The sequence below is a fragment of the Streptomyces mangrovisoli genome, assembly GCF_000974985.2.
GTDB classification, from domain to species: Bacteria; Actinomycetota; Actinomycetes; order Streptomycetales; family Streptomycetaceae; genus Streptomyces; species Streptomyces mangrovisoli.
In genome coordinates this window covers 1-115343 of the sequence record NZ_LAVA02000038.1, presented here as the reverse complement: position 1 = coordinate 115343, position 115343 = coordinate 1, and the positions used below count along the sequence as shown (strand labels likewise).

Below are 115343 nucleotides of genomic sequence, written 5' to 3'. Positions count from 1 at the left end.
CGTGAAGAGGCGATGGAGGCCGAACTCTACGCCCGCGCCCGCGAGTTGCAGCACCTGAACGAGGAGCTGAGACAGGCGCACGCCCGGGAACGGCAGGTCGCCGTCACCCTTCAGGAGGCCATGCTGCGCTCCCCGGACCTGTCCCGGCACCCCGATGTCGCCGTGCGCTATCTGCCCGCCGTGGGGTCCCTGAACGTCTGCGGTGACTGGTACGACGTGGCGGACCTGTCCGAGGACCGCTTCTCCGTGGCGGTCGGCGACGTCGTCGGGCACGGTCTGAAGGCGGCCACGGTGATGGGCATGTTGCGCAGCGCCCTCAGCGCCGCGATCCGGGCCGTCGCCTCACCGGCCCAGGCGCTCGAACTCCTCGGCCTGTACGCCCGTTCCGTGGAGGGCGCGACGGCGGCCACCGCGATCGACGCCATGATCGACACCCGCAGCCGGCTGATCATCTACAGCTGCGCCGGGCATCTTCCGCCGATCCTGCTGCACCCCGACGGCAGCCACACCCTGCTGGACCAGGCCACCGATCCACCGCTCGGGGTACGGCCCGAGCACGTGCCGCGCCCGCAGGCCGTGCAGTCCTACCACCGCGGCGACACCCTGGTCCTGTACACCGACGGCCTGGTCGAGCGCCGGGGCGAGGACATCGACGAGGGCCTGGCACGCCTCACCGAGGGCCTCGCCCGCTACGCCCGGCTGGCCCCGCAACGCCTGGCCGACGCGCTGCTGGCGCACCTGGGCGTCAGCGTGGGCGCCCGCGACGACATCGCGCTGGTGGCCGTACGGCTGTGAGGGCACGGCGAGGCCGCCGGAGCCGTGCCGGAACCAGGCCGGAACCGGGCGAACCCGATCGGAACAGGACCGGGAGCAGGCCGGGGCGGCCCGTCACGGCCACGGCTCGGTCGGGCGGACGGTGTCGAAGGCCAGCCCGCTCGAACTCCCCCCGGTTCCCGGGGCCTTCTCCCGGCGCACCCAGCTGTGCCACGAACCGTCGTACCAGCGGGCCAGTACCGGACGCCGGGTCAACCGCACGCCCTCACGCGGGACTTCCTCCTCATGGATGCGGACTCCGGGCACGATCAGCCGTCCGGGCGGCGGGGGTTCGGTGCCCGGTTCGTCCTGCGGCACCGCCTTGAACCGCGTGGACAGCGTCCCCTCGCGAAGGACGGGTTCCGGGACCAGCGGGAGCCAGTAGTCGGGGACCGTCGTGCGCACCGCGTAACCGGGCAGGTTCCCGGCCGGCGCCGGATCGGGCGGTGCGACGCGAGCCCAGCGGTCCCGCAGATCCGTCGGCACCCCCCGCCCGTCGGTGCAGCGGTGCCGGACGGCCCAGGCCAGATTGGCCAGTTCGTCGCGGGCCAGCACCACCTCCTCCAGCGGCTCACCCGCCTGACCGGGCTCGGTCGGCAGCACCACCAGCGCCGACGCCGCGGGGTGGTCGGCCTCTGGGGCGTGCAGCGTGAACATCGACCAGGACGGGTCGTCCAGGCCCGCCCGCCGCACCAGGTGCTGCCGGCCGAACACGTCCCGCACCAGCAGTTGGTCCAGGGTGGTGAGCGAGCCCGCGGGCACCTCCAGCGGGGCCAGGAACCAGTCGTTGCCGTAGACCGTGGCGAACGAGATCAGCAGCAGCCGCCCGGTGTCCAGGGTGGACACCTCCGTCGCCCCCAGATCGACCCGGGCGTCCTCCATCTCCCAGAACCGGTCGGCCGGCAGCCCGCCGTAGCGGACCGTCGTGGGCACGCTCTCGCCCGAGAAGGAGCGCGGGGCCGCCGCGGGCGCGGCCACCACCTCGTCACCGGTGTGCACGTCCAGGGCGTACCAGTCCAGGCCGTCGCCGAGATACTGGTCGGCGCGCAGCACGGTGCCGCCCGTGGACAGTTCGGCCGCGTACTCCAGGCGCTGCGGGGCGTAGCAGTCCGGTCCGGCCCCGGCCAGCTGCCCGGCCCACCAGCGACGCCACCGTCCGGTCACCTCCGCGAACGCCGGGTCCGCCGCGCCGCCGAGCGTGCCCGCGTCCAGCGCGGCCGCCACCGCGGCCGCGTCCGGCACCCGGCCTTCGAGCAGTCCGACCAGGCTCATGTCGGGCGTTCCGTCCGCGAGTTGATGCGCCGTCAGAGCGGTGACGGCGGCGGCGAGAACGCCCGCGTCGTCCGCCATGCGCAGCAGCGCGGCGCCGCCTTCGGCGCGCAACCGCTCGTCGGCGCGCACCGGTTCGTCCTCGATCTGCACGTCCAACGGCCCGAGCCGCGGATCGTACGGCACCCAGTCCGCCGCCCCCACCGGGCGCCAGGCGTCGATCGGGGCGCTGCTGCCGCTCATCCGCACCACGGCGGGGGAGCCCGCGTCCTGCGCGGTGAACTCCCCGAACTGCCACTGCCGGGTGAGCAGCCAGAGCGGGTCGTGCACCCGTGCGGCCAGACCGGCCTCGATGTCGTCCGTGCGGTGCCCGGGCTCCAGCCGGAACGGGCCGTCCGGGTCGGTGTTGGGGCGGCGGGTCTCGATCGCGGCGAGCGCCTGTCCCGTGCCGCCGTGCGCCGGGATCTGGATCGCCGGGAGCAGCTGGTTCATGCCGGGCAGATCGGCGATGTCGACGGCCCGCAGTTTCGCCGACTCCAGTGTCTCGCGCAGCACTTGGACGAGTCCGTCCGAGGTCCAGCCGCGGTCCGTGTCCGGCGGTACGGCGATGAGCACGCTGTGCGGGGCCTTGGCGTCGGGCCGGTCGTAGTGGAAGGCGACCCCCGTCAACTCGCTCTGTTGCGGGGGCCCTTCGGGCGGGGTGCCGGGCTGCGGGACACCTCCGGCGGTCGCGGGCTGCGGGGGCGTTGCGGCGTTCTCGGGCTGCGAGGGGCCCGCGGCGGGCGGGGGCGGCGGGTCGGAGCCGGGCAGCAGCTCGATCCACTCGTCCAGCAGCAGACCGGCCGCTCCCGCGCCGGGGGCGAGGTCGACGGGGGCGTGCCAGACGACATGGACGGTGGCCGCGGGGCGCTGCCCGCCCGGGAACGGCCCGCCGATCCAGCAGTCGGCCGCCGCGGCCGGAGCCTGCGCCGCCCGCAGCGGCTCCGTCCGCCCGCCGCGCGCCCCCGCGAGCAGCAGCGACTCGTGCAGGGCGCGCACCAGCGGCCGTACGGCGGCGTTGCGCCGCAGCCAGTCCTCCAGGTCGGCGCCGGACACCTCGCCCCGGCCGTCCGGAACGGTGGTCAGCGACGGCAGCAGCGGGACGTCCGCGCCCAGCACCTCTCCCAGCGCCGCCCGCGCCCGCGACAGCCAGCTCTCGACCGGCCCCGCGGCGGGCGGTTCGGCGGCCAGCTCGGCGAGGTCGGGCGCGGCGGGGTGCGGCGACACCTGCGGGTCGGCGGCGAACCGGGCCAGCCGGGCGCGGAGTTCGCCGAGGTCTGCCGACGGGTCCGGCGGCCCGGCGGTCCCGGTCGGCTGACCGGCCATGTGGACCGGCAGCAGCGGCTGGGCGGTGGCGAGCAGCGACCGGATACGGGCCGCCCGTCCGCACAGGCCGCTCCACCCGGGCCCGCCGAAGGTCACCTGCGCCCCGGCCGGGGCGCCGAGCACGGCCAGAACCGCGCCACGCAGCCGGGCCTGCTCCCCGCCGGCGTCCAGCACGGAGGTGAGCGCGCCCAGCCCCAGCCGGTCGATCCTCACCTCGAACGCCCGCCCCCCACCGGCTCCCCCAGGCACGCCACCTCCGACATCACCGGGCTCCGCGCCTCCGCCACGATCAGCCCCGCCGCCGCTCGCCCCGCCGCCGGTCGGGCCGCCGTCGGCTTCCGCCGTGCCGCCGACCGCCGGGCTGCCGGGCGTCGCCGCCGAGCCGTCGGACGATCCCGCCCCGCCGCCCGTCACGCCGCGGGCCTCTCCCGTCGGCCCGCCGCCGCCCGCCGGGCCATCGCCGCCGTCCGCCGGGCCGGCCCCCGCCGGGTCACCGGCCCCTTCCGGTGCGTCGCCGTCGCCCTCCTTCGACGGCACGCTCAGTACGCCCGTGATGGTCCAGGCCGCCGCCGGGCCCAGCAGGTGGGCGGTCCAGGTCTCCAGGGCCGGCTGGAGCGTGGCGAGGGGGTCCGTGGGCCAGCCCGTCGGAGCGCCCGGCGCGGACGGCAGCAGCGCGGCGATGCGGTGGGTCAGCGCCCGCGCCCGGCGCGGGGTGCGCAGGACGTGGAAGTCGTCCGGCACGTTCTCGCCGCGGCCCAGGGTGTCGGCGGTCAGCCCGGCGCGCACCGGGTTCCCGCCGACCAGCTGGTGCACGCTCTCGGCCAGCACCAGGTCGCCCACCGCGTCCAGCGCGTCGGCGAGGTCGTCCAGCAGCGGAGCCACCGCGTCCCGGTCGGCGTCCGGCACCACGGGCGCGCCGTCCACGTCGCTGGGCAGCGCCGAGGCCCCGGAGCCCGCCCGCACCAGCGCCATCCCGTCGACGACGTTGCGGGCCGCGACGGCCTCCGCGCTGCGCGCCCACAGACCGGCGTCGGCCCCCGGACCCTGCGGCTCGGGCACGACCGGCAGCGGGAACCGACGCCGGAAGCGGTCCACGAGATGGTCCAGCTCGGCGTCGTGCAGCGCCCGTTCGAACCGGTAGCCGAGCAGCGAGCCGAGTTCCTGGCCCTGGCGCACCCCGCCCACCAGCCAGCGGGCGACGCGCGCGCGGCGGGAGGTCAGGTCCACGGCGTACGTCTGCTCCCCGGGGTGCCCGAGGAAGCCGGAGCGGAGCACGGCGGCGGTCGCCGCGTGCTGGAGCGACGGCGCGTGGATGTAGCCGTCCTGGTCGGACACCTCGACGGTGGTGTTCTCGCCGTCCAGCTCGACGTCCGCCTGCTCGCGCCCCTGCGCCGGCCGGGGCAGCTCCTGCACCCAGCCGTAGCAGCCGTAGCGCACACCCCCGGCGCCGGACGACCGCAGCTCGGCGAGGCGCCGGGACGCCAGCGAGGTGACCCAGGCGTCGACGCGGTGCGCGTGGACGTCGACGACCTCCAGCAACAGTTCGGGCAGCCGGCTCACCGGTACGGCGGCAAGCGTCCTCAGGGCCTGCTCGAACCGGGGGAGCGCGCCCGTCGCGCGGACGGCGGCCGCGACCCGTTCGGCCCGGTCGTGGCCGGTCAGTCCCTCCAGTACGTCCGCGACCAGCTGGTCCACGTCCGCGGTGACGGCGAGGGCCTGGCGCAGCGGGTCGTCCGTGCCGTCGTCGCCCTCGAAGAAGGCCCAGTTGGGCAGGAACAGCAGGGCGTCGAGCAGACCGGTCGCGTCCGGGGGGCCCGGGTCGGCGGCGGGCGAGGCGTCGTCGGGAGGGGGCGCGTCGGACGCGTCGGACGTGTCGTCCGGGGGAGTGCCGTCCGCGGCGGGAGTTCCGTCCGGGGAAGGGCCGCCGTCCGGGGCCGGGGTGTCCGTGTCCGCGGGCGTCCCCGCGGCGCCCGTGCCGAGGTCGAAGAAGGTGGCGCGGCGCGGCGGCGTGTCCCGTCCGGAGGACAACTGCACCGGCCAGGCCCGGTCGTAGCCCTCGGCGTCCAGCTCCCCGGCCAGGAACGCGCGCACCGCGGCGAAGTAGTCGGCGGTGGCCGTCGCGCGGGCCGGGAAGGCGACCGCGTCCGGCGCGAGCCGGGTCACGAACCGCGGTACCCCGGTCTCGTCGTCCAGGCCCCAGCCGAGATCGGTCCAGCCGTCCGCGTTCGTCGTCCAGCGCAGCACGCCGGCCGGGGACAGACCCGGCACCCCCGGTTCGGCGGGCGGCTGGTCGCGCGGGGTGCGCGGCACGGCGAACCCGGGGCCGTCCAGCCGCCGCATGGCCAGCCCGGTCGCCACCGGCAGCCGCTGCAACGCGTCCACCGCCACCTGGTCCACCGGCTGGTCGGGCCGTACCCGGGGAATCAGGTCCGCGGCGGCCACCGCCGCGCGCCAGCGGTCCCGCAGCCGCAGCAGCCAGGGCGCGAGCAGCGCGTCCACGTCCTCGGGCCGCCGCGGGCGCCAGTCGCCGAGCGAGGTCACGGGCAGCACCCCGTACGGCTGCCGCCCCACCCGCAGCATCGGCAGCGGCCCGCGGCTGCGGACGTGCTCGGCGAGGTGGTCGCGGACCGCGCGCCAGGGCCGGGCCGACCCGGTGGCCGTCACCTGCCGGGTGCCCAGGTCGAGTTCGGACACCGCGGCCTCGGCGAACCCCTTGCCCAGCGTGGGCCAGGTGAGCAGGGTCAGCGCGGCGACCGCCGCGGGCTCCGCGTCGGCCGCCCCCGGGCAGCCGCGCAGAAAGCCCGCGTCCGGCAGTCCGAGGGCACCCGCCAGCGCGTCCGCGACCGGGCGCGCGCCGGCCTCGGGGTCCGGGTCCGGGCCGGGGTACCCGGGGGCGGACGACCAGCCGGACCGGGCGCGGGGGGTGTTGTTGGTGGCGGTGCCCGCCGGGAGCAGGCCGAGCCCGCCGCCGTACCGGTGCCCGTGCAGCAGGTCGCGCAGCCGGGCGGCACCGTCCGCGGCCGAGTCGGCGCGCACCCCGACCACGAGCAGTTCGTCCAGGTGGTCGACGCCCTCGGGCAGGATCAGTTCGACGGCCATGCCCGCCTTGACCGCCTCGAACCAGTCGGTCTCCCAGCCCTCCTCGTCGGCGCGCAGCAGCCCGACGGGCAGCGGGTCCGGCACCGGACGGCCGGGCTTGTCGACGACCACCTGTCCGGCCACCAGGCCGACGAACCGCCACCGCTTGGGCAGCGCGGCCGTCCGCTGCCGGCGTCCGCCCGGGTCGGCGGCGATCACGGGCGGCGCCGCACCCGGCCGGCAGGCGGCGACCGCCCACGACGCGCGCTCCGGGCGCAGCCGGTCCTGCACCCGCTGCCAGGCCTCGGGCCCCGGGGCCCGCCAGTACCCGGTGCCGGCCTCGGCCTCGGCGGGGCTGAGCGCGGGATCGAACCGGGAGAGCAGGATGTCGTCGGGGTAGACCCGCACCCGCAGCGTGCTCGGCTCCCACCAGATGGTCTCCACCCGCACCGGCAGCAGGGCGATCGGGTCGGTGTTGCCGTCGGGGAACAGCGGGGTGCCCTCGCCGAGGGCCTGCGCGAGCGTGTCCGCGGCGCCGCCCACGAGGGCGTCGAGCCCGTCGGCGGTGCGCTGCGCCTCCGCCTGGGCCGCCTCGGCGGCCGCCAGCAGGTCGGGGGTCGCGCGCTCGTCACCGGCCCGAGTGGCGTCCTGGAGCCGCCGTACGACGGCCAGTTGCTCGTCCGCGTGGGCCTGCGCGGCGTCCGCCTCGGTGCGGGCCCGGTCCAGTTCGGTACGGGCGCCGAACGCGTCGGTCATCTGCGGTGTGCTCCTGTTCTCGGCGCCGGACTCACCCGCCCAGCAGGGCGGCGGCGTGGAAGGCCAGCTGGAAGGGGTGGCGGAAGGCGATGCGCGCCATGTCGGCCGCGTCCCGGCCCCAGACCGGCGGATCGACGGGCGGCGGCGGGCTCGGCGGGACGGCGGGCGGTTCGAGGTGCACGCATCGGCCGCCGTCCACGCCGACGCTGTCCCAGGCGAGGTCGGCCCAGCCGCCCGGCGACGCGGCGTCGTCCGGCTCGGGCGCATCCCGCGGGTCGGCCGGGGCGTCGAAGCCGAACTGGGTGCCCCGCATGGGCTCCCGGAAGACGAAGAACCAGTCCTCCTCGCGGGCGCGTTGCTCGTCGATGCCGTCGAACAGGTAGAGCACGGTGGACTCGTCGAGCGCCATCGGGGTGCCGGGCACTCCGGCGAAGTCGGGGGGCAGCCTGCCGTCCTGGCCGCGCACCGCGAGCAGCGCCGTGCCCGGGAAGCGGCGCAGCAGGTCACCGCGGACCAGCACGGTCAGCGCGCCGGAGCCCCCGCCGCGCACCCGGCTCTCCAGACTGGCGTCCAGCGGCCAGCGGGCGATCTCGTCGATGTCGGCGTCGGTCCCCGGCCAGAACCGGGCGAACGGAGTGCCGCGCTGGTCGGTGGGGAACTCCCGCCACAACAGCTCGCGGTTGAACTCGTGGTTGAGGCCCACCAGCACGGCGGCGACGAACTCCGGGTTGGTCTCCAGCAGCGTCACCGAGTCGGGCGGCAGCCCGCCGATGCCGGGGATCGCCCACTCCGGCCAGCGGGTCAGCAGCTCCGTCGCGATGGGCACCGTGAACGTCGGGTGCGCCATGATCGGGCCCAGCGGCCGGGGCCCGTCGTCCGTGCGCCCGGCGTCGAAGCCCGCGCAGATGCGGTCGGCCATCCGGCGCAGCTGGAGCCGCGACGGGCCGATCCCGGCGCGCAGGTCGCCCGGCAGGCTCCGGTCCATGCCGTCGGCCTCGCCGAGCTGTTGCTCCAGCACCGGCACGGGCCGCTCCGCGGCGGCCACGTTCTCCCCCGCGGCCACGCCGTCCGCCGTGGCGCGGGCGGCCCGGCGCGCCAGCGCGCCGCCCCGGCGGGTCAGCCGGACGAACGACGTGTCGGCCGTCCCGGCCATGAGCCGCGACCGCCCCAGCGCCGCGGCGAGCGTGCTCGTCGGGGCGCCCGAGCCGTCGGTGCCGGGCGCGGACACAGGCGTACGGCCGCCCGCCGGCGCCATCACGGTGACCAGGTCGGCCACCCCGAGCGGGTCGAGGTGCTTGCGCTGGGCCCGTTCGGCTGCGGCGGCGGCCAGCTCACCGGCGGCCAGCAGCCGGTTGGCCCGGCGGATCTCGCCGACCTGCTCCCACGCGCGCGCCATCAGGAACTCCTGCTCCTGCTGCACGTACCGGGCGCCGAGCGCGGCGGCGACCCGCCTGCGGACGTCGAGGTTGAGCGTGCCGAGCCAGCCGCCGGGATCGGCGGGGACGGTCTGCTGCCCGGTGTGATGACTGCCGTAGAGGGGCGGCGCGACGGCGGCGGTGTCGCGGTCGTCCTCCCCGACGTCGTCCGCGTTCCCCGTACTGTCGGCGCCCGCGCTTCCCGCGCTTCCCGTGCCTTCCGTTCCGCCCGTGCCTTCCGTGCCGCCCGCGTCTCCCGCGCCCTGCCCGCCGTCCGGGCCGGCCCCGCCGTCCGGACCCGCCCCGCCTTCGCCCCCGCCCGTGGCGTCCGCCTCGGCCGGGTGCGCGCGGCGCAGCGCCGGGGCGTCCAGGCGCTCCCGCAGCAGTGTGCGGAAGCGGTCCTGGGCGGCGGTGTCGGACCAGACCTCGGGCGCGGCCGCGCCCGGCGCCCGCAACGCGCCGTCCAGGGCGACGGTGGCGGTCCCGACGGGCGGCTCGGTGGGCCAGGGGCGCCCGACGTCGACGACCCTGCTGCCCAGCCCGGCCTCGGCCGCGGGGCGGAAGCGCAGTCGGCGGGCCAGCTTCTCGAACGTGCCGGCGGCTCCGGTGCGGAAGGTCCACCAGTGGTAGACGGGCAGGTCGACGGTCGTACCGTCGCCGTGCGGCCAGGCGGGGCCCAGGTCCGTCGACGAACCCGCCGCGTGCAGCCCGGCGTCCCGGCCCGCGGCGGTGGCCGGCACCACGGCGGCGATCCAGCCCCGGTCCGGGGCCAGCCTGCGCGGGCACACCAACCGGGCGACCACCTCGGCCGAGTGCTCGCGCAGCCCCTGCGTGGCGCGCTGCCGCGCGGTGTCGAGGTCGGTGACGTCGTCCGGGAGGCGGGCCTCCACATGCGCCCAGGCCCAGCGCTCGGCCGGCGGGGGCAGGGCGGCGACCGGCGCGGTGAGCACCGGGAGCGGTGCCGCGTCACGCGGCGGCGCGGCCTCGTCGTCCGCCAGCACGACGAGCGTCATCCACGGCAGCGGGGTCGCCCCCGACGGCGTGGCCGCGGAACCCGTGGACAGCAGCCAGGGCAGGTCCGCGTGGGCGAACTCCACACTGGCGAGGATGTTCTCCGCGGCCTCGGCCGTCCCGGGCGGCGGCTCCTCGCGCAGCACCAGCGACCGGTCGAAGCCCTGCACATGCCCGGGACCGAGCAGGGTGAGCGACGGGCCGGGGAGGGCCTGCCGGTCGTTGCCGCCGCCGCCGGAACGGTCGAACGCCACCTCCGTGCGCAGCGAGGAACCGTCCGCGGAGGCCGCCGCCCCGAGCCGCGCGGAGGAGAAGAACCATCGCGTGCTCACGCCGGCTCCCGGCGGCGGGTTCGGCTCATGAAGGCAGCTCCCAGCTCTCGACGAGTTCGACCGGTGCCTGCGGGCCGGGGGCCCGGTCGCGCAGCGCCTCCCAGGCGTCGGCCGAGGCGTTGACCAGGGAGACGTCCGCCAGCCGCGGCAGCAGGGTGCCGGCCGTCACCAGGTTCAGCGTGGGCGGCCGTACCCGCACCAGGGGCTCGGGCGCCCGCCAACGCGCCAGCCGCTCGCCTGGGTTGAGCGAGAACACCGCCTCGTGCCCGAAGTGGCCCGGCCAGCGGGTGAACTCCTTCGGCCGCAACGGCGGTTCGTACGCGGTCTCGTAGCCGTCGTCGACCCGGTGCCCGGGGCCGAGCGCGGTGCCCTCGACCGGCACCAGCACACCGCCGGCGTACTCGGCGAGGGCGGGCGCCGTGAGCTGCCGCTCCTCGTCCAGGTCGAAGAAGTCGCCGGGCACGAACCGCTCCGGCACGGGCGGCAGATGCCCGGCGTCCTTCGCGGTGCCGCCGAGGGTGACCGAGGCCAGCGTCCAGGTCTGCGTCGGCACCGGGCGGCGCTCGAACCGGGAGACGGCGATGCCGAGGGGCACCACCCGCTGGCTGAACCGCAGGGTGGCGTCGGGGTGCACGAGCAGCCCCTCGGCCAGCTCCCCGGTGGCGGCGGGGGAGAGGACCAGCGCGGTGCGGTCCGCGGACGGCCGCTCCGCCACCCAGGACCCCGGCCGCGCGACGGCCTCCCGCAGCGGAACCAGCGGATCGCGGCCCGGTTCCGGGAGGGCCGCGGGCGGCGCGCCCCAGTGCACGTCGAAGTCCAGGTCGACGTCCCAGAACAGCACCGAGATGCTGCCGGTGCCGTACGCGCGCCAGGGCGCGGGGCCCACCAGGGTGAAGTCGAGGGCGACACCGGCGAGTCGGTGGCCGAAGGCGCGCACGGCCACCCCGCCGCGCACGTGCACCGAGAAGAGGAACACCGGGTCGAACACGAACAGCGCGTCCAGGCCGAGCCAGCCCGTGACCCCGCACCCGGCGATCGTCGCGTCCAGCTGCACCTGCCCGCCGAACATCGCGGCGTTGGAGGTGATCGCGAGATACGCCTCCATGCGCAGTCCGAAGCCGTTGCCGGGGGCCAGGTCGACCTGGAGCCGGCGCAGTGCGGGGACCCGCGCGGGGCGGGCGTAGCGCGGGTGGAATCCGCCGGCGGACAGCACGAACTCGGGCTGCGCCCCGCCCCGGATCAGCAGATACAGCTCGCCCCGCACGGCGAGCCCGACGATCCACGAGCCGGCGAGCGAGACCAGCAGCTCGAACTCGGGCACCGACGGGTCGAGCCGGCCGAGCACCCCGGCCTGGAGGCGGATCAGCGGGACGGCCGGGTCGGGCACCGCCACCAGCAGCCGCCCGATGAGCACCGCGCGCACGGGGGCGGGCAGTTCCAGTACCAGCGCCCCGGACAGCGACACCATCCGGCCGCCCCAGTTGAGCCGTACCATCGGCCCGATCAGGAACCGGCCGGGGGCCACCGGATACACCGCGACCAGCGACTGGACGATCTCCGCGGCGCGTTCGGCGGGTTGGTCGGGGAAGAGCACACGGTCGGCGTTCCCGTCGGAGACCAGCTGCCGCAGGGCGGTGGCGTCGACGCGTCGGTTGACGCCGACCTGCCCGCCGATGGCGTCCAGCGCGAAGCCGAGCCCCACCTGGATCCCGGGCGGGGGGAACCGGGCCGACAGCAGCACCAGGAAGCTGGTCGGCGCGGTGCCCGTCGGGGCCCGCAGCAGCGCCACGGCCTGGAGTTGGAGCACACCGAGGTCGAGCGCGATCAGTCCGGCCCAGCCGCCGTCCGGGGTGCGCCGGACCAGCCCGCCGCCGGAGACGGGCGGCAGGTCGAGGGCGGCTCCCAGACCGTCCGGGAACAGCTCCCGGGGCCGGACCGGGCCGCCGCCCCGCCGGGGGACGAGGAGCGCCAGGAGCGGCAGGTCGATGCCGGTGTCGGCCAGGGTGATCCGCAGCGGCAGCCGCGGCAGTGCCGCCTCCAGCGACAGGGACAGCGCGAGCCGGGGCTCCGTGCCGTCGAGGGCGACCCGCAGCGCGGTGTCCCGCAGCCGCACCCCGGCGACGGAGAGCCGTAGCGGAAGGGGGATACGGGGCCCGCTGCCGCCGTCGAAGACCAGCCCGGTGTCCCGGTCGGCGCGGGCCGTGACGTCGACCGGCCCCGAGCCGCCGGACATCGGCCCGGAGCCGTCCGCGCCGACCAGGCCCGCGAGCGCCTTCGGCAGGACGGCGGCGGTGAGTCCGCGCAGCTCCACCGTGACGGCGGGCGGCGCCGCCGGGGTGGCCGTCACGGTCACGGTGACGCCCTCGACGGCGATGCACGGACCCTCGGCCGGGCCCGCGCCCAGCCTGCCGGTGCGCTCCAGCCGGATCGTCGCGGTGCCGGTGACGGGCGGGGCAGGCCGGCCCGGCCCGAAGGCCGCGTCCCAGCCGTCCGGCGCGGCGATCTCGGCCTGCACGGTCCACGGCCCGTTGGCCGTCGGCGGCAGCCGCAGGGCGGAGCCGGGCGTGACCACCACGTCGAAGACCGGGCCGTCCGGTGTCACCCCGAGCACCGCGCGCCCGCCCGCCGGGCCGTCGCCGGTCAGGACCAGCGCGACACCGAGGGGACCGCCGGGCGCCCGCCGCCAGCCCGCCAGCCGCAGCGCCGAACCGTCCGTCAGGTCGCCGAGCGCGTCCCGTACCAGCTCCACCAGCTCGTCGCCCGGCGGCAGCCGGTCGTGGACGGCCAGCAGCCGCCCGGCCAGGACCGTGCCCGCGGCCGACGGCTCGTCGCCGAGCTCGGGCAGCCGGCCCAGCAGGTCCCGTACGGCGTCCCCGGCGAGCGCGCGCAGTTCGTCGGCGATCCGGTGCAGGATCTCCCGCGCGTCCACGGCCGTCATCCCGCGCCGAACGGGCCGTTGTCGAGCAGCACCGCCCGGTTGAAGCAGCCGATGGCGAGCAGCCGGCCGTCCGGGCTGAAGCCCATCGCCAGCACCTCGTCGGTGCCCACCGCGTAGTGCTCCTTGCCGTCCAGGTCGAACAGGCGCACCACGTTGTCGACGCAGGCGCTGGCCGCCACCTTGCCGTTCGGGCCGAACGCCACATGGGTGACGGCGCCGACCCCCGGGTCCGGGGCGGCCGGATCCAGCTTGGGCGCCCGGCCCCGCTCGACGCCCGACTCGGCCTCCAGCACGCGCGCGAACCCGTCCGAGCCGCCCACCACGCTCCAGCGGCCCTTCGGGTCGTACGCCAGGCAGTGCGGCGCGGTCACCTGGTCGTCGACGTCGTCCTCGGCCGGCCACAGCTGCGCCCCGCCGTCCGCCTCGAACACGCGGGTGGTGTCGTCGGCCGCGCAGCACAGCACGAGGGACGCGTCGGGGGAGAAGGCGACGGCGAACACCGCGTCGTCCGGTGTGAGCCGGCCGGTCTCGGCGCCGGTGTCCAGCCGCAGCACCCGCGCGGAGCCGGCCTGGTGGTGGTCGCCGCCGTGGCGTTCGTCGATGGCCAGCGCGATGAGCGTCCCGTCGCGGCTGATGTCGGCGCCGGCGATGAGCGGGGTGTCGACCGGGATGCTCCGGACGGGCGAGCCGGTCGCCCCGTCGAGGACGAACACCGCCGTGTCGGTGACGGCGACGACCCTGCCGTCCGGCAGGAACCGTACGAGGTTCACCGCGTCGCCCGGCTGCGGCGGCCCCTGCCAGAGCACGGCGCCGGTCGTCGCGGAGCGCAGGAAGACCTGCTCGCCGTCGGCCACCGCGAACACGGTGCCGTCGGGGCCGAAGGCGAGGGAGGTGACGAACCCGGAACTCGGCACGTCCAGCGGGGGACCGATGCCGGTGGCGCGCACCCGCACCACCGAGTCGCCGCCGCCGCTCGCGAACCGTGTGCCGTCCGGGCTGAAGGCGATGGCCTGCACCCCGCCGTCGTGCTCGACGGTCAGGGCCACGGAACCGGGGTCGCCCATGCCCGCACCTCCTCCGCGTGTCGTGTCGTCCGGGATGCGCCTAGGCGACCGGGGACGACACGTCGAAGGCCGCGGTGCCACCGCGAACCGTCACCGTGACCGTCGCCGGCGTGAGGCGGTCGGGGTTGTCGAACCGGTACAGCGCGTACGCGTTCGCGCCGGCCAGCCCGATCGTGGGCAGGGGTCCGGCGGCGGGCTGCTCGGCGACCGTCAGGGCCGTTCCGTCGGCGAGGAGTTCCACGGTGACGTCGGTGTCCTGGAGGCCGTCCGACTCGTCCACGGCGATCGCCACGGTGACCCGCACGGAGTCGTCGGCGCCCTCGCCGAACGCCGGGACCACCCAGAAGTCGCCGGCCGCTTGGGGTTCTTCGGGATCGACCGGGCTCATGGCACCTGACACCTCACGGTCCATTCGTTCGTGAACAGGATGGCTCCGCCGTTGCAGACGTCGACGACCTGGCCGCGGAAGTCGACGTCGATGGAGAAGAAGCTCCCCGCCGCGCCGGTGGCGCCGGGTTCGTCCCGGCCCACGTACTCCGCGCCCGAGCGCCGCTGGGGCAGGTACATGTCGAAGCGGTTGCCGTTGCCGACCGAGGCGTTGCGATGGCCGTAGGTCAGATCGACCGCGAACTTGTTGCCGGGGCTGCCCGCGGCCTGTCCGTCCTCGAGGAAGTTGTCGTCGGCGGAGCCCGGACCGGGGCGGGAGCGCATCTTGCGCGGGGTGGCCACGCCGTTCTCCCGGAGGATGAAGGGCACGGGCTGGTCGCCCACCTTGAGTTCGCCGCGCACGTACTGCCGGTACTCCCCGCACGCCGGGACCGAGGGGATCGCGTCGTCGAACACCGCGTGCAGGTCGAACGAGCCGCCGCAGCGCACGTCCGGCTGGGTGCGCCTGCTGCACGGGTCCAGCCGGGCGGGGATGTCGGGGGGCCTCGCCGGGTCGGCCTGCGGCCACTCCAGGACGTCGTCGAAGGAGGCGGTGAAACCGGCCCGGACCAGCTCCGGCCACTTGTCCGGCTCGGTGACCGGCAGCGGGTAGCCGGGGCGGACCTTGCTGCCCTGGATGTCGTAGTTCAGATAGCTGCCGCCCTTGAAGAAGTAGGCGGACCCGTTGCCCCAGTTGACCGCCGCGTCCACGCCGGTCCGGAAGGCGGCCGGGAAGTCCGGCCAGCCGTCGCCGATGTCGCGGGGGTAGAGGGTCCGGTCCACGAAGTCCTGGGCGATGTCGTAGCGGACGTACTTCGAGCCCTTGAAGAAGAACGCGCGGCCGTCGCCCCAGTTGACGGCCGCGTCGATGCCCGCGGCGAACGACGCGGGCAGCGCCGGCCACTGGTCGGCGATGTCGTGCGGATAGAAGGAGGCGTCCACCGAGTTGTCGGTGGCGTCCCAGCGGACGTACTGCGGGCCCTTGAAGAAGTAGACGAAGCCGTCCGGCCAGGGCACCACGGCGTCGATGCTCTGGGCGAACGGGGCGGGCATCGCGGCCCACCCGTCGGCGACGGCGCGCGGATAGCTGCCGTGGTCGACGGTCTCCGCACCGGTCGCCGGGTCGATCTCGTAGCGCACGTACGAGCCGCCGCGGAAGAAGAACACGGTCCGTGCCCGTGCCAAGGCTGCTCCTCTCGTAGCCGGGCCGGTGTCAGGAGTGGGCGCGGAACCGGGGACCGTAGGTGCTCTTGCCGCCGGCGATGCCGGTCTCCATCAGCTGTACGGCCAGGTCCTCCAGGCCTCGCATCGAGTGGACCGCCGCGCTCAGGGCCCGCCCCCCGCCGCCGGACCACGCGGAGTCGAGCCCGTCGAGGACCGCGGTGTAGGTGGTGTCGAACTGGTCGAGGAGCGTGCGCACGCGCGCCGGGGCGTGCGGCCAGCCGTCGGCCGGCACCCGGGCCATCGGGCGCGCCGCGGGGAAGGGCACGACGGCGCCGTCGTACTGCCAGGTGCCGCGGGTCACGCGCAGCCGGCGGCCGTGGTAGATCTCGCCGAACGCGTAGTAGTGCGCCGGGTGGTCGTTCTCGAAGGTGTCGTCGGGGGAGCTGTCGGTGCCCTCGCCCTGCTCCTTGATGATCTCGATGGAGCGGTCGACGTCGTCCGGGGTGGCGGCCGGCCGCAGCAGGTCGGAGCCGATGCGCACGGAGAGCTGGCCCGTGCCGGACAGCTCCGGCGAGACGCTCCGGAACGTCTGGAGCAGGTCCTCGTAGAAGACACCGATGCTGGGGGCGGCGCCGACGCTGCGGGCGAGCGGGGACTCGGGGGCCTCGATCGCCATCATCACGTCGTGCACCAGGGCCTTGGTCAGGCCCGAGAGGTGGATCGTGACGCCCTTGTGCACCCCGCCGGGCAGCGGGCCGGGATAGACGGGCGCCGCCTGCCTGACCCGCGGCCGGCCGCCGACGGCGAGCGTCAGGTTGCACACCACGCCGAGGTGGTACATCTCGTCGTCGATGACCCGCTTGATGAGCCGCGCGGCCTCGGAGTTGCGGTCCTTGACGGACCACCAGGCGCAGAGATACGGCGGCAGGGTGGCGAGTTCGAGTCCCACCGCGAGCTGGAGGGCCGACCGCAGCCAGTGGATGTCGCGCTGCCGTTGCGGCACGGACAGCAGCCGGGTCACGGAGTCGCCGTCCGTGCCGGCGGCCGGTGCGCCGGCCTGCGAGGCGGTCACCGGTACGGCGTGCGTCGCGGCGGTCACCGCCGCGGCATGACCCGTGGCGCCCGCGCAGGGGTCGGCGGTCGCGGCGAGCGCGGGGTCGGCCGCAACGGCCGGGACCGTCGCCGCCAGCGCCGCCGACGCCAGGAACCCCCGGCGTCCGAGCGGTGCAGCTCCCGACTTCTCCGGCTCTTCCGTCGTACCACTCACCGCTGCCTCCACTCACAGCCACCGGCCACGGCCCCACCTGGGCGCCTGCGCACTTCGGGGGCCCTCGACAGCGAGCGAAGCTAGCAGCGCTCACCGCCGATCCCGGGCTGCCCCGACGCGTACGGCGCGCGCGCCACCCTGACGGCCCAGCCCGGCGCACGCCCCCGCGGCACGGGCACCGGCCGGTCCCGGGACACGCCGCCGTACGGAGCATCGGCCCGGGGAACGGCCCCTCCAGGCCTAGCGTTCGGAATATGAAAAAAAGCCATATCGTCCCCCTCGCATGCGCCGCCGGGCTTCTCGGCGTGGGGCTCGGCGCCGCGCCGGCCCCCGCGGCCCACGAGGTCCACCTGGTGCATGAGGGCCAGTCGATCCAGAAGGCGGTGGATGCCGCCCAGCCCGGCGACACGGTGGTCGTGCTCGCCGGCGTCTACCACGAGAGCGTCACGGTACGGACGCGCGGCCTGACCCTGCGGGGGCTGGGCGCCAGCACCGTGATCGAGCCCACCGCCGCGCAGCTCGCCGCGGCCGCCGCCCCGGCCACCGGTACGGCGGCGGCCCCGAAGAAGGAGGCGGCGAAGAAGTCCGCCGCGAAGAAGGCCACCAAGAAGGCCGCCGACAAGGCCGCGAAGAAGGCCGCGAAGAAGTCCGCCCGGAAGCGCACCCCCGTCGCGCCCACCTGTGAGGGCAGCGGCAACGGCATCTGCGTGATCGGCACCAAGGACAAGGCGCTGTCGGGCGTCATGGTCACCGACCTGACGGTGCGTGACTTCCCCAAGAACGGCGTGTGGGCCATGGGGACCGACCGGCTGACCGTGCGCGGCGTGGTCGCCGTGAACAACGGGCAGTGGGGCATCGCCCAGGAGCGCTCGACCCGCGCCGTGATCCGCGGCAACAGCGTCCGGGGCAGCGGGGACGCCGGCCTGTTCCTCGGCAACACCGTGTCGGCGGAACAGGGCGCCACGGACACCCTCGGCACGCGGGTCGTCCACAACGACCTCCGGGACAACCGCATCGGTCTCACCGTGCGCCGGCTGCGCGACCTCACCGTCACCCGCAACGTGATGACCGCCAACTGCGCCGCGGTCTTCGTCGTCGGTGACGAGAACAAGCCGAAGGCCGGCGACATCACCATCGGTGGCAACCGCATCGAGCGCAACAACAAGTACTGCGCGAAGACCGCCCGGCTGCCCTTCCTCCAGGGCTCCGGAATCATCCTGACGGGCGCCGAGAACACCCAGGTGATGCGGAACACGATCACCGGCAACACCGGCACCTCCCCGCTGTCCGGCGGGATCGTGCTGTTCAAGAGCTTCGTCGGCGTCACCAGCGAGCACAACCGCATCACGGACAACACCCTGTCCGGCAACGGCCCCGCGGACCTGGTCAACCAGGAGGCGACCGCCAGCGGCAACGTCTTCCAGAGCAACTCCTGCCGGGCTTCCCGCCCCACGGGACTGTGCTGACCGGCCGTCCGCACCGCCAGGACCGGCACCCCACCACCCGCACCTGGACCCCCAGCGCGACCCCCACCAGGAAGGAACGCGGCACATGACCGCACCAACCGCTCCACCGCCGTCCATGCGGCTGAGAGAGCTCGTCTTCGGGGCGGCCTGCGCGGCAGCCGTCCGCGCGGCCGCCCGGCTGGGCGTCGCCGACGCGCTCGGCGACGCGCCCATGGCCGTCGAGGACCTCGCCGCCGCCGTCAAGACCGAGCCGAAGCCGCTGCGCCGGCTGCTGCGCGCCCTGTCCTGCTACGGCGTCTTCGCCGAGGGCGCCGACGGCACGTTCACCCACACCGACACCTCCAGGCTGCTGCGCGAGGACGACCCGCACAGCCTCCGCGACATCTGCCTGTGGTGCACCGAACCGTGGACCTGGGACGCCTGGCCCCAGCTCGACGAGGCCGTGCGCACCGGCAAGAACGTCGTCGAGGACCTCTACGGCAAGGAGTTCTTCGTCTACCTCAACGAGGACGCCCCCGAGTCGGCGGACGTCTTCAACCGCGCCATGACGACGTCCAGCGAGCAGTCGGCCCGCGACGTCGCCGCCCTGCTCGACCTCTCCGGCAGCTCCTCCGTCGCGGACATCGCCGGCGGCCAGGGCCATGTCGTGGCGAGCCTGCTGGACAAGTACCCCACGATGCACGGCACCCTGCTCGACCTGCCACGCGTCGTGGAGAACGCCGTGCCGCGGCTGCGCGCGGGCGGCGACCTCGCCGACCGCGTGCGCATCGTGCCCGGCGACGTCCGCACGGCGGTCCCCGTCAAGGCCGACGTCTACATCATCAAGAACATCCTGGAGTGGGACGACGAGTCCACCACCCGGCTGCTGCGCAACGTCATCGAGGCGGGCGGCCCCGGCGCCCGCGTCGTCGTCATCGAGAACCTCGTCGACGACACCCCCTCGATGCGCTTCAGCACCTCCATGGACCTGCTGCTGCTGCTCAACGTCGGCGGTGCCAAGCACACCAGGGACAGCCTCGTCGGCCGGCTGACCGGCGCCGGCCTGGTCCTCGACGGCATCAGCCAGGTCAACCCCTACCTGCACGCGTTCGACTGCCGTATCCCGGGCTGAGCCCGCCGGACCGGCCGATCCCGCCGGACCGGCCCGAGCGCCCGACCCGGCACGGCGCCCCACGCGCGCCGGCGGCCGCCGGCCCGCGAGGAAGCGGGTACGGCGGCCGCCGGCCGGTACGCGGACTCAGCCGCCCGGCGTGCGCTCCCAGAGGTAGAAGCGCCGCGCCATCGCGTCCTTCGGCGAACGCCACGTCTCCGGGTCGTAGGCGCTGACGTACGACGTCAGACGCTCGCTGACGGACTGGAACTCGGGGTGCGCGGTCACCTTGGCGATGGCCGGGCCCGGGTCCTTCTCCGACTCGATGAGATGCAGGTAGACCTCGCCGAACTGGAAGAGGCTGCGCCGGGTGACGCCGACGAGGTGCGGCAGTTCACCCCGGTCGGACTCCTCGAAGATCTTGGCGATGTCGGGGGCCGCGCCCGGGGCCATCCGGGCGACGATCAGTGCCTGGTGCATGGCTGCTCCGTCCCGTCAGTCCGTCAGGCCGGGGTGCGTGCCCTGCTCCGCGGCGACCTTCTCGATGCGGTCGCGGATGAGGGCCATCTGCACCTTGGAGTTGCGGTTGATGTTGTCGGTCATCCACTCGTCGTCGACCGGCGCCTCGGGCTTCATCGCGAAGTCCTGCGTCCAGGTCATGCGGACGCCGCCGGGGATCTGCTCGTAGCGCCAGTGGATGTTCATGTGCGCGAACGGGCCGGTCTCGACCCGGCGCGCCTGGACGGTGAGCGTGGCGCGGTCGGTCTCCCGCTCGGAGACCCAGCTCCACACCTTGCCGTTGTCGTCGGGGTGCATGGTGAGCCGGAATCTCGTCCGGTTCCCCTCCTGCGAGAGGATCTCCGCACTGGCGTACTCGGTGAACAGGTTCGGCCAGTTCGCCACGTCGTTGGTCATGTCCCACACCAGGTCCAGCGGCGCGGCGACGGTGATCTCGTTCTGGGTGTGTCCGGGCATGTCAGGCTCCTGCGGGAAGTGCGCTGTTGACGAGGTCGAGGAACTGGCGCGGCGTCTTGCAGCGCTCGGCGTCGGGCGGCATCGGCGCCCCGTGGCGGTTCTCCAGCTCGCCGACGATGCCGAGCAGGCCGAGCGAGTCGACGCCGAGGGTGTCGAAGCCGCGGTCGTAGCTCTCTTCGAGCTCCGCCGGGGAGACGGTGATCCCCGCGGCCTTCTTCATGAGTTCGGACAGCTCTTCCACGGTGATGCGGTCACTCATGGGTGCTTCTCCTTCGTTCCGGGAGGTGTTCCGGTTCCGGGCGGGGGCCGCCGCGCCGCGTACGGCCGCGGGGCGCTCCGCCGGGAGCCTCAGGCGGCGCCGTGCCGCAGCACGAGCGCCGAGTTCGACCCCATGAGCCCCCGGCTGAGGACCAGCGCGGTACGCAGTTCGGCGGGGCGGGCCCGGCCGGTCACGAGGTCGAGGTCGTGGCAGATGTCGGCCACGCCCGGGGTGGGCGGGATCAGGCCGTGCTCCATCGCGAGCACCGCCGCCGCCGTGTCCAGCACGGGCGCGGCGCAGTAGGCCCGGCCGATGCCGGTCTTGGGCGCGGTGACGGGGACCCGCCGGGCGCGGTCGCCGAGGGCGTCGGCGATGGCGAGGGCCTCCGCGCGGTCGGCCTCGGGCACGCCGAGCGCGTCCGCGAAGACCACGTCGACGTCCTCGGGGGCGAGATCCGCGTCGTCCAGGGCGCCGCGGATCGCCTGCGCGAGCCCCTCCCGGGACTCCGCCCAGCGGGACGCGCCGGTGAACGTCGCGCCGTGTCCGGCGATCGTGGCCCGCACCGGCAGACCGCGCCGGCGCGCCGACCCGATCTCCTCCACGACGAGCATCGCGCCGCCCTCGGCCGGCACGAACCCGCAGGCCGCGTCGGTGAACGGGCGGTAGGCGCGGGCCGGGTCCGTCTCCCGGCTCAGCTCGTCGTAGCCGAGCTGGCACACCATCGAGTACGGCGCGAGGGGCGCCTCGGTGGAGCCCGCCACGATCACGTCGGTGCCGCGCTCGACGGCACGGGCCGCGTGGGCGAGGGCGTCCAGGCCGCCCGCCTCGTCTGCCGCCACCACGGAGCAGGGTCCCTTGAACCCGCGCCGGATGGAGACCTGGCCGGTGCTGGCGGCGTAGAACCAGGCGATGGACTGGTAGGGGCCGACGAACCGGCTGCCCTTGCCCCAGAGCTGCTGCAGCTCGCGCTGGCCGAACTCGCCGCCGCCGGAACCGGCCGCGGTGACGACGCCGACCGAGAACGGCTCCGCGTCGGTGTCGGCCCGGCCGAGCCGGGCCTCCTCCAGCGCGAGGTCGGCCGCGGTCATCGCGAAGTGGGTGAAACGGTCCGTCTGGACGAGGAAGCGCTCCTCGACCATGTCGGCCGGCTCGAAGGCGCGGACCTCGCCCGCCACCTTCAGCGGCAGGTGGTCGCAGCCCTCGCGGGTGATCCGGTCGAGGACGCTGATGCCCTCCTGGACGGATTTCCAGAAGGTCTCCGTGCTCGTTCCGTTGGGCGCGACCACGCCGATACCGGTGACGGCCGCGCGTCGCTCCTGCGGTGCGCTCATCGCATCCTCTCCCTAATGGCCCGGACGGGTCAGGATCACCGCGGACTGGAAGCCGCCGAACCCGCTGCCCACCGAGAGCACGCTGCTCATCCGGCGTTCGCGTGCGACGCGCGGCACATAGTCCAGGTCGCACTCGGGGTCGGGCGTCTCGTAGTTCGCGGTGGGCGGTACGACCTGGTGGGCGAGCGCCAGCACGCAGGCGACCACCTCGATGGCGCCGATCGCGCCGAGGGAGTGCCCCACCATGGACTTGATCGAGCTCATCGGCGTGTCGTACGCGTGCTCGCCGAGGGCGCGCTTGACGGCCGCGGTCTCGTGCCGGTCGTTCTGCCGGGTGCCGGAACCGTGGGCGTTGACGTAGTCGATCGCGGAGCCGTCCAGCCGCGCCTGCTCCAGGGCCAGTTCGATGGCGCGGGCCATCTCCAGGCCCTCACTGGTCAGGCCGGTCATGTGGTAGGCGTTGCCGAAGGTGGCGTAGCCGCCGAGCTCGCAGTAGATGCGCGCACCGCGCGCCTTCGCGTGCTCCAGCTCCTCCAGGACCAGTACGGCGCCGCCCTCGCCCATGACGAACCCGTCACGGTTGTTGTCGAAGGGCCGGGAGGCGTGCGCCGGGTCGTCGTTGTTCGGCGAGGTCGCCTTGATGGCGTCGAAGCACGCCATGGTGATCGGTGAGATCGGCGAGTCGGACGCGCCGGTGATGCAGATGTCGGCGCGTCCCTCCTGCACGGTGTGGAACGCGTAGCCGACCGCGTCGAGCCCGGACGTGCAGCCGGTGGAGACCGTCTGCACCGGACCCTGCGCGCCGAACCGCTCGGCCACCGCCGAGGACAGCGTGGCCGGGGTGAACGCCCGCTGAAGCTGCGGACGGGCCTCGTGGTGGTCCACGTCCCAGCGTTCGCCGCCATGGCTGACCAGGACGTAGTCGTTCTCCAGGCGGGTGGTGCCGCCGACCGCCGTGCCGAGCGACACCCCGATCCGCCAGGGGTTCTCCCGGCCGAGGTCCAGGCCCGCGTCGCGGACCGCCTCGTCCCCGGCGACCATGGCGAACTGTATGTAGCGGTCCGCCCGTTCCACGTCCTCGGTGTCGAGGCCGTGGGCCGCCGGCTCGAAGTCGCACTCGGCGGCGATGCGCGAGCGCAGACCCGACGGGTCGAAGAACGTGATGCCCCGGGTCGCGGTGCGGCCGGCCGTCAACAGGTCCCAGAACGCCGGCACACCTATCCCGCCCGGGGCGACGATGCCTATGCCGGTGACCGCCACCCGCCGCGTCATTGAGCACCCGCTTCCGCCGATTCCGCGACCGCCGCCGCGGCCCCGGCGGTCGTCACGGCCTCCGTCTCCTCGGTGTCGACATGGCCGAGCTGCGGGCGCGGGGCCAGCGGGCCGAGGTGGAAGACGAGGCGCGCCTCCACGTTGCCGACGTTGCGGAAGCGGTGCCGCACGTGGGCGGGGATCATCAGACCCTGCTCCGGCCGCAGCGGGTGCGGTTCGCCGTCCAGGTCGACCTCCAGCCGGCCGCAGACGACGTAGATGAACTCCTCGGAGTACGGGTGGTAGTGCTCGCCGATGCGGTCGCCGGGCTGCACGATGGCCACGCCCATGAAACCGCTGGTGGATCCGACCGTGGCCGGGGTGAGCATGGCGCGCAGATCACCGCCGCGCCGGACGTTGGGCTCGACCTCGCTCAGGTCGACGATGCGGGGACGGGGTTGGGTCACGACAGTTCTCCCTTGGGGTACGGCTGGTACGGCTGGGGTGCGGCAGGGATCGGGTACACCGCCCGAGGGGGCGCGGCCGGGTGGCTCAGGCGTCCGGCGAGCGGCGGTCGGTGATGAGCTGCATACGGACCGGCTCACCGTCGAGCAGCTTGCGCAGCGCGGCCGGCGGCGCCGCCAGCTCGTTGCCGGAACCGACCGGCACGTCCACCAGGCGGACCACGACGTCCTCGCGGTGGAAGATCGTGGAGCGCAGCACCGGGTGCGCCGGGTCCTGCGCCGCCTTCTCGTCCTGCTGCGCGAGCAGTTCCGCCAGGCGCATGCCCTGGTCGGGCTTTGCCGGGTAGTACAGCGCGTGCCGCTCGCCCTCGGGGAGGCCGTCCGCCGTCATGTGGTGCACGGCGGGCAGCGCGGCCCGGGTGAAGAACATCCGCGCCGACTCCTGGTCGTCCAGGTCCCGGTCCTGCTCCAGATAGGGGTTGATGGCCTGTTCCACGGCCCGCACCTCGGGCTGGCGGGCCACGTGCCGCAGCGCCGCGAGCAGGTCGCCGCGTACCTCGACGGCCCGCACCACGCGGTTGCCGTGCATGAACAGCGAGGTGCGGCACAGCCGGGTGGTGTCGTCGACGTGCGGGTCGGGCGAGTCGTACCCGGAGAGGATCTCGGCGACCTTCGCCTCGCTGCCCGGCTTCACCGTGAAGGTGAGCGCGTGCCGGATCACGCCGTCGCCGATGCGCGGCGCGGCCTGGAGCCGGCGCTTGCCCGCGGCGGCCGCCGCCGCGTCGCCGCCGGTCTCGCGCACCACGTGGAAGCGGAGCGAGCGGGTGTTGCGGACGCAGGCGTGCAGCGGCTCCACCATCTGCACGTGCTCCTCGCTGTTGACCCAGGCGAGGAACGGCGGGGCGCTCTCCCACTCACTGGTGATGAGCCATTGGGAGGGATTCTCGATCGACTGGCACAGCTGGTCGCTGACATGGCCGGGAACCGACGCGACCTGGTTGCACAGTTGCTCGTACGCCTCCAGGAACTGCTGCTGGGCTCCGTCGTAGACGTCGACCAGCAGCACGACCCGCAGGCGGGAGCCGTCGAACACGGACTGCGAGATCCGCTTGGACTCCTGTCGCGTCAGCTGATCCGCGACGCGTTCAGAGGTGGTGGTCATACCGCAGGCATCTCCTTCGAAGGGGGTGGGTGCCGCACGTAAAAGCGACGTCAGCGTTCCTTGAGCCTCATCCGGTCCCGGGGCGCGCGCGATTCGTGTGAACCACGCGGGTGATGTCACCGCGTGTCGGCTCCCCGAAGCGGCCCCGAGGGGCATGGACAGCAGTAGGCGCCCACGCGCGCACCCCTGCCCCTGGAGACTTCGATGCACCAAAAAGCCGATCACCAGGTACCCGTCCTCGTCGTGGGCGGTTCCCTGGTCGGTCTTTCCATGTCCCTGTTCCTGGGCCGTCTGGGCGTACCCCATCTGCTCGTCGAGCGGCACTCCGGGACCTCCCAACACCCGCGCGGACGCGGCAACAACGTCCGGACGATGGAGCTGTTCCGGGTGGCCGGCGTCGAGCCGGACATCAAGACGGCGGCCTCCCTGCTCGCCGACAACCACGGCATCCTCCAGACCCCCACGCTCGTCGGCGACGCGGGCGAGTGGCTGTTCAAGGAGATCGACCCGGGCGGCGGCCTCGCCCGGTTCAGCCCCACCGCCTGGTGCCTGTGCAGCCAGAACGACCTCGAACCCGTGCTCGTCGACGGCGCCCGCGCCCTCGGCGGCGACCTGCGCTACTTCCACGAGCTGGAGTCCTTCGCGCAGGACCCCGACGGGGTGACGGCGTACGTCCGCGACCGCGACAGCGACGACCTGTACACCGTGCGGGCCGACTACCTCGTCGCCGCCGACGGCCCGCGCAGCCCGATCCGCGGCCGGCTGGGCATCGGCCAGAGCGGCCCCGGCGAGCTGTTCGCCAACGTCAGCGTCACCTTCCGCTCGAAGCTGCTCGCCGACACCGTCGGGGACCGCCGTTTCATCTGCTGCTACCTCACCGACTCCGAGGCGGACGGCGCCCTGCTGCCCGTCGACAACAAGGAGCGCTGGGTCTTCCACGCCCCCTGGCACCCGGAGAACGGCGAGACCCTCGACGAGTTCACCGAGGACCGGCTGCGGCGCCACATCGCCCGCGCCGTCGGCGTCCCGGACCTCGACGTGGAGATCACCGGCCGGGCGTCCTGGCGGGCCGCGGAACGCGTCGCGGACCAGTACCGCTCCGGCCGGGTCTTCCTGGCCGGCGACTCCGCCCACGAGATGTCCCCGACCGGCGCGTTCGGCTCCAACACCGGTATCCAGGACGCCCACAACCTCGCCTGGAAGCTCGCCGCCGTGCTCGGCGGCTGGGCCGGACCCGGCCTGCTCGACAGCTACGAGGGGGAGCGCCGGCCGGTCGCCGTGGCCACCAGCGCCCGCGCGTCCGCCCGTTCGGTGGAGCACAGCCACCCCGGCTTCGCCCCCGCGCCGGGCGTCGGCGGCGGCCGCAAGGGCGGCATCCTCAACGTCGTCCTCGGCTACCGCTATCCCGAGGGCGCCGTCGTCGGAGCCGAGCCCGCGCAGCCCGTCGTACCCGAAGGGATGAACCTGACCGCGCAGCCCGGCAGCCGCGCCCCGCACCTGTGGCTGCGCCGGTCCGGCGAGCGCGTCTCCACCCTCGACCTGTACGAGCGCTCGATGGTCCTGCTCTGCGACGCCGGTACGGCCGCGGGCGCGGCCTGGCACACCGCGGCCCGCCGTGTCGCGGAGACCGACGGCGTGCCACTGGCGGCCTACCGGATCGGATCGGGCGCGGACGCCGACCTGACGTACGACGCGGGCGGCGACTGGGCCGAGACCCACGGCACGAGCCCCGACGGGGCGGTGGTGGTGCGCCCGGACGGGTATGTCGCGTGGCGCTCGGCGGGCGCGGTGCCGGACGCGGAGGCCGAGCTGCGATCCGTCCTCGCGACGGTCCTGCGCACGCCCTGAGTCCGTCGTGGCCGCTCGCGCAGTTCCCCGCGCCCCTCAAGGGGCCGCGGGGAACTGCGCGAGCAACCCCCACCGGCCCGCAGATCACAACCGAAGGATCACAGCCGAACGGCGATGAGCGCCGTGTCGTCGGTCGCGCCGGTGTCCGGCAGCAGATCCTTCAGCAGCGCGTCCGCGAGGGCCTCGGGGTCGGTCCCGCAGTGCCGGGCGAGCGCTTCGGCGAGACGGCCGATCCCGGTGTCGATGTCCTCGCCGCGGCGCTCGACGAGCCCATCCGTGTAGAGCACGAGGGTCGCGCCCTCGACGAACCCGGCCCGCGCCTGCGGGCGCGGCGACGCGGCCGGCCGGGCGCCGAGCGGCGGGTCGGTGGCCCCGTCCAGGAAGCGGACGGAGCCGTCGGGGTCGAGCAGCGCCGGCGGCGGGTGTCCGGCGCAGCTGTAGGCGATGGTGCGGTCCGTCCAGTCGATGAACGTCGTCGCGACCGTGGTCGACTCCGCGCCCTCGACCGAGCGGGCGTACATGTCGAGCGCGTCCAGCGCCTGCGCCGGGCCGTCGGCGACCCGGGCGGCCGCGCTCAGCGCGCTGCGCAGCTGGCCCATCGCGCAGGCGGCCGCGAGTCCGTGGCCGACGACGTCGCCGACCGCGACCGACAGGCTGCCGTCGGGCAGGTCGACCAGGTCGTACCAGTCGCCGCACACGTTGAGAGTGCCGACCGCGGGCTGGTAGCGCACGGCGGCCTGGTGGTGGCCGAGGGGCCGCGGCGCCGGCAGCATCGCCTCCTGGAGCGCGAGGGCGACCCCGCGCTCGCGGGCGTGCGCCTGGCGCAGCCGCTCGTTGACCTCCTGGAGCTCCCGGGCCCGGGTGTACAGCTCGGCCTCCAGCACCTGGTCCTCGCGGTCGCCGCCCGCGCCGCCGCGGGCCCGGATCAGCTCGGTGACCTCCTCCACCCGGTGCACGATGAGGGTGGCCTGCCCGTCGGGGCCGAGGACGGGGGCGTTGACCGGGCTCCAGTAGTGCTCCTCCCAGTGGCCGGGCCGGGCGGGGTCCTCGATGTCGTAGCGCTGCAACGCCATGGTGTCGCGCTCGCCCGTGTCGACGGCCCGCTCCATGGACATCTGCACGTCGCGCATCCCGGCGGCCGCCGGGTCGTGCGGGTTCTCGGGGAACACGTCGAAGATGTAGTTGCCGACCAGCTGTTCCCGCGTTCGGCCGGACAGCCGGACGAAGTCCTCGTTGGCGTCGGCGTAGACGAGGTCCGGGGTCAGCAGCGCCACCATGCCGGGCAGGGCCCGGAAGACCGCCGCATAGTCGATCTGCGGTTGTGTCATGTCGAGCCTGCCTCGGCGCCGTGTGTCACTGTGCCGTTCCACGATAGGAGCCACGGCGTCCCACGGCTTGTGCACCGGGAATTTGGGGGGCGCGCGGGCCGACACGGAAGGAGCGCCGCCGGTTCGCCGGGGTGCGCCGCCGGGCCGCTCCGGCGTGCCGCCGGTTTTCCGGGGTGCGCCCCGGGGCGGTTGTGCCGCCGGGTGGCCGTGCCGCCGTGCCCGGCGGTCACGCGGTGTCCTTCGGTGGCGTCGTCGCGTCCACGAGGGCGTCCAGCGTGCGCAGCGCCCGGGCGCATCCGGGTGGCACGGACCCGAGGTCCCAGGGGAGGACGGCGGTCCCGAGGCCCGGCAGGTGCAGGGTCCGGGTGCGTTCGTCCGGCATCAGGTGGCGCCGGGGCAGGGCGGGGAAACCGGCGTCGCGCAGGTCGGCGAGGACCGCGGCGGCCACCTCCGGGCCGACCCGCGCCGACCAGGACCGCACCTGCCCGGTCAGCCACGCGTGATGGGCCAGCCGCACGGAGCCGTCCGCGTCCAGCTCCAGGGTGAACCGCCCCGCCCGGTCCGTCGGGCTGTGCTCGTTGCCCGTCGCGTAGTGGATCAGCATGGTCCGGCCACGGTACTGCCCCGGTGCGCGCCTCAGGCCGTGTTCGCGCGGATGCGTGCCAGCAGGGCCCGCAGCCGCTCCCGGTCGTCCCCGTCGAGCGTCGCCGTCGCCTCCGCGAGGGCGCGGCGGTCGATCTCCTCGGCCTCGCGATGGCAGCGCAGCCCCGCCTCGGTGAGACGCAGCAGGAAGGCGCGGCGGTCGTCGGGGTGGCGCAGCCGTTCCACCAGGCCGTCACGCTCCAGGCTGTCCACGATGCTGGTCGCGGTCCGCGCCGCGACGCCCGTCATCTCGCTCAGGTCGCGCATCCGCAGCGGCTGTTCGGAGCGGGCCAGCATCCGCAGGGCGCGCAGCCGGGCGACCGAGGCGCCGCCGGTGCGCAGCCGGGCCTCCACGAACTGGCGCAGCTGATGGGTGGTCTCGTACAGCTCGTCGACCAGCACGTCGCTGCTGCCCTGCACTGCCATGTGACTCCTCGCCGCACCCGGTCCGGGCCCGCCCGGACCGCCCGGCGCCTCGTCGCGCCGCGGGAAACCCATTCTATGAGTACGCACATAGTGAGTATGCTCAGTATGTGTTGACGTCCTGGCCCTCCGCTGTCCCGAAGTCCCTCTCCCGCCTGCTCTCCACCCGTCTCGCGCACCGCGTCCCGCAACGCCTGGCCGTGCCGGTCATGTGCGTCAGCGTGACCTTCATCGCGATCGTCGACGGGGCGATCACCACCGTCGCGCTGCCCTCCATCGCCCGGCAGTTCGGGCTCACCACGGCGGCCCTCGACGGGGTGGTCGTCATCTACCCGGTCTGCCTGGCCATGGCCATCCCGTCCTCGGCCTGGCTGGTCGAGCGGTGCGGCGCCAAACGCGTCCTGCTCGTCGCGCTCGCCGCGTTCCTCGCGTCCTCGCTGCTCTGCGGCACGGCCGCCGGGCTCGGCCCGCTGGTGGCGTACCGCGCCGTCCAGGGCCTGTCCGCCGGTGTACTTTTCCCGGCCTCCTCGGCCCTGCTCCTGCACACCTTTTCCGCCGCCGAACAGGTGCGGCTGTCCCGGTACATGATCGTTCCGCAGCAGATCGCGCCCGCCGCCGCGCCGATCCTCGGCGGCCTGCTGGTCGACCACCTGTCGTGGCGCTGGGTCTTCTACGTGAACGCGCCGGTGGGCGTGCCCGCCCTGCTGTTCGGCGCCCTCTTCCTCACCGGGCACCGCGGCCGCGGTGCGGGCCGCTTCGACCTGACCGGGCTGCTGCTGACCGCGTCGGCCCTGGGCACCGTCATGTTCGGCGTCTGCGAGGGCCCGGAGCGCGGCTGGACCTCCGCCCCCGTGACCGTCGCCCTGGCCGTCGGCACGGTGCTGACGGCCGCCGCCGTGGCCTTCGAACTGCGCACCGCCGAGCCGCTGCTGAAGCTGCGGCTGTTCGCGGACCGGCTGTTCCGGGACACCAACCTCATCAACTTCCTGGGGCTCGTGCCCATCTTCGGCGCGCTGTACCTCACCCCGCTGTTCCTTCAGGAGCGGCTCGGCCGCACCGCGCTGGAGTCCGGCACCAGCACCTTCCCGGAGGCGTTCGGCGTGCTGCTGACCGTCCAGCTCGCCGGGGTGCTGTACGCCAGGGTCGGGCCGCGGCTGATCGTCGGCTGCGGGATGGCGGGCGTCAGCGCGGTGCTGCTGCTGTTCGCCGGCTGCGACGCGCACACCGGGCTCTGGACCGTGCGCGCGTACATGTTCCTGCTGGGGCTCGCCATGGGCGGGGTGTTCATGCCGACGATGGTCGCGTCGGTGGCCACCATCGACCGCGCGGACCTGTCGCAGGCCTCCACCCTCAACACGGTCGTACGGCAGACCGGCGGCGCGTTCGCCCCGGCGGCGGTCACCACGGCCCTGGTGCTGGGCACGCCCGCGGCCGCGGCCGCCCACCCGCCCGTCGGCGCCTACCAGCACGCCTACGTCGTCCTGGCCGCGATCGCGGCGGTGACGGCCGTCTTCGCCTTCACCCTCCCGGACGGCGCGGCCCGCGCGGCGGCGGGCGGGGTGACCCGCCACCGTTCCCTGCCGGTCCGCCGCCGCGAGGAGGCGGTGCGCAGTTCCGAGGCGGCCCACTGAGGGGAGCTGCCCGGCAGGTCCCAGGGGAGGCCGGGGGCGCCCCCGTACGGCGCGCCGGGCGGGGAGCGGCCCTCGGCTGATCCACAGAAAGCACCGCCCGACCGAGGGTTTCCCCGCAAGATACGTGGGGCGCCCCCATGGTCCCCGGAAATGGCCGCGCCCTCCCGCTGACCCCGTCGTACGCTGTCGGCCGCTGTCTGACGAGGGAGGACGTATGGGGATCCGCAGCCTGACCCGCACCGAGGCCGAGCGCCGGGGCGCTCTGCTGACGGTCGAGCGCTACGACATCGAGGTCGACCTGACCGCCCTGCCCGGCGGACCGGACGTCCGCTGCGTGTCGACGGTGGCCTTCGACTGCCACGAGCCGGGCGCCGACACGTTCGTGGACTGCGCGGCCGAGGTGCTGAACGCCACGCTCAACGGGGTGGCGCTCACCCCCGGCGACGACGGCCGGATCCCCCTGCCCGACCTGGCCGCGCACAACGTGTTGCGGGTGGAGAGCGTGCAGAGCGACACGACCACCGGCGAGGGCGTGCACCGCGCGGTGGACCCCGCCGACGGCGAGGTCTACGTCTGGACCAGCTTCGAGCCCGACGAGGCCCGCTTCGTGTGGGCCTGCTTCGACCAGCCCGACCTGAAGGCCCCGCACGCCTTCACCGTGACCGCCCCCGCCGCGTGGACCGTCACCTCCAACTCCGGCTCCCCGCGTGTCGAGGAGACCGACGGGGCCCGCCGCTGGACCTTCCCCGACACGCCGCCGCTGTCGGTGTACAACACCGTCGTCAACGCGGGCCCCTTCCACGAGATCCGCCGCGAGGTCGGCGGCTACGACCTCGGCCTGTACGCCCGCCGCTCCCTCGCCGCCGTCCTGGAACGGGACGCCGACGACCTGTTCACCCTGACCGGGCAGGGCCTCGCCTTCTACGGCGAGGTCTTCTCCATGCCGTTCCCGCAGCGCACCTACGACCAGGTGTTCATGCCGGAGTTCGGCGGGGCGATGGAGAACTACGGCTGCGTGACCTGGTCGGACGCCTTCCTGCGGCGGGCCGTGCCGACCCACGCCGAGAACGAGCTGCTCGCCAAGGTGCTGCTGCACGAGATGGCGCACATGTGGTTCGGCAACATCGTCACCATGCGCTGGTGGGACGACCTCTGGCTGAACGAGGCGTTCGCGGAGTTCGCCTGCCACTGGGCCGCCGAGCGCGCCACCCGGTACACCGACGTCTGGGCGGGCCATCTGGCGGCCGACAAGCTGCGCGCCTACCTCGCCGACCAGGGACCCGTCTCGCACCCGATCCACCAGCCGATCCACGACGTCGCCCAGGCCGCGTCGATCTTCGACAACATCACCTATCCCAAGGGCGCCTCCGTCCTCCAGCAGCTGATGACCTATGTCGGCGAGGACCGCTTCACCGCCGGCATGGCCGCCTACTTCGCCCGCCACGCCTGGGGCAACACCACCCTCCAGGACCTGATGGACGCCCTGTCCGAGGTCAGCGGCCGCGACCTGGACGCCTGGCGGGCGGCCTGGCTCGCGACGGCGGGCACCGACCGCTTCACCCTGGAGCGCGACGGCGACACCGTCGTGCTGGTCGCGGACGGCACCCCCCGGCCCCAGGTGCTGGCGCTCGGCGCGTACCGCGTCGACGGCGAGACGGCCCTGCGGGACGCGCTGGTCCGGGTCGAGGTGACCGGCCCCCGCACCCCCGTGCCCGGCCTGCCGGCCGAGGCGGACCTGCTGCTCGTCAACGACGGCGACCTCACCTTCGCCACGGCCCGCCCCGACCCGGCCGGCCGCGAGACCCTGCTGCGTACGGCGGCACACCTGCCGACCGCCATCTCCCGCGGGGTGGCCGCGGCCACCGTCTGGGACATGCTGACCACCGGGGAGGCCACCGCGGCGGAGGCCGGACGCTGCATCGTCTCGGTCCTCGCCACCGAGACGTCCGACGCGGTCATCGAGCCGTATCTGACCCGCGCGGCGGACATCGCCGAACTGTGGGCGCCGGACGCCGACCGCGCCGACCTCACCGCGGCGGTGGCGGCGGCCTGCCGACGGCTCGCCGCGGATCCCGGCCGGCGCCGGGTCGCGCTGCGCGGCCTCGCCCGCACCGCGACCGGACCCGACGACCTCGCCGACCTCCGCGCGCAGGCGGGCGACGAGGTGGACCTGGGCTGGCGCCTGCTGGTCCGCGCGGCCGAGCTCGGCGAGGACGTCTCCGGCGAGGTGGCGGCGCTGCTGGAGCGCGACACGGATCCGGACGCGTGGGTGCGCGCCCTCACCGTCGAGGCCGCCCGCCCCGACGCCGCCGCCAAGGCCGAGGTGTGGCAGCGCCTCGCCGTCGACCGCGCGGTCCCGGTCAGCGCGGTCCGCCAGGTGGCCGGCGCCTTCTGGCGCCCCGGCCAGGACACCCTGCTCGCCCCGTACGCCCAGCACTACCTCGACGCGGTCCCGCAGCTGCACCGGGGCGGCATGATCCCCGCGATGTCCTTCGCGTCCCACCTCTTCCCGCCCTTCGCCATCGACCTCCCCTACATCGAGAAGGCCCAGCAACTGGCCGAGGACGCGGCGCCGGTCGTCCGCAACACCCTCCTGGAACGCTCCGACACGGTGCGCCGGATGCTGCTCGCCCGGGACGGGGGCGCGGGGGGCGCCTGACCCGGGGGCGCGCGAGGGGGACTCGCGCGCCGAACCGCCGTGCGCGCGGGGCGGGCCACGCGCGCACGGCGGGCGTGGCCCGGAGGATCACACCCGGTCGGCGGCGATCAGCAGGTACTGGAAGCTGCCGTTGCGGTACGCCGTGATGAACGTGTCCTCGATGCCGGTCACCAGGTGGTCCGCCTGCGCGCGCAACTCCCAGTAGGGAAGGGCCGCCTGGGTGAGGTCCTCGACGTGCACGGGGACCAGCCGGTTGCGGGCCAGGGCGCGGAAGTACGCCGACCGCGGATGGATGTCGCAGATGTAGTGGGCGTTGATCAGGGAGACCTCGCGGGAGGCCTGGCCGTAGGTGTCGTTGTAGCAGCCGGTGATCACCACGTAGCGGCCGCCGCGGCGCAGCAGCCGGGCGTGCTCGGCGAACAGCAGGTCCAGCTCGACGTACATGGACGACTCGTTGTTCCAGGACGCCGTGTACGCGCCGGAGTCGAGGCCGGTGTCGAGCATGTTGCGGTGGTGGTAGCGGACCTTGTCGTCGATGCCCCGGGCCCGTGCCTGGCCGTTGGCGAAGTCCGCCTGTTTCGCGGAGATGGTCACGCCGTCGGCGTGGCAGCCGTAGCGCAGATGGGCCGTGACGCTGCCGCCGCCGCGCCCGCACCCGGCGTCGAAGACGCGGTCGGCGGCGGTCAGCGGGCCGAGGTGCGCGGCGAGGAGTTCGGCCTGCGCGTGTTCCAGCCGGTGCAGTTCGGCGGTGACGCGGTCGCGGCGGCGGGCCGGGTCGGGCTCGTCGAGCACGGCCCGGTCGGCCTCACCGACGCCGTAGTGGTGGTGGTAGAGGTCGTCGATCCTGCCGAGTTCGAGGTTGACCGGGTTCTCCTCGGCGTTCCAGTACTCCGCCACGCGGGACTGGTACGTCGATTGGGACGGCACCGGTGCGGTGCGGGTGCCGGCGTCGGTCATGGTCAACGGTGACTCCTCTGGTGCGGTGTTCCGTGTGCGTTGCTGGTGTGTGCGGGGGCGGTGCCGGGCGGGGCGGTGCCCGCTCCCGGTGGCGCGAGCGGCCCCGCGGTGGGGCCGTCACCAGTAGTCGGGGAGGTGGTAGCGGTGGGCGTTGGTCGCGTGCCATTCGTGGTTGCCGGACACCCAGGTGGCCAGTGAACGGGCATAGCGCTCGACGAGCGGTGAGGTCGCCGACAGGGCCGCGGACTCCGTCTCGAAGGCCTCCATGACACGGTTGTGGATCTCGACGCTCTTGAGATAGGCGGCCTTCAGACCGTGGCCCTCGTTCCGCGCGACGACCTGCGGCAGGTTCAAGTGCTCCGGATCACTGGCCAGTTCCTTGGTGAAGGAGTAGAGGTCGTTGACGATGGTGGTCGCGTTGCAGGCCAGGGCCGTGATGCGCTGGATCTCGGGGCGGGCGTAGAGCTGCTCGGGCAGTTCGTAGCCGTCGACCGCGTCCACGATCGACAGACACGGCCGGAAGTTGTTGAACTGCCGCATCACCAGGTACTCCCACACCCGCGGCAGATACCGGGTCTCGGACCAGGCGGCCTCGGCGAGGTAGCCGAGGTGCAGGCGGGCGATGTCGTGCACGAAGCGGTCGGTCTGGCTGGGTGTGGCGAAGGCGGCGAAGTCCCGCACCGACCAGTGGTACGACCTGAGCGGTCCGTCGGCCTGTACGCCCTCGCGCCACTCGGCCTCCAGCTCGGCGGGACCGGCGAACGGGTCGATCGCCGACTGGGCGAGGACCAGCGGCCCGCCGAGCCCCAGCCGGGAGCCGCCGCGGCCCTCGTCCTCCTCGCAGTAGCAGCTGTCGACGAGGTTCTCGGCGAGCAGCAACTGTCCTGCCACGGTGAGCCGTTCGAGGTCGAGGGCGCCCGGGTGCTGGAGCACCACGGCGCGGCCGAACTGGAACCCGGAGAAGTCGCCCCGCCAGGCCGGCGGGAACAGGTCCAGGGCGCGGGCCCACGCCTCCAGCCGCCGGTCGACCTCGGCGGCCTTCACCGGGTCGGCGGGGGCGGCGGGCCGGTACAGCAGCCCCGGAATGGCCCCGGTGCGCCGGGTGGCGAGCGAGCGGGCGATGTTCGGCGGACCGGGCAGGGCGGTCGTGCGGGGCAGCGGGGCCGGTGGGGTGAGGCTCGGTGGTGCGGTCGTGAGGCCCGGTGGCGCGGTCGTGGCGGTCGGCGTCGTGCTGCCGGGCGGTGAACCGGCTCCGGTCGGCGCGGTCGGCGCGGTCGTGGCGGGCGTCGAGGCGGTCGGGGTCTTGGGGGGCGGGCTCATTCCGTGCTCCACGGTGTCAGTCGGCCGTCCTGCCGATCTGGACGTTCTCCAGGATCCCGGCCGCGTCGGGCACGAGGATCGCCAACGAGTAGTAGGCGGTGACCAGATAGCTGATGATCGCGGCGGCGTCGATGCCCATGAAGCGGACGTTCAGGCCCGGTTGGAACTCCTCCGGGATGCCTGTCTGGTAGAGGCCGACGACACCCTGGTCGGACTCGCCGGTGCGCAGCGCGATGATGCTGCTGGTGTGGTGCGCGCTCACCGGGATCTTGCTGCACGGCAGCATCGGCACGCCCCGCCACGCGGGCACCTCGCGCCCGCCGAGGCTGGCGGTCCCGGGCACGAGCCCGCGCCGGTTGCACTGCCGGAAGAAGGCCGAGATCGCCTTGGGATGGGCGAGGAACACCTTCGTGCTGCGGCGCATGGCGAGCAGTTCGTCCATGTCGTCGGGGGTCGGCGGCCCGGTGAAGGTGCTGATGCGCTGGCCGTAGTCGACGTTGTGCAGCAGTCCGAACTCCCGGTTGTTGACCAGCTCCCACTCCTGCCGCTCGCGGATCTCCTCGACGGTCAGGCGCAGTTGCTGCTCGGTCTGGTTCATCGGGTCGTTGAAGAGGTCGGCGACCCGGGTGTGCACCCGCAGCACGGTCTGGGTGAGCGACAGCTCGTACTCCCGTGGCGCAAGGTCGTAGTCGACGTAGCCGCCGGGCAGGGTCGGCTCGCCGACGTGGCCCGCCTGCACGGGCACCTCGGCCTCGCCCTTGCGGTTCGTCGGCAGCCGCCGGCGCTCGGCGTACCGCGCCAGATGCTCGGCGAGCGAGGGCGCCCGCGCGGTGAGGTCGCCGACCACCTCCCACGGGAGCACGAGCACGACGCCCGCGGTCTCCGCGCGCACCGAGGTGAGCCACAACGGCCGTTCCTGGCCGATCGCCTCGTCGCCCATCTGGTCACCGCCGGTGACCGTGCCGAGGATCTCCTCCTCGCCGTACTTGCCGTCCGTGAAGCGGGTGAAGCGGCCGTGCACGACGAGGAACGTCTCGGTGATGCGCTGCCCGGCCTGGAACAGCACCTGCCCGGCGCGGACCTCACGGGCCCGGAAGCGCCCGGCCAGCTCCCGCAGGACATCGATGTCGGGATAGCCGCGCAGCACCGGCAGCTCGGTGAGCGTCTGCGGGACGACCCTGATGTCGTCGGCGCCGTTCTGCTCGAACTGCACCCGGCCGCGCCCGATCCGCAGTTGGAGTCGGCGGTTGACGCGGTAGGTGCCGCCCTTGACGTCCACCCAGGGAAGCGCCCTGAGCAGCCATCGCGAGCTGATGGCCTGCATCTGGGGCGCGGACTTGGTCGTCGTGGTGAGCTGGCGCGCGGCGCGCGTGCCGAGACTGGTGAGCTCGTCGGTGAGGGGGCCGGCGGCGGGCCCGGGGCCGGGGCCCGGCCCGGGATCCGCGGTAGTGGTGGCGTGGTCGGGTGCGGACACGTGCCCTCCGGGGATGGCGGGTGGGGGAGCGGCGGTCGTCCGGATCCGCCGATCATGTGCAGGCACCAGCCAAACAGCGATGATCGCGGGCCGGTACGGCGTACAAGGGGCGCTTTCACGCTCGCGAAGGGGTAAACCTCCCTCCGGGGGCGGTCGTACGGTCACTCCGCGCGCTCGCGCCGATCCCGCGACGGTACGAGCTCCCGCCGGAGGGCGTACGTCCGGACCGCTGTGCGACCCGGACGTTCGAGCCGACACCGGAGCGGACACCGGAGCGGAAACCGAGCCGCTGCCGAGCCGCTGCCGAGCCGCCGTCGGGCCGAGGCCGAGGAGAGTTCGAGGAGAGTCCGAGGAGCGGTCGTCAGGAGAGGTCGTTCACCAGGACCGCCGCGCCGTCGAACCGGCCGGCCTTCAGGTCCCGCAGCGCGTCGAGCGCCCGCGACAGCGGATAGGCGTGGGTGGTCGCGCGCACCCCGTGCCGTGCGGCCAGGGCGAGGAACTCCCGTGCGTCGGCACGGGTGTTGGAGGTGACGCTGCGCACCTCCTTCTCGTAGAACAGGTCGCTCTCGTAGTGCAGCGGCGGGATGTCGCTCAGGTGGATGCCCGCGATCGCGAGGACCCCGCCGCGGTCCAGCGCCCGCAGCGCGACCGGCACCAGATCGCCGACCGGCGCGAACAGCACGGCGCTGTCGAGCGGTTCGGGCGGCGGCGCGTAGGCGTCGCCCGCCGAGGCCGCCCCGAGCTCCAGCGCGAGCCGCCGCGCGGCCGCACCCCGGGTCAGCACATGCACGGTGGCGCCCTCCGCGAGCGCCACCTGGGCGCACAGGTGCGCGCTGCCGCCGAAGCCGTACAGACCGAGCCGTCCGCCGGCCGGCAGGGCGGCCCGCCGCAGCGCGCGATAGCCGATGATCCCCGCGCAGAGCAGCGGTGCCGACGCCTCGTCCGGCACGTCGGCGGGCAGCCGGTGCGCGAAGTCCGCGGGCACGGTCGTGTACTCGGCGTACCCGCCGTCGGCGTCCCAGCCGGTGTACCGGGACGCGGGGCACAGATTCTCCGCGCCGCGCAGGCAGTACGCGCAGCTCCCGTCGGTGGAGCGCAGCCAGGCCACGCCCACCCGGTCACCGACGGCGAACCCGCGCACCGCGGCCCCGGCCGCCGCGACCTCGCCGACCACCTCGTGGCCCGGGGTCACGCCGGGACGGCGCACCGGCAGGTCCCCCTCGGTGACATGCAGGTCCGTGCGGCACACCCCGCAGGCCCGCACGCGGACGAGCAGCTCGTCGTCCCGCGGCACCGGCACGGGTTTCACGACGAGCCGGAGCGGGGCCGGGGTGTCCGCCTCGACCGGCCCCGGTTCCGTGACCGCCCAGGCCCGCATCGTCCGTGGGGTGTCCGTGTCCGCCATCCCGAGCCCCGTCCGCCGAAGCCGCGCCGTCGTGTGTGCGCCGTAGTGTCCGCGCCGTCGTGTGGTGCCGCCGCCCAGTCTCCCGTGGTCCGGCGTTCGGCGCGCGGGCGGGCGGAGCGATCGATAGCGTGAGGATCCGGACACACAGCCGGACAGGACCCGGCCGCGCGCCGTACCGCGCCGAGCGACGGGCGGCCCGCGCCGCCGGGCCAGAACCGAAAGAGGGCGGCACCGATGGGCGTGGAATCAGAGGGAACCCCGTGCTGGGCCGACGCGATGTTCAGCGACGTCGAGGGGGCCAAGCGCTTCTACGGCGAGGTCCTCGGCTGGACCTTCGGCGAGGCGTCGTCGGAGTACGGCAACTACACGCAGGCGTACGCCGACGGAAAGGCGGTCGCGGCCGTCGTACCGCCGATGCCCGGCCAGGAGGGGCAGTCGCAGTGGTGCCTCTACCTCGCCTCGCCCGACGCGGCCGCCACCGCGGCGAAGATCCGCGAGCACGGCGGTGAGGTGCTGATGGAGCCGATGCAGGTCGGCGACTTCGGCACCATGTGCCTGGCCCGCGACCCCGGCGGCGCGGTGTTCGGCGTCTGGCAGGGCGGCGTCCACAAGGGCTTCGAGACGGTCGCCACGCCCGGCGCCTACGGCTGGGCCGAGGTCTTCACCCGCGAGCCCGGGAAGTCGGACGCGTTCTTCCCGGCGGTCTTCCCGTACACGGTGAAGGAGCTCCAGGACGACGCGGTCGACTACCGCATGTTCCATGTCGGCGCAGACCCGGTGCTCGGCTGCATGAAGATGGGCGACGAGTTCCCGCCCGAGGTGCCGGCGTACGTCAACGTGTACTTCGTCGTCCCCGACTGCGACGAGGCCGTGGCGAAGGCCGGCAAGCTCGGCGGCGTCCTGCGGTTCGGTCCGATGGACAGCCCCTTCGGCCGGATGGCGTCGATCAGCGACCCCCAGGGCGCGAGCTTCTCGGTGATCGACGTCACGCGGACGACCGGCGAGGTGCCGCCCAGCGCGGACGTTTCCTAGGGTCCGTGGTCCGGAGCGGGGGTCCCGGCCCGCCGTGGCATGATCGAGCCCATGCGTGAACGAGTGGTGGCCGCCTGCGACGGCGCGTCGAAGGGAAATCCCGGTCCGGCCGGCTGGGCGTGGGTGGTCGCGGACGGCTCCGGCACACCGGAGCGCTGGGAGGCCGGACCGCTCGGCCGGACCACCAACAACGTCGCCGAACTCACCGCCCTGGAGCAGCTGCTGGGCGCGGTCGACCCGGACGTGCCGCTCGAGGTCAGGATGGACTCGCAGTACGCGATGAAGGCCGTCACCACCTGGCTGCCCGGCTGGAAGCGCAACGGCTGGCGCACGTCGGCGGGCAAGCCCGTCGCCAACCAGGAGCTGGTCGTCCGGATCGACGAACTCCTCGCCGGCCGCGCGGTCGACTTCCGCTACGTCCCCGCCCACCAGGTCGACGGCGACCCGCTCAACGACTTCGCGGACCGGGCCGCCAGCCAGGCGGCGAGCGCCCAGCAGGCGGCCGGCAGCGAACTCGGCTCGCCCGAGCCGCCCGCCGCGCCGGACACCCCGCGGCCCGCCGCCTCCCGCCGCAGGCCGGCGGGGAGCGGGACGGGCGGGGCGGCCCGCGCGAACGGCGGCTCGGCCCGGACGCTCAAGGCGAAGTTCCCCGGCCGCTGCGTGTGCGGCCGCTCCTACGCGGCGGGCGAGACGATCGCGAAGAACCCCCAGGGCTGGGGCCACCCGGAGTGCCGCACGACCACGGAGTGACCCGACCCGGACGGAACGACGGCTTCGCCTTCGCCGCGCCCGAAGCGCACGCCGGGTCCTCGCCGCCGACGTCAACCGCTACCCCCTGGGGGCGCGGGGAACTGCGCGAACAACCCCCACCGGCCCGCGGTCGGACGACGACGCCCGCCGCCCCGCGGCCGGACCGCGACCCCGAACCCCGGCCGGGAGGCCCCCGCGGTCAGCCGTCCGTGTCGAACGTGTAGAACCGCGTGTGATCCAGCAGATCCGCCGGCGTCGTGTCGTTCCACGGCTTCATCGTGTCGTGCAGGTCGACGACGTCCGGCGTGCCGCCGCCCGGCACGTACCCGGCGCCCGGGTGCCGGCGCTGCCACTCGGACCACAGCTTGTCGACGAACGCGTGGTGCAGCCAGAACACCGGGTCGTTGGGGGAGACCCCGGTCGCCATCTGGCCGCCGACCCAGACGTGGACGCGGTTGTGCAGATTGACCCCGCGCCAGCCCTCCAGGTGGTTGCGGAACCCGTCGGATCCGCTGTTCCAGGGCGCCGCGTCGTACGTCGCGATGGACAGCACCGAGTCGACCTCGGCCCGCGTGGGCAGCTCCCGCACCCCGGTGCCGAGGGAGCGCCGCAGATACGTGCGGCTGTCGACCCGTACGTTGACCGGCCAGTTGCCCGCGGCCGCGGCGAACGGGCCGTCCGTCACCCGGCCGTCGGAGCTGCGCCCGGTGCCGCCGAGGAAGTCGGGCGCCCACAGGGCGGCGCGCACCGTGCGATCGGTGCTCCAGTCCCAGTACGGCAGCGCGACCGAGGCGTCCACCGCCTGCAGCGCCCGCTCGAACTCCAGCAGGAATCTGCGGTGCCAGGGCAGGAAGGACGGCGAACGGTGGCCCGTGCGCTCGCCGTTGTCGGTGTCGCCGACGATGAAGGCGTTGTGGGTGGTGACGAAGGCGTCGTAGCGGCCGCTGCGCTTGAGTTCGAGGAGGGCGGCGACGAGGCGCCGCTTCTCGTCGGCGGTCAGGGCGGCCTGGTTCTTGCGGACGGTCATGTGGCGGGTGCTCCCGTTGTCGTGCAGGGTCCGTGCGGGGGTGGTCAGTTGGCCGGGAACGGGAGCAGCCGGGCGCCCTCGAGCTCGTCCACGGCGGCGCGCGCGGCGGCCCGCGGGGTCGGCACGGGGTCGTAGTGGCTGACGACGCTGATCCACGTGCCGTCGGCGTTGCGCATGACGTGCAGGGCCACGCCGTCGACGAACACGCCGTAGCCGCCGTGGTGTTCGTGCCCGGTGCCCATGGTCGTCGGGCGGCCCGCTATCCGGCGGCCCTTGTAGACCTCGTCGAAGGGCTCGGGCATGTCGGGCATCCCGTGCCCGTGGTGCGGGTCGGCCGACGGCATGGCGCCCGGCGACGGCTCGACGCCTGCCTGGGGTGTGGCGTCTGCCGCCGGTGCGGCGCCGGCCGCGGGCGCCAGGACGGCCTGCGCCCCGGCCGCGGTGGCGAGGGCGGCCGCTGCGGTGAGCGCGCGGCGGCGGGACAGGTCGGGCATCCGGAACCTCCTGGGATCGTTCGTTCGAAGGGGACGCCGTATGACTATCGGGCCCGGGGCAAGCGGGAGAAATCGCCCCGGACCGGTTGGCCGTGATCCGGACAATCACCCATATGCCGTGCAGGGTTGAACGAAGACGATCCTGCTCGCGTGACGTCGGCGTACTCCCCGGAAGAGGGAATTCCTTGCGCGGATCCGGGCGTTGGCGGTGATCTTTGGCGGGCCCCGGTGCGGCGGGTGACCCGGCTCACCGCGGGAGGTTGACGCGATCCGCGGGTCCGCCGCCCGCACCTCTCCCGCTGCTACTCTTCGGCTCCGGTCGGCGACGTTGAGTGACCGTCATCGCCGAAGCAGTCCGAACCACCACAACCGCCAGAACCGTCAGGGGTGTCCGTGAAGGTCTCGTGCGTCGGCGGCGGGCCCGCCGGCCTGTATCTGTCGATCCTGCTCAAGCGGCAGGACCCGTCCCACGACATCACCGTGTACGAGCGCAACCCGGAGGGCTCCACCTACGGCTGGGGCGTCACCTACTGGCGCGGCCTGCTCGACCGGCTGACGGAGCACGACCCGGAGTCGGCCCGCGCGGTCGAGGCGGACTCGGTCCGGTGGACCGAAGGCGTCGCCCGGGTGGGCGACCTGATCGCCCGTCAGCCCGGCGACGAGGGCTTCGGCATCGGGCGCCACCGGCTGCTGGAGATCCTCGCCGACCGGGCCCGCTCGCTCGGCGTACGGCTGGAGTTCGAGCACGAGATCGGCGGCGGCGACCTCCCCGAGGGCGACCTCCTCGTGGCGGCCGACGGGGTGCACAGCGCGCTGCGCGCCCGGCACGGCGACGGATTCGGCACCGAGTTCCACGAGGGGAGCAACCGCTACCTCTGGCTCGGCACCACCAAGGTCTTCGACGCCTTCACCTTCGCCTTCGTGGAGAGCGAGCACGGCTGGATCTGGTTCTACGGCTACCCGTACGGCCCCGGGCACAGCACCTGCGTCGTCGAATGCGCCCCCGGGACCTGGCGCGGGCTGGGCCTGGACCGCGCGGACGAGGCCGAGGGGCTGACCCTCCTGGAGAAGCTGTTCGCCGACGTCCTCGACGGCAACCGCCTGATCGGGCGCCCCGCGGGGGACGGCAGCGCCCCGTGGCTCGCCTTCCGCACCCTCACCAACCGCTCCTGGCACCACGGCAACGTGGTCCTGCTCGGCGACGCCGCCCACACCACCCACTACTCGATCGGCGCGGGCACCACCCTCGCCCTGGAGGACGCCGTCGCCCTCGCCGGGGCCCTGCGCCGCCACACCGGCCTCCCGCAGGCCCTCGCCGCCTACGAGGACGAACGCCGCAGGGCCCTGCTGTCCGTGCAGAGCGCGGCCCGCTACAGCGCCCGGTGGTACGAGAACCTGCCGCGCTACATCCATCTGCCCCCGCACCAGATGTTCGCCCTGCTCGGCCAGCGCCACTCGCCGCTGCTGCCGTACGTGCCGCCGCAGCTCTACTACGGCCTCGACCGGGCCGTGGGCCGGCTGGAGTCGCTGCGCCGTCTCAAGCGGTGGCTCGGGCCGAAGGTGGCGCGCACCGTGCACGCGCGCGCTCTCGCCTCCGGCGCTTCCCGGGGGGCGCAGGCCGCGGCGAACGAGGACGGATGACAGAATTCGGTCATGGACGAGCGCGAATTCATCAGGTCAGGCCGGCACGCGTCGGTCATCGGTCTCGGCACGTGGCAGCTGGGCGCCGACTGGGGCGACGTCGACGACAAGGAAGCCCTCGCCGTGCTGGAGGCCGCGGCCGAGTCCGGGGTCACCTTCTTCGACACGGCGGACGTCTACGGCGACGGGCGCAGCGAGGAGACCATCGCCACCTTCCTGCGCGGCCGCCCCGACCTGCACGTCATGGTCGCCACCAAGATGGGCCGGCGCGTCGACCAGATCCCCGAGAACTACGTCCTCGACAACTTCCGCGCCTGGAACGACCGCTCGCGCCGCAACCTCGGCGTCGACCGCATCGACCTCGTGCAGCTGCACTGCCCGCCGACCCCGGTGTACTCCTCGGACGAGGTGTTCGACGCCCTGGACACCCTGGTCGCGGAGGAGCGCATCGCCGGGTACGGCGTCAGCGTCGAGACCTGCGCCGAGGCGCTCACCGCCATCGCTCGGCCGAACGTCGCGAGCGTGCAGATCATCCTCAACCCGTTCCGCATGAAGCCGCTGCGCGAGGTGCTGCCCGCCGCCCGGGAGGCCGGCGTCGGCATCATCGCCCGCGTCCCGCTCGCCTCGGGCCTGCTGACCGGCAAGTACACCAAGGACACCGTCTTCCCGGAGAACGACCACCGCACCTACAACCGGCACGGCGAGGCGTTCGACCAGGGCGAGACGTTCTCCGGCGTCGACTACGCCACGGGCGTGGAGGCCGCCGCGGAGTTCGCCGCCCTCGCACCCGAGGGCTGGACCCCGGCCCAGCTCGCGCTGCGCTGGATCGTCGAGCAGCCCGGCGTGACCACCGTCATCCCGGGCGCCCGCTCGCCCGAGCAGGCCCGCGCCAACGCGGCCGCGGCCAAGCTCCCCGCCCTGCCCGAGCAGACCCTCACCGCGATCCGCGACCTCTACGACCGCCGGATCAAGGACCAGGTGGAGCAGCGCTGGTAGGACGCCGTTTGAGGATCCGCCGGCACGGTACACGCTTCACATGACACCGCCGGTGGCGCGCACGGGGCGCGACGAGAGTCCGGAAGAGCGAGCCGACCGGATGTGGGGTGAGCTCATCCAGGAGGTCCGTGTCGCCCAGACGGGCGTGCAGATCCTCTTCGGCTTCCTGCTCACCGTGGTGTTCACCCAGCGCTATCCCTCCCTCGAGGACACGGACCGGGCCATCTACGTCGTGACCGTCGTCCTCGGGGCCTGCGCCACCGGCGCCCTCATCGGCCCGGTGTCCCTGCACCGTGTGGTCGCGGGGCGCCGGGTCAAGCCCGAGGCGGTGCGGTGGGCGTCCCGGCTGACCTTCGTCGGGCTGGTCCTGCTGCTGGCCACCATGGCCTCGTCGCTGCTGCTGATCCTGCGGGTGGCCACGCACGGCAGCTGGGTGCCGTGGCTGGTGGCGCCCGTGGTCGTCTGGTACGTCCTGTGCTGGTACGTGCTCCCGCTGTGGACCCGGCGCCGTCACACGTCGGAGTGAGCCGCCAGGGCCGCCATCCGGCGGTCGTGCAGCCGGCTCAGCACCAGTACCGAGACCACCGCGCCGATCAGCGCGCAGAACATGTCCCACTGGGTGTCCCACGGGTCGCCCTGCGTGGCGAGGAACGCGTCGGCGCCGTGGCCGCCGATCTCGGCCGCCGCCCACTCGAACAGCTCGAAGAGGGCGCTGAAGGCCAGGCAGGCGCACACCGTCAGCGGGGCCAGCCAGCGGCTGCCGCGCAGTGGTGACCTGCGGCTGAGCACCTCCCGCACCAGCACGGCCGGCACGAACCCCTGGAAGAGGTGGCCGAGGCGGTCGTACGGGTTGCGGCTGAGGTGGAAGGTGTCCCGCACCCAGTCGCCCGCCGGCACCTGCGCGTAGGTGTAGTGCCCGCCCACCGCCAGCACCAGCGCGTGCGCGGCGAGCAGGCAGCACAGCAGGTCGGTCAGCGGGAAGCGGCGCCGGGCCAGGACGATCAGCGGCAGGCCCACCAGCACCCACACCGTCTCCAGGAACCAGGTCGCGCGGTCGCGCGGCGCCCATCCCGACAGCACCATCCCCACGACGACCACCGCGACGCACAGCGGCGGCACCAGGCGCCGTCCGGCGAGCCGTTCAGCCAGCGGCACGGACAACACCCGGCTTCCGGAGGAGGGTTCGCGGGACACGGCGGGGAACCCGGCGCGTGCGGCGGGCGGTTCGGGGCGTGCGGCGGGCGTCGCTGCGGTCGGTTCGGCGGCGGTCATCAAGGCTCCTCGGAGCGGTCGCGGCGGGCTCCCTGCCCGTCGGGGCTCCAGACTGGCGGCACCGCCCGCCCCGCGGCATGAGTACGCCTACTCATCGCGGCCCGGGAGGTGCGGGGGCCGGTGGCCCTCAGCCGCGCGCGAGGATCTCCGCGAGGAAGTCGTCGACGCCGATCTCCTCCTCGCCGGGCGGTACCACGGCCCGGGTGCTGCGCAGGAAGGCGGAGACCGCCGGTGCCCACGCGTAGACCACGGCGTGGTGGCGGCTGCCGTCCTCGTGCGTGTCCCCGAGGAACTCCATCCGCAGCTCCGCCCACATCCCGTTCGTCACGGGCGAGAACCGTACGTCGCCGACGCCGACGGACCTGCGCAGCCCCTCACCCAGCATCTCCCGGTCCAGCCGCCACCGCGTGAGGACCCGGCCGTCGTGGCTGAACACCGCGGTCACGGCGAACGGGTCGGCGGCGTCGTAGGAGAGATGGGCGAGGACCGGACAGCGGCTCGCGCCGTCCGCCTGGAGTTGCACGACCAGGGTGCTGTGGACGTGGGGATTCACAACAAAGCCTCCGAGGGGTGCGGACGTCGTGCCCTCTAGTACCCCTCTCGCGCGAAAAATGCTCAGTCGAGCGAACGATCGGCACGGTTTCGGCCGAAAGCGTCCCGTGGGGCGGGGCACCGGAGTCTCCTTCTACGGGTGTTGAGTGTCCACGCGGGCGGGTGGTTCCCGACGGCGGCGGAGGAAACCGGCCGGGTCCGTGCGGCGCCCTGGTGACCGGCGCTCCGGCGGGAGAGGATGCGGCTCATGAGCGACCGTCCATGGCCCACCAGCGCCCCCGCCGAGCAGGGCGTCGACGCGTCCGGCGTGCTCGCCTTCCTGGACGCCGTCGAGGCCGCCCCCGGCATCGAGCCGCACAGCCTGATGATCGTGCGGCACGGGCATCTCGTCGCCTCCGGCTGGTGGGCGCCGTACACCCCCGAGCGGCCGCACCTGCTGTACTCGCTCAGCAAGAGCTTCACCGGTACGGCCGCCGCGCTGGCCGCCGCCGAGGGGCTGCTCGACCTCGACGACCCGGTGATCTCCCACTTCCCGGAGTTCGAGGCCGACATCACCGACCCGCGCAGTCGGGCCCTGCGGGTGCGGCACGTGGCGTCGATGGCCAGCGGACATGTCGCCGAGACCCTGCCGGCCTCGCTGGCGGCCGACGCCGCCGAACCGGTCCGCGGCTTCCTGCTGGTGCCGCCTGAGCGCGACCCGGGCACGGTCTTCGCCTACAACCAGCCCACCACGTACACGTTGGCGGCCATCGTGCAGAAGGCGACGGGGCAGCCGCTGACCGAATGGCTGCGGCCCCGGCTGCTCGACCCGCTCGGCATCGGCGACGTGCGCTGGCTGCGCGACCGCACCGGCCGCGAGATCGGCTACAGCGGACTGCACGCCCGCACCGACGCGATCGCCCGGCTCGGCGAGCTGTACCTGCGCCGCGGACAGTGGCGGGGCGAGCGGCTGCTGCCCGCGGACTGGGTGGCCGACGCGAGCCGAGCGCACATCCCGACCGGGGACGGCTCGAAAGAGGCGGCGGACTCCGACTGGGGGCAGGGCTACGGCCTCCAGTTCTGGCGCTCCCGGCACGGGTTCCGCGGCGACGGCGCCTACGGCCAGTTCTGCCTGGTGCTGCCCCAGCAGGACGCGGTGATCGCGACGACCGCCGACACCGAGCGGATGCAGGCCCTGCTCGACCTGGTCTGGGCGCATCTGCTGCCCGCGTTCGGGACCGCGCCGCCGACCGGCGCGGGGGAGCGCGACGCGGCGCTCGCGGACCGCCTGGCGGACCTCGCCCTGCCGCCCGCGCCGGGCGCGTCCGTCCCGCCCGCACGGGCCGACGCGTGGCACGGCGCCCGCTTCACCCCGTCCGGCGGCGGCTGCCCGGCCCAGCCACGCCTGACCGACGCCCGGGTGACCTCGGACGCGGACGGCTGGTCGCTGGTGCTGACCGAGGCGGACGAGCCGCTGCGCCTGCCGTTCGGCGCGCCCGGCTGGACCGTCACGGAGGACCCCCTGCCGCTCGCGATCAGCGGCGGCTGGACCTCCCCGGACACCCTGTCGCTCGACGTGGCCTTCCTGGAGACCCCGCACCACCTGCTGCTGACCTGCTCCCTGCCCGACGCCGGCTTCACCGCCCGCTGGCGCACGACACCGCTGCACCCGGGCCGACTGCGCTCGCAGCGCGCCACGCGGGGCCGGGACTGACACCACCGCCCCGGACCGCAGCTGCCCCTCCCTGACGGGCCGAGGTCCAACCGCCGGACGGCGCCCCTCGAACCGCCGGACGGCACCCCCGTTCAGGCCGAGGGGCGGAAGGACGCCAGGACCGTCTTCAGCGCTCGGGCGTCGCGCAGGGCGTGCAGGTCCAGGGCCGGGACCGTCCAGCGCAGGGAGAAGCCGCGGGTGCCGGTGAGGAGGAAGCCGCGGCCGAAGGTACGGGTGCGGGACAGGCCGACGCCCTCGAACCACTGCATGTCGGCGGCCTTGTGCCCCTGGTAGGTGGTGGCGCGGATGGTGCCGATCAGCGCGAAGCCCCGGGTCTGCCGCAGGTTCGGCAGGACGTCGTCGCGCCACACCGCCACCGGGTCGGGGCCGACCTGTTGGCTGAAGGTGACCGCCAGCGTCCGGTCGTCGCCGCTCGCGCCGAACGTGACGCGATAGGCCCCGTCGGCGGACCGCTGGGTGCGCAGCCGGGTCCAGTCCTCGGGTATGTCCACCGCGAACCCCTCCGGGGCGGTGTAGCGGCGGAAGCCGAGCGGAACCGCGGTGGTCGCGGAGGCGGACGGGGACGCGGAGGCCGGCGCGGACGGGGACGCGCTCCTGCTCGCCGTGGGGGTGGGGGCGGCCGTGCGCGTCGGCGAGGGGACGGCGGTGGCGTGCCCGTCGGCGGTCTCGCCCGCGCCGGCCGCCGTCGCCGAGGCCGGGTGGCCCGTCGTACCGGAGGCCGACGACACGCCGCTGTCGGGCAGTTCGTGGGTCGCGGCGAGCACGGCGAACGCGACGGTCACGGTGGCCAGCGCGGTACCGGCGGCGAGCGCCCGGCCGCCGCGGGATCCGGCGAGGCGCACGGCGGCGGACGCGTGGACGCCGGGGCCGACGTCCTCCCGCCCGTCCGGTTCCTCCTGGGCCTCGGCCAGCACCCGGGTCAGCGCCTCGCGCACCGCCGTCCGTGTCAGCCGTTCCCGGGAGTCCTTGCGCAGCAGTCCCTGGACGGTCCGGGACAGCGGCCCGGCGCGCAGCGGGGCCCGCAGCGGCAGCCGGTCCACCGCGCGGAGCGTCGCCTCGGGCCGGCCGCGGTCCCGGAACGGCGGCCGCCCCTCGACCATCGTGTAGAGGATCGCGCCGAGCGCCCACAGGTCCGCGGCCGGCCCGATGCGCTCGTCGCGCGCCTGCTCGGGGGAGGCGTACGACGGTGCCGCCACCCGGGGCACGAGGGTGGCGCCCGCGAGGCCGAAGCCGGTCACGACGACCGGGCCCTCGTCGCGCAGGTAGATCTGACCCGGACTCAGTTCGCCGTGCGTGATGCCCTCGCCGTGCGCGGCCTCCAGCACCTCCAGCAGTTCGAGCCCGACGCGGGCCGCCCGTTCGGGCGTGAACGCGCCCTGACGTTCCAGGAGTTCGCCGAGCGGCACCCCGTCGATCCACTCCGTGACCGTCCACAGCGTGCCGCCCTCCTCGACGGCGTCGACGACGACGGCGACGCGGCCGGGCCGCAGCACGCCGAGGATCTCGTGCGTGCGCACGACGTGGGCGGTGGTCCGCTGGGCGGTGTTCCGGCCGGAGCCGTCGGGCAGATCGATCCGGGTCAGCAGCCGCGGCCGGGCGGCGTGCAGGTCCTCGGCGTACCAGACCACGCGGTTCGTCTCGCGGTGGACGACCTCGACGGGCCGGTATCTCCCGGCCACCGACTCGACCGCCGTCGCTTGCCCCTTGACCATGGTGTCTTCCCTCGCTGAAACCCGTGGCCCCCACGTTGCCCAGAAGTACGGTGCGCGAGAGGGGGATTGTTCAAAGCAAGGGAGATCCGCAGAGGTTACTTACGGGTTGCCGCCGACTTTCGTTCAATATTTACGGCCGGCCGGACGCCGATGCGCTGCGACCCGGCCACCTCGGCCGTTGTCCCGGGGTTCGGCCCGGCGTACGGCCTGGTGTACGGCCCGGCGCATGGCCTGGCGAATTCCGGCGTACGGCCTGGTGTACGGCCTGCGGGCCGCCCGCCGCGCAATTCCGGGCCCCACCTGAAGGCAACCGGAGGTAAACCGGCGGCGGGGTACGGGAAAAGTGATCGTGACGGCCGGGAAGCCGATCGCGCGGGACGGTAATCCGTGGTCCCGCTGCGGAGAACGCGACCACGGAATAGCGGTGTCGACGATTTCGTCAGCTCAATCCGAACCGCTCCGCCCAGTCCCGCACGTCCCCGGTCGTCACATTGCCCCCGCACACCACCAGACCGATCCGGGCGCCGTCACCGACCCGCTCCCGCACCAGCCGGGCCGCGGGCAGCAGACAGCCGGCCGCCGGCTCGGCCCACACCTTGGCGTGCTCGGCGAGGTCGAGGCAGCCGCGCACGGCCTCCCGGTCCGGGACCACGAGCACGTCCTCCACGAGGGCGGCCACATGGTCGTAGGTCAGTTGTGACACGGACGGGGCGCTGAGCGTGGTCACCACCGACGACAGCGGGACGGGCCGCGGTCCGCCCGCCGCCAGCGCCCGCGACATGGCCTCGGCGCCCTCCGTCTCCACGCCCCAGATCCGCAACCCCGGACGGCGGGCCCGCAGGGCGGCCGCCACCCCGGCGATCAGGCCCCCGCCGCCGATGCTGACGATTACGTCGGTCAACGGACCGGCGTCCTCGGCCAGTTCGAGCCCCACCGTGCCCTGGGCCGCGGCCACGACCGGGTCGTCGAAGGGGTGGACGAGGGTGAGCCCCTCGTCCCGCAACGTCGTCACCAGCCGGAACGCGCTGTCCATGTCGTCCGTCAGTCGCAGCGAGGCGCCCGCCTCCTCGGCGAGGCGGATCGAGCGCGCGGGCGCCGTGCGCGGCATGATCACCGTGGCCTTGACGTCGAGCGCCGCGGCCATCTCGGCGAGGGCGATCCCGTGGTTGCCGCCGCTGACCGCGACCACGCCGGCCGCCCGTTCGGCCTCGCTCAGCGAGAGCAGCTTCGCGGTCGCCCCGCGCGCCTTGAACGAGCCGGTGCGCTGGAGCAGTTCGAGCTTGACGGTGACCGGCACGCCGAGCAGGTCCGTCAGGCCGGGGCTGGGCAGCGTGGGCGTGCGCAGGACGTGTCCGGAGATGCGGGCGGCGGCCGCCTCGATGTCCGTGACCCCGATCAGCCCGGCCGTGCCGTGCTCGTCGTTCCCGTCGCCCTTGCCGCTGGTCCCGGTCTTGCCGTTCGCGCCGATCACGGCGGTCACCCTTCCGGCGCGGGGGAGGACAGTACGCGCCCTCGCCACCCTGACCTGCGAAGTCCGCGGGGGTCAAGCCGCGCCCCGCCAGGGTGAGCGGCCTGCGGGTATGGGTGGGTTGGTCGCGCAGTTCCCCGCGCCCCTTCAGGGGGCTCGGGCGCGGCCCACCCAGGGGCGCGGGGAACTGCGCGACCGGCCCCCCGCACCCGCGGACCGCAGGCCCGGCCCGCAGGGCCGTCTCGCGCCCGTCCGCCGGCCGGAGCCGCGTCCGGTCGGCCCGGTCAGTGCGCGCGGTGCAGCAGCTGCCCCACCAGCCCGCGCAGCTCCGCCACCGGTCCCGGCGGCGACGGCAGGGCGTCCAGCGCGGCCGCCACCGCCTCGGTGTGCTCGCGGGCCGCCGTCAGAGCCGCCGCCCGCCCGCCGGCCTCCTCGATCAGCGCGGCCGCCCCGGCGGGGTCCGCCCCGGACTCCAGCAGCGCCGCGATCCGCCGCGCGCCGGGGCCGGGGGAGGCGAGGGCGGCCAGCACGGGGTAGGTCTTCTTCCGCTCCCGCAGATCGCCGTGCACGGGTTTGCCGGTCAGCGACGGGTCTCCCCAGATGCCGAGCACGTCGTCCACCAGCTGGAAGGCGACGCCCAGATCGCGCCCGGCCCGGTCCAGGGCGGCCACCACCGGGGCCGGGGCCCCGCCGAGCGCGGCGCCCAGCGCGGCCGAACAGCCCAGCAGGGCACCGGTCTTGTGCTCCGCCATCACCCGGTACTCCGCGGGCCGCACCCGCCGCGGACCGGTCCACGGGCGCCCGGCGAACACCAGATCGTCGGCCTGCCCGCGCACCAGGTCGGTCAGGGCCGCCGACAGCCGCCGCACGCCGTGGGTGCCGCCCGGCTCGGCGGCCAGCGTCTCCACCGCGAGCGCGAAGAGGGCGTCGCCCGCGAGCACGGCGGGCCCGGTGCCGTACGCCCGCCAGGCGGTGGGACGGCCGCGCCGCAGCGCGTCGCCGTCCATGACGTCGTCGTGCAGCAGCGAGAACGTGTGCACCAGTTCGACGGCGACGGCCGCGGTCACCCCGGCCCGCGCGGGCGCACCGGCCGCCTCGGCGCCCAGTAAGGCGAGCGCCTGCCGTACGCCCTTGCCGCCGCCCGTGTCCGCGGGCGCGCCGCCCACCTCGCACCAGCCGAAGGAGTACGCGGCCATCTCGGCCACCCAGGGATGCAGCCGCCCGACCGCCTCCTCCAGCGCGGGCCGCACCGACGCGGCGCAGCGGGCGAGGAGCCGGTCCGGGGGCGCCACCGGCAGCGCGGAGGGAAGCACGGTCATCGGACGACCTCCGGGCTCTGAACTGCCTCCGCCTCGAGGATGCGGCCGTCCTGGGGGGTGCGGCCGTCCGCGGGGGTGCGGCCGTCCGTGAGGGTGCGGCCGTCTTCGGGGGGCCGGGTGGGCTCCGGCGTCCGCGCGGCCCCCGGCGTCCGGACGGGCCCGGGGACACGGGCCGCCTCCGACGCCAAGTGCGGTGCGTCGATACCGAGTTCCGTCCGGGCCCGGGCGACCATCTCGCCCGCGTGCCGCAGCCCGATCCGCTCCAACTCCGTGGCCAGGTCCGCCAGTTCCGCTGCCGTCTCGGCGCGGTCGCGGCCCAGCCGGGCCAGTGACTTGGCGAGCCCGAGCCGCGCCAGCGCCTGCCCCCGCGGCTCGCTCATCGCGCGGAACTCCTCCAGCGCGCGGGCGTACAGCTCCCGCGCCTCGGCGTAACGGCCCGCCCGGTACAGCACGTTGCCGCGCATCTTGTGGTTGTAGGCCAGCGCGCTGGACAGGTTCATCGCCCGGCATGTCGCCTCCGCCTCCGACAGCAGCTCCAGCGCCCGCTCGGTGTTCCCGTCGCGCGCGGAGAGCACGTCGGCCAGTCCGCGCAGCGCCCACGCGTGTCCGCGCCGGTCCTCGGCCCGCGCCGCGGTCTGCGCGGCCTCCTCGAACAGCGCGTACGCGGTGTCGTAGGAGCCGGTGTTGCGGTGGATCTGCGCGATGCCCTCCAGCGCCCACACCGTGTGCCGCGCCTCGCCGCGCCTGCGGGCCTCGGCGAGCAACTGCTCGTGCAGCCGGGCCACGGCCGCGTAGTCCCCCTGGATGCGGCCCGTCTCGGCGAGCCCCGCCAGCGAGTAGCCCCGCGCCACGATGTCCCCGCCGCGCTCGCCCAGTTCGGCCGCGAGCGCCAGCAGCCGCCGGGCCAGCGGGAAGGCACCGCGCTGGCGAGCGAGGGTGCCGCCGCTCCACAGCGCCCACGCCATCGCGCCCGTGTCGCCGGCCTCCCGCGCGGCGCGGTAGCTCGCCTTCCAGGCCCGGTCCGCCTCCCCGACCCTGCCCAGGCGCCGGTGCGCCTCGGCGACGGCGAGCCCGCAGCGGGCCGCCTCGTCGGGGCGTCCGTCCTGTTCGGCGGCGCGCAACCGCTCGGTGCCCGCGGCGAGTACGTCGACGAGGGAGGAGTTCACGGACAGGGTGCTGAGGGCGCCCTGGTACTCCGGGGCGAATGCTTTGCCGTACATGAAGACCCTTCTGTGCGCGGAGCGAGCGCGCGCTGATAAGCACGTCGTGTATACGCGCTGTGTATACATGCAGTGCATAGTGCGTCGGAAATCAGCCCCGGCTCACAGGAGCCGGGGCTTCGTCTGTTGTCGATCAAGACGTGGTTTCCGCCCTCGGGGTTGCCTGTGCGACCCGGATCACGTCCGCGTCAATGCTGCTGCACCTTCTGCGGAGTGGCCTCGCTCGGGCGCACCACCACGAAACCCTCGCCCTGGAGCATCAGTTGCACCGCTTCGCCCGAACCGCCGCGCAGCATCGAGCCGATGGACTGCGAGCGGTGCAACGAGGTCTGGAGATGCGCCGTCCAGCCGACCACCGCGTCGGTGTCGACGTACACCGGATACTGCGGCGAGACGGGTATCACCAGCGGATTGCCCTCGCACACCAGGCCCAGCCGGCCCTGGCCGGTGAACACGCTGTTGAACAGGCCGCCGCCCGCCATGCCCGAGCCCTTCACCGTCTTGATCTGATACGACAACGAGGCGTCGAAGCACAGCACGTTGCGGCCGTTGACGGTGAACTCGTCGCCGGGATCGACGTCGACGATGAAGCAGTTCTGCGCCTCGTGCGCGAACCACGCCTCGCCCTGGCCGCGCACCGCCATCAGCGGCAGCCCCTCCCCGGTCACCGCGCGCTTGAGCATTCCGCCCACGCCCTGGCCCTTGCGCTCGAACTGGAGGTTGCCCCGAAAGGCGATCATCGCGCCCTGCCGGGCCACCATCTCGCCGTTCACCGCGTACTTGATGCACTTGGCGTTCTCGACGGACATGCCCGCAACGGTCGCGGGCTGCACCATGTGCTCCTGGGAAAACAGATCACCCTTCATGCGGGCATCCTGGCCCGGAGCAGGTGGTTCCGCCAAGATCGGGGCCCGCCACCGTGCCGACGGCCGAATGCCGCCCCTTCGCCGAACGGCGCTCAGCCGCCGAAGAGTTGCGTCCAGTACGTGCCCGACCGACCGCCTCCGGCGAACCCGACGCCGATGTGCGTGAAGTCGCCCTTCAGGATGTTGTCGCGGTGCGCGGGGCTGTTCATCCAGCCCTCCACCACCTCGGCGGCCGACCGCTGGCCGCACGCGATGTTCTCGCCGACGGTGCGCATCCGGGACCCCGCCGCGGCCGCCCGGTCCCAGGGCTGGGAGCCGTCGGGCGAGGTGTGCGCGTAGAAGTCGCGGGCCACCATGTCCGCGCTGTGCGCCTGTGCGGCGGCCGTCAGCCGGGCGTCCACGGACAGCGCGCGCAGCCCGGCCGCGGCCCGCTCCCGGTTGGTGAGGGCGACCACGTCCGCCGTCGTCCGCGCCAGGCCGTCGGGGGTCAGCGGGGTCGCCCACAGCGCCGTCCAGAACATGTCCCCGGAACGGCCCTCGCGCGCGAACCCGAGCCCGGTGTGGGTGAAGGTCGGGTCCTCCAGGGTGCGGCGGGCCTGCCCGGTGCGCAGACAGTAGTCGACGAACTCGGCCGGGTCGCGGGGGCCGGAGACCAGGTGCTCGCCCACGGTCAGATACGTGTATCCCGCGGCCGTCACCCGCTGGTGCAAGGATCTGCCGTCGCGGCCCTCGCCGCCCAGACGCCCCGCCTCGGCCATCGCGCGGGCGTGCGCGCGGGCCGCGTCGGCGAGCCGGGCGTCGAGCGCGACCGGGGGCGAACCGGCCCGCGCGCGGGCCGGGTTGACCAGACCGAGGAAGCCGTCCGGGTCGGCGGAGGGAGGGCCGAACGGTCGCGGGGGAGCCGGGGCTGGGGAGGACAGCTCCTGCCTCAGCCCCGAGGTGGCGGAGGACACCACCGGCGAGGGCGAGGGCGCCCGCGATGGCGACGGCGCCTGCGGGTCGTCGGTCACGTCCACGCCGAAGTCCCGGGCCAGGCCCGCGAGTCCGTCCGCGTACCCCTGGCCCAGCGCGCGCAGCTTCCAGCCGGGGCCGCGCCGGTACAGCTCCGCGAGCAGCAGCACGGTCTCGCGTTCGGGGCGCGGCGGGGAGAAGGCGGCTATCGCGCGGCCCGCCGGATCGGTGACCCGCAGCGTGGGCGGGGGCAGCCGGTGCAGCGGGGTGCCGGGGGCGGCGGCGCTGACCACCACGGTGACCCGCGCGGCCCCGGCACGCAGCCGCGCGGGGTCGACCGACAGCACGCCGTCGCGCAGCCGGGCGCCGGGCGCGGCCGGCTGGTTGTAGAAGACGAAGTCCGCGTCCGTGCCGACCTTGCCGCCCTCGTCGGTGATCAGCGCCGACACGTCGAACGGGCCGGTCACGCGCAGGGTCAGCGGTCCGGCCGGCAGGGGGAGATTGCCTCCGGGCACCAGCTCGCTCATGACACCTCCCTCGCCGTGGTGGGGATCGTCCGGAGAACGCGCGGGCGCGGCAGGCGGTTCCCGCACCTGCCGCGCCCCGAGGACCGCCTTCAGGGCCGGGGGGCCGCCCTCGGCGCCCGAAAGGCCACGCGTACGCCCCCGGAGGCCATGATCACCCTCAGCCCCGGCTCCCGCAGAACGCCGCCTCCAGCGTCCGGCCCAGCGCGGTGAGCACGGCGCCGTTGTTGGACGTGTTCGCCAGCGCGGTGAGGCTGCGGCGGCCGTCCTTCGTGGTGAAGGCGTACGTGTAGTAGCCCTGGACGGCGCCCGTGTGGCCGTAGACCTGTGCGCCGCACGAGAGGGTGCGGCGCCGGAATCCCAGTCCGTACGCCGTCGTGGCGTTCACCCGCTCCCAGTGCTCCATCTGCTTCAACTGCGCGGCGGAGGTGAGCTGTCCGCGGGCGAGCGCCGAGAGGAAGGTGTTCAGGTCGCGGGTGCTGGAGATGATGGCGCCCGCGCTCTGCGCCCACGACACCGTCTGGTCGGTCGCGTCGACGAGCGCGGCGCCCGACCGGTCCGGGGTGAGGTAGCCATGTGCGTGCCGGCCGGGGACGGTCGTGGCCGGGTGGACGTAGAAGGTGTCCGTCAGCCGCAGCGGCTTGAAGATGCGGTTCTCGTACTCCGTGCGCACGGAGTGGCCGGTCAGCTTCTCGATGAGCATCCCGGCCACGACGAAGTTGGTGTTGGAGTAGGAGTAGGCCGCGCCGGGCGCGTTGGTGCGGGGCTCGCGCAGGGACAGGTTCACCAACTGCCGGTAGGTGAACACCTTGTCGCGCACCGACTCGAAACCGGCGACCGAGTCGGAGAACAGCTCGTCGGTGTAGTCGTGCAGCCCGCTGCGGTGGCTGAGCACGTGCCGGACCGTGATCCCGCGGTCGGGCAGCAGGCCCGGCAGGTAGTGGTCGACGGAGGCGTCCAGGTCCAGCCGGTGGGCGTCGGCGAGTTGCAGCAGGACGACCGTGGAGAAGGTCTTGGTGACGCTGCCGATGCGGAACCGGTCGGAGCTGCTGATCGCGCGGTGGGTGGCGAGGTCGGCCAGGCCGCGGGCCGCGGTGTGGACGGTGCCGCCGTCGTCGATGCGGGCCATCGCGCCGGGCGCGCCCTTGGCGAGCACCGCGTCCAGATCGGCGCGCAGGGCGGCGGTGTTCGGGGCGGGCAGGGCGGCGGCCGCGGCGCCGGGACCGGACACGGCCGTCGAGGAGTCGGCCGTCGAGGGGCGGTTCGTGGCGGACGCGGACGCGGACTCGGACTCGGACTCGGACTCGGGCGCGGAAGCGGACCCGGGCGCCAGGTGTCCGCGGTTCGCCGTCAGGGCCGTCACCGCCCCGAGCCGTACACCGGGCGTGGTGGGCGGCTGCGGTGCCGTGTGCGCGGGGGCGGCCGAGGCGACCGGGGTGGCGAGGAGGGACAGCAGGACCGCTCCCGCCAGCGCGCCACCGAGGCGGCCCCGCCCGATTCCGTCGAAGCGGCCCCGTCCGTTTCCGTCGAGGCCGCCCCGTCCGTCTGCGCCGACGCGGTCCCGTCCGTCTGCGTCGACGCGGTCCCTTCCGTCTCCGTCGGCCGGTCTTCTCAGGGACACCCTCGTGCTGGACGCCGTGCTCTGGACCATCCGGTTCCTTCTCCCGTCCATGTGTGCGAGATGGGTCACATCGCCGCCGGGCAACCGGCTCGCGCTCCGTCACATCTCCCCGGGCGGCGCACAGTTGGTCACCCGCTGATCACCGTGCGGCGTGAATGCGCAAAGTATTGCGACGAAAGCGAAGAAAAGCGACTAACCGGGCTTTACATGTCCATGATTAGTCCGCAAGGGTTCTCCCCACGGGGCCCGACCAGCCCCGATGGCACCCAACGGCGCCATGTCCCAGGGCGGTTGGTGATCCCGGCCGCCTGTGAACGAAGGACCCTGATCAGTGCGTAGAGCGCACATACGCAGCTTGGCGGTCGCCGTCGCCGTGACGACCGCCGCGACCGGACTGGCGGGCACCGCCTTCGCCGGGCCGGCCACGGGGGCAGGCCACGGCGCGTCGTCCACCGCCGCCACGGCGGCCACCGTCGTCTCCGCCGCCCGCGCCGCCGCCTTCGCCCACGCGGCGGCCACCGGTGTCGTGCAGGGCGACGAACTCCACCCCCACGACGTCATGATCGACCCGGAGGGCGCCCGGCACGTCCGGTTCGTCCGTACCCACGAGGGTCTGCCGGTCCTCGGCGGCGATCTCGTCGTCCACCTCGACCGCGACCTCGCCTACACCGGCGTCACCCGCGCGGCCGACCACACCGTCCGGCCCGCCACCACCCGGGCGAAGCTCACCGCCCGGCAGGCCGAGGACAAGGCCGCCGCCGTCGCCCAGGGCGACGCGGGCAGCGCGCACCTGGTCGTGGACGCCCGCGACGGCGGCGCCGCGCTCGCCTACCAGGTGCCGGTCACCGACAGCGACACCACCGAGGGCAACGCCTCCCGGACGGTCGTCGTCGACGCCACCACCGGCGAGGTCCGCAGCAACACCCCCGACAACGACGAGTTCCTCTCGCCCCGTGTGCTCGACACCCTGCGCCGACGCGGCGAGACGATCGACCCCGAGACGGGCTCCGCGAGCGCCGGGGACTCCACGGGCGCCGCCGCGCAGTCGCTCGCCGCGCAGTCACTTGCCGCGCCCTCCGCCGCCCGCGCCGCCGCGCACTACCCGGCTCCCGCGGCGGGCACCGGCAAGTCGCTCTTCGTGGGCACGGTGCCGCTCACCACCACCCGTATGGCCCGCACCCGCTACCAGCTGAAGGACCCGAGCCACTACGGCACCGAGACCCGGGACGCCAAGGGGCAGTACACGGAGTCCTTCGCGGACGGCAAGAAGCTCACGAGCACGAGCAACAAGTGGGGCACGGGCACCGTCGGCGACCGTTCCAGCGCCGCCGTCGACGCCCAGTACGGCGTCGTCAAGACCCTGGACTTCTACAAGAAGACCTTCGGGCGCAAGGGCATCAGGAACAACGGCAAGGCCGCCCGCGCGATGGTCCACTGGGGCAAGAAGATCGCCAACGCGATGTGGGACCCGGCCTGCGGCTGCATGCTCTACGGCGACGGAGACGGCCGCCACTTCAAGAAGCCGCTCGTCGTCCTCGACGTCACGGGCCACGAACTCACCCACGGAGTCGTCGACGCGACCGCGGGCCTGGAGCCCACCCGGGTCGACGAGGACGGCCTCCAGTACGGCGAGCCGGGCGCGCTCAACGAGTCGCTCGCCGACGTCTTCGGCTCCGACGTCGAGTTCTCCGCCAACAACCCCAAGAACCCGCCGAACTACCTCATCGGCGAGAAGCTCGGGCTGTCGCAGAAGTTCCTGCGCCGCCTCGACCACCCCTCGCTCGACCGTATGGAGCACACGGTCGACTACTGGTCGCCGCAGCTGTACGACACCGAGGTGCACGCCGGTTCCGGTGTCTCCTCGCACGCGTTCTACCTCCTCGCCGAGGGCAGCGGGAAGAAGACCATCGGGAGCTTCACCTACGACTCGCCCACCTACGACGGCGCCACGGTGACCGGCATCGGCCGCGCCAAGGCCACGGCGATCTTCTACCGGGCCCTCACCCGCTACATGGTCTCCACGACCGACTTCCACGACGCGCGCCTCGCGACGCTGAAGGCGGCCGGGGACCTGTACGGGGCGGACAGCGCCGAGTACCGCACGGTGGACCAGGCGTGGGCGGCGGTCGACGTGACGGAGGCGAACACGCCGGCGGCGCACACGCGTTGACGCGCCGCCGTGCCGACCTACGCGCCCGGCGGCCCGGGCATCCCCGGGCCGCCGGGCCGTGTCACCTCGGTCACCGTGCCGCGCCACGTCGGCTGCCCGATCGCGGCGCGTCAGTCGCCCGGTGCCGGCTCCGGCGTCGCCGGTCCCTCGCGGTACGGGATCAGCCCCTCGCGGTAGGCGATCGCCACCGCCTCCGTGCGGCCCGCGGCGCCGAGTTTCGCGAGGATGTTGGAGACGTGCACGCTCGCCGTCTTGCCGCTGATGTACAGCTCCTCGCCGATCCGGCGGTTGCTGCGCCCGAGGGCCAGCAGCCGCAGCACCTCCTGCTCGCGGGCGGTGAGCACCGGACCGCTCCGGTCGGCCGCCGCGGTGTCGCCGAGGCGGCCGCGGCGGATCAGGGCGTCCACCCGCGCCAGCAGCCGGATCGCGCCGAGCCGGGCGGCCGCCTCGCGGGTCTCGCGCGCCTGGGCCGCCGCCTCCGCCTTGCGGTCGGCCGTCAACAGGGCCTCGGCGAAGCGCAGTCGGCAGCGCGCCTGCTCGTACCCGTCGCCGTAGTCGAAGCTCTGCACCGCCTTCTCCCACGCCGCCGCGTCGGTCCCGGACACCGCGCGGGTCCACTCCGCCTCCGCGCGCGCCAGCCAGGCCAGTCCCTCGGGCCCCTGCGGGCGGCCGCCCCCGTCCCGGCCGGCCGTCGCCCGCGCCAGCTCCACCAGTTCGGTGGCCCGCGCGGTCCACTCCGCCACCCCCGCCGTGTCGCCCGCCAGGCGCAGGTCCCCGGCGCGGTCGGCCACCGCGGACAGGGCGAGCGCCGCCAGCCGGATCGACAGGTCGGGGCGGCGGCCCGACTCGTCGGTGAGCGCCTCGACCGTCGTACGCGTGCGGGCCACGGCCGCCTCGGCGTCGCCGCGCAGGGCCGCCGCGTCGGTCAGCACGATGCCCGCCACCATCGTGGCCATCCAGTCGAACGGGCCCTGCAGCAGGGCTTGGGCGCGCTGCTCGGCGGCGGCCTCGTCGCCGCGCGCCAGCGCCACGCACAGCGCCGGTCCCACCGTGTAGCCGACGGCCAGGGGCAGCGCCTCGGCGTCCTCGGCGGCCGTGCGCACGCACTCGTCCCAGCGGCCCAGCGTGTACAGCGCCAGCAGCCGGACGTAGCGCATCTCCATCGGGTACGGCGAGGAGGCCAGGCCCGCCCGACGGGCCCGGTCCAGCCCCTCGGTGAGCCACGGCAGGCACTCCGTCAGCTCCCCCGACTCGAACCAGCCCACGGCGAGGTTGTACAGGGCGCGCAGCTCCACCGGCGCGTTGCCCGCGCGGTGGGCCAGTTCGCGGGCCTCGTGCAGGCGCGCCCGGCCCGCCGGTGTGCGCCGCCCGCCGCCCTCCAGACCGGCCAGCGAGATCAGCAGGTCGGCCTGCGCGTCGAGCACGCCCAGGCGCTCGGCGACGCCCAGCGCCTCCCGGGCCACGCGCAGCGCGGTCGCGTCCTCGCCGACCTGACGCGCCGCGAGGACATGGGTGGCCGCCGCCCACAGCCAGGTCCGGGACGGCGGCTCGGCGGGGATCATCGCCAGCGCCTCGCTGCTGTACGCGAACGCGGCCTTCAGACTGTCCACGCCGATCAGGTTGCCCGCCAGCGTGTACCGCACCCGGGCGGCGAGTTCGGCGTCCGTGTCACGGCCGGTGCCCGCGAGCGCGGCGCGGGTCAGGGAGACCGCGCGATGCGGCAGCCCGGTGTGCGCGGCGGCCGCCGACGCGCGCAGCATGAGCGCGACCCGGCCCGCGCCCTCGCCGGCGGGGCGGGCTGCGGGGTCGACGGAGGTCCACAGGTCGAGGGCGGCCTCCAGGTGCCGCAGTTCCTCGGCGGGCGCGCCCACCCGCTGGGCGTGGCCGGCCGCCTCCAGGGACGCGGCGAGCGCCTCCGGCAGATCGTGGCTCTCGCGGTAGTGGTGGGCGCGCTCGGCCGCGTTCTCCGGGCGCCCGCCGTGGTCCGCGAGCAGCCGCGCGAAGGTGCCGTGCAGCCGGGACCGCTCGCCGGGCAGCAGGTCCGCGTAGACCGCCTCGCGGGCGAGGGCGTGCCGGAACGCGTACGTGTCGCCGTCGCCCGGGACCAGCAGCCGGCGCCCCACGGCTTCGCGTAGCGCGGTCTCCAGCTCGTCCTCGGGCAGTCCGACCGCGGCGCGCAGCAGGTCGTGCTCCACCCGCCGGCCCGCGACGGCCGCGGTGCGCAGCACCTGCTGGGCGGTGTCGGTGAGCTGCTCGAAGCGGATGAGCAGGACGTCCGCGAGGCCGCTGGGCACGCCGCCCGCCTCGGCGTCGGTGGCGGCGAGCAGTTCCTCGGCGTAGAAGGCGTTGCCCTCGGCGCGCTCCACGATCCGGCGCACCGTCGCCTCGGGCAGCGGGCCCTGGCGCAGCGACCGCACCAGCCGGGCGACCTCCGGGTCGGGCAGCGGGCGCAGTTCCAGGCGCTCCACCGCGGGCAGCCGCACCAGTTCCGCGAGCAGGGGGCGCAGCGGGTGGCGGCGGTGCAGGTCGTCGGCCCGGTAGGAGGCGAACAGGGCGAGCCGGTGCGCCGGCCCGCCGCCCGCCGGGCGTTGCAGCACACCCCGGCTGAGCAGGAACCGCAGCAGGTCCCGCGAGGACTGATCGGCCCAGTGCAGATCCTCGATCACGAGCAGCAGCGGGGTGACGGCGGCGACGTCGGCGAGGAGTCCGGCGACGGCTTCGAAGAGCCGCAGCCGTCCGTCGCCGTCCCGGACCGGCTCCGTACCCGCGCCCGCGCCGAGCAGCCGGCCGGCCGCCGGATGCGCCGCGCAGAGCTTCGCGAACCGCTCGTCGGCGGCGAGCACGCCGAGGATCTCGGTGAACGGCAGATACGGCAGGCCCACGTCGCCGAGGTCGACGCAGTGCCCGGTGAGCACGGTCGCGCCGCCCCGGGAGGCCCGCTCGGCCAGCTCCCCGAGCAGCCGGCTCTTGCCGACCCCGGCGTCCCCCGCGACCAGCACGGCCCGCGCCTCGCCGTCCCGTACGCGCCGCAGCACACCTGCGAGAAGGGCGACTTCGTCGTCCCGGCCGACAAGGGGCGAAGTGAGAGAGACCTGCGACACGCCTCCATCCTGGCATGCCCCCCTGACATTCCCGCCTCCGCCTTTCCACCTGGCCGGTGGAGGCTGAGCGCGCACGGCTGGACGGCGCCCCCGTCAGGGGCGCGGGGAACTGCGCGAGCAACCACGACGGGCCCGCAGGGGCGAGCAGACCGTGTATTTCGACCGCCGGGTCGGTGGGGGCTGGTCGCGCAGTTCCCCGCGCCCCTAGGCGCGCACGGGTGGACCGGCGTCCCGATGGGGGCGCGGGGAACTGCGCGAACGGCCACGACGCACCCGCACGGTGCATCCCGCCCGGACAGGTGCCGAACCTAGCGGAGCGTCTGGGCCCAGTTGGCCGGCACCCGCCCCGCCGGCCCCGGCGCCGGCTGATCCGCCGGATGGCTCACCGGTGGCGCCAACTCCGGCCCCGATTCGTACAGTTCGTCGGTCTCGTAGTTCCAGAACCACTGCTCACCCGGCTCGTAGCTCCGGATGAGCGGGTGGCCGGTGTCGCGATGGTGCGCGGTGGCGTGCTTCGCGGGCGAGTCGTCGCAGCACCCGATGTGGCCGCACTCGGCGCACCGGCGCAGGTGGAACCACCAGCCGCCCGCGGCCTCGCACTCCACACAGCCCGTGCCGCTCGGCGGCACCGCAGGGTCGATTCCGTTCTGGCTGGTCATACGGGCTCCTCGGGGGCCGGGTCGGGTTCCGCGGGCGTGAGCGGCAGCAGCACCTGGAAGCGGGTGTCGCCCGGCACCGACTCCACCTGGAGGGTGCCGTGGTGCTTGTTGACGACGATCCGCCAGGAGATGTCCAGGCCGAGCCCCGTGCCCTCGCCGACGGGCTTGGTGGTGAAGAACGGGTCGAAGATGCGGTCACGGATCTCCGGTGCCACCCCGGGGCCGGTGTCGCCGAACTCGACCAGCAGATGCTCGTTCTCGCGCGCGGTCCGCACGGTCAACGTGCCGTGCCCCTCGGTGCCGTTCATGGCGGCGACCGCGTTGTCGATCAGGTTGGTCCACACCTGGTTGAGCTCCGCCGGGTAGGCGGGGACGTTCGGCAGCGTACGGTCGTAGTCCTTGACGACCGTGATCCGCGGGCCGATCTTCGCGGACAGCATCAGCAGTGTGCTGTCGAGGAGTTCGTGCACGTCCGCGACGCGGTAGGGCGCCCGGTCGAGCTGGGAGTACTGCTTGGCCGCGTCGACGAGATGCGAGATGCGGGTGGTGGAGTCCTCGATCTCGTTCATCAACAGCTCGGTCTCGACCGTGTAGTTGAGCCAGCCGACCGCGTTCGGCAGGATCTCCTCGTCGACCGTCGCTGCGACCTGCTCCAGCCAGTCGATGTCCAGACCGGCCTGCACGAACGTCGGCGCGAGCTGCCAGCCCTGGTCCATGCCGCGGTCCTCCAGCCAGTCGGTGAGCGCGTCCTCCCGGTCGGCGGTCTCCAGCGGGCTGAGCGCGGGCGCCTTGGCCACCAGCTCGGCCGTGCGCTCCTGGATCTCGATCAGCCCCTTCAACGCCTCGGGGGAGAACGGCGCTTCGGAGATGACGGCCAGCTTGTGCCGCATCTTCGCGACCCGCTCGCGCAGCGACGCGGTGGCCCGGACGGCAGCGGCCGCCGGGTTGTTCAGCTCGTGGGTCAGGCCCGCCGACAACGAGCCGAGCGCCAGCAGCCGTTCCCGCTGCCCGATCGCCGCCTGCGTGCTCTTCGACCCGAAGAACAGCCCCTCCAGCAGATGCACGGCCATCGGGAACCACTCGCTCATGACCCGCGCGAACGTGTCGGCCGGCAGCACGAAGAACCGCGACGGCTCGGTCACCCGCATCGAGTTGTTGTAGGCCTGCCGCACCCGGTCCCCGAGGTAGGCCTGCATGGCGCCCGCGTACACCCCGCGCTGCGAGGTCCGTGTGACCTCGACGTCGTCACCGCCGACCCGCCGCGACAGCACCACCGTGCCCTCGACCATCACGTAGAAGCAGGTCGCGGGTTCGCCCTCGGTGTAGACGGGCCCCGGCTCGAACCGCTCCACCCGGCCCTCGCTGCACAAGGTGCCGAGCTGGTCGGCGGAGAGCTTCTCGAACAGGAACAGCGAGCCGATCTCCGCCGGGCTGCACGGCATCACCTGCCCGCTCACGACTGCTCCAGATACCGGTGGACGAGCATCACGGCCATGGCTCCCTCTCCCACTGCGGAGGCGACGCGTTTCGCGGACTCGGCGCGCGCGTCGCCCGCCACGAACACGCCGGGCACATTGGTCTCCAGGTGGTACGGCGGCCGGTCCAGCTCCCAGCCCGCGGGCGGCCGGCCCTCGGCGGCCAGATCGGGCCCGGACAGGATGAACCCGCGCGCGTCGCGCAGCACGGTGCCGTCCAGCCAGTCGGTCAGCGGGGCGGCGCCGATGAACACGAACATCCACTGCGCGTCCACGAGTTCGGTCTCACCCGACTCGGTGTGACGCAGTGTCAGCTGCTCCAGATGGTCGGAGCCGTGCGCGGACTCCACCACCGTGCGGGTGCGCACCGAGATGTTGGGCGCCTCCTCGATCTGCTGGATCAGGTAGTGCGACATCGACGCCGACAGGTCGCCGCCACGGACCAGCAGCGTCACCGACTTGGCGCCCTTGGCCAGGTACATCGCGGCCTGGCCCGCGGAGTTGGCGCCGCCCACGATGTACACGTCCTGGCCCTGGCAGGAGGACGCCTCGGTGAGCGCGGAGCCGTAGTACACCCCGCAGCCGGTGAGGTCGGTGCAGCCCGCGGCCGTCAACTGCCGGTACTGCACGCCGGTCGCGAGGATCACGCTGTGCGCGGCGACCTCGGAGCCGTCGGTGAACCGCACCACCCGCGCCGCGCCGTTGACCTCCAGAGCGCTGACCTCTCGGGCGGTGAGGATCTCGGCGCCGAACTTCGTCGCCTGCCGCCGGGCCCGGCCGGTGAGCTGCGCGCCGGAGACCCCGTCGGGGAAGCCGAGGTAGTTCTCGATCCGGGAGCTCTGCCCGGCCTGCCCGCCGGTCGCCGACCGCTCCACCAGCACCGTGCGCAGCCCCTCCGACGCCCCGTACACGGCCGCGCCGAGCCCCGCCGGTCCGCCGCCGATCACCACGAGGTCGTAGAAGTCCGCCGTGGGTGTCGTCGCCAGGCCCACATGGGCGGCGAGGTCCGGCGCCTCGGGCTCCACGAGCGGCGTGCCGTCCGGGGTGATCACCAGCGGCAGCCGCTGTCCGTCCTGCCCGGCCGCGCTCAGCAGCCGCTGCCCCTCCGGTTCCTCCACGGAGTACCAGCGGTAGGGCACCTGGTTGCGCGCGAGGAACTCCCGCACGTCCGAGGAGCGCGCCGACCAGCGGTGCCCGACGACCTTCGTGGTCGGCACCGCGTGGTAGTCGCTGCCCCGCCACGCCTCCAGCAGATCGTCCAGGACCGGGTAGAGCTTCTCCTCGGGCGGGTCCCACGGCTTGAGCAGATAGTGGTCGAGATCGACGACGTTGATCGCGTCGATCGCCGCGTTGGTGTCCGCGTACGCGGTGAGCAGCACGCGCCGCGCCCCCGGATACACGTCCAGGGCCTGTTCCAGGAACTCGATGCCGTTCATCTGCGGCATCCGGTAGTCGGCGAGGATCACCGCGACCAGATCACCGCGCAGCTTCAGCTCGCGCAGCGTCTCGAGGCCGGACTCGCCGGACTCCGCGCGCACGATCCGGTAGGACTCGCCGTAGCGCCGCCGCAGGTCCCGGGCGACCGCACGGGAGACCCCCGGGTCGTCGTCCACGGTCATGATGACGGTCCGCGCCGAATCGGCGGCCTGTGCCATACGTCTCCCACCCCGAGCGGTCGGGTCAAGGGCACGGCGTCCCCGTCGTCGCCGCGCCGGTTCAGGCCATCGTATGTTCGATCGCCCTGCTTCGCTCGGATATGCGACAGCCGGTGATCAGCAGTGCCGCGGGTGATCAGCAGTGCCGCGGGTGATCAGCAGCGCCGCGGGTGATCAGCAGCGCCGCGGGTGATCTGCCGCGCCGTCGCCGGTGATCAGCCCTGCCGCCCTCGAAAGTCTGCCGCGTCCGCGCCGGTGATCAGGCGCGCCGTGACGACAGCACGCAGAACTCGTTGCCCTCCGGATCCGCCAGCACCACCCAGGTCTCGTCGCCCTGGCCCACGTCCGCGGGGCGGGCGCCCAGGGTGAGCAGCCGGGCGACCTCCGCCGCCTGGTCGTCGGGGCGGAAGTCCAGGTGGAGGCGGTTCTTGCCGGTCTTCTTCTCCGGGACGTCCGCGAAGAGCAGTCCGGGCAGCCGGTCGGGTGCGGGCCGGATCTCGAACTCGTCGGGGTCGTCGTTCACCACCACCCAGCCGAGCGCCTCCGCCCACCAGCGCCCGAGGGCCACCGGGTCGGCGGCGTCGACGATCACCTGCTCCCATTCCAAGGCCATGCCCGCAGCGTAGTGAAGACTGGGCCGCGGCACACGACGACCACTGCGGAAGGCCCCTCCATGACGCGCCCGATCACGGCAGGCATCGACGGCTCGGACGAGAGCCGGGCCGCGCTGGCCTGGGCCGCCCGGGAGGCCGTACGCCGTGATCTGCCGCTGCGGGTGGTGCACGTCTGGCGCCACGAGCGGCACGAGGCGTTCGGCGCCGACGGCCCGGACGGCCGCGAGCGTCCGGGCGGCCGCGAGGACCAGGCGCGCTGGGTGCGCGAAGGGGTCGCGGCGGCGGTCCGGGAGATCACCGAGCGGCACCCGGCGCTGGAGGTCGCCACCGAGGTGATCGAGGGCGACCCCGTCGACCTGCTCGTCCCGGCCGCGCGGGACGCCGAGATGCTGGCCCTGGGCTCGCGCGGACACGGTGCCGTGGTCGGCTTCCTGCTGGGGTCGGTCGGACAGCAGGTGATCGCCGGGGCGGAGCGTCCGGTGGTGCTGGTGCGCGCCGACGACGCGCCCTCCGCCGAGGCGGCGGGCCGCGAGGTCGTCGTCGGCCAGCAGGGCGAGCCCGACGACAGCGCGGCCGCGCTCCGGTTCGCCTTCGAGGCGGCCGCCGCCCGGCGCGCCACCTTGCGGGTCGTGCGCGCCTGGAGCCTGCCGCCCGTCTTCGCCTACAGTCCCGGCTCGCTGAAGCTGCTCGACGACGCCGGCGGCCTCGAACCCTTCGAGCGCAAGGCGCTCGCCGCGGCGGTGGCACCGTGGCGGGAGCGGTTCCCGGACGTGCCGGTGGTCGAGCACATCGAGCTGGGCAGCGCGGGCCAGGTGCTGCTCGAACTGGCCGGGCACGCCCAGCTGATGGTCGTGGGCCGGCGCGCGCGCCGGACCGCGGTGGGCGCCCGCATAGGGTCGGCGGCGCACGGGGTGCTGCACCACGCGGCGTGCCCGGTGGCGGTCGTACCGCACGAGTGAACGCGGCCGGGCGGGCGCACGCGACTCCGAGGGGCAGGCTGTCGCCGCCTCACTCCGGTCCCGTCGGCTCCAGGGTCTCGCGCGCCTTCGGCAGGATGTTCTCGATGTAGTCCTGGACCGCCGTGTCCAGCCCGATGTCGTGCTGCGCCCGCTCGGACAGGTACCAGCGGTGCTCCAGCAGCTCGTGGTAGATCTCGGCCGCGTCCATGGAGCCGCGCAGCTCGGCCGGGACCGCCCGCACGGTCGGCCGGAACACGTCCCGCACCCACCGGTGGGCCAGGACCTCCGGGCGGGCGTCGCGGTCGTCCTGGGTGGCCATCCAGCTCTCCAGGTCGTTCAGCAGCCGCCGGGCCTGGTTCTCCTCGGCGTCCAGGCCGGTCAGCCGGAGCAGCTGGCGCTGGTGGTGGCCGGCGTCGACGACCTTCGGCACGAAGGTGACCGTGTCGCCGTGCGAGGAGTGGTCGATCTGCATCTCGGCGACGTCGAAGCCGAGGTCGTTCAGCCGGCGAATCCGGCGCTCCATGTAGTGGTGCTTGCCCGCCGGATAGACGGACGTACGGGTCAGCTCCTGCCACAGGGAGCCGTAGCGGGCGCAGATCTCCGTGCCGAACTCGATCGGGTCGACGGAGGGGTGCAGCGCCCCGGACGCCTCCAGGTCGAGCAGCTCGCCGCTGATGTTCACCCGCGCCAGGTCGAGGTCGTACTCGCGCTGCCCGGTGCTGAGCCGTGGGTGCAGTTCCCCGGTCTCCGCGTCGACGAGGTAGGCGGCGTAGGCGCCCGCGTCGCGCCGGAACAGGGTGTTGGACAGGGAGCAGTCGCCCCACGCGAACCCGGCGAGGTGCAGCCGCACGAGGAGCACGGCCAGCGCGTCCATCAGCCGGTGCATCGTCGCCGGGCGCAGCGTCGTCTCGAACATGGAGCGGTACGGCATGGAGCCGCCGAGGTGCCGGGTGATCAGCGCCGGTTCCAGCGGCTCGCCCGCGGCGTCGACCCGCCCGGTGACGACGGCCAGCGCGTCGACGGCCGGGATGCCGAGCCGGTCCAGGTCCCGCAGCAGTCCGTACTCGCGCACCGCGGGCCGCTCGGCCAGCTCCTTGACCGCGATGACCTCGTCGCCCGCGCGTGCGTATCGCACGACGTGCCGCGAGATGCCCCGCGGGAGCGGGACCAGATGCTTCTCCGGCCACCGCTCCAGCGGTATGTCCCACGGCAGTTCGAGCAGGAGCACGGGGTGCTCGGCATTGGTGGCGCTGATGTGCAAGGCCATGGGTGAAGCCTAAGTCCCGTCGGGGGAGCGGTGATCGGCCGCGTCCCCCGGCGCTGCGCCTGCCGGTGCGCTCAGTTGGCCCGGTCGCGGGCCAACCCGGCCGCCTCGCGGACCGATCCGCGGTGGACCGGTCCGTGGCCGGGCAGCAGCAGATCCCCGTCGAGCCGCTCGATGGTGTCCAACGAGCCCAGCGCGCGCTCGCGTTCGTGGTGGAACATGCCGTGCAGCAGCTGCGGTCCCGCGAGCCGCGAGGTCGCGTGACCGCTGACCAGCGCGTCGCCGGAGACCACCGCGCCGATCGCGGGGAGGTGGAACACGGCGTGCCCGCTGGTGTGTCCGGGGGTGTGCACGGGCACGGGCCGGCCGGGCAGGTCGAGCGGGCCGTCGGCCGCGAACGCCTCCGGGGCCGCGACGGGGTGTTGTTCGGTGCCGCCGACGCTCATGACGTGCCGCACCCACGACAGCACGCCCGGCCGCCACGCCTGCCGCAGCACCTGGCCCACGGACACCTGCTGGAGGAACTCCCGGCGCGCGTGCGGGACTTCGGCCTCGTGGAGCTGGACGGGGGTCCCGTAGGTGGTGCGCAGATGCTCGGCGGAGCCGAGGTGGTCGTTGTGGGCGTGCGTGATGAGCACGGCGGTGACCGCCTCGGGCGCGGCGCCCACCTCGGCCAGCGAGGCGAGCAGCCGTTCGCGGTCGCCGGGATAGCCGGTATCGATCAGGGTGACGTCGTCCCCGTCCTTGAGGATCACCCAGTTGGTGTGGCTGCCGTGCACCAGATAGGTGTCGTCCGCGACCTGCTGTACGTCCGCCTGCATGATCTCCCCGCCCGCTTGTCGGCTGCACGTCGGGGGACAGCAAAGCAGACCGCCCGGGGCCGGGCGCGGGGTGGGCTCACTGCACGCCGTGCGGCCGGAACTGCACGCTGATGCGCGGCCCCGCGCCCCGCGCGGTCTTCGGCACACAGTGTTCCCACGTGCGCTGGCAGGAGCCGCCCATCACGATGAGGTCGCCGTGGCCCAGCGGCCGCCGTACGGCGGGGCCGCCGCCCACCGGCCGCAGCAGCAGGTCGCGCGGGGCGCCCACGGAGAGGATCGCGACCATCGTGTCCTCGCGGGCGCCGCGCCCGATGCGGTCGCCGTGCCAGGCCACGCTGTCCCGCCCGTCGCGGTAATAGCAGAGCCCGGCCGTGGTGAAGGGCTCGCCCAGCTCGTCGGCGTAGTGCCGGGAGAGCGCCTCACGGGCGGCCGGGAGCACGGGGTGCGGCAGCGGGTCCCCGGCGCCGTAGGAGGCCAGCAGGCGCGGCACGTCGACGACGTGGTCGTACATCGTGCGGCGTTCGGCGCGCCACGGGACCTCGGCGGCCAGCTGTTCGAACAGCGGGTCGGAGCCGGCCAGCCAGCCCGGCAGCACGTCGATCCACGCGCCCGCGCCCAGCTCGGTGCGGCGGACGCCGTCGAGGGGGCCGAGCCGCAGCCGGTCCGTCTGGTCGAAGAGGGAGCCCTGGAGGTGCGTGGTCATGCGTCCAGCGTAACCCCGTAATCGAAAATCTGTTCCCTTTTGCTTCGCGCGGTGTGGATACCGCTCCCGAGGGGCTTCCGGAGCCTTTCGATACACCGGTGTATCCGATACATTCGCGTATCCGACGAGGCGGCGGAGGATGGGACCGGACGATGGCGGTGGACGCGACGCACCCGGCGAGCGCGGGCGAGGCGGCAGCGGCGACGCCGGGGCGCGTCACCAAGCGGCGCGTCCGTACCCGCGCCAAGCTGCTCGACGCCGCCTTCGACGTCTTCGCCGCCAAGGGCTTCGGGAGGGTCTCCATCGAGGAGGTCTGCGAGGCCGCCGGCTACAGCAGAGGCGCCTTCTACTCCAACTTCGCCACCCTGGACGAGCTGTTCTTCGCCCTCTACCGGCAGCGGGCCGACGTGATCGCCGAGCAGGTGGCCGGGGCGCTCGCCCTGGACGGCCCCGACCTGGACGTGCCTGCCGCCGTCGACCGGGTCACCGAGGTGCTCCTGCTCGACCTCGACTGGCTGCTGGTGAAGACCGACTTCCTGGTGCACGCCGCGCGCGACCCGGAGATCGCCCGGACCCTGCTGGAGCACCGCTCCCGGCTGCGGGGCGCGATCGCCGAGCGGCTCGGCCGGGCCCAGGGGCACACCGCGCTGCCCGCCGTGTTCGGCGGCGCCGACGGGGCGGCGCACGCCGTGATCGCCGCCTACGACGGCGTCACCACCCAGCTGCTCCTCGACAAGGACGTGGAGCGCGCCCGCGCCTGGCTGGGACAACTGCTGACCGCGCTGCTCACCGAGGGCGCGCGCACGGACACCGGGCACTGATCGCGATCACGCGGATCGAGCAGTCGAGCCGCCGAGCAATCAAGCAATCGAGTCATCAAGCAATCGAGTCATCGGGCAATCGGGTCATCGAGCCATCAAGGACCGAGGAAGGGAAAGGGTCGTCATGGACGCGGACGTCATCGTCGTCGGAGCGGGCCTCGCCGGGCTGGTCGCGGCGCACGAACTCACCAGCCGGGGCAAGCGGGTCGCCCTGGTCGAGCAGGAGAACGCCCAGAACCTGGGCGGCCAGGCGTTCTGGTCCTTCGGCGGGCTGTTCCTCGTCGACTCGCCGGAGCAGCGGCGCCTCGGCATCAAGGACTCGCTGGAACTGGCCTGGAACGACTGGCAGGGCAGCGCGCAGTTCGACCGTCTGGACGACGAGGACTCCTGGGGTTCGCGCTGGGCCCGCGCCTACGTCGAGTGGGCGGCCGGCGAGAAGCGCTCCTGGCTCACCGGCCACGGCATCTCGCTGCTTCCGACCGTCGGTTGGGCCGAGCGCGGCGACCTGCGCGCGGACGGCCACGGCAACTCCGTGCCCCGCTTCCACATCGCCTGGGGCACCGGAACCGGCGTCGTCGAGCCGTTCGTGAACCACGCCCGGCAGGCCGAACAGGACGGCCTGCTGACCTTCCACCACCGCCACCGCGTCGACGGACTCGTCGTCCAGGACGGCGTCGCGTGCGGCGTGCGCGGCACGTTGCTCGCCGCCGACGACTCCCCGCGCGGCGTCTCCTCCAACCGCGAGGAGGCCGGCGAGTTCGAGCTGACCGCGCAGGCCGTGATCGTGACCTCCGGCGGCATCGGCGCCAACCACGACATCGTGCGCCGCTACTGGCCCGAACGGCTCGGCACCCCGCCCGCGGAGATGGTCACGGGCGTGCCCGCCTACGTCGACGGGCGCATGCTCGACATCAGCGCCGAGGCCGGCGCCCGGCTGGTCAACCGCGACCGCATGTGGCACTACACCGAGGGCATCCAGAACTGGGACCCCATCTGGCCCGGCCACGGCATCCGCATCCTGCCCGGCCCGTCCTCGCTCTGGTTCGACGCGCTCGGCCGCCGCCTGCCCGACCCGTGCCTGCCCGGCTACGACACCCTCGGCACCCTCAAGCACCTGCGCACCACCGAGGACATCGCGGGCTTCGACCACTCCTGGTTCATCCTCACCCGCAAGATCGTGGAGAAGGAGTTCGCGTTGTCGGGCTCCGAGCAGAACCCGGACATCACCGCCAAGGACCGCCGGGCCGTGCTGCGCAGCCGCCTGCTCGGCAAGGGCGCGCCGGAGCCGGTGCAGGCGTTCCTGCGCAACGGGGCCGACTTCGTCGTCGCCGACACCCTGGAGAAGCTCGTCGAGAAGATGAACGGGCTGACCGACAAGCCGCTCCTCGACGCGGAGGCGCTGCGCCGTCAGATCGAGGCCCGCGACCTCCAGATGGAGAACCCGTACAGCAAGGACTCCCAGGTCCAGGGCATCCGCAACGCCCGCCGCTACATCGGCGACCGGCTCGGCCGGGTCGCGAGCCCGCACCGCATCCTGGACCCGGAGGCCGGCCCGCTGATCGGCGTCAAGCTGCACGTCCTGACCCGCAAGACGCTCGGCGGCATCCAGACCGACCTCGACGCGCGCGCCCTCGGTGCCGACGGCACGCCGATCGAGGGGCTGTACGCGGCCGGTGAGGTGGCCGGCTTCGGCGGCGGCGGCGTGCACGGCTACAACGCGCTGGAGGGCACGTTCCTCGGCGGCTGCCTCTTCTCGGGCCGCGCGGCGGGCCGGGCGGCGGCACGGCAGGTCGGCTGAGCGCCGCCGCACGTCGGCCGCCCGTGACCGCAGGGCGGCTCAGCGCCGCCACACCTCGGCTGAGGGCCGCCGCGCGTCGGCGGCGCGTCACCGCAGGGCGACCGCGAGCCACCGCACGCCGGCCGCGCGTCACCCCGCGATCAGGCGCTCCAGCACCGAGGCGTGGCTGCGCTCCGGCTCCTTCACCGCGGTCACCAGGGTGACCGGCCCCGAGGCCGCCAACTCCCGGACATGATCCAGGAGTTCGGCGGCCTCGGGCGCGTCGAGCTCGGCCTCGTAACGCCGTACGAACTCGTCGTACGACCCCTCGCCCGCGTGGTACCAGCGGCGCAACTCCGTCGACGGCGTGAGGCCCTTGGGCCACTCGTCGACGTGCGCCGCGGCCTTGGAGACGCCCCGCGGCCACAGCCGGTCGACCAGGACGCGGACCCCGTCCGCGGGCTCGGGCGGTTCATGGATCCGGCGCACGCGGACGGGCATGGGAGGCCTCCGTCGGACGGGGGAGAAAGGGTCGCGGACAGGGGCGTCCACGCGGCCCGAGCCTACGCGCGGTGACCGGACCGGCCTCGTGACGCCACGTAACTTGACCGTGTACTGACGGCTTTCGGGTGGCAAGGACGCCTAGTCTGTGGGCGTTTGATCATTCGCCACCCCCCCAAGGAGCGCACGTGATGTCACCCCGTCGGCAGACCGCCGGACGCGCCGCCGGTCCTCGCCGCCCCGCCGTCGCCGCGACCGTCCCGGTGGCCGTCGCCGCCCTGCTCGCCGCCGCGAGCCCCGCCTCGGCCGGGACGACCGGCACCGCCGGCGCCGGAGACCCGTACTTCCCGCTGGCCGGCAACGGCGGCTACCACGTGCTGCACTACGGCCTGACGCTCCGTTACGAGCCGTCCGCCAAGCACCTGGACGGCACCGCCGTCATCACCGCGCGCGCCACCGAACGCCTGACCCGCTTCGACCTCGACTTCAAGGGCCTGAAGATCACCCGCCTGACCGTGGACCGGGCGACGGCCGCCTACCGGCGCGACGGGCAGGAGCTGATCGTCACCCCGCACCACGCGCTCGACAAGGGCCAGGAGTTCAAGGTCACCGTCGCCTACAACGGCACCCCGAAGCAGGTCACCGACCCCGACGGCTCCGCGGACGGCTGGATCCGCACCGACGACGGCGCCTTCGTCGCCGGCGAGCCGCAGGGCGCGATGACCTGGTTCCCCGCGAACAACCACCCCCTGGACAAGTCGTCGTACGACTTCACCATCACCGTGCCGTCGAACCGCGCCGCCGTCTCCAACGGCGTCTACCTCGGCAAGCACACCGCGCACGGGCAGACCACCTACCGCTGGCGCCAGTCCGAGCCGATGGCCGCCTACCTCGCCACCGCCACCATCGGGAAGTTCGACATCGAGCGATACACCACCCGCGACGGCATCCAGGTCTACAACGCCGTCGACCCGCGCGAGGCCACCAAGGCCGCCCCCGTGCTCAAGAAGCTGCCGTCGGTCCTCGCGTGGGAGAGCAAGCTGTTCGGCCCCTACCCGTTCCGCGCCGCCGGGTCCATCGTCGACCACGCGGACGTCGGCTACGCCCTGGAGACGCAGGGCCGACCGCTCTACGACTCGGCACCGGACCTCGCCACCCTCGTCCACGAGAACGCCCACCAGTGGTTCGGCGACTCCGTCTCCCTCACCACCTGGAAGGACATCTGGCTCAACGAGGGCTTCGCGACCTACGCCGAGTGGCTCTACAGCGAGCAGCACGGCGGCGCCACCGCGCAGAAGACCTTCGACAAGCTCTATGCCCGCCCCGCGAGCGACGACCTGTGGGCCTACCCGCCCGCCGACCCCGGCAGCGGCGAGAACATCTTCGGCACCCCGGTCTACGCGCGCGGCGCCATGGCCCTGCACGAACTCCGCACGGCAGTCGGCGACCAGGCGTTCTTCCGCATCCTGCGCACCTGGGCGACGCAGCACCGGGGCGGGCACGGCACGACGGAGGAGTTCGTCCGGCTCTCCGAGCGGGTATCGGGGAAGGATCTCGACAGCCTGTTCCAGACGTGGCTGTACACGAAGGGCAAGCCGAGCCAGGCCTAGGCCTGCCGCGGGCGGGCAGGCGGGATGTGACGACAGGGCCCCGGCCCGGGGGTGCGCCGGATGTGCGGCTGCGCCCCGGCCGGGATGCGCGGCTGTGCGCCGGCCGGGGCGCAGCCGGGTTCCGGCCGGGTCCGCGCCGGTGCGGCGCCGCCGATCCGGTGCCGTGCCCTGACGACTTCCTGACAACTGCCGGTCAAGGTCGACTCATGATCAGACGCACGTCCCCCGCCGCCCTGCTCGCCGTGTCCTTCGCCCTCGCGGGATGCGGCAGCGGGGCGGCGGTGCTCCCGGGCGACGCGGCGGGCACCGCGCCGGCGCCCGCCCACGGGCAGCCCGCGGCCCCGTCGGCCACCCCGTCCGCCACGGAGGCGCCCCGGGGGATACCGGGCCTCGGCCCCGCGACGCTGGCCCGCGTCCCCGCCACCACCCGGCAGGCCGTCGTGGTCACCGGCCGCGGGAAGAACTCCCCGGACTCCACGGTCGTGCTCTACCGGCGCACCGGCGCCGACTGGAAGGCGGGCGCGAGCTGGCCCGCGCACAACGCCCTGAAGGGCTGGACCGACCACCACATGGACGGCGACCTGCGCTCACCGATCGGGGTCTACACGCTCTCCGACGCCGGCGGACTGCTCGCCGACCCCGGCAGCCGGCTGCCGTACCACCACTCCTACGGCTTCCACTCGCCCGGCACGGGCTTCGAGGGGGAGTCCCTCGCCGGGTCCTTCGACTACGTCGTCGCCATCGACTACAACCGCGAGCCCGGCACCTCCCCGCTCGACTGGACCCGCCCGCTCGGCGCGCGCCGCGGCGGCGGCATCTGGCTGCACGTCGACCACGGCGGGGCCACCCACGGCTGCGTCAGCGTCTCCGAGCGGCACATGAAGGAACTCCTGAGGGCCCTCGACCCGGCGGCCCGTCCGGTCGTGGTCATGGGGGACGCGGCAGCCCTCGCCCGCTGACCGCCGTCCGCCAGTCCGGCACCGGACGCGCCGGCTCCTCGGTGGTCGCGTGCGGGTCCGCGGCGGCTGATCGCGCGGTTCCCCGCGCCCCTTAGGCAGGCGACGGCCGGCCTTCGAAGGGGCGCGGGGAGCCGCGCGAACGGCCCCACCGGCCCGCAGGCGAGAACCCAGGAGCACCGCCGTCCCCCGACCGCTTAGGATTCCGCCGCGTGTGCGCACATGTACTGGTCGCCGAGGACGACCCGATGCAGGCCGAGCTGATCCGCCGGTCCCTGCTCGCCGAGGGGCACACCGCCGCCGTCGTGCACGACGGCGCGGCCGCCCTCGACGCCGCCCGCAGGCTCGGACCGGACCTGCTCGTCCTCGATCTGATGCTGCCGGTGCTCGACGGCTTCGGCGTGTGCCGGGCGCTGCGCGGCGACGGCCCGCACCGCGCCGACCTGCCCGTGCTGATGCTCACCGCCCGCGCCGACGAGGAGGCCCTGCTGCGCGGCCTCGACCTCGGTGCCGACGACTACATGACCAAGCCCTACAGCCCGCGTGAGCTGATGGCCCGCATCCGCACCGTGCTGCGGCGCAGCGGTCGTGGCGCCGACGGGCGGCGCGGCGACCCGGCCGTACGGGCCGCGGGCATCGAGGTCGACCCGGTGCGGCACGAGGTGCGCTGCGACGGGGTCGCGGTGGAGTGCACCCCGGCCGAGTTCGAGATCCTTCTCGCGATGGCAGCCGAACCCGAACGGGTCTTCACCCGGCGGCAGTTGCTGGAGTGCACCCGCGGCACCGACCGGTCGTCCACGGAACGGGCGGTCGACGTCCACATCATGAACCTGCGCAAGAAGACCGAGGCCGACCCGCGCCGCCCCGTGCGCCTGCTGACGGTCTTCGGCGTCGGCTACAAACTGAGCGGCGGCCGCGGGTGAGCCCCCGCATACCCCTGCGCAAGCGCCTGCTCGTCCGGCTGCTCTTCGCCTCGGCCCTGATCGCCGTGTGCTCCGTCGCGGCCACCGCCTGGCTGGCGGTCGCGACGACCACCCGCGCCATCCGGGAGGAACAGGGCCAGGACCTCGCCCAGGACATGGACATCGTGGCCCGCCTCAGCGGCTACGCGGCGACCCACCGCGACTGGCGCGGGGTCGCGCCGACCGTGCGTGCCCTGGCCGCGAGCACCGGCAGGCGCATCGCGCTGACCACCGCCGACCGCACCCTGATCGCCGACTCCGCGTCCCGCGGCACCCCGCTGCCCACCGGCGCCGCCGCCACCGTCGACCCGCTGCACAGCGACACCTACACCGAACCCGGGGCCCAGCTCAGCGGCATCGACCCGCGCGCGGTGGGGCCGTACCGCGTCACGGCGAAGGAACGCGCGACGCTCGACGCGCTCGCCGGGCGGCGGCAGCGCTGCTTCCGGGACAACGGCATCGCCACCGCCGTCGAGCGCACCCCCAGCGGCCGCCCGGTGCTCACCCGCCCCGACGGCTCGGCGCTGTCGGACTACGTCCCCGACGCCTGCGCCGACGGCAGGCTCAACACCCCGACCCGCACGGAGACACGGGCCCTGACCGACCTGAACGGCCGGGTCAACGCCTGCCTGGACGCACAGCACCTGCCGCACGTCCCGGTGATGCTCTGGATGGAGCCCGGGGCGCAGGGCCAGGACGACCAGGTGCTGCTCGGAAAGTTCGCGCGCCAGGGCGACGCCGCCGCCGAACGCCGGGCCGAGGCCTGCGCGGACAGCGCCCGCCGTGCCCAGCTGGATCCCTACGTCGCCCCCGTGGCCCAGCTGTTCCTGGGCGGCGGCGACCGCACCGGGCCCCGCTTCGACATGTCACCGGCGAACAAGGCGAAGATCGTCGGCGCCGCGGGGCTGGTCCTCGCCGTCACGGTCGCCGTGACCGCCGTCATCGCCACCCGGCTGGTACGGCCGCTGCGCGCCCTGACCGCGGCCGCCCAGCAGCCGCCCGAACGCCATGTGCGGGTACCGGTCACCACCCGGGACGAGACCGGCATCCTCGCCGAGGCGTTCAACGACCTCACCGAGCGCCGGGAGCGCCTGGAGGCCCAGCGCAAGGCGATGGTCAGCGACATCGCCCACGAGCTGCGCAGCCCGCTCACCAACATCCGCGGCTGGCTGGAGGTGACCCGGGACGGCGTCGTCGAGGCGGACGCCGCGCTGCTCGCCTCGCTGCACGAGGAGGCCGTCGTCCTCCAGCGCGTCATCGACGACCTCCAGGACCTCGCGGCCGCCGACGCCGGCACCCTGCGGCTGCACCCGGAGCCGCTGCGCGCCGACGAACTGCTCGGCCAGGTGGCCGCCGCCCACCGCGTGGCCGCCGACGCCGCCGACGTCACCCTGGTCACCGAGGTGTCGGGCACGCCCTGGCTGGCGGCCGACCCGGTACGGATGCGGCAGGCGCTCGGCAACCTGGTCTCCAACGCGCTGCGGCACACCCCCGCGGGCGGCACCGTCACGCTCGGCGCCCGCCGCGACGGCGACGACGTCGTGCTGACGGTCGCGGACACCGGCGGCGGCATCGCGCCCGAGGACCTGCCGCAGGTCTTCGACCGCTTCTGGCGCGCCGAGAAGTCCCGCAGCCGCCGTACCGGGGGCAGCGGTCTCGGCCTGCCGATCGTGCGCCATCTGCTGGCGGCGCACGGCGGCACGGCCGAGGCGGCGAGCGAGCCGGGCGCCGGGGCGGTGTTCACCCTCCGGCTGCCCGGCTCGCGCGCACCGGCGGCGGCGCCGGACCCTGACGGGGCGCCGACGCCGCCCCCGGTCTGACCCCGCCCGCCCTGCTTCCCGTCCGCCCGGCCTCCTGTCTGCCCGGCCTCCCGCGCGGCGCCGAGGTGGGGTCGGTGCGCCTACTGCTCCCGCATCCCCCACGGAGAGCCGTACTCCGTCAGCAGGTCCAGGAACGGGCGGGCCGGGAAGGCCTCCGGGCCGAGGACCCCGCTGCCCGTCCACGCGCTGGTCGCGAGGAGTTCCAGCGCCACCACCGGGTTGATCGCGGTCTGCCACACCACCGCCTGGGAGCCGTACTCCGCCATCGACCACTGGTTGTCGACCACGTGGTACAGGTACACCTCGCGCGGCGCGCCGTCCTTGGTGCCGCGCACCCACGTGCCCGCGCAGGTCTTGCCGTGCATCCGCTCGCCCAGCGTCGCGGGGTCGGGCAGGCAGGCGGCGACGACGTCGCGGGGCGAGACGGCGACCGGTCCGTCGGGGCCCGGCACGGTGACCGGCTCGGTGCGGTCCAGGCCGAGCAGGTGCAGGGTGCGCAGGGTCTCGATGAACTCGGTGCCGAGGCCGTACTTGAAGGTCACGCGGCCCGCGTCGATCCAGCGGGGGATCAGCAGCACCTCCTCGTGCTCCACGTTGACGCACTCGACCGGCCCGATGCCCTCCGGGAAGTCGAACACCTCCGGCTCGCTGAACGGCGCGGTGGTGAACCAGCCGCGGCCCGCCTCGTGCACGACCGGCGGGTTCAGGCACTCCTCGATCGTGGTCCAGATGGAGAACGACGGGGCGAAGTCGTAGCCGTCCACGGTCAGGTTCGCGCCGTCGCGGACGCCGATCTCCTCGATCGTGTCGAACAGCTCGTCCGCCGCGTGCCGGGCGAAGACGTCGGACAGGCCGGGCTCCACGCCCATGCCGACGAGGGCGAGCGCCCCGGCCTTCTCCCAGTCGTCGGCCTGCGCGAACTGGTCGTCGCCGAGCTTGACCCCGCACTCCTCGTGCGGACGTTCCGGGTGCGGATGCGACAGCGACATCGCCATGTCGACATAGTTGGCCCCGGCGCCGCGGGCCGCTTCGAAGAGCGGCATCACGAACCGCGGGTCGGTCGCGTTCAGCAGGACGTCGCACCCGTGCCGGGTCAGCAGCTCCCCGACGGCCGCCCGGTCGTTCGCGTCCACCCGCTCCGCGGTGAACCGGTCGTCGCCGACGGCCGCGACGGCGGCTTCGGCCCGCCCCCGGTCGTAGTCGGCGACCACCATCGCCTCGAAGAACGGTCGGCGCGCCGCGATCCGGGCGATCGCGCTGCCCACCCCGCCGGCTCCCACGAGCAGGACACGCATGGCGAGAACTCCTTTCCTCCGGTTGCTTCGCTTCGACCTCGATGCAATGCCCGGGGTGGCGTAAGGTCAATCGCGTTGGCATAAGAGTTGGCGACAGCGGGTGAATCCGAGGAGGGGCGGTGCCCAAACAGGTCGTACCGGAGGAGAAGCGGCGGCGCAGACGGCCCACCCGCAGCGGCGTCGTGCTCTCGGAGCGCCTGATCGTGGGGACCGCGCTGCGGATGCTGCGCGAGCACGGCAGCGCCGGCCTCACCGCCCGCCGCCTGGGCCTCGCGCTCGACTGCGACCCGAGCGCGCTCTACCGCTACTTCCGCGGCATGGACGACCTGACCCTCGCGATCGGCGACGCCCTCATCGGGCAGGCGCTGGACGGCTGGGAACCGAGCGGGCGGTGGCGCGCGGACCTGCGGGAGATCGGGCTGCGCATCCATGCCGCGTACGTCGCCCATCCGCAGGCCGCGCTGCTGACCACCAGCCGGGTCACCGGGCGGGTCCACGAACTGGCCGCCGACGAGGCCGTCCTCGACGTGCTGCGGAGCGCGGGGTTCCCGGTCCCGGACACGGTGCGGATCTATCACGCCTTCATCGACCAGACGCTCGCGTTCGCGGCGCTCGACTCGGCGTCGCTGGCCCTGCCGAGCGCGACCCTGCGGGCCGACGAGGCGGTCTGGCGCTCGACGTACGCCCGGCTGCCGCGCGCGACGCATCCGCGGATCGCGGAGGCGGCGCCGCTGCTGGCGACCCGGATGGTCACCAGCGCGTATCCGACGGCGCTGGACATGCTGCTGGACAGCGTGTCGGCACAACTGTCGGCCTACGCGACCGCCGTGCCGCCCCGCTAGCGGCTGCCACCGGGCGGCTCCCGCCGGGCGGCTCCCGCCGGGTCGCGGTCGGGCGGGTGCGGGTGCGTCGTGGTTGTTCGCGCAGTTCCTCGCGCCCCTGGGGTGTTCGGCCTGAGCCCCGTCAGGGGCGCGGGGAACTGCGCGCTCGGCCCCCACGGGCCCGCGGGCAGGCACGTGCGGGTGCGTCGTGGTTGTTCGCGCAGTTCCTCGCGCCCCTGTCGGGGCTCAGGCCGAACCTCCCCAGGGGCGCGCGGGCGGGTGTTTCGCGTGACCGCGGCGGACGCGGGCGGTCACCCCGTCCGCAGCGCCCCCGCCGCCGTCGTCGCAACCGTGTCCGCGACCGCCAGCAGCGCGGGGGAGTCCAGGCGCCACTGCTGCCAGTACAGCGGCACGTCCACGGCCCGCTCCGGGGCGAGGGTCACCAGGCGGCCCGCGCGCAGCAGCGGTCCGGCCTGGGCCTCCGGCACCATGCCCCAGCCGAGCCCCGCCGCGACGGCCTCCACGAACCCCTCCGAGGTGGGCACGTGGTGGCGGGCCGCGCTCGCCCCGCCGTGCCCCTGGCGCAGGCCCCGTACGAACGCGTCCTGGAAGTCGTCGCGCCGGTCGAACACGACGACGGGCGCGACGAGCAGGGTGTCCCGCAACGGCCCGTCCAGATACTCCGCGGCGAAGCCGGGGCTCGCGACGGGCAGATACCGCATCCGGCCCAGCGCCCGCACCGAACAGCCCGGCACCGGATCGGCCGACGAGGTCACCGCGGCCATCACCCGCCCCTCGCGCAGCAGGGCCGCCGTGTGCGCCTCGTCCTCCCGGTGCAGCTCGAAGGAGAGCAACGGCCGCCGCGGCACCCGGGTCAGGGCGCGCAGGAACCACGTGGCCAGGGAGTCGGCGTTGACCGCGATCGGGATCCGGGTCGCCTCCCCGGCCCCGGTCAGCCCCAGCTCGGCCCGCGCGTCCCGCTCCAGCCGGGACAGCTGCCGGGCCAGCCGCACCAGCACCTCGCCGGACTCCGTCGGCCGCACCGGCTTGGTGCGCAGCAGCAGGACCCGGCCGGTGCGCTGCTCCAGCGCCTTGATGCGCTGGCTCACCGCCGACGGCGTCAGATGCAGCGCCGCCGCGGCCGCGTCGAAGGTCCCCTCGTCCACCACCGCGAGCAGGGTGCGCACCTGTTCCAGCGGAATGTCCGGGATCACGTCCTCATCACGTCCTCATCACGGGTGCTAATGATACGTAAGAATCTTTAGCTGTACCCGCGGTGATCCATTGCCTAGCGTCGGGAGCATGTCCCACGCCTCGCTCGCCACCGCCCTCGCCGGCTTCGCCACCGGTCTGTCGCTCATCGTCGCCATCGGCGCCCAGAACGCCTTCGTGCTGCGCCAGGGCATCCGCCGTGACGCGGTGCTCGCGGTGGTCGGCATCTGCGCCCTGTCGGACGCGGTCCTCATCGCGCTGGGCGTGGGCGGCGTCGGCGCCGTGGTGGTCGCGTGGCCGGGCGCCGTCACCGCGGTCGGCTGGATCGGCGGCGCGTTCCTCGTCTGCTACGGCGTCCTCGCCGCCCGGCGCGTCCTGCGCCCCGGCGGCGACGCGCTGCGCGCCGAGGGGGCGGCGGCCGGATCGCGCAAGCGCGCCGTACTGACCTGTCTCGCCATGACCTGGCTCAACCCGCACGTCTACCTCGACACGGTGTTCCTGCTCGGCTCCCTCGCCGCCGACCGGGGCGCGCTGCGCTGGACGTTCGGCCTCGGCGCGGTGCTGGCCAGCCTGTGCTGGTTCGCCGCGCTGGGCTTCGGCGCCCGGCTGCTGAGCCGGTTCCTGTCCCGGCCGGCCGCCTGGCGGGCCCTGGACGGCGTGGTCGCCGCCACGATGATCACCCTGGGCGTCTCGCTGGCGGTGGGAAGCTGACGCCCCGGACCCCGGCGCGAACACGGTTTCCATGTGCACAGCAAAAACTGCGATAGTGACCCTGGAAAAAAGATGTAACGAGCAACCAGGGAACCCGTGGACACCAGCGAGAGCAGTCCGGCCGACAGTACCCAGACCCAGCCGCCGTCGCAGCGGCAGACTTCCGAACCCGCCGCCGCCCCGCGCGCCGGCTGGCGCCGGTGGGCCATGGACACCCGCCCGCTGCGCATCCCCGCCTACCGCCGCCTGTGGTCCTCCACCATCGTCACCGCGGTCGGCAGCCAGCTCACCGCGGTCGCCGTGCCGAAGCAGATCTACGACATCACCGGCTCCTCCGCCTGGGTGGGCGCCGCCAGCCTCGCCGGCCTGGTGCCGCTGATCGTCTTCGCGCTGTGGGGCGGCGCGGTCGCCGACACCATGGACCGCCGCAAGCTGCTGCTGATCACCAACTGCGGCATCGCGGTGACCTCGCTGCTGTTCTGGCTCCAGGCCGTCGGCGGCCTGGAGTCGGTGGCCGCCCTGATGGTGCTGCTCGCGATGCAGCAGGCGTTCTGGGGCCTGAACGCCCCGGCCCGCAACGCCTCCATCGCCCGTCTGGTGCCCGAGGCCCAGCTGCCCGCGGCCAACGCGCTCGGCTCCACCGTCATGCAGACGGGGCAGGTGGTCGGGCCGCTGCTCGCGGGCGCCCTGATCCCCGTCATCGGACTGCCCGAGCTGTATCTGATCGACGCGCTCGCGCTGTGCGTGACGGTGTGGGCGGTCTACCGCCTGCCGAAGCTGCCCCCGACCGCGATCGCGGCGGCCCGGCGCGCCGGGGTGCGGGCGATCGTCGAGGGCTTCCGCTACATGTCGATGCACAAGGTGCTGCTGCTGTCGTTCCTGGCCGACATCGTCGCCATGGTCTTCGGGATGCCGCGCGCCCTGTTCCCGCAGCTCGCCGCGGAGACCTACGGCTCCTACGGCGAGGGGCTCGCGCTCGGCCTGCTGTTCGCGGCCATACCGATCGGCGCGGTGCTGGGCGGACTCTTCTCCGGCACCTTCTCGCGGGCCCGGCGGCACGGCTGGATGGTGATCGGCGCGGTCGTCGCCTGGGGCCTCGCGGTGGCGGGCTTCGGCCTCAGCGGCAACCTGTGGCTCGCGACCGGGTTCCTCGCCGTCGCGGGCCTCGCCGACATGGTGTCCATGGTCTTCCGCGGGGCGATCCTGCTGTCCGCCGCGACGGACGAGATGCGCGGCCGTATGCAGGGCGTCTTCACGGTCGTGGTCGCGGGCGGCCCGCGCCTCGCGGACGTGCTGCACGGCACCGCGGGCTCGGCCTTCGGCGCGCGCACCGCCGTCACCGCGGGCGGCCTGCTGGTCGTCGTGGTGATGCTGGCGCTGGCCGCAGCGATGCCGGCCCTGCGGCGCTACCGGATCTGAGCACCGGCACCAGCACCGGCACAGCTACCGGTACCGGCGAACGCGCGGCGCGGCGAGCCCACCAGGGCCCGCCGCGCCGCGCGTCTTCCGGCGGTGGCAACCCCCCACCCGCGGCCTGAGGCGCCGCAAGGACCTCGGGGCCCTGAAGCACCGAAAGGACCTCGGGGCCCTGGGTTTCCAAGGGCTCCGGGCCCCGAGGCACGTCCGGCCCTAGATGACGCTCCTCCCGCGCGACGAGTACTGCTCCATGAGCTTGCCCCGCGTGGTCTCCAGGCGGTGGGCGAGGATCTCGGCGACCGTGCGCACCACCGACAGACCCAGCAGCGGGTCCTCCACGCACACCGCGAGCACGGCCGAGGCGTCGAACTCGTACGCCCGCACCTGGCTGAAGGCCACCGCGCCGAAGTCCCACTGGTACGGCGGGAACAGCCACGACCAGCCGAGCAGGTCGCCCGCCCCGAGACTGGCCACCGTGACCCGCTGGGTCGGCGTGACCTGCTGGTCGAGGGAGACCGCGCCGGAGCGGATCACCCAGAAGCGGTCGGCGTTGCCGCCGGCCTCGAAGATCCGGGTGTCCTCCGGGAAGGAGACCTCCTTCGCCAGTTCCATCAGGCGCTCACGCTGCACTTGCGGGAGGGCGGTCAGCAGTTTGATCGCTTTGGTCATCGCGCAGGGCTCCTCGCCGGTGGTCGGTGCCGGTGTGTTTTCCCTACGCCTATTTCAGCCGCTGCCGCCGCACCGGGCACCTCGGGGGATCCCGGACCGCGCATCCGGCCCCGTCCCGTCGCCTCCGGGCATGGAAAAGCCCTGGCTGGACGGGGGAGACCAGCCAGGGCCGTAAGCGGTGGCACACGAAGGACGGTTCCGGTCGACCCCGTGACCACGTATGAGTGAACGATAAACCATCCGGGCCCGACGCGTGCGCACCCCCTGCGTCACGTGACCTGTCTCACCGTCAGTGCCCCGGCGCCGAACTCCCCGGCGCCCGGCTAGTTTCCCGGCGCCGAACTCCCCGGCGTCAGGATCTCGTCCAGGATGACCAGCACCGAGTCGTACGCCACCGTCCGGATCTCCGCCTCGCGCGCCGCGGCCGGGTCGGCGGCCTGGGCCTCCTCCCGGCGGGTCCGCCACACCTGGCGCTCCGCCAGCGCGCGGGCCCGTGCCCGCTGCATCCGCCGTACCAGTTCGTCCGAGTCCACGACAACCGTCATGCCTGTACGGCTACCCCGAAGACGCGCCGGGATGGCGCCGCGCGCGCACCCCGTGCGACGCGCCGTGCACACGCCGCTCATCCGCGCCGGATGTTTGCACGCGCACGTACCGGGCAGGCGGGTCTCGCGCTCCGGACCGGAGGCGCGCCAGGAGGGGGGGCGGCCGTGCGACGACGCGCGAGGTCCGGCCCCGGCCCCTCCGCGGCGACACCCCTGATCCACCGTTCAGGAGGGACTTTTCCTTGTTTCCCGTGCTGATGCCCCATCCCGCGTTCCTGCGCAGGCTCCTCGACGAGTACGACGCCCTGCGCCCCGAGGACGGCGCCGACGCCGCCCAGGCGCGGCTGCGCGACCTGGAGTACACCCTCTGCGTGTCCACCGGCACCCGTGACGTGACCGTGGCCGTGGCCACGGCGCGCGACCGGGTGGCCGCCACGGCGGAGCCCGCCCCGCTGGCCCGCAGCGCCGCCCGGTGAGCGCCGCGCCGGGAGCGGTCCGCCGGCTCCGGGGCCCGCGTCACCCGCGGCGTGTTCCCGGCGCCTCAGGGCATCCGGGACGCCGGGAGGTCGGAGATGAACGCGACAGTGGCGGCCCGTAGCGGCCGTGTCCGGGCCCGCCGCGCGGCGGGCCCGATGACCAAGGGGGCGGCCCGGGCGGGACTCGCCGCCCGGGGCGTGATCTATCTGCTGGTGGGGACCCTCGCCCTCCAGGTCGCCTTCGGGGACCACGGCAAGCAGGCCGACCGCAGCGGCGCGCTGGAGGAACTGTCCCGCCGGCCGTTCGGCTCGGTCCTGCTGTGGGCCCTGGGTGTCGGAGTGTGCGGCATGGCCCTGTGGCGGCTGTCCGAGGTGGCCTTCGGGTCCGCCGGCGAGGACGGCCGCAAGGCCCGCAAGCGGCTGCTGGCCGCCGTGCGGTGCGTGTTCTACTGCTCCGTCGCCTTCTCCGTGCTGTCCTTCGCGGCCGGCTCCGGCGGCGGCAACCGGTCCAGCGACGCGCAGTCCCGTGACATGACGGCACGCGCGCTGGCCCTGCCGGGCGGCCAGTGGCTCGTCGGCCTGGCGGGCGCCGGCATCGTCGTGGCCGGGGTGTGGGTGGGCGCCCGTGCCGTGCGGCGCTACTACCACGACAAGTTGCGCCTCGGCGAGATGACGCGGCGGCAACGCCGGGCCGTGGACGTGACCGGCGTGGGCGGCGGCGCGGCACGCGGCCTGGTGTTCGCCACCGCGGGCTGTTTCGCGGTGCGTGCGGCGGTCGATTATTCGCCCGACCGGGCGAAGGGCCTCGACGACACCCTGCGGACCTTCGCGGAGCTGCCGATGGGCCCGTGGCTGCTGGCGTGTGTGGCGGCCGGCCTGGTGCTCTTCGGGCTGTTCTCCTTCGCGCTGGCCCGCTGGCGCCGGGTCTGAGGACGTCGCCGCCGACGGGTGCACGACGGGCAGATGGGGGAACATGCGGAAGATGAGCGAAATGGACCAACCACTGCCCGAGGGCGACGAGCCGGTCCGCGTCCACCTCGACCTGCTGCGCCTGCGGATGAGCCCGGAGGACTACGAACTCCTGCTCCGCCTGGTCGGCCCGACGTTGCGGGCCGTCATGGACCAGAAACCGGAGGCGGCCGAGTTCGGTCTGGAGGACGCCTCCGACCCGGCCATCCCCCAGGAGATACGCGACGAGGCCGCGCTGGTCGTGGCGACCGCGCTGACCGGCCGTCTCGACAACGTGGTGATCGAGATCGACACCGAGGAGACCGGGCCGACCAGGGTCGTCACCGACGCGGAGAGCGCCGCCGACCCCGATCGGCGCCGGGAGATCGCCGAGTGCATCGACCAGCGGCACCGCGACGACGAGACGCTGCGCGGCATCGCCGAGGCGAGCGACCTCCCGACCGACCTCTGACCGCCCCGCCCGTCCGCGCCCCGTTCCGGCGCGCCCGGCGCCTCCGGTCCCGCCCGTCCCGCCGCGTCCCGGCCGCCGGCCCGGCGTCCAGGCCGCCCACCGCCCGTCCCGGCCGCCCGCTCCGTGCCCGGGACGGGCGCCCGATGTCCGGGGACCGGCGCGGGCCCCCGACGGGACGACCGGAGCGGCCCTACGACGCCTGCGATGGCCTACGGCGGCTACGGCGGCTACGGCGGCCACGGCGTCTACGGCGTCCACGGCGGCCACGGCGCCTACGAAGCCGTCGCCCCCTTCGGCTCCCCGCGCCCCTCGGCCGCCCCGTCCTTGCCCGAGCGCGTCTGCCGCCCCGTGTCCTCCGGATCGGCCAGGCGTACGCCCAGGGGCCGGGCCAGACCCGTCACCGCCTCGTCGAGGCGCTGGAGATGCCGTAGGACACGGTCGGTGACGCGGCCGTAGCGCGGCGCGTGGTAGCTGCCGGGCTCGAGCAGCGCGGCGATGCTCGGGCCGGACTCCAGCGTCCCCTGCTCGTTCTCGTCGGCGACATGCGCGGCGATCGTGCCGATGTTGCGCACGATCCGCTCGCCCGCGCCGCGCAGCCGCGGATCCGCCGCGATCGACGGATTGCTCGGCAGCAGTTCGGCCGTGGCGGCCAGGGCGCGCGCGTGGTAGGCACAGGTCTCCAGGAGCGCCACCACGTACTGGGCCGTGTTGCGGCGGCCGCGCAGCGGGTTGACGGGGTGCGTCAGCGGCTTCGCGGAGGCCCGCAGATCGGCCAGCGCCTTGTCCAGGTCCCGCGCCTGCTCCACCAGGGCGCCCGGAGGATCGCCGCTGAGCTGGTCCAACGCGGCCCCGGTGACGTCGGCGAGCCGGTCGAGCACGGTCACCAGCAGCTCGTTCGTCCGGCGGTCCGTGCGCACCGGCAGCACCAGCGCCGCCGCGATGACACCGCAGGTCGCGCCGAGCACCGTCTCCTCGATACGCACCAGGAGGACGGACGTGCTGTACGTGTTGAGCAGCGTGTACTGCAGCCCGAGCGACGCGGTGACGAAGAACGACATGAGCGTGTACGACTTCGGCGCCGAGTAGAACATCGCGAAGACGCACAGCAGCATCAGCCCGAACGCGGTGTACGTGTGCTGCCCGACCACCGCGGCCAGGCCGATGCCCGCGATCACGCCGAGGACCGTGCCCAGCACCCGGCGGGAGCCCTTGACCAGGATCTCCCCGGTGGAGGCGGTGTTGAGGAAGACGATCCAGCAGGTGAGCACGGCCCAGTACCAGCGGTTGGGGGAGAGCAGCTCGCCGCCCACGATCGCCAGCGCCGATCCCACCGACACCTGCACGGCCGCCCGGGTGGTCGGCCGCTGCAGGCCGGTCGGCTCGGGGGCCTCCTCCGTGTCGTCCTCCTCCAGCGCGATGGCCACGTCCTCGGCGTCCAGCTCCTCCCGGGACCGGGCGGTGGCGGGCGAGTCGTCGGACTCGTCCTGCGGGCCGTCCAGGGCGATCCGCAGGCCCAGCACCGCGCGGGCGGCCTCGCCGACGCCGCGGCACACGTCCTGCACGGCGACGGGCGCGTCGGGCAGGTTCTCCTCCTCGCGGTAGCCGAGCAGCCGGTTGCGCACCTGGGCGAGCGCGGTGCCGGCGTCGTCGGCGACGGGCCGCAGCACCAGCAGCCGCAGCGCCTCCAGGTCGCGGCGCAGCAGCTCGACCGAGGCGTCGCGCACCGGTTCCCGCCGCGCGGCGGGCATCGGCGCGCCCGGCAGGTGCAGGGTGAGCGTGTCGGCGTGCTCGGCGCTGCGCACCCTGACCAGCAGCAGCCCGAGCCGCTCGGAGGCGATCTCGGCGTCCGCGACCCGGCGCTGCACCAGCCGCGCCAGCTCCGGGTGCGTGGCGCCGTCCTCCAGCCGGCCCTGGATCATCAGGGCGCTCTCGTGCAGCCGGGCCGTCCCGCTGCGGACCTGGGCCAGCACCTTCTCCACGTCGTCGGGGCCCGCGACGAGCAGCTCCTCCTGCGCCGCGACGAGCTGCGCGAGCCGCGCCCGGAAGGCCCGCCGCAGCCGGTACAGGGTGAGCACGGGGGACTGCGGGACCAGCAGGAAGCGGGCCAGCGCGCTGGTGGCGAACGCGATCGTGATGGCGGCGTACAGCTGGGGCAGCGTCGGCGGGCTCGCTCTGACGAACAGCGACACGAAGTAGAACTGGAAGGCGATCATCCCGAGCGCGGTGCCCCGGTCGCCGTACCGCCGGGCGTAGACCGCGCAGAAGATCAGCACGACGAAGACCAGGTCGCTCAGCAGGGGGTGGGCGTGGAGCAGCGCCCCGATCGTCACCGACGCGAGCGCCACCGGCAGTCCGCACGCGAGCGTGCGGGCCTGCTGCGCGGGCTGCTTCTCGCGGATCGCGAAGGTGGCCACCATCCCGGACATGGCGCCCGCCACCATGTGCGGGATGTCCGCGCCGGCCAGCGCCAGGACCGCGAGGCTCAGCCCGATGGCGAAGGCCGTGCGCGCCCCGGCCGCGAGCCGCAGCAGTCCGGGGTCGGACGCCGCGAACCGGTCGAGGAGATCCGCCCGCCGTCGTGCCGCTGTACCCACGCCGCCGTACTCTCTCTTCCGCCACCCGTCGTGATCCCTGCCAGCATGGCACGCACGGGCCGTGACCGGACCGGCACCGCGGGGGCGCCGTTCCGGTCACGTCGTTCCTGCGCCCGTACGGCCCTACTCCAGGGGCTTGAGGCCCTCCACGTGCTCCCGCACCTGATCGGGCGTCATGTACGTGTCCGTGTACTCGAAGTCCTTCAGCTTGGCCGCCTTGCGGGCCTGGAATCCGGTGCGTACGAAATCGTCCCCGGCCAGCGCGTTGAGCGTCCAGTTGGTCAGCACGCGGATCTTCGCCACGTTCGTGCGCAGCGCCGACCAGTGGTAGCCGCGGGCGACGGCCTGGGCGGGCAGTCCGTGCAGCTCGATCCCGAGCGGCTTGGACACCGCGTCCTTGCCGCCGAGGTCGACGACGAGCCCGAGATCCTTGTGCACGTACGGCTCGAGCGGCTGGTGGCGCAGGGTCGCGATGACGTTGTCGGCGACCTTGGGGCCCTGGCGCATGGCGTGCTGCGCGGTGGGCGGGCAGACCGCGCCGTCCTGGCCCTTGGCGACGTCGGGCACGGCGGCGGCGTCGCCGAGCGCGAAGACGCCGTCGTGGCCGGGCAGGTTCATCTTGTCGGTCACCGCGAGCCGGCCGCGCACGGTCTCCGCGCCGAGCGTCGCGATCAGCGGGCTGGCGACCACGCCGGCCGTCCAGATCAGGGTCCGGGTCGGCACCACGCGCCCGTCGGTGAAGGTGACCTCCTCGGCGGCCGCCTTCTCGATGGAGACCCCGAGGGAGATGTCGATGCCGCGCTTGCGGAGGATCTCCTGGGCGCTGCGGCCGAGCTTGTCGCCCAGCTCCGGCATCAGCTTCGGCGCGATGTCGATCAGATGCCACTTGATGAGCGCGGGGTCCAGGCGCGGATAGCGCTTGACGGCGGCGTGCGTGAGGCGTTGCAGGCAGGCGGCGGTCTCGGTGCCCGCGTAGCCGCCGCCGACCACCACGAACTGGAGCCGTGAGGCGCGCTCGGCGGGGTCGGTGCTGGCGTCGGCCAGGTCGAGCTGGGAGATCACGTGGTCGCGGACGTAGGCGGCCTCGGCCAGCGTCTTCATCCCGTAGGCGTGGTCCGTCAGGCCCGGGATGTCGAAGGTGCGGGTCACGCTGCCCGGCGCCAGCACGATGTAGTCGTAGGGCTCGTTCAGCGTCTCGTCGGTGATGGTGCGGATGACGCAGACCTTGGCCTTCAGGTCCACGCCGATGGCGCCGCCCGGGATGATCCGGGTGCGGTACTTGCGGCTGCGGCGCAGGGACAGGGCGATCGACTGGGGGGTCAGGACGCCGGAGGCGACCTGGGGCAGCAGTGGCAGATAGAGCTGGTAGGCGAACGGCGTCACCAGGGTGACGTCCGCTTCGTCGGGAGCGAGCTTCCGCTCCAGCCGGCGGACGCACTCCACTCCTGCGAAGCCGGCGCCAACCACCAGGATCCTCGGTCGTGTCACGGTGTTCTTCCCTTCTGCGGCTCCAGGAGGTCTGTCTCTTCGACGCCATGCGCCTGCCCCTGGATCGCTGCCTCGCACCTCCCCGATCCCGTCGCGCCGGGCGGGGTCGTGCCGTCGGGGCGGGACGGGCAGCAGAACCTGTGCACCAGCATGCCCCCAGATGGCTCGTCGCACCCGGCGAAAAGCGCTGCTTGTCCGTGTTCCCCGACTCCGCCCGGCGGTCGTCGCGGTGCTTTCGCAAGGTTGCAGATCACGGCTCTGCAACCGCTCTTTTGTTTCGTCAACTGAGCACTAGAGTGCGCGCATGGTGCAGACAGATCCCGGTTCAGGGTTCCAGACACGCAATATCGACGCCGGGACGGTGCCCCAGCTGGTGAGCGCCCTCGACCTCCAGGAGGCCAACTCCGGAGTACGGCGCCTGCGCGAGTGGGCCTTCGAGGCCCTCGCGCCCGGCGCAGGGGAGCGCGTCCTCGACATCGGCGCCGGGACCGGCTCCGGCACCCGCGCGCTCGCGGCCGTCGTCGGCGCCTCCGGTTCCGCGCTCGGCATCGAGCCCAACGCCGGGCTCCGCTCGGTCGCCGAGGAGCGGGCCGCGGCCTCCCGCTCCACCGCGCGCTTCATGGACGGCGACGCGCTCTCGCTGCCCCTGTCCGCGGGCACCGTCGACGCGGTGTGGTGCGAACGGGTGCTCCAGCACCTGGCCGAGCCGGAGCGCGCGGTCGCCGAGATGGCCCGCGTCCTGCGTCCCGGCGGCCGGGTGGCGCTGCTCGACACGGACTGGGCGACCACCGTGCTGCACCCGGGCGACCCGGACATCATGAGCGCCCTCACCTCCGGCGCCCTCACCAGCGCGGCGAACCCCTACTCGGGGCGGCGGCTGGTCGGCCAGCTGACCGCGGCCGGCTTCGTGATCGACGACCGCGGCTCGCAGTCGCTGCTCCAGGACCACCAGTCGGTCGCCTGGCCGCTGATCCGGATGCTCGGCGAGGCCGCGGTGCGCCGGGGCCGGCTCACCGAGTCGCAGCGCGACTCCGCCTACAAGGCCCTCTCCGAGGCGGCCGAGCACGGCGGTCTGCACATGTCCGTGACGATGTTCGGCGTGGTCGCCCACAAGGCCCGCTGAGGCGCGTCCGTCAGTCGTCGGCGCCGGTCCCGGGTTCCGCCCCGGGACCGGCCTCCGGCTCCTGCCGCGCGCCGGGCTCCTGCCGCGCTGCGGGCACCTGCGGCTCCCGGCGTCCGTCCAGTTGTGCCAGCGCCTGCTCGGCGTCGGCCCAGACCGGCACCGTGAGGCTCACCCCGGTGAGGTCGAGGACGCGGCGCACCGCGGGCGTCGGAGCGATGACGTGGACGCTCCCGGACAGCTCGCGGGTCTCCTGGTAGACGCGCAGGACGATGTTCATCCCGGACGAGTCCATGAACGGCACGGCCGACAGGTCGAGCAGGAAGTGCCGGCGTCCGTGGTGGAGCTGGTTGGCCAGATGGTGCTGGAACTCGGTCGCCGTGTCGATGTCCAGGTACCCGCCGACCGTGACCAGCGCGGTGTCCTCACGGGGCAGGGTCACTTCCACGGACAAGGGGTTCTGCACGAACGACACGGCTTACCTCCTGCGAACGATGCTGCGGGCCAAGACACGGCTGCCCCGCCGGACGACTTCGATGCACTCGCGTATCGCCGGCCCGTCCGTCATCGCCCACCACCGACCACCCCGGCCGCCGGTGCCGGCCGATGCGCGGCCGTCGGACCCGGCCGCGACACGGGCATCCCCGGCTGCGCCCGGCCCACCCGGATGCCGACCAGACAGGTGTCGTCGTCCGTGTCGGACCTGCTGTACGTCAGCAGCCGGTCCAGCTGCTGGTCCAGCGTCCGGGGCCCCGCCACGGCCGTGGTGAGCAGCTGGGCCAGCGACTCCTCGACGGAGCGGTCCCGCCGCTCGATCAGCCCGTCGGTGTACATCAGCAGCGTGTCCCCGGGCTCCAGGGCGATCTCGCTCTCCTCGTACGGCGCCTCCGGCACGGCACCGAGCAGCATCCCCGAGACCAGCGGCAGCGGGGCCGCCTCCGCCGCCCGGACCAGCACCGGCGGCAGATGCCCGGCCCTGGCCCAGCGCAGGGTGCGCCGCTCGGGGTCGTACAGCCCGCACACGGCGGTGGCGGTGACCGCGCCCGTCAGATGGTGCGCGACGATGTTGAGCCACGACATCAGCTGTCCGGGCCCGGCGCCGGTGACCGCGAGTCCGCGCAGCGCGTTGCGCAGCACCACCATGCTGGTCGCCGCCTCTATGCCGTGCCCGGCCACGTCGCCCACGCACAGCAGCACCAGGCCCGAGGGCAGGACGACGGTGTCGTACCAGTCCCCGCCGACCAGCTGCTCGGCCTCCGCGGGGCGGTAGCGCACCGCGATCCGCAGGTCCGGCACCTCCAGCGGGGCCCGCTCCGGCGGCATGATCGCGTGCTGGAGCTGGAGCGCCAGCCGGCTGCGTTCGCTGGCCTGCTGCTCGCTGTGGGCCAGCTGGTCGCGGGTGGCGGCGAGCGCGACCTCCGTCCAGTGCTGCGCGGAGATGTCCTGATAGGCGCCGCGGACCACGGACAGCCGCCCGTCGGTGTCGAGGACCGGCTCGGCCACCACCCGGATGTGCCGGGTCACCCCGTCCGGCCGCAGCAGCCGGAACGCCGCCGATGCCGGCCGCCGCCGGTGCAGCAGCCCGCGCAGGAACCGGCCGATGACCACGGAGTCGTCGGGGTGCGCGTGCGCGGTCAGCTCCTCCAGCGGCACCGGCGCACTGCCGGGGGCGCGCCCGTACAGGCCGAACAGCTGCCCGTTCCAGGTGATCTCGCCGGTGCGCAGGTTCTCCTCGAAGCCGCCGATCCGGCCGAGCCGCTGGGCGTGCTGGAGCAGGCTCGCGAGGCGCGCCGTCTCGTCCTCGATCCGCCAGATCAGCAGCACGCACCTGCCGTGCCGGCTGATGCTGATGTCCGCGACCGCGGCCAGCGCCACCTGGTCGACGAGGGCGGTGAGGTTCAGCCGGGCGGCCCGGAACGGCTCCCCGGTGGCGTAGACGCGTTCCACCCGGTGGAACAGCTCGCTGTCCCCTGCGGCCATGGGGTAGGCCTCCAGCAGCAGCGCGCCGTTGATCACCGCGCGGGCCCGGCCCGCCGGGTCGAGGAAGCGGGTGTTGACGTGCTGGATGCGGAAGTCCACCAGCTGCCCGCCGGCGTCGACCTGCGGGACGAGCACCAGGGCCGGGTCGTGCAGCCCGTCGGCCAGGTCCATCAGCTCGGCGGCGTCCGGCAGCACGCGGGCGTCCTGGGCCGCGTCCGGTGCGGGCTCGTACGTCTCCAGGGTGTGCGCGGCCAGCTCGGCCAGCGCCTCCACCTGACGGACGACCTGCGGCGGCTGGGGCTCCAGGCGGCCCGGCCAGACGATCTCCAGGACGCCGTGGATCCGCCCGCCGGTCCCCGCCGGGACCGCCACCCGCCCGCCCTCGGGATGCAGCTGGCGGCCCACGCTGGGCAGCCCGGTCTCCGCGAGCGAGGCGATCCACCGGCCCCGCCGCTCGGTGAGCCCGAGCCGCGCCACCGTCGACACCTCGGGCGGCACATAGCGCCAGCGGCCCGCCTCGGCGGGCGAGAACCCGGCGCTGCCCGCGAGGCCGAGCGAACCGTCCGGGCCCACGGCCCAGATCGCGACCGCGACCGCGCCGAGCGGTCGCAGCGCGTGCTCCAGCAGGGACCCGGCGACCGCCTGCGCGTCGTTCGCGGCGAGCGCCCCGCTCTCCGCGGAGCGCAGGCGTACGGCGGCCGCCCCGTCGACCGGTCCGGTCTCCCCGGCGGCGGCGAGGAACGCGCTCGTCACCTCCGACATCCGGTCCCGTGCCGCCTGATTGATGACGTCGACCGCGAGCTCCAGCACGTGCGTGCCCGCCTGCTCGGCGAGTTCGGCGAGCTGCCGGGCGGCCTCGGCGGGCCCGCAGCCGAGCCGGGCCACCAGGATGCCCTTGGCCAGCTCGATCAGGGCCCGCCCCTCGGCCTCCGCCTGCGCCGCCCGCACCTCGCTGCGCAGCCGTTCGACGGTCGCCGCGAGCCGCCCCACCGACGACGGGGCACCGGCCGCGGACGCGACGCCCGCGGGGACCGCAGGGGCGGCCGCGGCGGGTGCGGGGGGTGTCACGGGGGCCCGGCCGGTTCCCGGGGACGGCGCGGGGTGCTCCGGCGGGGTGGACTGCTCGGACGTGCTCACGGTGCGGCTGCTCCTCGGCTGCGGACGCTGCGGGACGCTCGGACGCGGTGCGGGCCGGCGGACGCCGTCACGCCGTCAGCCAGCGGCGTACGCAGGACATGAGGTCCTGGGTGTCGACGGGCTTGGTGACGTAGTCGCTGGCCCCCGAGGCGAGGGACTTCTCCCGGTCGCCGGGCATCGCCTTCGCGGTGACGGCGATGATCGGCAGCTCGGCGTACCGGGGCATCTTGCGGATCTCCGCGGTGGCGGTGTAGCCGTCCATCTCCGGCATCATCACGTCCATCAGGACCAGCGCCACGTCGGGGTTGTCCAGCAGGGTCTCGATGGCGCGGCGCCCGTTGTCGGCGTGCAGCACCCGCAGTCCGTGCAGTTCGAGGATCCCGCTGAGCGCGAAGAGGTTGCGGGCGTCGTCGTCGACGACCAGCACGGTGTGCCCGGCGTCCGCCGCCTCGCCCGGCAGGGGCGCCTCGGGGCGGGGTTCCTCGGGCCGTACGAGCGTGATCACGTCACCCGGGTCCTCCGCCGACAGGTGCAGCGCGATGCGCTCGCGCAGCTCGTCCAGGCTGTACAGGAACTCCATCGGCCGGCTCTCCGCCCGGGAGCGCAGCGCCTCCTCGGTGGCCGGGTCCGGGCGCTGCCCGCTGTGCACCAGCACCGGCAGGTTCCCGAGCGCGCCGTCCCCGCGCAGCGCGTCCAGGAAGCGGGCCGCCTCCTTGTCCGGCATGTCGAGTTCCAGTACGACGACATGGCACGGCTCGGCGGCCAGCGCACCGGCCGCCTCCTGGGCGCCGACCGCCGTCATGACGTCGATCGAGGGGTGTGGCAGCCCGGCGTCCCGGCCGTGCGCGAGCTGGGTGACCACGCTCTCCGCGACCAGCGTCAGCAGTCCCCGCGGCCGCTCCTCCACGACGAGCAGCCGCCGCGGCCTGCCGGTCGCGGAGTCCCCTGCGGCGGTGAGCCGCAGCGGGATCCCGGCCCCGGACGGCAGCTCGATCCCGCCCTCCCGCTCCGGCGCGGGCCGGCCGCCGGTCAGCAGCTCCTCGAACTCGGTGCGGGCCACGGGCAGGAACAGCGTGAACGTGCTGCCGTGCCCCGGCGCGCTGTCCACGGTGACCGCGCCGCCGAGCAGATGCGCGATCTCCCGGGTGATCGACAGACCGAGCCCGGTGCCGCCGTACTTGCGGCTGGTGGTGCCGTCGGCCTGCTGGAACGCCCCGAAGATCGCCTCCAGTTGCTGCTCGGGGATGCCGATGCCGGTGTCCGCCACGCGGAAGGCGACGACCGCGCCGCCGCGCCGGACGCCCTCGGGCACCTCGTCGTCGGCGGCCGGTTCGATGCGCAGCTCCACGCTGCCGTGCTCGGTGAACTTCACCGCGTTGGACAGCAGGTTGCGCAGGATCTGGCGCAGCCGCGAGTCGTCGGTGAGCAGGTCGGCCGGCGCCCCGGCGGCGGTCGTCACCGTGAACCGGAGGCCCTTCTGCGAGGTCATCGGCCGGAACGTGGCCTCGACGTACTCGATCAGCTTGCGCAGCGCGACGCGCTCCGGGGCCACGTCCATCTTCCCGGCCTCGACCTTGGACAGGTCCAGGATGTCGTTGATCAGCTGGAGCAGGTCCGAGCCGGCCGAGTGGATGATGCCCGCGTACTCCACCTGCTTGGGCGTGAGGTTGCGGGACGGGTTCTGCGCCAGCAACTGGGCCAGGATCAGAAGGCTGTTGAGCGGGGTGCGCAGTTCGTGGCTCATGTTGGCCAGGAACTCCGACTTGTACTTCGAGGCCAGCGACAGCTGCTGCGCGCGGGTCTCCAGCTCCTGGCGGGCCTGCTCGATCTGGAGGTTCTTGCCCTCGATGTCGCGGTTCTGGTCCGCCAGCAGCGACGCCTTGTCCTCCAGCTCCGCGTTGGAGCGCTGGAGTTCCTCCTGCTGGGCCTGCAACTCGCCCGAGCGTGAGCGCAGTTCAGCGGTCAGTCGCTGGGACTCGTCGAGCAGCTCGTCGGTGCGGGCGTTGGCCACGATGGTGTTGACGTTGACGCCGATGGTCTCCCGCAGCTGTTCCAGGAAGTCCCGGTGGATCTGCGTGAACGGCGCCACCGACGCCAGCTCGATCACGCCGAGGACCTGCTCCTCGAACATCACCGGCAGCAGCACGAGCGCGGTGGGCTCCACCTGGCCGAGCCCCGAGGAGATGGCGACATAGCCCGGCGGCAGCTCGTCCACCGTGATGGTGTGCCGGCTGCGCGCCGCCTGGCCGACCAGGGACCGGCCGAAGGGGAAGCGGGTGGGCCGGACGTCGTCCAGCGGGTAGCCGTAGGAGCCGACGAGCCGCAGCTCGGGGCCGCCGGGGCCCTCCTCGGCGAGGTAGAACGCGCCGTACTGCGCGGTCACCAGCGGGACCAGCTCGTCCATGATCAGCTCGGCCACGACCGGCAGGTCCCGGTGGCCCTGCATCAGCCCGGAGATCCGCGCCAGGTTGGTCTTGAGCCAGTCCTGTTCCTGGTTGGCCCGGGTGGTCTCGCGCAGGGAGCCCACCATGGCGTTGATGTTGTCCTTGAGCTCGGCGACCTCGCCCGACGCCTCCACCGTGATGGACCGGGTCAGGTCGCCCTCGGCGACCGCGCTCGCCACCTCGGCGATGGCGCGGACCTGCCGGGTGAGGTTCCCGGCGAGCTCGTTCACGTTCTCCGTCAGGCGCTTCCAGGTGCCCGAGACGCCCTCCACCTCGGCCTGGCCGCCGAGCCGGCCCTCGGTGCCGACCTCGCGGGCGACGCGGGTGACCTCGTCGGCGAACGCGGACAGCTGGTCGACCATCGTGTTGATCGTGGTCTTCAGCTCCAGGATCTCGCCCCGCGCGTCGACGTCGATCTTCTTCGAGAGGTCGCCCCTGGCGACCGCCGTCGTCACCAGCGCGATGTTGCGCACCTGGCCGGTCAGGTTGCCCGCCATGGAGTTGACGTTGTCGGTGAGGTCCTTCCAGGTGCCCGCCACGTTCGGCACGTGCGCCTGGCCGCCGAGCCGGCCCTCGGTGCCGACCTCGCGGGCCACGCGGGTGACCTCGTCGGCGAACGCGGACAGCGTGTCGACCATCGTGTTGATGACGTCGGCGAGCGCCGCGACCTCGCCCTTGGCCTCCACGGTGATCTTCTGCGACAGGTCGCCGCGGGCCACGGCGGTGGCCACCTGGGCGATCGAGCGGACCTGGCCGGTCAGGTTGGACGCCATCACGTTGACGTTGTCCGTGAGGTCCTTCCAGGTGCCCGAGACGCCCCGGACGGTCGCCTGCCCGCCCAGGTTGCCGGCCGTGCCGACCTCGCGGGCGACGCGGGTGACCTCGTCGGCGAAGGCCGAGAGCTGGTCGACCATGGTGTTGATGGTGTTCTTGAGTTCGAGGATCTCGCCGCGGGCGTCGACGGTGATCTTCTGCGAGAGGTCGCCCTTCGCGACCGCGGTGGCCACCTGCGCGACGTTGCGCACCTGGTCGGTCAGGTTGCCCGCCATGGAGTTCACGGAGTCGGTCAGGTCGCGCCAGGTGCCCTTGACGCCCTTCACGTCCGCCTGGCCGCCGAGCCGGCCCTCGGTGCCGACCTCGCGGGCGACGCGGGTGACCTCGTCGGCGAAGGCGGAGAGCTGGTCGACCATGGTGTTGATGGTGTTCTTGAGTTCGAGGATCTCGCCGCGGGCGTCGACGGTGATCTTCTGCGAGAGGTCGCCCTTCGCGACCGCCGTGGTCACCTGGGCGACGTTGCGCACCTGGGCGGTGAGGTTGCCCGCCATCAGGTTCACCGAGTCGGTGAGGTCCCGCCAGACCCCCGCGACACCGGGCACCTGGGCCTGGCCGCCGAGCCGGCCCTCGCTGCCGACCTCGCGGGCGACGCGGGTGACCTCGTCGGCGAAGGCGGAGAGCTGGTCGACCATCGTGTTGACGGTCTCCTTCAGCTGAAGGATCTCCCCGCGCGCCGGGACGTCGATCTTCTGCGAGAGGTCGCCCTTGGCCACCGCGGTCGCGACCTGCGCGATGTCCCGCACCTGCGTGGTGAGGTTGCCGGCCATGGCGTTGACCGAATCGGTCAGGTCGGCCCACGTCCCCGAGACGCCGGGCACCTCCGCCTGGCCGCCGAGCGTGCCCTCCGTGCCGACCTCCCGGGCCACCCGGGTGACCTCGGAGGTGAACACCGACAGCTGGTCGACCATGCCGTTGAAGACGGTGGCGATGTCACCCATCAGCCCGGACGCGTCGTCGGGCAGCCGGGTGCCGAAATCGCCGTCCCGCACGGCCGTGAGCCCCGCCAGCAATTGCCGCAGCTCCCGGTCGCCCGGAACGGCCTCGGCGACCTCGGTGGTGTTGCTGGTCATACGCACCTTCGTTCCCGCTCCCCAGGCGTGTCGCGACCGCCCGCGCCCGCGTGGATCGCATGGTCCGGCCGGACGGGAAATACGCCGCAGATTAACCGATCGCAGGTGACGAAAACAAAAGTCCGCCCCAATTCGTGAAGGGCCGAAATCGGCGGCGGAAAGACAGGAATAGAGTTTCCGATCGGGGGTACACGACCCTGTTCACGGTGTGCCGGACGGGCGCCCGCAGCCTTGTTCACCAGGGAAGAAAGACGTGGATGTCCTTTCCGCGGGAATCGGTCACCACACTCACCTGAGCACACAGCGTATGAATGAGATGCCAGCCGATGCCGCCCCCGCCCTCGCGCGGACGGAACGGACGCGGGGCCGGAGCGGTGGAACTCGTGTCGTGCACGGTCAGATGCACACCGTCGAACGTACGGCGCAGGTGCAGCTCGAACGGGCCCGGCGCGTACTGCACGGCGTTCGCCGCCAGCTCGGTCACGACGAGCAGGATGTCGTCCCAGTGCTCCGGCGCCGACGGCAGGACCACCGTGGCGAGGTCGCCGAGGTACTCCTCGGCGGCGAGGCGCGCACCCGTCACGTCGTGCAGCTCGCCCGCGAAGCCGACGGTGCGGCTCGAGATGCCGTCGGTGGCGGGTGTGTCGTCCCGGTGAGGCTCTGTCGCCATGGTGCCGTCCCAGCCCGGCGTGCCGCCCGAGCCCGGCGCCGGCCGGCCGCAGCCTTTCTCGTCCGCTTCACTGGAGCGTGTTCCCATGGCCGCGCGGCCTACGCGCCCCGACGGACATACGGCCGCTTCCACCCGGGACCGGCCGTACGGAGGACCGGTGCTGCCCGGGACCGGTCCTGCCGTGGACCGGTTCCGCCCGGGCGGGGGCCCCGCTCGGCGCCTACCGGAACACGTTGTCCGACTCGTCCCAGCCCGACCACTCCGCCGGGTCCTGCGGGACCCGGCCCGCCGTGCGGCCGCGCGCCTGGTACATGGCCTCGATCTCGTCGGCGTAGTGCCGCGCGATCGCGTCCCGGCGCAGCTTCATCGACGGCGTCAGCAAGCCGCTCGCCTGGTCGAACGGCTGCGGCAGCACCCGGTACACCCGGATCGACTCGGTCCGCGACACCACGCTGTTGGCGGCCGCGACCGCCCGGTTGATCTCCTCGCGCAGCGCGTTCTCCTCGCGCGTGTCCCGGTTCGGCGCGTCGCCCTGGAGGGCGAGGGCGGCCCGCCAGTGCGCCAGGAACTCCGGGTCCAGGGTGATCAGGGCGCCCACACAGGGCCGGTCGTCACCGACCACGACGGCCTGGTGGATCAGCGGATGCATCCGCAGTCGCTGCTCCAGCGTCGCGGGCGAGACGCTGGTCCCGCCGCTCGTGATGATGACGTCCTTCTTGCGTCCGGTGATGGTCAGATAGCCCTCGGTGTCCAGCCGCCCGAGGTCGCCGGTGGCCAGCCAGCCGCCGCGCAGCGCGGCCCGGCTCGCCGCCTCGTCGTTGATGTAGCCCTGGAACACCGACGGACCGCGGACCAGGATCTCGCCGTCCTCGGCCACCCGGATCTCCGTGCCGGGCAGCGGGCGGCCCACGGTGCCGGACTTCTCCCGCCCGAGCGGCTGCATGGTCACGCCGCCGCTGGTCTCGGTGAGCCCGTAGCCGTCGTGCACGTAGATGCCGATGCCCTCGTAGAACAGGGACAGTTCACGGTTGAGGGAGGAGCCGCCGGAGGTGGCGCGCAGCACCCGGCCGCCGATCGCGGACCGCAGTCTTCGGTACACCGTCCGCTCGAACACGGCGTGCTGGAGCCGCAGGTCGAAGCCGGGCCCGGAGCCTCGGCCCAGCCGCTGCCGCTCCGAGGCCACCGCGAAGTCCCGGGCCGTCTCCGCCGCCTTCTCGAACAGCGCCCCCCGGCCCGACTGCTGCGCCGTCCGCAGGAAATTCTTGTAGATCTTCTCGAACAGGGACGGCACGCCGTACAGGTGGGTGGGGCGGAAGGAGCGCAGCGCCGCCGACAGCGCCGCCTCGCTCATGTCCGGCTCGTGCGCCATCAGCAGCCCGCCGCGGATGCACAGGCCCTGGATCATCAGGCCGTAGACGTGACTGAACGGAAGACACGCCAGGATGGACGGCTGTTCGCCCGGCAGCGCCGCGGTGTGTCCCCAGCCGGCCAGCAGTACGTCGCAGGGGCTCGCCAGGCTGCGGTGGCTCAGCGCGCAGCCCATGGCGCGGCCGCCGGTGCCGGAGGTGTAGGTGACCGCGGCCGTGGAGTCCGGCATGACGATCCTGCGCAGCGACTCGACGGTGGTCAGGGGTATGAGCCCGCCGCGCTCGACGAGATGGGCGAGCGCGCCGTCGTCGAGCTGCCACACGTGGCGCAGCAGCGGGAGCCCCGCGCACACGGTGCCGATCGTCATGACGCCCTTGTCGTCCTCGACCACCACGGCCCTGCACCGGGCGTCCCTGAGGATCCACTCGACCTGCTCCCGCGAGGACGTCGGGTGGATCGGCACCACCTCGGCGCCCACCGTCCACAGCGCGTAGCTCAGCGCCGTCCACTCGTAACGGGTGCGGGCCATGATCGCCACGCGGCTGCCCGGGGAGATGCCGCACGCGATCAGTCCCTTGGCGAGGTCGACCACTTCGTCGCGCAGTTCGACCGCGGTGATGTGCTCCCACTCCGCCGAGGCCGCCTCGCGGCGGCGCGCGATCATCGGCACGGTCGGATTGCGGTCCGCCAGCTCGAAGATGCTGTCGGCGAGCCCACCCGTGAGCGGCGGAGCGCCGGTCGGAGCGAGGGCGAGGTCGCGCATGCACGGCTCCTGAGGTGACGGAGTGTGACCCCGTCGATCGGTACTGTTGTCGACGGTGGTCGAATCTAGTGCAGGAGACGGCAGTTGGTGCGCGGAACGGGGAAGAGAGCGGAGTCCGTCGATCCGAGGAGTGCCCTGCGCGGCGCCGCCTCGGGGCGGCGTGCGATCCGGCCACCGGCCTGCCGGACCCCGCGCGCGGTGATCTTCGTCGTGGCGGCCCAGGTGGCGGCGCGCTTCGGCGCGTACGGCGCCGGGAACGCGGGGTGACCTGGCTCACGCCGCGGGGGTGACAGGGCTCACCCGCGCGGCCTCCCCGCCCGCGCCCCCGGGAGCCCCGCGAAGGCGCCCGCGCGCCCGCCGCGCCCCGGCCCGGGACCCGTTCCGACCCTCACCCCTGGGTCTGCCGGACGCACTCCGTGACCACCTCGGCGAGGCTCCCCGTCCGTTCCAGCGCCGCCCGCTGCACCCGGGCGCCGTTCCCGCGGCGGGCCAGCAGGTCGAGACCCTCGTGCACCCGGTCCAGATCCCCGCTGTCGGACAGCGCCCCGCCGACGTGGTCCACCAGGGCCCGCACCACGTCCCGCGCGGGCCGCGGCCGCATGGTCCGCGGGTGCAGCAGGTCCCCGGTCAGGCCCGAGCGGGCGGAGCGCCAGGCGGCCAGCCCGAGCAGGCTCACGCTGTGCTCCAGCGGCGCCGTCCCGGCCCGCCACTCGCGTGCCGCGGTCTCCACCAGGCCCCGGCACAGGGCCGCAACCAGCACCGCGGTGTCCGCGTGCAGACACACGTCGGCGACCCGGATCTCCACCGTCGGATACCGCTCGGACAGGCGGGCGTCGAAGTAGATCATCCCCTTGTCGAGCAGGCTCCCGGTGGCCACCATGTCCGCCACCCGGCGCCGGTAGCGCTCGGGCGTGCCGAACAGCTCCGTCGGCCCGGCGGACGGCCAGCGCTGCCACACCCGGCTGCGGTAGCTCTCGTACTGCGTGTCCTCCCCCTGCCAGAAAGGGGAGTTGGCGCTGATCGCCGCCGGCACGGCCAGCCAGGGCCGGATCCGGTCCAGGACCGCGACGCCCTCCTCGTCGGAGTCGACGGCGACATGGACGTGACAGCCGCAGACCATCTGCTCCTGGGCCGCGATGCCGTACCGGTCGGCCATCCACTGGTAGCGGTCGGCCACGCTGACCGTCGGGCTGACCGGCAGCGGAGAGGTCGCGAGCGCGGCCACGGAGCAGCCGGCCTCCTCCGCGTGCCGGGCCGCCTCCTTGCGGCCCCGCACGATCTCCTCACCGAGCTCCGCCAGGTCGGTCTGCGGCCGGGTGGCGAACTCCAGCTGCTGGCGGTGCAGCTCCTTCTCGAAGACGTCGTCGCCCCGGCCGTCGCCCGCGACGTGGGCGAGGACGGCGGCGGACCTGGCCCGCGGCTCGCCGCTGTCCGGGTCGACCAGGAGGAGTTCCTCTTCCACTCCGACGGTACGCACGTGAGGCAGCCCTTCCGCGACGGCGCCGGGGGAGCGCCCGTAGCTCCCGACTGCCCCCGTGCGCCGCCTTCGAACACCGGGACGAGGCGCAGTACGTTGGATCAGGGGGCGGCGGGAACGCCGTCCGGCGGTACGGGGGACGGGGGCGCGGTGGATCTCGGGGACATCAGGACGCGCGAGTTCGGCTATCTCGACGACGAGGGGCACACCTATCTGGACTACACCGGCTCCGGGCTGCCGCCGCGCTCACTGGTGCGGGCGAGCGCGGAGCGGATCACCGGCGGCTGCTTCGGCAATCCGCACTCCGACAGCCCCGCCTCGCGGGTCTCCACCGAACTGCTCTCCCGGGCCCGCACCGCGGTCCTGGAGCACTTCCACGCCGATCCCGACGAGTACGCGGTCGTCTTCACCGCCAACGCCACCGGCGCGCTGCGCCTGATCGGCGAGTCGTACCCGTTCGCGCCGGGCGGGCGGCTGGTGATGCTGCTCGACAACCACAACTCGGTCAACGGCCTGCGCGAGTACGCCCGCGCGAAGGGCGCGAGCACCCACTACGTGCCGGTGCGCGGCCAGGATCTCCGGGTGGACGGCGACCGGCTGCTCGACGCCCTCGCCACGCGCCGCCCGCGCCGCCTGGCGCGCCGTGCCCGGCGCGGGCTGCTGGCCTACCCCGCGCAGAGCAACTTCACGGGGGTGCAGCACGCGCTCGACTGGGTCGCGGCCGCGCACGAACGGGGCTACGACGTCCTGCTGGACGCCGCCGCCTTCGTGCCCGCCAACCCGCTGGACCTCAGCCGGGTGCACCCCGACTTCACGGTGGTCAGCTGGTACAAGGTCTTCGGGCACCCCACCGGGGTGGGCAGTCTCGTCGTACGCCGCGAGGCGCTGGCCCGGCTGCGGCGGCCGTGGTTCTCCGGCGGCACGATCTACGCCGTCAGCGCCCAGGCGCAGTGGCACGTCATGGCCGACGGCGAGGCCGCCTTCGAGGACGGCACGGTGAACTTCCTGTCCATACCGGACGTCACGGCGGGCCTGGAGTGGATCGGCCGGATCGGCATGAACCGCGTCCACGACCACGTCGGCGCCCTCACCGAACGCCTCCTGACCGGCCTGCGCACCCTGCGGCACCGCGACGGTTCACCGATGATCCGCGTCTACGGCCCCGAGGACACCGCCCGGCCCCGCGGCGGCACGGTGGCGCTGAACGTTCTCGACGCGGAGGGCCGCGTCGTCGACGAGCGGATCGTCGCGCAGGACAGCGCCCGGCGCACCATCTCGCTGCGCACCGGCTGCTTCTGCAACCCCGGCGCGGGGGAGGCGGCGTTCGCGCTGTCCCTGCCCCGCCTGCGCTCCGCGGCCCGCGCCCGCGCCCGGACCCTGGAGGGCTACCTCGACCTGCTGGGGCTGCCGTCGGCAGGCGCGGTCCGCGTCTCGGTGGGCCTGGCCACCCGCCCCGAGGACGTGGACACCTTCCTGGCCTTCGTCACCGACACCTACCGGGACCGCACCCCGGCCACAGCCCACCTGACGGCCCGAGAAGGCTGCTGACCGCACGCCCCAAGGCGCGCGGGGAACCGCGCGACGAGCCCCGACGCACCCGCACACGACCACGGCCCCCGAGCCCCGCCGCAGGCTCACACCGCCCACCCAAGGGGCGCGGGGAACTGCGCGACCGACCACGACGGACCCGCACGGGACAGCGGCGCTCGGCCAGACCGCCCGGACCCGCCCCGAGCCCATGCTCACCTACCCCCGTACGAACGACACTTCCGCACCAGCACCGCCCACGTCCCCCCGAGGAAAACCGCCGCGAACCCCACCAGCACAACCCACCCCCGCACCGCGGGATGCCCGAACGAGTCGCCGTACGACGCGAGCAGTGGCGGCCCCATCGGCGACCCGCCGTCCCGCCACAACGCCGGCAGACGCACCGCGCCACCGAGCGCCTCGAACGCCCACCGATTGGTCATCGCCCAGCTGATCACCCGCCCCCCGAGGGCCATCCGCGGCACCGGCACGAAGGCGCCCGAGAACAGCACCTGGGGGAAGCAGAGCAGCGGCAGCATGAGCGTGGCCTGGCCGGGCTCCGTCACCGCGGCCGAGGTGAGCAGCCCGAGGGCGAGCGCGGCGGCCGAGGCGAGCACGCTGGTCACGAACAGCGAGCCGTACGTCGACCAGCCCGCCGCGGGCAGCCGGTCCAGGGCGCGCAGCACGGCCAGCAGCAGCGCGTCCGCGACGGCGAGCACCGGCAGCACGGTGGTCAGCTTGGCCGCGACATACGGCCCGATGCGCAGCCCGGCCAGGAACTCCCGCCGCAGCACGGGCAGTTCGGTGCAGATCTGGAGCAGCCCGTAGGTCAGCCCGAAGAAGAACGCGCCGAACGCGATCCAGAACATGATCATCGTGGTCGTGCCGGGATCCGGCGACGCCGCGTCGAACGCGCCCGGCCGGAACAGCACCGCGAACATGGCCACGATCATCACCGGCGACCCGGCGAGAACGGCCACCGACAGCCGGTTGCGCACCAGCAGGGCGGCCGTACGCCGGGTCAGCAGCAGCCACTGCCGTACGGCACCGGGCCCCGGGGCGACGGCCTCCGGACACTCCGGTACGGCGCGCTGGGCGGACCCCGCCGCGGACCCTGCCTCAGACCCCGCCCCGGACCTCGCCGGAGGCGCCACCGCGCCGCCGGCGACCGCCGCGTACACCTCCTCCACCGTCTGTGCCCCGAACGCCGCGCGCAGCGCGTCCGGCGGTCCCGCGTAGGCGAGTCGGCCGCCCGGCGCGAGGAACACCACCTGGTCGCAGCGCGGCAGATCGGCCAGGACATGCGTGGTGAGCACCACCGTCGTCCCGTTCCCGGCCAGTTCCCGCAGCGTCGCGAGCAGCGCGGCGCCGGAGACCGGATCGAGCCCGGACGTCGGCTCGTCCAGGAACAGCACCCGGGGCCGGGTCAGCAACTCCGCGGCGACGCAGGCCCGTTTGCGCTCGCCACCGCTGAGCGCGCCGACCCGGGTGGCGGCCCGGTCCGTGAGGCCCAGCGCCGCGAGCACGTCGTCGACGCGTGCCGCCACCGCCTCGACGGGCGTGCCCGACGGCAGGCGCAGCCGTCCCGCATGCACGAGGGTCTGCCGGAGCGGGAGTTCGCGGTGCACCACGTCCTCCTGCGGCACGAACCCGAACTCCGGCCCCGGCGGCAGCGGTTCGGCTCCGTCGTGCCGTACCGACCCGGCCGTCGCGGGCCGCAGCCCGGCGAGCGTCTCCAGGAGTACGGTCTTGCCGGCGCCGCTGCTGCCCGCGATCACGGTGAGCCGCGCGGCCGGCGCCTCGAAGGACACGTCGTCCAGCACCCGGCCGGCCCCGCGCACGTCCTGGATGACATGCAGCGACTCCAGGCGGACGCCGTCGACGCGGGTCGGCTCACCGGTGGGCCGGGGGCGGGTGGGTGTCGGCATCGGTCCAGCATGGCAGCCGCCCGCCCGCCCCCGTCACCGCTTTCACATGGCCGGGGTCAGCCACACCGTCGCGAGCGGCGGCAGGGTCAGCGGCAGCAGCCCGTTCTCCGGCTTCACCGTGCCGGAGTTGAGCACGTCGCCGCCGCCGTAGCGCGCGGCGTCGGTGTTGAGGACCTCGCGCCAGCCGGGCACGTCGCCGGGCACGTGCAGCCCGTAGTCGTGGCGGACGACGGGGGAGAAGTTGGAGACCGCGAGCAGCGGGTTCCCGTCGACGTCGTAGCGCACGAAGGCGAACACGTTGTCGTCGGCCGAGTGGCACGCCACCCAGCAGAAGCCGCCCGGGTCGGTGTCCCGCTGCCACAGGGCGGGTTCACCGCGGTAGCGCGTGTTGAGGTCGCGCACGAGGTCGCGCACGCCGCGGTGGTCGGGCTCGGCACTGTAGCCGGGGTCGAGCAGCCACCAGTCCGGGCCGTGCGCCTCGGACCACTCCGCGCCCTGCGCGAACTCCTGCCCCATGAAGAGGAGTTGCTTGCCGGGGTGGGCCCACATGAAGGCCAGGTAGGCGCGCAGGTTCGCGCGCTGCTGCCACCAGTCGCCGGGCATCTTCGAGACCAGCGAACGCTTGCCGTGCACCACCTCGTCGTGGGAGATCGGCAGCACGTAGTTCTCGCTGTACGCGTACACCATCGAGAAGGTCATCTCGTGGTGGTGGTACTTGCGGTGCACGGGCTCGTGCTGGATGTACTCCAGGGAGTCGTGCATCCAGCCCATGTTCCACTTCAGGCCGAAGCCGAGGCCGCCGCTGTCGGTGGGGCGGGTCACGCCGTCCCAGGCCGTCGACTCCTCGGCGATCGTGACGACGCCGGGCGCCCTGCGGTAGACGGTGGCGTTCATCTCCTGGAGGAAGGCCATGGCGTCCAGGTCCTCGCGGCCGCCGAACATGTTCGGGGACCACTGGCCGTCCTCGCGGGAGTAGTCGAGGTAGAGCATCGAGGCGACCGCGTCCACGCGCAGGCCGTCGATGTGGAACTCCTCGCACCAGTACACCGCGTTGGCGACCAGGAAGTTGCGCACCTCGGTCCGCCCGAGGTCGAACTCGTAGGTCCCCCAGTCCGGATGCTCCGCCCGGCGCTCGTCCCCGGGCTCGTAGAGCGGTTCGCCGTCGAAACGCGCGAGCGCCCAGTCGTCCTTCGGGAAGTGCGCGGGCACCCAGTCCATGATCACGCCGATGCCGGCCCGGTGCAGCGCGTCGATGAGGTACTTGAAGTCGTCGGGGCCGCCGAGCCGGGCGGTGGGCGCGTAGAAGCCGGTGACCTGGTAACCCCAGGAGCCGCCGAAGGGGTGCTCGGCGACCGGCATCAGCTCGACATGGGTGAAGCCCAGATCCTTGACGTACGACGGCAGTTGCTCGGCCAGCTCGCGGTAGCCCAGCCCCGGCCGCCAGGACGCCAGATGCACCTCGTACACGGAGAAGGGCGCGTCGTGCACCGTCGCGCGGGCCCGGCGCTCGAGCCAGTCTCCGTCGCCCCACGTGTAGTGGGACGCCGTCACGACGGACGCCGTGTCCGGCGGGGCCTCGGTGCGGCGGGCCATCGGGTCCGCCTTGAGGAAGCGGGCGCCGTGCCGGGAGGTGATCTCGAACTTGTAGCGGGCGCCCTCGCCGATGCCGGGCAGGAACAGCTCCCACACCCCGGACGCGCCGAGCGAGCGCATCGGGAACGCCGTACCGTCCCAGAAGGTGAAGTCACCGGCGACGCGCACCCCTTGGGCGTTCGGCGCCCACACGGTGAAGCGGGTGCCGGCCACGTCCTGGTGGACCATCGGTTCCGCGCCGAGCGCCTTCCACAGCTGCTCGTGCCGGCCCTCGCGGATCAGGTGCAGGTCCAGCTCGCCGAGCGCGGGCAGGAAGCGGTAGGGGTCGTGCGTCTCCTGGGCGCCGCCCTCGGCGTACTCCACCCGGAGGGTGTACTCCGGGATCGCGTCGAGCGGGAGCAGACAGGAGAACAGCCCGTCGCCCTCGGAGACCAGCGGCCTCGCCTCGCCGTCGACGACCACGCTCACCGCGCGCGCGAACGGGCGCAGCGCGCGGAAGGCGATGCCCCCGTCCACCGGGTGGGCGCCGAGCAGCGCGTGCGGATCGTGATGGGCACCGGCCAGCAGGCGGCCGCGTTCGTCGGCGTGCAGGGCGGGGGCCGCAGCCGGAACGGGCCCGGCCGACTCGGGCTTCGAGGTGTCACGCAGGGCCACGGGGGTCATCCTCCTCGGACGGCGAGTCGTTCGATCGCCGCCATGGGTACGGGCAGCCAGTCCGGGCGGTGCCTGGCCTCGTAGAGCACCTCGTACACCGCCCGGTCGGTCTCATGGGCACGCAGCAGGGCGTGCTTCTTGCGGGGGTCCCAGCCGGCGCGGGTGGCATAGCCCGCGCAGAACGCCTCCCGGCAGCGGCGGGCCCACTCGGGGCGCCACGGCCGGCGCTGGCGGGCGGCGTAGTCGAAGGAGCGCAGCATCCCCGCGATGTCCCGCACCGGGGACTGCGGGGCACACCGCTCGGACAGCGGCCGCGACGGCTCGCCCTCGAAGTCGATGACGAACCACTCGCGTCCGGCCCGCAGCACCTGTCCCAGGTGCAGGTCGCCGTGGACCCGCTGGTCGGGCGGTCCGGCGTCGCAGCCGGCCAGCGCGCCGAACGCCGTGCGCAGCCCCGGCACGAACGGCCTGAGCGCGGGCACGCTGCGCGCGGCCGCCTCCAGCCGCGCGGTCATCGCCGACGCCGTGACGCCGTTCTCGCCGTGCCCGCCGGACGGGAAGGCCGTCGCCAGCGCGAGATGCACGTCGGCGGTGGCCTGGCCGAGCTGGTGGGCCTGGGTGGTGAAGTCGTCACCGGCGGCGAGCGCCCGCAGCGCCAGCGTCCAGCCGTCGGAGGCGGCGGGCAGGAACGGCTGGAGCACGCCGAGCGTCGCGCCGCGCGCCCCGGTGGTGCGGAACCAGGCGACCGGCGCGGGTACGCGCGTGCAGCCCTGCGCGGCCAGCGCGCCGGTGACCTCCAGGTCCGGGTTGACCCCGGGCTGGACGCGGCGGAACACCTTCAGGATGAACGCGTCGCCGTACACCAGCGAGGAGTTGGACTGCTCGGCGTCGAGCAGCCGTGGCGCGAGCCCGGAGGGGATGCGCGCGGCCGGGGCCGTCTCGAACACCAGCGGACCGGCCGTGCCGGGCTGCCGCAGCCGCTCCAGGAGCAGCGCCGCGGACCGCGGGTCGTGCAGGGCGTCGTAGACGAACAGGCCCGCGTGCGGCCCCTGTTCGGCCCGGCCGATCAGCGCCCGGCCGAGCCGCGGGGAGAGCTGCTCGCGCAGGCCGAGCAGCAACTGGTAGCAGTCCCCGGGCGGGGGAGTGCCGCCGGGCGCAGGGACCGGTGGGTGTCCGGTCTGCACCAGCAGGTGCAGACAGCCCGGGAGCAGCTCGGTGGCCGACAGGACCGCGAGGTCGGCCACGGGCCGGTCCTTGCCCGCGAACCAGCGCTGGCGCGGCAGCCATTCGCGCAGCAGCGCCTCCAGCGAGGCCAGATGTCCGGTGACACCGGGGCCTCTCGGGGGGAGGATCACGGTTTTCGGCATGGTGACGCGTCCTTTCCTCGGCGTCTCGGCACGCGTCAGCGGCGTCGGCCGATGCGGGATGCGACTCGGGAGAGCCGGAACCAGTAGAAGCCGTGGCCCGCGAGGGTGAGCAGATACGGCAGTTCACCGATGGCGGGGAAGCGGACGCCGCCGATGAGCTCGACCGGATGGCGTCCGTCGAACTCCCGCAGGTCCAGTTCGGTGGGCTGGGCGAAGCGGGAGAAGTTGTTGACGCACAGGACGAGGTCGTCCTCGTACTCCCGCAGATAGGCCAGGACCGCGGGGTTGGAGGAGGGGAGTTCGGTGAAGGACCCCAGTCCGAAGGCAGGATTCTGCTTGCGGATCTCGATCATGCGGCGGGTCCAGTGCAGCAGGGACGACGGGGAGGACATGGACGCCTCCACGTTGGTGACCTGGTAGCCGTGGACCGGATCCATGATCGTGGGGAGGTAGAGCCGTCCCGGGTCGCAGGAGGAGAACCCGGCGTTGCGGTCGGGGGTCCACTGCATGGGGGTGCGGACGGCGTCGCGGTCGCCGAGCCAGATGTTGTCGCCCATGCCGATCTCGTCGCCGTAGTAGAGGATCGGCGAGCCGGGCAGGGAGAGCAGCAGGGCGGTGAAGAGTTCGATCTGGTTGCGGTCGTTGTCGAGGAGGGGCGCGAGCCGGCGGCGGATGCCGATGTTGGCGCGCATGCGGGGGTCCTTGGCGTACTCGGCCCACATGTAGTCGCGTTCCTCGTCGGTGACCATCTCCAGGGTCAGCTCGTCGTGGTTGCGCAGGAAGATGCCCCACTGGCAGCTGGAGGGGATGGCGGGGGTCTTGGCGAGGATCTCGGAGACGGGGTAGCGGGACTCGCGGCGCACCGCCATGAAGATGCGGGGCATGACCGGGAAGTGGAAGGCCATGTGGCACTCGTCGCCGCCGGCCTGGTAGTCGCCGAAGTAGTCGACGACGTCCTCCGGCCACTGGTTCGCCTCCGCCAGCAGGACGGTGTCCGGGTACAGCGCGCAGATCTCCCGGCGCACCCGCTTGAGGAAGGCGTGTGTGGCGGGCAGGTTCTCGCAGTTGGTGCCCTCGGCCGCGTACAGATAGGGCACGGCGTCGAGGCGGAAGCCGTCGATGCCGAGGTCCAGCCAGAACTTCAGCGCCGCCAGGATCTCCTCCTGCACCGCGGGGTTCTCGTAGTTGAGGTCCGGCTGGTGCGAGAAGAAGCGGTGGAAGTAGTACTGGCCCCGCACCGGGTCGTGGGTCCAGTTGGACGTCTCGGTGTCGACGAAGATGATCCGCGCGTCGGGGTACTGCTTGTCGTCGTCGGCCCACATGTAGTAGTCGCCGTACGGGCCGTCGGGGTCCTTGCGGGACTGGATGAACCACGGGTGCTGGTCGCTGGTGTGGTTCATGACGAAGTCGATGATCACGCGCATGCCCCGCTGGTGGGCGGCGTCCACGAACTCCACGAAGTCCGCGAGGTCGCCGAACTCGGGGAGCACGGAGGTGTAGTCCGAGACGTCGTAACCGCCGTCCCGGAGCGGGGACTTGAAGAACGGCGGCAGCCACAGGCAGTCCACGCCGAGCCACTGGAGATAGTCGAGCTTGGCGGTCAGGCCCCGGAGATCGCCGATGCCGTCCCCGTCGCTGTCCTGGAAGGACCGCACGAGGACCTCGTAGAACACGGCGCGCTTGAACCAGTCGGGGTCCCGCTCCTGGGCGGGGGTGTCCTCGAAGGTGTCGTGCACGGGCTCGTTGACGGTCATGAGGTCTTGGACCCTCCCTTTCGCGGGGCGGCGGACGGAACCCGGACATGGAACACATGCGCGGGCGCCCGGCCGGGCTCGAGGCGCACGTAGTTGGTCCTGCCCCAGTGGTAGGTCTCACCCGTCAGCTCGTCGTGCACCGGCACCGACGCGTGCTGGTCCAGGCCGAGTTGCGGCATGTCCAACGAGACCGTGGCCTCCTGGGTGTGGTGCGGGTCGAGATTGACCACCACCAGCACGGTGTCCGCACCACTGCGCTTGCTGTACGCGATCACGGACTCGTTGTCGACGTGATGGAAGCGCAGGCCGCGCAGCTCCCGCAGCGCCGGGTGACGGCGGCGGATCGTGTTCAGGTCGCTGATGAGCGGGGCGATGCTGCGGCCCTCGCGTTCGGCGGTGTCCCAGTCGCGGGGTCGCAGTTGGTACTTCTCCGAGTCGAGGTACTCCTCGCTGCCCTCTCGCAGGGGGGTGTTCTCGCACAGTTCGTAGCCGCTGTAGACGCCCCAGGTGGGGGAGAGGGTCGCGGCCAGCACGGCCCGGACCTCGAAGGCGGGGCGTCCTCCGTGCTGAAGGTACGCGTGCAGGATGTCGGGGGTGTTGACGAAGAGATTCGGCCGCATGTACGCCGCCGCCTCGCCCGACAACTCGGTGAGGTAGTCGGTGAGTTCCTGCTTGGAGTTGCGCCAGGTGAAGTAGGTGTAGGACTGCTGGAAGCCGATCTGGGCGAGGGTGTGCATCATCGCGGGGCGGGTGAACGCCTCGGCCAGGAAGATCACGTCCGGGTCGGCCGCGTTGACCTCGCCGATGACGCGCTCCCAGAACAGGACCGGTTTGGTGTGGGGGTTGTCCACCCGGAAGATCCGCACGCCGTGGTCCATCCAGCCGCGCAGGATCCGCACGGTCTCGGTGACCAGGCCGTCGAGGTCGGCGTCGAAGGCGAGGGGGTAGATGTCCTGGTACTTCTTGGGCGGGTTCTCGGCGTAGGCGATGGTGCCGTCGGGGCGGTGGTTAAACCACTCGGGGTGCTTCTCCACCCAGGGGTGGTCCGGGGAGCACTGGAGGGCGAAGTCCAGGGCGATCTCCAGGCCGTGGGCGCGGGCCTCGCGCACGAACCAGGCGAAGTCGTCCATGGTGCCAAGCGCGGGGTGGACGCTGTCGTGGCCGCCCTCGGGGGAGCCGATCGCCCAGGGCACGCCGACGTCCTCGGGCCCGGCGGACAGGGTGTTGTTGCGGCCCTTGCGGAAGGTGGTGCCGATGGGGTGGACGGGCGGGAGGTAGACGACGTCGAAGCCCATCGCGGCGATCGCGGGCAGCCGGCGGGCGGCGGTGCGGAAGGTGCCGTGGGGCTGCTCGGGGGTGCCCTCGGAGCGGGGGAAGAACTCGTACCAGGCGCCGTACAG

Annotated in this window: 86 protein-coding genes (1 of these 86 running past the window's edge); 28 read left to right on the top strand and 58 right to left on the bottom strand. The window is 73.9% G+C overall.

Annotated features, from left to right (window positions below; genetic code table 11):
• Positions 1-795, top strand: the 3' portion of a protein-coding gene (locus WN71_RS17970) for a PP2C family protein-serine/threonine phosphatase (RefSeq protein ID WP_046585034.1). Its footprint begins 441 nt before the window's first position; the window shows 795 of its 1236 coding nt (coding positions 442-1236); its start codon lies off the left edge, out of view; it ends in the stop codon at positions 793-795.
• A 93-nt stretch (positions 796-888) separates the two neighbouring features.
• Here WN71_RS17970 and WN71_RS42735 read toward each other — a convergent pair whose 3' ends face one another.
• The 7 genes from WN71_RS42735 to WN71_RS17935 are packed head-to-tail and all read right to left on the bottom strand — an operon-like array spanning position 889 to position 16898.
• Positions 889-7281 (bottom strand): hypothetical protein, encoded by a 6393-nt coding sequence (locus WN71_RS42735; RefSeq protein ID WP_046584959.1) that lies wholly within the window; start codon positions 7279-7281, stop codon positions 889-891.
• A 31-nt stretch (positions 7282-7312) separates the two neighbouring features.
• Positions 7313-10039 (bottom strand): hypothetical protein, encoded by a 2727-nt coding sequence (locus tag WN71_RS42285; RefSeq protein WP_046584960.1) that lies wholly within the window; start codon positions 10037-10039, stop codon positions 7313-7315.
• A gap of 25 nt (positions 10040-10064) precedes the next feature.
• Positions 10065-12977, bottom strand: a complete 2913-nt coding sequence (locus WN71_RS41945) for a DUF6603 domain-containing protein (protein WP_240529686.1) — start codon at positions 12975-12977, stop codon at positions 10065-10067.
• The gene (locus WN71_RS17950) at positions 12974-14041 is read right to left on the bottom strand and encodes a WD40 repeat domain-containing protein (RefSeq protein ID WP_046584961.1); all 1068 of its coding nucleotides are present in this window, start codon (positions 14039-14041) and stop codon (positions 12974-12976) included. The genes WN71_RS41945 and WN71_RS17950 overlap by 4 nt, the downstream gene beginning before the upstream one ends.
• Positions 14042-14081: 40 nt before the next feature.
• Positions 14082-14429: a hypothetical protein gene (locus tag WN71_RS17945; RefSeq protein WP_046584962.1), complete on the bottom strand. Its 348-nt coding sequence runs from the start codon at positions 14427-14429 to the stop codon at positions 14082-14084.
• Positions 14426-15652 (bottom strand): hemopexin repeat-containing protein, encoded by a 1227-nt coding sequence (locus WN71_RS17940; protein WP_143074843.1) that lies wholly within the window; start codon positions 15650-15652, stop codon positions 14426-14428. The genes WN71_RS17945 and WN71_RS17940 overlap by 4 nt, the downstream gene beginning before the upstream one ends.
• Positions 15653-15680: 28 nt before the next feature.
• On the bottom strand, positions 15681-16898 hold the full coding sequence (locus WN71_RS17935) for a ferritin-like domain-containing protein (protein WP_046584964.1): 1218 nt from the start codon (positions 16896-16898) through the stop codon (positions 15681-15683).
• Between the two features lie 254 nt (positions 16899-17152).
• Between WN71_RS17935 and WN71_RS17930 the strand changes: the two genes are divergently transcribed.
• Together WN71_RS17930 and WN71_RS17925 are read left to right on the top strand one after the other, a co-directional pair.
• Positions 17153-18364, top strand: coding sequence for a right-handed parallel beta-helix repeat-containing protein (locus WN71_RS17930; RefSeq protein ID WP_046584965.1), 1212 nt, complete (start codon positions 17153-17155; stop codon positions 18362-18364).
• Between the two features lie 85 nt (positions 18365-18449).
• Positions 18450-19475, top strand: a complete 1026-nt coding sequence (locus tag WN71_RS17925; RefSeq protein WP_107469678.1) for a methyltransferase — start codon at positions 18450-18452, stop codon at positions 19473-19475.
• 126 nt (positions 19476-19601) lie between these two features.
• Here WN71_RS17925 and WN71_RS17920 read toward each other — a convergent pair whose 3' ends face one another.
• From WN71_RS17920 to WN71_RS17890, 7 genes are all read right to left on the bottom strand, one after another.
• Complete coding sequence (locus WN71_RS17920) at positions 19602-19934, bottom strand: TcmI family type II polyketide cyclase (protein WP_046584967.1); 333 nt, start codon at positions 19932-19934, stop codon at positions 19602-19604.
• Between the two features lie 15 nt (positions 19935-19949).
• On the bottom strand, positions 19950-20429 hold the full coding sequence (locus WN71_RS17915; RefSeq protein ID WP_046584968.1) for an SRPBCC family protein: 480 nt from the start codon (positions 20427-20429) through the stop codon (positions 19950-19952).
• Between the two features lies 1 nt (position 20430).
• Entirely contained in the window at positions 20431-20688 is a 258-nt protein-coding gene (locus tag WN71_RS17910) for an acyl carrier protein (protein ID WP_046584969.1), read from the bottom strand.
• Between the two features lie 89 nt (positions 20689-20777).
• A complete protein-coding gene (locus tag WN71_RS17905; RefSeq protein WP_046584970.1) occupies positions 20778-22019 on the bottom strand; it encodes a ketosynthase chain-length factor in 1242 nt (413 codons plus the stop codon).
• 12 nt (positions 22020-22031) lie between these two features.
• Entirely contained in the window at positions 22032-23291 is a 1260-nt protein-coding gene (locus WN71_RS17900; protein WP_046584971.1) for a beta-ketoacyl-[acyl-carrier-protein] synthase family protein, read from the bottom strand.
• Positions 23288-23737 carry a cupin domain-containing protein gene (locus WN71_RS17895; RefSeq protein WP_046584972.1) on the bottom strand — a complete coding sequence of 150 codons (450 nt, stop codon included), beginning with the start codon at positions 23735-23737 and terminating at the stop codon, positions 23288-23290. Before WN71_RS17895 ends, WN71_RS17900 begins: the two co-directional genes overlap by 4 nt.
• A gap of 85 nt (positions 23738-23822) precedes the next feature.
• A complete protein-coding gene (locus tag WN71_RS17890) occupies positions 23823-24896 on the bottom strand; it encodes a SchA/CurD-like domain-containing protein (RefSeq protein ID WP_046584973.1) in 1074 nt (357 codons plus the stop codon).
• 204 nt (positions 24897-25100) lie between these two features.
• Here WN71_RS17890 and WN71_RS17885 point away from each other — a divergent pair, with 204 nt between their 5' ends.
• Positions 25101-26744 (top strand): FAD-dependent oxidoreductase, encoded by a 1644-nt coding sequence (locus WN71_RS17885; RefSeq protein ID WP_046584974.1) that lies wholly within the window; start codon positions 25101-25103, stop codon positions 26742-26744.
• Positions 26745-26842: 98 nt separating this feature from the next.
• On the opposite strand, the gene WN71_RS17880 is transcribed toward WN71_RS17885, so the two are convergent.
• The 3 genes from WN71_RS17880 to WN71_RS17870 form a co-directional block, all read right to left on the bottom strand.
• Positions 26843-28072, bottom strand: a complete 1230-nt coding sequence (locus WN71_RS17880; protein WP_046584975.1) for a PP2C family protein-serine/threonine phosphatase — start codon at positions 28070-28072, stop codon at positions 26843-26845.
• 226 nt (positions 28073-28298) lie between these two features.
• The gene (locus tag WN71_RS17875; protein ID WP_046584976.1) at positions 28299-28676 is read right to left on the bottom strand and encodes a hypothetical protein; all 378 of its coding nucleotides are present in this window, start codon (positions 28674-28676) and stop codon (positions 28299-28301) included.
• A 32-nt stretch (positions 28677-28708) separates the two neighbouring features.
• Complete coding sequence (locus WN71_RS17870) at positions 28709-29140, bottom strand: MarR family winged helix-turn-helix transcriptional regulator (RefSeq protein ID WP_046584977.1); 432 nt, start codon at positions 29138-29140, stop codon at positions 28709-28711.
• Between the two features lie 206 nt (positions 29141-29346).
• On the opposite strand from WN71_RS17870, the gene WN71_RS17865 reads away from it, so the two are divergent.
• Together WN71_RS17865 and pepN are read left to right on the top strand one after the other, a co-directional pair.
• Positions 29347-30768 carry a DHA2 family efflux MFS transporter permease subunit gene (locus tag WN71_RS17865; RefSeq protein ID WP_206300098.1) on the top strand — a complete coding sequence of 474 codons (1422 nt, stop codon included), beginning with the start codon at positions 29347-29349 and terminating at the stop codon, positions 30766-30768.
• Positions 30769-30982: 214 nt separating this feature from the next.
• Positions 30983-33427, top strand: coding sequence for an aminopeptidase N (gene pepN, locus WN71_RS17860; protein ID WP_046584978.1), 2445 nt, complete (start codon positions 30983-30985; stop codon positions 33425-33427).
• An 87-nt stretch (positions 33428-33514) separates the two neighbouring features.
• Here the strand turns inward: pepN and WN71_RS17855 are convergent, their stop codons facing one another.
• The 4 genes from WN71_RS17855 to WN71_RS17840 all read right to left on the bottom strand — a co-directional run bounded on the left by WN71_RS17855 (position 33515) and on the right by WN71_RS17840 (position 38556).
• Positions 33515-34384, bottom strand: coding sequence for a geranyl diphosphate 2-C-methyltransferase (locus tag WN71_RS17855; RefSeq protein WP_046584979.1), 870 nt, complete (start codon positions 34382-34384; stop codon positions 33515-33517).
• 117 nt (positions 34385-34501) lie between these two features.
• Positions 34502-35704 carry a family 2 encapsulin nanocompartment cargo protein terpene cyclase gene (locus tag WN71_RS17850; protein ID WP_240529685.1) on the bottom strand — a complete coding sequence of 401 codons (1203 nt, stop codon included), beginning with the start codon at positions 35702-35704 and terminating at the stop codon, positions 34502-34504.
• Positions 35705-35720: 16 nt separating this feature from the next.
• Positions 35721-37178, bottom strand: a complete 1458-nt coding sequence (locus WN71_RS17845; RefSeq protein ID WP_046584980.1) for a family 2B encapsulin nanocompartment shell protein — start codon at positions 37176-37178, stop codon at positions 35721-35723.
• Positions 37179-37539: 361 nt separating this feature from the next.
• Positions 37540-38556 (bottom strand): zinc-binding alcohol dehydrogenase family protein, encoded by a 1017-nt coding sequence (locus tag WN71_RS17840; protein WP_206300097.1) that lies wholly within the window; start codon positions 38554-38556, stop codon positions 37540-37542.
• Between the two features lie 261 nt (positions 38557-38817).
• On the opposite strand from WN71_RS17840, the gene WN71_RS17835 reads away from it, so the two are divergent.
• Positions 38818-39615 carry a VOC family protein gene (locus WN71_RS17835; protein ID WP_046584982.1) on the top strand — a complete coding sequence of 266 codons (798 nt, stop codon included), beginning with the start codon at positions 38818-38820 and terminating at the stop codon, positions 39613-39615.
• Between the two features lie 39 nt (positions 39616-39654).
• Positions 39655-40365, top strand: coding sequence for a ribonuclease H family protein (locus tag WN71_RS17830; RefSeq protein WP_046584983.1), 711 nt, complete (start codon positions 39655-39657; stop codon positions 40363-40365).
• A gap of 199 nt (positions 40366-40564) precedes the next feature.
• On the opposite strand, the gene melC2 is transcribed toward WN71_RS17830, so the two are convergent.
• Positions 40565-41392, bottom strand: coding sequence for a tyrosinase MelC2 (gene melC2, locus WN71_RS17825; RefSeq protein WP_046584984.1), 828 nt, complete (start codon positions 41390-41392; stop codon positions 40565-40567).
• A 44-nt stretch (positions 41393-41436) separates the two neighbouring features.
• Positions 41437-41886, bottom strand: a complete 450-nt coding sequence (gene melC1 / locus WN71_RS17820) for an apotyrosinase chaperone MelC1 (protein ID WP_046584985.1) — start codon at positions 41884-41886, stop codon at positions 41437-41439.
• Between the two features lie 393 nt (positions 41887-42279).
• Between melC1 and WN71_RS17815 the strand changes: the two genes are divergently transcribed.
• Genes WN71_RS17815 through WN71_RS17805 form a run of 3 tightly spaced genes read left to right on the top strand, consistent with a single transcriptional unit; the run spans position 42280 to position 45049 of the window.
• Positions 42280-43527, top strand: coding sequence for an FAD-dependent monooxygenase (locus tag WN71_RS17815; RefSeq protein WP_420856507.1), 1248 nt, complete (start codon positions 42280-42282; stop codon positions 43525-43527).
• Between the two features lie 12 nt (positions 43528-43539).
• Positions 43540-44523, top strand: coding sequence for an aldo/keto reductase (locus WN71_RS17810; RefSeq protein ID WP_046584987.1), 984 nt, complete (start codon positions 43540-43542; stop codon positions 44521-44523).
• A 40-nt stretch (positions 44524-44563) separates the two neighbouring features.
• Positions 44564-45049 (top strand): DUF6328 family protein, encoded by a 486-nt coding sequence (locus WN71_RS17805; protein ID WP_046584988.1) that lies wholly within the window; start codon positions 44564-44566, stop codon positions 45047-45049.
• Here WN71_RS17805 and WN71_RS17800 read toward each other — a convergent pair.
• Both WN71_RS17800 and WN71_RS17795 read right to left on the bottom strand, forming a co-directional pair.
• Entirely contained in the window at positions 45034-45606 is a 573-nt protein-coding gene (locus WN71_RS17800; RefSeq protein ID WP_046585038.1) for a DUF2238 domain-containing protein, read from the bottom strand. The genes WN71_RS17805 and WN71_RS17800 overlap by 16 nt on opposite strands.
• 316 nt (positions 45607-45922) lie before the next feature.
• Positions 45923-46348, bottom strand: a complete 426-nt coding sequence (locus WN71_RS17795; protein ID WP_046584989.1) for an SsgA family sporulation/cell division regulator — start codon at positions 46346-46348, stop codon at positions 45923-45925.
• A gap of 246 nt (positions 46349-46594) precedes the next feature.
• On the opposite strand from WN71_RS17795, the gene WN71_RS17790 reads away from it, so the two are divergent.
• Complete coding sequence (locus WN71_RS17790) at positions 46595-48040, top strand: serine hydrolase domain-containing protein (protein WP_046584990.1); 1446 nt, start codon at positions 46595-46597, stop codon at positions 48038-48040.
• A 92-nt stretch (positions 48041-48132) separates the two neighbouring features.
• On the opposite strand, the gene WN71_RS17785 is transcribed toward WN71_RS17790, so the two are convergent.
• The 7 genes from WN71_RS17785 to WN71_RS17755 all read right to left on the bottom strand — a co-directional run bounded on the left by WN71_RS17785 (position 48133) and on the right by WN71_RS17755 (position 57352).
• A complete protein-coding gene (locus WN71_RS17785; protein ID WP_046584991.1) occupies positions 48133-49773 on the bottom strand; it encodes a serine/threonine protein kinase in 1641 nt (546 codons plus the stop codon).
• Between the two features lie 439 nt (positions 49774-50212).
• Positions 50213-51172, bottom strand: coding sequence for a threonine/serine dehydratase family protein (locus WN71_RS17780; protein WP_046585039.1), 960 nt, complete (start codon positions 51170-51172; stop codon positions 50213-50215).
• A 353-nt stretch (positions 51173-51525) separates the two neighbouring features.
• Entirely contained in the window at positions 51526-52560 is a 1035-nt protein-coding gene (locus WN71_RS17775) for a polyprenyl synthetase family protein (RefSeq protein WP_046584992.1), read from the bottom strand.
• Positions 52557-53780, bottom strand: a complete 1224-nt coding sequence (locus tag WN71_RS17770; protein WP_079177930.1) for a tetratricopeptide repeat protein — start codon at positions 53778-53780, stop codon at positions 52557-52559. Before WN71_RS17770 ends, WN71_RS17775 begins: the two co-directional genes overlap by 4 nt.
• A 188-nt stretch (positions 53781-53968) precedes the next feature.
• The gene (locus WN71_RS17765) at positions 53969-54646 is read right to left on the bottom strand and encodes an AIM24 family protein (RefSeq protein WP_046584993.1); all 678 of its coding nucleotides are present in this window, start codon (positions 54644-54646) and stop codon (positions 53969-53971) included.
• A 92-nt stretch (positions 54647-54738) separates the two neighbouring features.
• Positions 54739-56124, bottom strand: coding sequence for a CAP domain-containing protein (locus tag WN71_RS17760; RefSeq protein WP_046584994.1), 1386 nt, complete (start codon positions 56122-56124; stop codon positions 54739-54741).
• 157 nt (positions 56125-56281) lie between these two features.
• The gene (locus WN71_RS17755; RefSeq protein WP_240529688.1) at positions 56282-57352 is read right to left on the bottom strand and encodes a serine hydrolase domain-containing protein; all 1071 of its coding nucleotides are present in this window, start codon (positions 57350-57352) and stop codon (positions 56282-56284) included.
• A 745-nt stretch (positions 57353-58097) separates the two neighbouring features.
• On the opposite strand from WN71_RS17755, the gene WN71_RS17750 reads away from it, so the two are divergent.
• Entirely contained in the window at positions 58098-59912 is a 1815-nt protein-coding gene (locus WN71_RS17750) for a M4 family metallopeptidase (protein WP_240529684.1), read from the top strand.
• A 110-nt stretch (positions 59913-60022) separates the two neighbouring features.
• Here WN71_RS17750 and WN71_RS17745 read toward each other — a convergent pair whose 3' ends face one another.
• From WN71_RS17745 to WN71_RS17725, 5 genes are all read right to left on the bottom strand, one after another.
• A complete protein-coding gene (locus WN71_RS17745) occupies positions 60023-63013 on the bottom strand; it encodes an ATP-binding protein (RefSeq protein WP_046584996.1) in 2991 nt (996 codons plus the stop codon).
• A 308-nt stretch (positions 63014-63321) separates the two neighbouring features.
• The gene (locus WN71_RS17740; protein WP_046584997.1) at positions 63322-63672 is read right to left on the bottom strand and encodes a UBP-type zinc finger domain-containing protein; all 351 of its coding nucleotides are present in this window, start codon (positions 63670-63672) and stop codon (positions 63322-63324) included.
• The gene (locus WN71_RS17735; protein WP_046584998.1) at positions 63669-65129 is read right to left on the bottom strand and encodes an ATP-binding protein; all 1461 of its coding nucleotides are present in this window, start codon (positions 65127-65129) and stop codon (positions 63669-63671) included. The genes WN71_RS17740 and WN71_RS17735 overlap by 4 nt, the downstream gene beginning before the upstream one ends.
• On the bottom strand, positions 65126-66802 hold the full coding sequence (locus tag WN71_RS17730) for an NAD(P)/FAD-dependent oxidoreductase (protein ID WP_046584999.1): 1677 nt from the start codon (positions 66800-66802) through the stop codon (positions 65126-65128). Before WN71_RS17730 ends, WN71_RS17735 begins: the two co-directional genes overlap by 4 nt.
• Before the next feature lie 259 nt (positions 66803-67061).
• Positions 67062-67415: a VOC family protein gene (locus tag WN71_RS17725; RefSeq protein WP_046585000.1), complete on the bottom strand. Its 354-nt coding sequence runs from the start codon at positions 67413-67415 to the stop codon at positions 67062-67064.
• Between the two features lie 60 nt (positions 67416-67475).
• Here WN71_RS17725 and WN71_RS17720 point away from each other — a divergent pair, with 60 nt between their 5' ends.
• Positions 67476-68375, top strand: a complete 900-nt coding sequence (locus tag WN71_RS17720) for a universal stress protein (protein ID WP_046585001.1) — start codon at positions 67476-67478, stop codon at positions 68373-68375.
• Between the two features lie 49 nt (positions 68376-68424).
• On the opposite strand, the gene WN71_RS17715 is transcribed toward WN71_RS17720, so the two are convergent.
• The 3 genes from WN71_RS17715 to WN71_RS17705 all read right to left on the bottom strand — a co-directional run bounded on the left by WN71_RS17715 (position 68425) and on the right by WN71_RS17705 (position 71163).
• The gene (locus tag WN71_RS17715; RefSeq protein ID WP_046585002.1) at positions 68425-69642 is read right to left on the bottom strand and encodes a DUF4032 domain-containing protein; all 1218 of its coding nucleotides are present in this window, start codon (positions 69640-69642) and stop codon (positions 68425-68427) included.
• 71 nt (positions 69643-69713) lie between these two features.
• The gene (locus WN71_RS17710; protein WP_046585003.1) at positions 69714-70460 is read right to left on the bottom strand and encodes an MBL fold metallo-hydrolase; all 747 of its coding nucleotides are present in this window, start codon (positions 70458-70460) and stop codon (positions 69714-69716) included.
• Between the two features lie 76 nt (positions 70461-70536).
• Positions 70537-71163, bottom strand: a complete 627-nt coding sequence (locus tag WN71_RS17705; RefSeq protein WP_046585004.1) for an alpha-ketoglutarate-dependent dioxygenase AlkB — start codon at positions 71161-71163, stop codon at positions 70537-70539.
• 152 nt (positions 71164-71315) lie between these two features.
• On the opposite strand from WN71_RS17705, the gene WN71_RS17700 reads away from it, so the two are divergent.
• Positions 71316-71984 carry a TetR/AcrR family transcriptional regulator gene (locus WN71_RS17700; RefSeq protein ID WP_046585005.1) on the top strand — a complete coding sequence of 223 codons (669 nt, stop codon included), beginning with the start codon at positions 71316-71318 and terminating at the stop codon, positions 71982-71984.
• A gap of 124 nt (positions 71985-72108) precedes the next feature.
• Positions 72109-73782, top strand: a complete 1674-nt coding sequence (locus WN71_RS17695; RefSeq protein WP_046585006.1) for an FAD-binding dehydrogenase — start codon at positions 72109-72111, stop codon at positions 73780-73782.
• 129 nt (positions 73783-73911) lie between these two features.
• On the opposite strand, the gene WN71_RS17690 is transcribed toward WN71_RS17695, so the two are convergent.
• A complete protein-coding gene (locus WN71_RS17690; protein WP_046585007.1) occupies positions 73912-74262 on the bottom strand; it encodes a DUF488 domain-containing protein in 351 nt (116 codons plus the stop codon).
• A 191-nt stretch (positions 74263-74453) separates the two neighbouring features.
• Between WN71_RS17690 and WN71_RS17685 the strand changes: the two genes are divergently transcribed.
• The 4 genes from WN71_RS17685 (at position 74454) to WN71_RS17670 (ending at position 79610) form a co-directional block, all read left to right on the top strand.
• Positions 74454-75872, top strand: a complete 1419-nt coding sequence (locus tag WN71_RS17685; RefSeq protein WP_046585008.1) for a M1 family metallopeptidase — start codon at positions 74454-74456, stop codon at positions 75870-75872.
• A gap of 206 nt (positions 75873-76078) precedes the next feature.
• Entirely contained in the window at positions 76079-76831 is a 753-nt protein-coding gene (locus tag WN71_RS17680; RefSeq protein WP_046585009.1) for a L,D-transpeptidase family protein, read from the top strand.
• A gap of 209 nt (positions 76832-77040) precedes the next feature.
• Complete coding sequence (locus WN71_RS17675; RefSeq protein ID WP_046585010.1) at positions 77041-77751, top strand: response regulator transcription factor; 711 nt, start codon at positions 77041-77043, stop codon at positions 77749-77751.
• On the top strand, positions 77748-79610 hold the full coding sequence (locus WN71_RS17670; protein WP_046585011.1) for a sensor histidine kinase: 1863 nt from the start codon (positions 77748-77750) through the stop codon (positions 79608-79610). Before WN71_RS17675 ends, WN71_RS17670 begins: the two co-directional genes overlap by 4 nt.
• Positions 79611-79690: 80 nt before the next feature.
• Here WN71_RS17670 and WN71_RS17665 read toward each other — a convergent pair whose 3' ends face one another.
• Positions 79691-80905: a saccharopine dehydrogenase family protein gene (locus tag WN71_RS17665; RefSeq protein ID WP_046585012.1), complete on the bottom strand. Its 1215-nt coding sequence runs from the start codon at positions 80903-80905 to the stop codon at positions 79691-79693.
• A 119-nt stretch (positions 80906-81024) separates the two neighbouring features.
• On the opposite strand from WN71_RS17665, the gene WN71_RS17660 reads away from it, so the two are divergent.
• The gene (locus WN71_RS17660) at positions 81025-81747 is read left to right on the top strand and encodes a TetR/AcrR family transcriptional regulator (protein ID WP_046585013.1); all 723 of its coding nucleotides are present in this window, start codon (positions 81025-81027) and stop codon (positions 81745-81747) included.
• A gap of 290 nt (positions 81748-82037) precedes the next feature.
• Here WN71_RS17660 and WN71_RS17655 read toward each other — a convergent pair whose 3' ends face one another.
• On the bottom strand, positions 82038-82940 hold the full coding sequence (locus WN71_RS17655; protein ID WP_046585014.1) for a LysR family transcriptional regulator ArgP: 903 nt from the start codon (positions 82938-82940) through the stop codon (positions 82038-82040).
• 88 nt (positions 82941-83028) lie between these two features.
• Between WN71_RS17655 and WN71_RS17650 the strand changes: the two genes are divergently transcribed.
• Together WN71_RS17650 and WN71_RS17645 are read left to right on the top strand one after the other, a co-directional pair.
• On the top strand, positions 83029-83649 hold the full coding sequence (locus WN71_RS17650) for a LysE/ArgO family amino acid transporter (RefSeq protein ID WP_046585015.1): 621 nt from the start codon (positions 83029-83031) through the stop codon (positions 83647-83649).
• 96 nt (positions 83650-83745) lie between these two features.
• On the top strand, positions 83746-85068 hold the full coding sequence (locus tag WN71_RS17645; protein WP_046585016.1) for an MFS transporter: 1323 nt from the start codon (positions 83746-83748) through the stop codon (positions 85066-85068).
• A gap of 210 nt (positions 85069-85278) precedes the next feature.
• Here the strand turns inward: WN71_RS17645 and WN71_RS17640 are convergent, their stop codons facing one another.
• Positions 85279-85734 (bottom strand): cyclic nucleotide-binding domain-containing protein, encoded by a 456-nt coding sequence (locus WN71_RS17640; RefSeq protein WP_046585017.1) that lies wholly within the window; start codon positions 85732-85734, stop codon positions 85279-85281.
• 323 nt (positions 85735-86057) lie between these two features.
• The gene (locus WN71_RS17635) at positions 86058-86279 is read right to left on the bottom strand and encodes a hypothetical protein (protein ID WP_046585018.1); all 222 of its coding nucleotides are present in this window, start codon (positions 86277-86279) and stop codon (positions 86058-86060) included.
• A gap of 251 nt (positions 86280-86530) precedes the next feature.
• Between WN71_RS17635 and WN71_RS17630 the strand changes: the two genes are divergently transcribed.
• The 3 genes from WN71_RS17630 (at position 86531) to WN71_RS17620 (ending at position 88175) form a co-directional block, all read left to right on the top strand.
• On the top strand, positions 86531-86755 hold the full coding sequence (locus tag WN71_RS17630; protein WP_046585019.1) for a DUF5133 domain-containing protein: 225 nt from the start codon (positions 86531-86533) through the stop codon (positions 86753-86755).
• A gap of 96 nt (positions 86756-86851) precedes the next feature.
• Positions 86852-87685, top strand: coding sequence for a DUF1206 domain-containing protein (locus WN71_RS17625; RefSeq protein WP_046585020.1), 834 nt, complete (start codon positions 86852-86854; stop codon positions 87683-87685).
• Positions 87686-87737: 52 nt separating this feature from the next.
• The gene (locus WN71_RS17620; protein ID WP_046585042.1) at positions 87738-88175 is read left to right on the top strand and encodes a hypothetical protein; all 438 of its coding nucleotides are present in this window, start codon (positions 87738-87740) and stop codon (positions 88173-88175) included.
• A 272-nt stretch (positions 88176-88447) separates the two neighbouring features.
• Here WN71_RS17620 and WN71_RS17615 read toward each other — a convergent pair whose 3' ends face one another.
• Both WN71_RS17615 and WN71_RS17610 read right to left on the bottom strand, forming a co-directional pair.
• Positions 88448-90769, bottom strand: coding sequence for an FUSC family protein (locus WN71_RS17615; RefSeq protein ID WP_079177928.1), 2322 nt, complete (start codon positions 90767-90769; stop codon positions 88448-88450).
• Between the two features lie 123 nt (positions 90770-90892).
• Complete coding sequence (locus WN71_RS17610) at positions 90893-92257, bottom strand: NAD(P)/FAD-dependent oxidoreductase (protein WP_046585021.1); 1365 nt, start codon at positions 92255-92257, stop codon at positions 90893-90895.
• A 304-nt stretch (positions 92258-92561) separates the two neighbouring features.
• Here WN71_RS17610 and WN71_RS17605 point away from each other — a divergent pair, with 304 nt between their 5' ends.
• Positions 92562-93380: a methyltransferase domain-containing protein gene (locus tag WN71_RS17605; protein WP_046585022.1), complete on the top strand. Its 819-nt coding sequence runs from the start codon at positions 92562-92564 to the stop codon at positions 93378-93380.
• Positions 93381-93390: 10 nt separating this feature from the next.
• On the opposite strand, the gene WN71_RS17600 is transcribed toward WN71_RS17605, so the two are convergent.
• From WN71_RS17600 to WN71_RS17570, 6 genes are all read right to left on the bottom strand, one after another.
• A complete protein-coding gene (locus WN71_RS17600; protein ID WP_046585023.1) occupies positions 93391-93852 on the bottom strand; it encodes an STAS domain-containing protein in 462 nt (153 codons plus the stop codon).
• Positions 93853-93941: 89 nt separating this feature from the next.
• Complete coding sequence (locus WN71_RS17595; protein WP_079177926.1) at positions 93942-96494, bottom strand: SpoIIE family protein phosphatase; 2553 nt, start codon at positions 96492-96494, stop codon at positions 93942-93944.
• A gap of 67 nt (positions 96495-96561) precedes the next feature.
• Positions 96562-100842, bottom strand: a complete 4281-nt coding sequence (locus tag WN71_RS17590; protein WP_046585024.1) for a hybrid sensor histidine kinase/response regulator — start codon at positions 100840-100842, stop codon at positions 96562-96564.
• A 235-nt stretch (positions 100843-101077) separates the two neighbouring features.
• Entirely contained in the window at positions 101078-101512 is a 435-nt protein-coding gene (locus WN71_RS17585; RefSeq protein WP_046585025.1) for an ATP-binding protein, read from the bottom strand.
• Between the two features lie 220 nt (positions 101513-101732).
• A complete protein-coding gene (locus tag WN71_RS17580; protein ID WP_046585026.1) occupies positions 101733-103643 on the bottom strand; it encodes an AMP-dependent synthetase/ligase in 1911 nt (636 codons plus the stop codon).
• Positions 103644-104031: 388 nt separating this feature from the next.
• The gene (locus WN71_RS17570) at positions 104032-105120 is read right to left on the bottom strand and encodes a glutamate--cysteine ligase 2 (RefSeq protein WP_046585028.1); all 1089 of its coding nucleotides are present in this window, start codon (positions 105118-105120) and stop codon (positions 104032-104034) included.
• Positions 105121-105270: 150 nt separating this feature from the next.
• Between WN71_RS17570 and WN71_RS17565 the strand changes: the two genes are divergently transcribed.
• Entirely contained in the window at positions 105271-106668 is a 1398-nt protein-coding gene (locus tag WN71_RS17565; RefSeq protein ID WP_240529683.1) for an aminotransferase class V-fold PLP-dependent enzyme, read from the top strand.
• 194 nt (positions 106669-106862) lie between these two features.
• Here the strand turns inward: WN71_RS17565 and WN71_RS17560 are convergent, their stop codons facing one another.
• The 5 genes from WN71_RS17560 to WN71_RS17540 all read right to left on the bottom strand — a co-directional run.
• Positions 106863-108575 (bottom strand): ATP-binding cassette domain-containing protein, encoded by a 1713-nt coding sequence (locus WN71_RS17560; RefSeq protein ID WP_046585030.1) that lies wholly within the window; start codon positions 108573-108575, stop codon positions 106863-106865.
• 42 nt (positions 108576-108617) lie between these two features.
• On the bottom strand, positions 108618-110822 hold the full coding sequence (glgB, locus tag WN71_RS17555) for a 1,4-alpha-glucan branching enzyme (RefSeq protein ID WP_046585045.1): 2205 nt from the start codon (positions 110820-110822) through the stop codon (positions 108618-108620).
• Between the two features lie 5 nt (positions 110823-110827).
• The gene (locus WN71_RS17550) at positions 110828-112189 is read right to left on the bottom strand and encodes a maltokinase N-terminal cap-like domain-containing protein (RefSeq protein WP_046585031.1); all 1362 of its coding nucleotides are present in this window, start codon (positions 112187-112189) and stop codon (positions 110828-110830) included.
• Between the two features lie 35 nt (positions 112190-112224).
• Positions 112225-113943 carry a maltose alpha-D-glucosyltransferase gene (gene treS, locus WN71_RS17545; RefSeq protein ID WP_071369857.1) on the bottom strand — a complete coding sequence of 573 codons (1719 nt, stop codon included), beginning with the start codon at positions 113941-113943 and terminating at the stop codon, positions 112225-112227.
• Positions 113940-115343 (bottom strand): alpha-glucosidase C-terminal domain-containing protein (locus WN71_RS17540; protein WP_046585033.1); only part of this gene is annotated, 1404 nt, incomplete at its 5' end. The genes treS and WN71_RS17540, both read right to left, overlap by 4 nt.

Bases quoted from the DNA above. Each gene is read 5' to 3' on its own strand.
- WN71_RS42735 (WP_046584959.1), bottom strand. From the start codon at position 7,281: ATGACCGACGCGTTCGGCGCCCGTACCGAACTGGACCGGGCCCGCACC.
- WN71_RS41945 (WP_240529686.1), bottom strand. From the start codon at position 12,977: ATGACGGCCGTGGACGCGCGGGAGATCCTGCACCGGATCGCCGACGAA.
- WN71_RS17950 (WP_046584961.1), bottom strand. From the start codon at position 14,041: ATGGGCGACCCCGGTTCCGTGGCCCTGACCGTCGAGCACGACGGCGGG.
- WN71_RS17945 (WP_046584962.1), bottom strand. From the start codon at position 14,429: ATGAGCCCGGTCGATCCCGAAGAACCCCAAGCGGCCGGCGACTTCTGG.
- WN71_RS17930 (WP_046584965.1), top strand. From the start codon at position 17,153: ATGAAAAAAAGCCATATCGTCCCCCTCGCATGCGCCGCCGGGCTTCTC.
- WN71_RS17925 (WP_107469678.1), top strand. From the start codon at position 18,450: ATGACCGCACCAACCGCTCCACCGCCGTCCATGCGGCTGAGAGAGCTC.
- WN71_RS17920 (WP_046584967.1), bottom strand. From the start codon at position 19,934: ATGCACCAGGCACTGATCGTCGCCCGGATGGCCCCGGGCGCGGCCCCC.
- WN71_RS17915 (WP_046584968.1), bottom strand. From the start codon at position 20,429: ATGCCCGGACACACCCAGAACGAGATCACCGTCGCCGCGCCGCTGGAC.
- WN71_RS17910 (WP_046584969.1), bottom strand. From the start codon at position 20,688: ATGAGTGACCGCATCACCGTGGAAGAGCTGTCCGAACTCATGAAGAAG.
- WN71_RS17905 (WP_046584970.1), bottom strand. From the start codon at position 22,019: ATGAGCGCACCGCAGGAGCGACGCGCGGCCGTCACCGGTATCGGCGTG.
- WN71_RS17900 (WP_046584971.1), bottom strand. From the start codon at position 23,291: ATGACGCGGCGGGTGGCGGTCACCGGCATAGGCATCGTCGCCCCGGGC.
- WN71_RS17890 (WP_046584973.1), bottom strand. From the start codon at position 24,896: ATGACCACCACCTCTGAACGCGTCGCGGATCAGCTGACGCGACAGGAG.
- WN71_RS17885 (WP_046584974.1), top strand. From the start codon at position 25,101: ATGCACCAAAAAGCCGATCACCAGGTACCCGTCCTCGTCGTGGGCGGT.
- WN71_RS17880 (WP_046584975.1), bottom strand. From the start codon at position 28,072: ATGACACAACCGCAGATCGACTATGCGGCGGTCTTCCGGGCCCTGCCC.
- WN71_RS17875 (WP_046584976.1), bottom strand. From the start codon at position 28,676: ATGCTGATCCACTACGCGACGGGCAACGAGCACAGCCCGACGGACCGG.
- WN71_RS17870 (WP_046584977.1), bottom strand. From the start codon at position 29,140: ATGGCAGTGCAGGGCAGCAGCGACGTGCTGGTCGACGAGCTGTACGAG.
- WN71_RS17865 (WP_206300098.1), top strand. From the start codon at position 29,347: ATGTGCGTCAGCGTGACCTTCATCGCGATCGTCGACGGGGCGATCACC.
- pepN (WP_046584978.1), top strand. From the start codon at position 30,983: ATGGGGATCCGCAGCCTGACCCGCACCGAGGCCGAGCGCCGGGGCGCT.
- WN71_RS17855 (WP_046584979.1), bottom strand. From the start codon at position 34,384: ATGACCGACGCCGGCACCCGCACCGCACCGGTGCCGTCCCAATCGACG.
- WN71_RS17850 (WP_240529685.1), bottom strand. From the start codon at position 35,704: ATGAGCCCGCCCCCCAAGACCCCGACCGCCTCGACGCCCGCCACGACC.
- WN71_RS17840 (WP_206300097.1), bottom strand. From the start codon at position 38,556: ATGCGGGCCTGGGCGGTCACGGAACCGGGGCCGGTCGAGGCGGACACC.
- WN71_RS17835 (WP_046584982.1), top strand. From the start codon at position 38,818: ATGGGCGTGGAATCAGAGGGAACCCCGTGCTGGGCCGACGCGATGTTC.
- WN71_RS17830 (WP_046584983.1), top strand. From the start codon at position 39,655: ATGATCGAGCCCATGCGTGAACGAGTGGTGGCCGCCTGCGACGGCGCG.
- melC2 (WP_046584984.1), bottom strand. From the start codon at position 41,392: ATGACCGTCCGCAAGAACCAGGCCGCCCTGACCGCCGACGAGAAGCGG.
- melC1 (WP_046584985.1), bottom strand. From the start codon at position 41,886: ATGCCCGACCTGTCCCGCCGCCGCGCGCTCACCGCAGCGGCCGCCCTC.
- WN71_RS17810 (WP_046584987.1), top strand. From the start codon at position 43,540: ATGGACGAGCGCGAATTCATCAGGTCAGGCCGGCACGCGTCGGTCATC.
- WN71_RS17805 (WP_046584988.1), top strand. From the start codon at position 44,564: ATGACACCGCCGGTGGCGCGCACGGGGCGCGACGAGAGTCCGGAAGAG.
- WN71_RS17800 (WP_046585038.1), bottom strand. From the start codon at position 45,606: ATGGTGCTGTCGGGATGGGCGCCGCGCGACCGCGCGACCTGGTTCCTG.
- WN71_RS17790 (WP_046584990.1), top strand. From the start codon at position 46,595: ATGAGCGACCGTCCATGGCCCACCAGCGCCCCCGCCGAGCAGGGCGTC.
- WN71_RS17785 (WP_046584991.1), bottom strand. From the start codon at position 49,773: ATGGTCAAGGGGCAAGCGACGGCGGTCGAGTCGGTGGCCGGGAGATAC.
- WN71_RS17775 (WP_046584992.1), bottom strand. From the start codon at position 52,560: ATGACCGTGCTTCCCTCCGCGCTGCCGGTGGCGCCCCCGGACCGGCTC.
- WN71_RS17770 (WP_079177930.1), bottom strand. From the start codon at position 53,780: ATGTACGGCAAAGCATTCGCCCCGGAGTACCAGGGCGCCCTCAGCACC.
- WN71_RS17765 (WP_046584993.1), bottom strand. From the start codon at position 54,646: ATGAAGGGTGATCTGTTTTCCCAGGAGCACATGGTGCAGCCCGCGACC.
- WN71_RS17760 (WP_046584994.1), bottom strand. From the start codon at position 56,124: ATGAGCGAGCTGGTGCCCGGAGGCAATCTCCCCCTGCCGGCCGGACCG.
- WN71_RS17740 (WP_046584997.1), bottom strand. From the start codon at position 63,672: ATGACCAGCCAGAACGGAATCGACCCTGCGGTGCCGCCGAGCGGCACG.
- WN71_RS17730 (WP_046584999.1), bottom strand. From the start codon at position 66,802: ATGGCACAGGCCGCCGATTCGGCGCGGACCGTCATCATGACCGTGGAC.
- WN71_RS17725 (WP_046585000.1), bottom strand. From the start codon at position 67,415: ATGGCCTTGGAATGGGAGCAGGTGATCGTCGACGCCGCCGACCCGGTG.
- WN71_RS17720 (WP_046585001.1), top strand. From the start codon at position 67,476: ATGACGCGCCCGATCACGGCAGGCATCGACGGCTCGGACGAGAGCCGG.
- WN71_RS17715 (WP_046585002.1), bottom strand. From the start codon at position 69,642: ATGGCCTTGCACATCAGCGCCACCAATGCCGAGCACCCCGTGCTCCTG.
- WN71_RS17710 (WP_046585003.1), bottom strand. From the start codon at position 70,460: ATGCAGGCGGACGTACAGCAGGTCGCGGACGACACCTATCTGGTGCAC.
- WN71_RS17705 (WP_046585004.1), bottom strand. From the start codon at position 71,163: ATGACCACGCACCTCCAGGGCTCCCTCTTCGACCAGACGGACCGGCTG.
- WN71_RS17700 (WP_046585005.1), top strand. From the start codon at position 71,316: ATGGCGGTGGACGCGACGCACCCGGCGAGCGCGGGCGAGGCGGCAGCG.
- WN71_RS17695 (WP_046585006.1), top strand. From the start codon at position 72,109: ATGGACGCGGACGTCATCGTCGTCGGAGCGGGCCTCGCCGGGCTGGTC.
- WN71_RS17690 (WP_046585007.1), bottom strand. From the start codon at position 74,262: ATGCCCGTCCGCGTGCGCCGGATCCATGAACCGCCCGAGCCCGCGGAC.
- WN71_RS17685 (WP_046585008.1), top strand. From the start codon at position 74,454: ATGTCACCCCGTCGGCAGACCGCCGGACGCGCCGCCGGTCCTCGCCGC.
- WN71_RS17680 (WP_046585009.1), top strand. From the start codon at position 76,079: ATGATCAGACGCACGTCCCCCGCCGCCCTGCTCGCCGTGTCCTTCGCC.
- WN71_RS17665 (WP_046585012.1), bottom strand. From the start codon at position 80,905: ATGCGTGTCCTGCTCGTGGGAGCCGGCGGGGTGGGCAGCGCGATCGCC.
- WN71_RS17650 (WP_046585015.1), top strand. From the start codon at position 83,029: ATGTCCCACGCCTCGCTCGCCACCGCCCTCGCCGGCTTCGCCACCGGT.
- WN71_RS17640 (WP_046585017.1), bottom strand. From the start codon at position 85,734: ATGACCAAAGCGATCAAACTGCTGACCGCCCTCCCGCAAGTGCAGCGT.
- WN71_RS17635 (WP_046585018.1), bottom strand. From the start codon at position 86,279: ATGACGGTTGTCGTGGACTCGGACGAACTGGTACGGCGGATGCAGCGG.
- WN71_RS17625 (WP_046585020.1), top strand. From the start codon at position 86,852: ATGAACGCGACAGTGGCGGCCCGTAGCGGCCGTGTCCGGGCCCGCCGC.
- WN71_RS17620 (WP_046585042.1), top strand. From the start codon at position 87,738: ATGAGCGAAATGGACCAACCACTGCCCGAGGGCGACGAGCCGGTCCGC.
- WN71_RS17605 (WP_046585022.1), top strand. From the start codon at position 92,562: ATGGTGCAGACAGATCCCGGTTCAGGGTTCCAGACACGCAATATCGAC.
- WN71_RS17590 (WP_046585024.1), bottom strand. From the start codon at position 100,842: ATGACCAGCAACACCACCGAGGTCGCCGAGGCCGTTCCGGGCGACCGG.
- WN71_RS17585 (WP_046585025.1), bottom strand. From the start codon at position 101,512: ATGGCGACAGAGCCTCACCGGGACGACACACCCGCCACCGACGGCATC.
- WN71_RS17580 (WP_046585026.1), bottom strand. From the start codon at position 103,643: ATGCGCGACCTCGCCCTCGCTCCGACCGGCGCTCCGCCGCTCACGGGT.
- WN71_RS17560 (WP_046585030.1), bottom strand. From the start codon at position 108,575: ATGCCGACACCCACCCGCCCCCGGCCCACCGGTGAGCCGACCCGCGTC.
- WN71_RS17550 (WP_046585031.1), bottom strand. From the start codon at position 112,189: ATGCCGAAAACCGTGATCCTCCCCCCGAGAGGCCCCGGTGTCACCGGA.
- treS (WP_071369857.1), bottom strand. From the start codon at position 113,943: ATGACCGTCAACGAGCCCGTGCACGACACCTTCGAGGACACCCCCGCC.